The organism is Tsukamurella strandjordii (genome assembly GCF_039525985.1).
In the GTDB taxonomy this organism is placed as follows: domain Bacteria; phylum Actinomycetota; class Actinomycetes; order Mycobacteriales; family Mycobacteriaceae; genus Tsukamurella; species Tsukamurella strandjordii.
The window spans coordinates 383,699-492,982 of record NZ_BAAAII010000004.1 but is presented as its reverse complement, the minus strand read 5'-3'; the positions used below and the strand labels follow the sequence as shown (position 1 = coordinate 492,982).

Sequence of the window (109,284 nt, the reverse complement as noted above, 5' to 3'; positions counted from 1 at the left end):
GGATGGAGGCGTTCGGGTCTCCGAGTGCGGCCCACACCAGTGCGCCGCCCTTGATCACCACTTCGGGCCGGATGCCGAAGAAGCGCGGGTCCCACAGCACCAGGTCGGCCATCTTGCCCGGCTCCACCGAGCCGATCTCGTGGTCGATGCCGTGCGCCACAGCGGGATTGATCGTGTACTTCGCCACGTACCGCTTGGCGCGGATGTTGTCGGCGTCGCCGCCCAGGCTGCCGCGCCGGTGCTTCATCACGTGCGCCACCTGCCAGGTGCGGCTCACCACTTCGCCGATCCGGCCCATGGCCTGCGCATCGGAGCTGGTGATCGACAGCGCGCCCATATCGTGCAGCACGTCCTCGGCGGCGATGGTGGTGGCGCGGATGCGGGACTCGGCGAACGCGAGGTCTTCGGGCACAGCGGGATTGAGGTGGTGGCACACCATGAGCATGTCGAGGTGTTCGGCCACGGTGTTCACGGTGTGCGGCAGCGTGGGGTTGGTTGACCCGGGCAGCACGTGCGGCAGCGAGGCCACGGTGAGGATGTCGGGTGCGTGGCCGCCGCCGGCGCCCTCGGTGTGGAAGGCGTGGATGGAGCGCCCGCCGATCGCATCGATGGTGGACTGCACGAATCCGGCCTCGTTGAGCGAGTCGGAATGCAGCGCCACCTGCAGGCCCCAGTCGTCGGCGGCGCGCAGGGCGGCGTCGATCGCGGCCGGGGTGGAGCCCCAGTCCTCGTGCACCTTGTACCCGGCGGCGCCGCCGAGGGCCTGCTCCTTCAGCGCGTCGGCCGAGACGGTGTTGCCCTTGGCCAGCAGCAGCACGTTGAGCGGGATGCCGTCGAGGGCACGGTGCATCGCGGACAGGTGCCAGGCGCCGGGGGTCACCGTGGTGGCCTTGGAGCCCTCGGACGGTCCGGTGCCGCCGCCCACCACCGTGGTGATGCCGGTGCACAGGGCCTCGTGCAGCTGCGACGGCGAGAGCAGGTGCACGTGCGAGTCGATGGCGCCGGCGGTGAGGATCTTGCCCTCGCCGGAGATCACGTCGGTGGAGGGGCCGATCACGAGGTCGGGGTGCACGCCGTCGGCCACATCGGGGTTGCCGGACCGCCCGAGCGCCACGATCCGGCCGTCGCGGATGCCCACATCGGCGATCTCGATGCCCCACCAGTCCAGGACGATCGCATTGGTGATCACGGTGTCCAGGGCGCCCTGGGCGCGGGTGACGGCGGATTGGGCCATGGATTCGCGGATCGATTTGCCGCCGCCGAACACCGCCTCCTCGCCGCCCACGGTGTGGTCCTTCTCGATCTCGATCCACAGGTCGGTGTCGGCGAGCCGCACCTGATCGCCCGCGGTGGGGCCGTAGATCGCGGCGTAACGTTCGCGGTCGATGCGCATCAGAGGGCTCCCAGTTCGGGGTCACGGCCGATCTGCAGGCCGGGTACGCGGCGCAGGCCCCGGATCGTCACGGCGTCCAGGGTGCGGGAGGCGCCGGGTTCGAACCGCTGCGAGGTGCCCGACGGGATGTCGAGCCGGTAGCCGTGCGCCGCAGCGCGATCGAATTCGAGGGCGCTGTTGGCGTCGGGCAGGTGCAGGTGCGAGCCGATCTGCACGGGCCGGTCGCCGGTGTTGACGAAGACCAGGGTGAGCCGCTCGTCGTCGGGCCGGGGATTGAGTTCAAGGGTGCCGGGCCGCACCCGGATGGCGCCGGGGCCGGTGTCGCTCGTGTGTGCCATCAGTGCGCCTCAGTCGATCGGGTGGTGCAGGGTCACGAGCTTGCGGCCGTCGGGGAAGGTGGCCTCCACCTGGACGTCGGCGATCATCTCGGGGACACCGGGCATCACCTGGTCGCGGGTGAGTACGCGGCGCCCCTCCTCCATGAGGTCGGGCACGGAGCGGCCCTCGCGGGCGCGTTCGATGACCCAGGTGCTCAGCAGCGCGACGGCCTCGGGGTAGTTGAGTGCGACGCCGCGGCTGAGCCGGTCGCGGGCCACCATCCCGGCAACGGACAGCAGCAGCTTCTCCGTATCGCCCGTGGTCAGATGCATGCGGAGATTCTGGCACCGCAACAGTCGAGGAACCCAGCCCGCAACAAGGCCTTAACGCGCGAGTAACACGGACTGGCCGCGTTCGGCTTCGGCCGGGGGGCTCGCGGGGAATGTGACGGTTCCATGAAGCCCGGCGGGGCGCGGCGCGGAGCGCGCTACCGTAGCGTGACAACGGTTGTGTGCGCGCCGCTATCGCAAACACGCAATCGGATGGACACCGGACTCCCCTCGTGTGAAGGAATCGCATGCCCAGCACCACTGCACCCCGGCCCACTCGCTCCCGCCGCCCGCTCGGCATGTCGCTCGCCACGGCGATGATCGTGACCCTCGCACCCGTCGCTGGCTTCACCTTGGCACCGGCGGGCGCCACCACCTCCACCCCGTCGGCGAGCTGGGGCGACTGCCCCTCTGACGTGACCGCCAAGGGCCCCAACGGCGAAGCCCCCAAGTGCACCACCATCACCGTGCCCATGGACTACGCCAACCCGGCCACAGGCACCTTCAACATCCTGGCCACCGGCTTCCTCCCCACCGGCACCCCCAAGGGCGTGATCCTCGGCAACCCCGGCGGACCGGGCACCTCCGCACTCGGCTTCTGGGGCAAGGGCAATGGCACCCCCGCGGAGATGTATCGCGATTACGCCCTCATCGGCATGCAACCCCGCGGCCTCGAACACGCCGTCAGCGCGGTGTGCAGCACCGCAGAGGAGTGCCGCATCAAGGCCGACGAGGCGTACCGGAAGACGCTCACCACCGAGAACATCGCCCGCGATATGGATGAGCTCCGCAAGGCCATGGGGCTGGACAAGATCAGCTACTACGGCGCCTCCTGGGGCACCCAACTCGGCGCCACCTACGCCACCCTCTTCCCGCAACAGGTCGACAAAATGGTGCTCGACTCCAACATCAACCCCGCGACACTCGCGGTAGGTAGTAGGCAATTCGCCGAGGCCGAGAGCACCCTGGCGTCTGAGCGGCGGCTGTACGACTTCTTCGATTGGGCCGCCGCCAACAATAATGTCTTCGGCCTCGGCGACACCCCGTACAAGGTGTTCTCCGCCTGGAACACTGCGCGTCTGATGGAGAACCCGCAGGCGTGGATCGACAACTACCTGCCGCCCGCGCTCCGCGAGGCCGACCTCCCCCAGGAACTCCGCCCCCTCGCCGCCAAGATTCTCCCCGATCTCAACACCGTCGTGCAGGGCATGTCCAAACGCGACTACGCCGAGCGCTTCGCCGCCGCCGTGAAGGCCCGCACGGCGTACAGCGACACCCCCGCAACCGGTCAACAGATCGGGTCGCTCATGTCAGCCGGGACACTCATGATGTACACCCGACAGCTGTGGTCGGGATACGCCTCTTTGGTCGATATGACCCTGCGCCCTCTCGATTTCGCGGGCCTGCAGAACCTGGTCACCACCGGCAAACTCAGCGAAGAGGAATTCCGCACTTTCACAGGAGGGCTCAGCGGGGCGTCGGCGGCCGTCGGAAGCGGGGGCGGGCTGAGCGGCCTACAGGGTAATGCGGTGAACCAGGCCACGGGCGACGCGGCCATCGACGAGGCCGCCGGGCGCAAGCCCGACCCCAAACTCATCGAACTGCGGAATGCAGCGCGGAAATCCGTCGACGACGCCATTGCAGCTGGGGAGTCCAGCGCGAGTATCCGATCCAAGTACCAGACCTACCTCGGCTACCTCTTCATGATTGACGGCAAAATCAAGCCCCTCGAGTTCTCGGGCGCGGGCCTAGCGACCGGGCCGCTGCTCCTCCAGAGCCTCGGCGACCCCGCCACCGCCGCTTCCGGTGGTCGCGTTCTCGCCGAGCAGCTCGGCGGCAAGCTGATCACCGTCAGCGGCGGTGATCACGTGGTGTTCCGTGGCGGCAGCACCGCGGTCGATCAGGCCGTCCTCAAGTATCTCGCGACCGGGAAGGTCGATATCACCACCGCCCCCGAGGCACCCGCCGTAGCGCGCAACTTCCTCACCCCGATCCGCAAACTGCTCGCCGACAACGGGATCGTCGGCCCCACAGTTGTTGGCCCCACCATTCCCGATACCCCGCTCAACCGGATCCTCAGCTGGCTCGGCCCCAACGTAGACGCCAACTCCATCGTGCCCAAGCCGACCTTCGCCGCACCCAGCACACCGGCCCCGAGCCAAACCAGCACCGCGACCAAGGAACCCACACCCGCACTCGCCGCCAGCACCACACTCGCCGGCGGACTCCCCACGGCGGCAAGCACACCCGACACCACCACCGCCTCGGCAGCAGTCGCGGCACCGGCGACCGCACCCGCGACCTCGAACCCGAAGTCCGACCGCCCCACTGTCGCTGCCACCGAAACAGGCTCGCCGACAACGGGAACCGCCACCACCGGCACGCCCACCACCAGCAAGACCGACACCAGCAAGACCGACACCGCACCGTCGATCACCGACAGCACGCCGGCAACCGCCGGGACCGGCGCACCGTCGACCACCGACAAGACCACCACCGACTCCGCCCCCGCGGAGAAGACAACCGAGAAGTCGGCCACCACATCGGAGCCCACCGAGAAGGCGAGCACCGCCGATTCCGGAAGCACCAGCGGCACGTAAACCTGTGCTAGCGAACGGCCGGTCCTGCGATCCACGCGGGGCCGGCCGTTCGCATACCTCCGGACCCGGACACCGGATGTGCAGGGCGGACGCATTTCTCGCCCGGACCGACATCGTTTGCTGCCAACCGGCCATATCGGACCATCCTTGTGCTTAGATCGCTACCGCAACATCGACGGCACACCCGCCATTAGCTTCCCCATGTGAAGGATCCGCATGTCCAGCCCCCGCGTCACCGCGCCCCGTCCCCCTCGCTCACGCCGATCACTCGGGATGTCCCTCGCAACCGCGATGATCGTCACCCTGGTTCCCTCCGTCGGCTTCACCCTGGCACCGGCAGCGGCCACCACCACCGCCTCCACGGCCACCTGGGGTGACTGCCCCGCCGATGTGGTCGTCACCGGACCGGACGGTGCGGCGGCGAAGTGCACCACCATCACCGTGCCCATGGACTACGCCAACCCGTCCGCCGGCACGTTCAACATCCTGGCCACCGGCTTCCTCCCCACCGGCACCCCCAAGGGCGTGATCCTCGGCAACCCCGGCGGACCGGGCGGCTCCGCCCTCGACTTCTGGAGGAAGGACTTCTTCGGCGGGACCCCCACCGAGATGTACCGCGACTACGCCCTCATCGCCCTGCAACCGCGCGGCCTCGAACACGCCACCAGCGACGTGTGCAGCACCAAGACCGAGTGCGAGGAAGTAGCCGATCAGGCTTACCGCCGAACGCTCACCACCGAGAACGTGGCCCGCGATATGGATGAGCTCCGTAAGGCCATGGGGCTGGACAAGATCAGTTACTACGGCGCCTCCTGGGGCACCCAACTCGGCGCCGCCTACGCCACCCTGTTCCCGAGCAACGTGGACAAGATGGTGCTCGATTCCAACGTCAACCCGGCCACACTGGGAATCGGGGGTGGCACCTTCAAGATCGCTGCCAGCGCGCTCGCGATGGAACGGCGGCTGTACGACTTCTTCGACTGGGCAGCCGCCAACAACGAGGTCTTCGGTCTCGGCGACACCCCCTACAAGGTGTACTCCGCCTGGAACACGGCACGCCTCCTGGAGGACTCGAACTCCTGGGTCTACAACTACCTGCCGCCCGCACTCCGCGAGGCCGACCTCCCCGAGAAGCTCCGCCCCTCCGCCGCGGCGATCCTTCCCGACCTCAACACCGTGATCCAGGGCGTGTCCAAGATCGACTACGCCGCGCGCCTGGCCGCCGCCGTGAAATCCGGAGAGGTGTACTCACTCGACGCCGCCCGTGGGTACGGCGACAGCGGCCTGATGACCAACGCGCTCTCCATGGCGTACGACCGCTCCAGCTGGTCGGATTACGCCGCGCAGATCGACTTCGCCATGCGTCCTCTGGCCGAAGCCTCGGTCATGAAGCTCATCGAGGCGAACAAGGTGTCGGTGGAGGAGATCCAGGCCTTCGCGAAGCGACTCGCCCCGAGGTCGGCCATGGTCAGCGACGGCACCGGACTGTCCGGCTACCAGGGAACCGCGGTGAACGAGAACTCGATTACCGCCGCCAAGAATCCTGCCGGCACCGAACCTGATCCGAAGTACGTCGCGCTTCAGGAGGCCGCCGAAAAGGCCTACCAGGATGCCATCGCGGCCGGCGAGTCCAGCGCCAGCATCCAGGCCAAGTACATGATCTCGGAAGGCTATCGCTTCATGGGCTACGGGTACGTGAAGACGCCGGAGTACTCCGGCGCCGGCCTCACCACCGCGCCCCTGCTGCTGCAGAGCCTCAAGGACCCCGCCACCGTGGCTGCCGGCGGACGCGTCCTCGCCGACCAGTTGGGCGGCAACCTCATCACCGTCGACGGTGGCGACCACGGCCTGTTCCGCCGAACCGACGGCGTGCTCAACCAGGCCGTGCTGGATTACTTCGCCACCGGCAAGGTCGCGATCACCACCGCGCCCGAGACACCCGTCGTCGCCACGGCGAGCCCGCTCGCGCGATACCGACAGCTGATCGCCGAGATCGAGGGCGCCGCTCCGCCCGTCGTGGGGCCCACCATCCCGGACACCCAGCTGAACCGACTCCTGAGCCTGTTCGGCCCGAACGTCGACGCCGACTCCGTGATCCCCAAGCCGGTGTTCGCGAGCCCCGCCACGCCGGCGATCGAGCAGCCCGCCACCGAACCCGCGCCTGCCATCGCCGCCGGCGTGACGGCGAACGCGGCGACACCCGAGGTCTCCACCGAGGCGGATTCGACCCCGGCTGCCGCGACCACCGAGCCGTCGGCCCCGGCCGCCACGACCACGCCGGCTCCGGAGGCATCGTCCACCACGCCCGCAACGGCCAGCGCGCAACCGGAGGCCCCGAGCACCGAGGAGACGCCCGCACCGTCGACCACCGAAACCGGCGCTGCCGCACCGTCGGCCACGCCGGCCGATGCCGGGACCGCCACGACGGCGGAGGCCACCGAGAAGGCGACCTCCTCCGCCGGCGAGGGCTCCGGCAGCTAGCCGACCACCAGCGTGGTGGTGACGGGCGTCGGGTTCTGGGTGAGGTCGAGCACCGGGCAGTGCGCATCGACGGTGTCGGTCAACTCGCGGTAGCGCTCCTCGGAATCCGGGCCGGAGATGTTCACGGTGACGCGGACGGCGGTGAAACCGGGACGCACGCTCTCGTCGAGGCCGAAGAAGCCGCGCACGTCGAGATCGCCCTCGGCGCTGAGCGCCAGCTCGTCGATCGTGACGCCGAGCTTGTCGGCGTAGAAGCGGTAGGTCACCACCTGACAGGCGAGCAGGGCACCGAGGTACGCCTCCACCGGGTTGATCGCGGTGTCCTCGCCGCCGAGGGTGGGCGGCTCATCGACGGCGAGCTTGTGCTGCCGGGCGGTGGTCACACTGCCGACGGTGCCCTGCGGCACCGCCGAGGCCGAGAAGACCACGTGGGCGTTGGCGGTGTTGCGGGTGACGGCGTCGCGGGTGACGTCGATGATGGCGGTGAGCGCGCCGGTGGTCGAAGCGGTCATGGTGGTCTCCTCGTTGGCCCGGGAGCCGGACGGCCCCGATAGCGCGACCGTAAGTTGCCTGCACTTGCGAACACACGCGTTGGGCTCACCCTGATTCGTGCACGACGGCGACGGATACCCTGATCGACGTGGCAGAGGGCGAGTTGACCGCGAAGCAGGCGTCGACGGCCGCCGTGGCGCTGGTGGCGGTGACCACGGTGGGGCTCGTGGGCGCCAGCGTGAGCAGCGGCACCGCGGCCACGATCTGGGCCGTGGGGACCGTGGCGGCGATCGTCGCGCTGGCCTACCGGCTGCGACGGGCACCGTCGGGCACCGTGGCCGTGAGCCTGCTGATCACCGGGATCCTCGTGCTGTCCGCCGGCATTCCCGCCGTCGCCGTGATCTCCGAGGAACGCAGCACTTCCGCGCTCGGGGCGGCGAAGCAGAAGGCCGTCGTCGACCCGTCGACGGAGCTGCGCACCGTGCTCGCGAAGGCGGAGGAGCTCTTTCCGGGCAGCACCAACGCGATCCTCCGCATCGAGATCGACGAGAACTGGACGCAGATCCGGCTGCTGGATCTGGCCAAGGGCCAATCGATCTGGTTCCAGTACTCCCGCCTGGGCACGCCGTCGTGGAATCAGCCGAGCCGCAGCTCCACCACGGATCGAGCCGATGCGGCCTTCCGCGCCGCCGATATCGCCGGCCTCGATCTGACCGCGGCGGCGACGAAGGCGCGCGCCGCCGCGACCACACTCGGCGTGGATCGGTCCGACGACCGCTCCGACAAGATCGAGATCGGGCGCCGCAGCTCGGACAAGCGCCTCGTGGCCACGATCGCCGTCGCCGACTTCACGGCCGAGGCCGATCCGTCCGGGAATCTGCCCGACAACCTGGCACTCGCGAAGGTCGACGGTGCGCTCCCCATCGCGCAACGACTGCTGCGCGACAACGGGATCGACCCGAACCGGCCCGTGATCGACAGCTTCGAGTACAAGTCCTTCGGGAGCAATGTGGGCTCCGTCGGGCCGTCCGGCTCCGCGCGCGGCGTGCTCGAGATCCGCGTGGACGGTCCGGGCCGCAGCGGCACCCTCACGGAGGTCGTGGGCCGGTTCCCCGAGATCGCGCTGCGGCCCGTCGGCTCGACGAGTGCCACTTCGTTCGCGTTGACCGCGGTCGACCCCGCCGGGATCGAACGGGCGCGGGCCGATGTGGAGCGACGCTTCTCAGTCCCGCCCATCGACGCGCACGCGATCGGACTCGAGATCGACCAGGACCGGGAGGCCCCGTCGTCGCGGGTCGCCGCGCCGATCATGCGGGTCGGCCTCGGGCCGGGGTCGAATGCGTCGGCCTACTACCAGCTCGACGGGGCCTTCGTCCGCACGGACTGACCCCGATCGCGGCCGACGGCTACTGCGCGGCCGGGGGCGGCTGCTGCGGTGCCGGTGCGGGCGCGGCCTGCTGCTGCGGAGCCACTGCCTGCTGCGGAGCCGGGGCCTGGCCCGGGGCGGCCGGGGCGGCGGGAGCGGCCGGAGCCGCGGGGGCCGGCGGGACGGTGCCGGCCGTGAGCTGCCGGATCGTCGCGATCTCGGCGTCCCGGTACGGCTTACCGTCGGGCCAGAGGATGTCGTGGAACCACTCCTGCGGCTGGCGCACGCCCACGTACGGCTGCTTCCACGAGTCCCAGGGGTAGTAGGTCTGGCTGCGGCCGGCCACGAATCCCCACTGCATGGCGTCGATCTTGAGTTCCTTGCAGATCGGCAGGATGGTCTCGATCCGGCTGCCCTGCGGGCGGGCCATGTACTCGGTGAGCAGCAGCGGCCGCCCCTGCTTCGCCAGATCGGCGGCCATGGCGCGGAACTTCTCCGGCGGATCGTAGCTGTGGAAGCTGATCACATCGGATTGCTCCAGCTGGATGGTGCGGATCTCCGGCCGGGTATCGGCCCACACGCCCGAGGTGAGCGGCTGCGAGGGATTGCCCGCCCGCGCCCACTCGAAGGCCTTGGGCAGCAACTGCGCCACGCGGGCCACCTTGTCGGGCGGGCTCAGCGGGTACGAATCGGCGAGGTTCTCCGGCTCGTTCCACACGTCCCAAGCCACCACGCGCGGATCCTGCGCGAACGCGGACACCACGCCGGTGGCGTAGGCCTGCAGCGCGCTGGTGTCGGCATTGGTGAGTCCGGCCGCGCCGGGGCTCTGCACCCAGGTCGAGTTGTGCACACCGGGCGTGGGCTCGCGCTGCACACCGGGCTTGGGGTTCGGGTCCCAGCAGGAGTCGAAGAGCACGAACATGGTGCGAATGCCGTTGGCGGCGGCGATCGACAGGAAGGTGTCGAGCCGCTGCTTGAACCCGGCCGGGTCGGCTGTCCACAGCTGATCCTGAAGGAAGACGCGGATCACGCTCATCCCCAGTCCGCGGGCCCAGGCCAACTCGGTGTTGATCCGGTTGGTGTCGAAGGTCTGCGCCTGGAACATCTCGAACTGGTTCCCGGCGTTGGCGTTGATGAAGTTGCAGCCCACCATCCAGCCGACCTGCTGGCGCCACTGCTGCGCGCGCTCCGGCGTCCAGCGCGTCGCCGCAGCGGCGGGGGCCGCACCGGGAGTACCGGGCACCGTCCCGCCCGAGCCGGGTCCTGATCCGGGGTCGGCAGCCGCCCGCGCGGCGAGCATCGTCGCCGGAACGGTGGCTGCCGCCATGGCGAGCATCGCCCTGCGCGTCATATCCACACCAACACCATACGCAACATCAGTCACATACGTAACAAACCTTCACACGCGCGTCGCATTCGCACGACGGTCGGTTCGAGGATCGAACGGACTATCCCTCGATGGCCTTGCGGGCGCGGCTCTCCAGTTCCGCGCGCAGAGCCGGGGTGCGGGTGATCACGCCGCGATCCACCAGCCGGTCCACCGTGGACACCACCTGATCGAGGTAGGCGGCGCGTTCCGCGGCCTGCGCCGCCTGCGCGTGCCGGTACAGCTTGAGGCCGCGATCCAGATCCCGGGCGTCCTCGGGAGCGAGATTGTCGACACCGGTGCTGCGGGCGTAGCGATCCGCGGCGAACCACGCGGCGCGCAGGTCGGTGACGGCCTCGGCGTACTCATCGGCGCGGGCCGTATCGCCGGGGAAATCGTCGGTGCGCAGCGCTCCGGCGTGATCGAGCGCGTCGTGGAAGGCCATCACCTTCTCGGCGCCGAGGTCCCACATGGCCGGGAAGCGCAGCAGCATCTCGGGATCGAGCTCGTAGGCGCCGTACTCCGAGAGCACCTCGTCGTGCCGGGTGCGGGCGCGGTCCCAGCGCTCGCGTCGGCTCGGCTTCGGTGCGGGCGCGGCTGCGCGCGCCGACGGACGGGGCCGCCCGGTGGGGGCAGCGTGGGGCTGAGCCAGACCCGCCGTCGGGCTCCCGCCGCCGGACACCCCGATGATCAGCGCCAGCGCCGCCACGCCACCGAGCAGCAGCAGGGGTATCGGCCCCACCGGGCGCAGCACCATGAGGGCGATGAGGGCGGCGGCCGCGGCCACCGCGATGACCGGTCCCCGCCCGCGTCGCTGCCGATTCCCGCTCACCAGGAGAACCTATCGCGCGGTCAGGCGCGCAGACGAGGCGCCTGCGCCGGATCCGGCAGCACCGCGGGCACGGCACCGTCGACCACCGCGCCGAGGCGGGTCTCCGAGGCCTCCGGGTACGCGACCCGGTAGAAGGCGTAGGCCATCGCGGCGGCGGCACCGAGCAGCAGCATCGCCGCGACCGGGCCGCTCTGCGCCATGGGCACGCTGAGGTAGCGGGTGGCCAGCAGGATCGCGGCGAAGGCGCTCGCTCCCCCGGCGATGGTCACCAGGCGCCGGCGATGGTCACCAGGCGCCGGCGATGCCAGCCGTCCTCGGGCCGCACCAGCGCCGTCTCCAGCGTGAGCGCGAAGATGAATCCGGCCACCAGGTCGATGCCGTAGTGGGCGCCGATGCCGAGCGTGGCCGAGATCGTGCACACGAACCAGAAGACACCGAAGGCCTTGAGCAGCCGTGGTCCGCGCAGCGCGTGCAGCAGGATGGCCGTGGCCCACGCGGTGTGCAGGCTGGGCATGCAGTTCCGCGGCGCCAACTGGCTGTAGTACGCGGAGATCGGTTCCAGCGAGCTGGGCACCACGTTGGGCCACACGTCCAGCCAGGCGGCACCAGGCACCTGATTGCCGAAGGCGTAGGCGGGACCGACCACGGGGAACAGGAAGTAGACGATCGGCCCGATGGCGCCGATCAGTATGAACGACCGCACGATGTGATGCCGCGGGAAGCCCTCGGTGGAGCTGCGGCGCAGCTGGAAGTACGCGACCACGGCGGCGCCCACGGGCAGGTAGGTGTACACCTTGGTGATCAGCCACAGGTACCACTGGTGCTCGTTCACGAACCGGCCCATCACCCACGACGGGCTGCCCAGCGCACGGTCGGCCACCTCCACGAACCAGTCGGCCACGAAGGGCAGCGCCTGCATGGTGAGTTCGAGCCACACCCCGGCCACCCGGCTGGTCACGATGAGGACGGCGGCGATGCCGACGGCCTTGAGCACCGCCTCCTGCTCGCGGCCGGTGAGCTTCCACAGCGCGTAGATCGCGAGACCGGCCAGCGCCCACATCACGCCGTTGCCGAAGTGCAGGTGCACGCCCGCGAGGTAGCGCTGCAGGTTGAACAGGACCTCGACGCCGGCGATGGTGCCGAGGAAGGGCCAGCGGAAGCGCTGCGGCATGCACATGACGGCGAGCGCGAGGCCCGCGACCTTCACCTCACCCGCAACGGGGCGGCCCACGAAGTCGTCACCCAGAAGCCGCACCGGCCCGCGGAGTCCGTAGGCCAGGGCGGCGGCTTCCACGGCGAGCACGAAGCCCACCATGACCACGACCACCCAGGTCCACTCACGCCGTCCCCACCGACGGTCGGGCCGCTCCCCACGCGGCTCGCGTGGTAGCGCCTGGTCTGCACGCACCAACATGAGGTGAAATACTAGTTAACCGATCGGTAACGGGGAAAGTCCGTTACCGGATTCGTGACGCATGTCGCCTGTTCGAGGCGCGTTTACGCCGTCCGCGAACCACGCGGGGCGCCCATGACGAAGGGCGCGCCCCCACCGAAGTGGAGGCGCGCCCTCGCGTGAATCGGGTTCCCGTTACCGGGAACTACTCACCAGCTGCTCTTGTGCACACCGGGGAGCTCGCCCGCGTGCGCCATCTCGCGCAGGCAGATACGGCAGAGGCCGAACTTACGGAACACCGAGTGCGGCCGGCCGCACTTGTTGCAACGGGTGTACGCGCGAACGGCGAACTTCGGCTTCTTGTTGGCCTTGTTGACCAGCGCCTTCTTTGCCATGGCTCAGTTCTCCTTGAAGGGGAAGCCGAGGTGCTTGAGCAGCGCGCGGCCTTCCTCATTGTTGGTGGCAGTGGTGACGACGGTGATGTCCATACCGCGCGGGCGGTCGATCTTGTCCACGTCGATCTCGTGGAACATCGACTGCTCGTTCAGGCCGAACGTGTAGTTGCCATTGCCGTCGAACTGGTTGCCGTTGAGGCCGCGGAAGTCGCGGATACGGGGCAGCGCGATCGAGGTGAGGCGATCGAGGAACTCCCACATGCGGTCGCCGCGCAGCGTGACGCGCGCACCGATCGGCATGCCCTCACGCAGCTTGAACTGCGCGATGGACTTGCGGGCCTTGCGGACCTCCGGCTTCTGGCCGGTGATCAGCTCGAGGTCCTTGATGGCGCCGTTGATCAGCTTGGCGTCGCGGGCGGCGTCGCCGACGCCCATGTTGACGACGACCTTGACCACGCCGGGGATCTGCATGACGTTGTCGTAGTTGAACTCGGTGTTCAGCGCGTCCTTGATCTCGGCGCGGTAGCGCGCCTTCAGGCGCGGCTGAGTCTTCTCAGAGGTAGTCATCTCAGATGTCCTTCCCGTTCTTGCGGGAAATCCGCACGCGCTTGCCGGTCTCCTCGTCGGTCCGGTAGCCCACGCGGGTCGGGTTACCGTCCGAGTCGACGACCATCACGTTGGAGACGTGGATCGGGGCTTCCTTGACCTCGATCCCGCCCTGCGCGGTGGCGGAAGTGCTGGTGTGCTTCTTGATCCGGTTGACGCCCTCGACGAGGACCTTGTCGGCCTTCGGGAAGGACTCGACGACCTTGCCCTTAGCGCCCTTGTCGGGTCCCGAGATCACGAGAACGGTGTCGCCCTTGTGCACCTTCATGGTTAGAGCACCTCCGGAGCCAGCGAGACGATCTTCATGAACTTCTTGTCGCGCAGCTCGCGGCCGACCGGGCCGAAGATGCGGGTGCCACGAGGATCGTTGTCGTTCTTGATGATGACGGCGGCGTTCTCATCGAACTTGATGTACGAGCCGTCCGGACGGCGGCGCTCCTTGGCGGTGCGCACGATCACGGCCTTGACGACCTCGCCGCGCTTGACGTTGCCGCCGGGGATCGCGTCCTTGACGGTGGCGACGATGACGTCACCGATGCCGGCGTAGCGGCGCGAGCTGCCACCGAGCACGCGGATGCAAAGGATTTCCTTCGCCCCGGTGTTGTCGGCGACACGCACTCGCGATTCCTGCTGAATCACTAGCTTGTCTCCTCAGACCTGGATTTTCATGCGCGCCGGATTACCGACCCGAACACGCGCGGTCCGTCACCCGACGCGCGAGGCGACAGGCAACCCGTCCATGGTAGGCGAACGCCCGGGCCGCTGTCGAATCAACCCCGGTCGTGCGCCACAGCTTGTGCGGCCACATGCCCGACAGCACGACGCACACCACCGGACACATTCGACTCGTAGCGAACGGGGACGCCGCCGGGAAGCGGTTAGCGTGCGCCAGGCCAGCACCTACCCCGCAAGCACGCCGCCACACCCCGATCGACTTCGGGCGGGATGAGCATTCGCCGGACTTCGAATCACCTTCGATCGTCGCCTCGCCCTCGAACCAACCGAAATCAGTGAAATCGGCAGATACTACCTCTCAGGATAGTTCCGTCATCACGCGAATCAGATCCGAGGAAGATGCGTTAAGAACAAGACCTTCCTCACTACTGTTCGCGTGCCGATAGCCACCAGGAATAGCATCAAATCACTCGTTCACTAACCATGTTCCTGAATGTCTGGAAACACATCGACCACCTGATCAAATCCAACACGTTCTTTACCGTCCCAGGCAGAATCTCCCGACCAAAAGGAGACTCGAACCATGTCAAGAAACCCGTGCGCGCTAATCTCTACATGGATCTCACCGACTATTTTTCCATCATTTTTCAGGTACAACCCTGGATCGAATCCTTCAATTGGAGATAGTGCAGGACCACCAACTTCGACAACTATTTCTCGACTACTAGAATCTTCGCCAGAAACTTTCATCCAATCGATTTGATCGACAAATTGACCAGATCGGGCATAGCCGTAGCGCTCATCCCAGAAAAGCGGAGCAAGTTTCTTAAAAACCGCTCTCTCAAAAGGATTCAGCGCTCTGGGACGTTGCCCTGCCCGCACATTAAACGGCGCCTTACCGGGTTCAGAATAGCTTACCCACTCCACAACGACGAGTCCGTCACGTGGTGCTTGGATCTCACAATTCGCCACGGTGAATCCGCGACTGTCGATGACCTGTAACGCTCTCTCCACTACTTCGCCGACGCAAGAACGGATCCGGTACTTGGCGCGCCCGCGCCCGCTTGCAGGATTTTCTTGAGCGAAATCCATCGACACAGATGGTACAGAACCCGACGTCGCCTTCAGCTGATGCTCAATGTATTGCAATATTAACGCCGGGATATCCGCTGTCATTTGCACTTTCCATCTTTGCTAGGGATTCACATGCTACTCATCCTGAAGGTACCATCGATGAACACCCCAGTCGCTGCAATCGTAACCGCACGCACGGCGACCGCGGCGATATTTCCAGAACCCTTGTACGGCTTGAATTGATCCCTTTCCGATATTGCGGCAAGGACTCTCGCGTCGCCGGTGACCCCTCAGAACTTGCAAATCAGCGGCACCGCCACGAACACCGTCAACGGATCCATCACTCCCAGTCTGTCGGGCACAGTTGGAGGCAGCGGTACCGGCGGCTCATCGGGCGGCAGCGGCACGGTAAACGCCTCTGTGACTCCGAGCATTTCCGCTACGGCGGGGGATTCTCTGGCGACCGGAATGACCATCAGCGGCAGTCTCGCTCCAGGCACTGCTAAGGACTTCCCCATCGCCAAGAAGAGCCTTGAAGGCACGAGCGGGTACGTCACCACCCGCGAAACCCGTGCAGCCGTCGACGGGGCCCTCGGCGGCGTCCAAGTCCGCATGTACGCTACTGCAAGCATCTCCACTCAACTTGGCGACAGCTCCACCACCACGTACGGCAAGCCCATTTTCATCGAACGCGACAACCCTGACCCCGCTCGCACACCTCCGACGGTGACAGTTACTGAAGACCGCAATCCTGTGGACCCAAGGCAGGCTGTGGCGAAACCGGTGACCGCGCCAGTTGCTCCGCCGAAGCCAGGAGTACCCGCGGCGGGGAAGTCCGGCCCCCCTGCTGGGCGGTAGATCATGCCGCCCAGCGCCGATGTCATAAAACGAGGAACTTGCGCCCGTACGCCGGTACAGTGACCGCCCCAATCGCTGGGAGCACTTGAGTTTTCCGAGCGACGACGAAGCGCGTACCTGTCTCTGCCGTGCCCGGCACAGCCAAGGCGGTCCGTCCCCTTCAGCCGATCGGCGGACCGTCGACCCGCAATGCCGGCCATTCGTCCGATGCCGGGGCACCCCCTGCCGCACCAGGCTCAAGACCATGAAACGCCACCGCTACGTACCGCTGACCCTCGTCGTCCTCGCCTCCCTGCTGGTCGGGCTGACCGCCGGATGCTCCACCATCGACGAACCCGCTCCCGCGCCCCCGCCCGCACGCAGCGACACCGTCGTCCAACCGCGCGCCTTCGATTCGAAGGTCTGGCAGAGCCTCCCCGAGACCGACCGGCAGTTGTTCACACAGCTCGCGTTCATCACCCGCACCTTCACCGAGCGCGCCGGCGAGATCTGGGCGCCCGCGTTCCGGCCGGACCGGCAACCGCGGGTGCTCGGCGCCCTGCCTGCGGGCGCCAAGAAGCCCACGTACGCCTACGCCATCGGCCACCCGAACCCGACCGCCCTCGGGAAGGCCACCCCCGTCGACCTCCCGAAGGAGCTGGGCCTGCAGCCGGTGTACCGGATCGATTCCGGCCCCGGAATCGACGCCCTCGCCGAAGTCCCCTTCTTCGCCGTCGACGACGGCGTGATCAGCTACAACTACGGTCCCGGCGCCCGGGATACCTGGGACCCGACGAAGTGGCTGTTGTCCCGGGTGGACGTGCACGAGGCCTTCCACACGTACCAGGGCACCTTCGGCCTCGCCCCCGGCCAGCAGGACCCGATGACCTACCCCCGCGATCCCGCCTCCGTGCACGCTCTCGCCCTCGTGGAGGACCGCGTACTGGCGCAGCCCGCGACCACCGCCGACGATGCGCGCGCCACCCTGCGCAGCTTCCTCGCCCTCCGCGCCACCCGCTATCAGCAGCAGCCCGGCGTGCGCGCAGTGGAACGGGAGCAGGAGAGCTACGAGGGAACCGCCCGCTTCGCCGAGGACGCCTTCGTCACCGAGGGCGGCCAGGACGACGACCACCCGAACCGCGTTCCCGACGACTCGCGTGACCTGTTCAACTACCTCACGGGCAACCGCAGTTACCAGGTGGGGGCCGTCCTGGGACGCCTGCTGGAGCGCACGAACGGCACCGCGTGGCGCGACCGGATCGTCGCGGGTGCGAGCCCGTACGAGGCCGTGCAGCAGCTCATCGGCGATCCGGCGCCCGAGGAGCGCGACCGCCTGGTCGCCGCGGCGAAGCAGCAGTACGGCTACGACCAGCTGCTGGACAAGGTGATTCGGGCCGACCTGCCCTCGGTGCGGTGATCCGCTCGCCCGGGGCCCGCCGGACCGCGTAGCGTCGCCGGTGTGGGTCCGGGCGCGGCCGGCCGGGCCACGGACCATACTTTCCGGTGACGGGCGATCACGGGCGGACGCCGCCGAAGGGGGACGAGATGAGCGAGCTCACCGCGGGGCTCACCGGCACGGAGGCGTCGGCGCTGCTGGTGCTGGCCGCGGTGGCCGGCCCCGTCCGCAATCCCGATCTCAAGCAGCTCGGCCCGGCCCTGGAGGCACGCTCACGCGCCAAGCTGGTGCAGCGCGGCCTGCTGGAGGTGACCGACGGTGCGCGCCGGTCCACGGTGCTCGCCCTCACCGACCGCGGCTGGGCCGCCGCCGCCGAGCTGCTGGAGTCCGATCCCCCGGCGGGCAGCGCACCGTCGACCCGGGCACTGTTCACCCTGGCGGGCGGGCTGGGCCGGTACCTGCGCCGCGAATCCCTCGCCCTGGGCGAGGTGCTGTTGCCGGCCACCGGTGCGGGCGGCGCCGTGACCGGCGAGACGATCCGCGCCGCCTACCAGCGCGCGGCGGCCCGGCCCGGGGCCTGGCTCACCCTGCGAGAACTGCGGGCGAACCTGCCCGACCTGCCGCGCGACGCCGTCGATGCGGCGCTGCGCGAGCTGTATCCGGAACCGGGGGTCGACATCGTGGCCGAGGACAATCTCAAGGCGCTCACCGCGGACGATCGCGCCGCCGCGCTGATCCTGGGCGGCCGTGAGCTGCACGCGATCCGAGTGACCCGATGAGCCTCACCGACGACCAGCGCGCGGCGCTGCGTTCCGTCCGGCTGAACTGGGCGCCCACCTACGAGGAGGTGTGGGACTCAGCCACCGATCTGCACGTGGACGGCCTGCACACCGATGTCTGGGACGACCTCGAGGACTCGCTGGGCGACGCGGTGGCCTCCACCGGACCCTGCCCCACCGGCCTGGTGATCACCGGCAACGCGGGCACGGGAAAGACGCACCTGCTCACCCGGTTCCGCGACGAGGTGCAGAGCCACGGCCACTACTTCGTGCTGCTGGAGCTGCTGGACTCGTCGGACTTCTGGCGCGCGGCGCTCACCTCGCTGCGCAGCTCGCTGCTGCGGCCCGCCCGCGATCATCCGACCCAGCTGGCGCAGCTGATCTGGCTGCTGTCCGACGAGGCCGGGCTCAGCCGCGCGCAGCGCCGCGAGTTCTCCGGCGACGCCGCCCCCACCCCGGACACGCTCGACGCGCTCGTCACGGCCATGTCGAACCGGCGGCCGCAGGTGCGCCAGTACCACGGCGTGCTGCGCGCCCTGGTGCTGCTGGCCTCCCCGGATTCGCGTCTGGCCGATCTGGGTTCGGCCTTCCTCGACGACATCGAGGTCGAGGAGACGGCGGCGGAGCGGCTGCACTGGGGCCTGCCCGCGCACGGCTTCCCGGCCGTGGAAACGGTGCGCGCGATCTCGGCCTTCCTCGCCGAGACTGGCGCCACCGTGTTCGCGGTCGACCAGATCGACACGCTGCTCGCGCAGTCCGCCGCCACCCTGGGCGCCCCCGGCGCCGAGGGACCGGCCGGGGAGAACGAGGTGGTCGAGCAGATCGGCCACGGCCTGATGGCGCTGCGGCAGGGCCTGTACCGCACCGTGACCGTGGCCTGCATGCTGCCCACCGCCTGGGAGACGCTGCAGACCCGCGCCACCGCCTCGGTGGCCGATCGGTTCCGCGTGGTGGGCCCGCTCAAATCGCTGCCCGACGGTGCCGTGGCCCGCGCCATCGTCGAGCGCCGGCTCACCGCCGCGTACCGGGCGAAGGAGTTCACGCCGCCCCACCCCACCTGGCCGGTGGCCCCCGAGGCCTTCGCGACCGCCGTGCACCACACCCCGCGCGACCTGCTGACCCGAGTCGACGGGCACATCCGCTCCTGTCTCGCTACGCATTCGGTGTTCGAGCTGACCTCCTTCGAGGACGGGGCCACTCGCCCCGCACCGGCCGCGGCTGCGGTCCGTCCCGTTGAACCGGTGGCGGTGGCCCCCGAGGATCTGCTGACGAAGCTGGACGCCGAATTCGAGGCATTGCGGGTGCGCGCCCGAGTCGGCGAGGTCGCCACCGATCAGGCCGCGGCCGACGGTGCGATGGCCCACCTGCTCAATGCCGGACTGCGGGCGTGGACCCGCGAGGACGGTGGCGAAGGCTTCCAGATCGAGCGCGGCGGAAGGCAACTCGATGCGCGGCTGCGGCGGCGCCTCGCCGGCCGGACCGAGGACGAGCAGCACTGGGCCTTCCGCGCGGTGCCCGCGGCGAACCCAGTGGCGGTGACCAACCGGGTGCAATCGGCCGCGATCGGCGCGGGCCTGGTGGCCGGGCAGGACCGCCGCCAACTCTTCCTGCTGCGCTCCACGCCGTGGCCCACCAGCCCCAAGGCATCGGCGGTGATCGCGGATGCGATCGAGCGCGGCGCCCAGCAATTGCCCTTGGACGAGGGTGATCTCGCGACACTGGAGGCGCTCGGCCGGTTGATCGATCGCGCGCCCGACGGCCTCGACGAGTGGCTCACGGCACGGCGTCCGGCACACGGCCTGCGACTGTTCGCCGGGCTGGAGACGAAACCCGGTGCGGTGCACGACCGGTCGAATGCGGCAACGAACGCCGCCCGCCGGGCCCGCGCACTGGTCCCCGGCGACGCCGTGGGCAAGGTGGGCGGACTGTCCAGCGCGATGGCCGATCTCATGTTCTCCGGCACCCCGGCACCCGCGCGCCCGGAACCCGTCCGCTCCGAACCGGCCCGCCCGGAACCCGCCCGCACCGAGCCAGCCCGCCCCGAGCCCGCGGCACCGTCGAGCGCCGGACCGGCCGGACCGCTCCCCGCCGCCCCGGAGCAGCCGATCGCGCTGGGCCTCGCCCCGGACGAGCGGGCGATCGCCGTGAACCCGGCCGACCTGCGCAAGCACGTCGCGATCTTCGCGGGCTCCGGCTCGGGCAAGACGGTGCTGATCCGCCGGCTCATCGAGGAGTGCGCGCTGCGCGGCACCTCGGCGATCGTGCTGGACCCCAACAACGACCTCTCCCGCCTCGGTGAGGCCTGGCCGCAGGCACCGTCGGGCTGGTGGCCGGGCGATGCCGACCGGGCGGGCACCTACCTCGGCGACACCGAGGTGGTGGTGTGGACGCCGAACCGCCCGTCCGCCAGACCGCTGGTGCTGCAGCCGATCCCGGACTTCGCCGCGCTGCGCGCCGGGATGGACGGCACCGACCTGGAGGCGCAGGAGGCCCGCGAGGGCTTCGCGATGGCCGTCGAGGCGTGCGCGAGTGCGCTGGAACAGCACGTGGGACTGTCCGGCCAGCGGCGCGAACAGCAGCGCGCGATCCTGCGCGAATCGCTCACCGCGTACGGGCGGCAGGCCGACCGGTCCACCGTGCAAGGATTCATCGCCTTCCTGCGCGACTGGGACGCCGACCGCAGCCAGTTGCCCAGCGCCGACAAGCTGGCACCGGATATGGCGAACAACCTGCAGGCGGCGCTGATCAACAATCCGCTGCTGGGCGGCGAGGGGCAGGCGGTCGACCCATCGGCACTGCTCACCCCGAGTGCCGGCAAGCGGGCACGGATCTCGGTGATCAGCCTGATCGGGCTGCCGGATGAGACCCAGCGCCAGACCTTCGTCTCGCAGCTGCAACTCGCGCTGTTCTCGTGGATCAAGCGGCACCCCGCGGGCGATCGTCCGCTGGGCTGGCTGCTGGTGATGGACGAGGCGCAGCAGATCGCGCCGTCGGGGGCCGTGAAGCCGTCCACCGAATCGACGCTGCTGCTGGCCTCCCAGGCCCGCAAGTACGGGCTCGGGCTGGTTTTCGCGACCCAGTCCCCCACCGGCCTGCACAACAAGATCGTGGGCAACAGCGCCACCCACCTGTACGGGAAACTCAATGCGCCCGTACAGATCCAGGCGGCGAAGGATCTGGCAGCGGCCCGCGGCGGCCGGATCGACGCCATCGGCGGCCTCGGCCCCGGCGACTTCTACCTGGGCACCGGCAACGACACCATCCGGCTGCACGCACCGATGTGCCTGAGCCATCATCCGGCCACCCCGCCCACCGAGGACGAGGTGCTCCGGATCAGCCGCGAGGGCTGAGTCCCGCACCCGGAAGACGCGAACGCACCCCGCGTACGGGGTGCGTTCGAGTGGAGCGGATGCGATGCGCGCCAGGCGCGTCGGATCAGCCCGCCGGGCGGGTGGCGCGACGACGCTGCTGCTGGCCGCCGCGCGACTGCTGCGCACCGCGGGACTGCTGCGTGCCGCGGGACTGTCCGGCACCGCTGCGCTGCTGGCCGCCGCGGGGCTGACCGTCGCGCGACTGGCCGCCACGGCCACCGGGGTGCGGCTCACCGCGACGCGACCGCGGCGGACGCGCCTGCTGCTGCCCACCGGAGGACCGACGACGCGGCTGCTGCTGCGGCGCGGGCTCGGGTGCGGGCGTGACGAACGGGGCGGGCTCCCCCACCAGATCGGTGACGACCGGCGCCGTGGCGGTCACGGCGACCGGGCGGGCGCTGATATCGGCCTTCTTCAGCAGCGCCACGGTGTCGCGCTTCTGCTCGGAGAGCATCACGGTGACCACGGTGCCGGCGCTGCCGGCGCGGGCGGTGCGACCGCTGCGGTGCAGGTAGGCCTTGTGCTCGGCCGGCGGATCGACGTGCACGACCAGCTCGATGTCGTCCACGTGCACGCCGCGGGCGGCGATGTCGGTGGCCACGAGCACGCGGGCGGTGCCGGTGCTGAAGGCCTCCAGGTTGCGGTCGCGCTGCGGCTGGCTGAGGTTGCCGTGCAGATCGCGCGCGGGGATGCCCTGCGCGGTGAGCTGCTTGGCCAGCTTCTTGGCCTGGTGCTTGGTGCGGGTGAACAGGATGCGGCGGCCCATGCCGGAGGCGAGCACGCGCACCAGCTCGGTCTTGTCGTCCTTGCCGCTCACCTCGAAGACGTGGTGGGTCATATCGGCCACCGGCGAGTTCTCCGGGTCGACCGAGTGCATCACGGGCTCGGAGAGGAACTTGCGGACCAGCTTGTCGACGCCGTTGTCCAGCGTCGCCGAGAACAGCATGCGCTGGCCGTCGGACGGGGTGGCGGCCAGGATCCGAGTCACCACGGGCAGGAAGCCGAGGTCGGCCATGTGGTCGGCCTCGTCGAGCACGGTGACGGCCACGTCGGACAGGTCGACGATGCGCTGGCGCATCAGGTCCTCGAGGCGGCCCGGGCAGGCCACCACGATGTCGACGCCGTTGCCGAGCGCCTGCTCCTGGCGGGACTGCTTGACGCCGCCGAAGATGGTGGTCACGTTGAGGCCCAGGGCCTTGGCCAGCGGCTCGACGGTGGCGGTGATCTGGGTGGCCAGCTCGCGGGTGGGCGCGAGCACGAGGCCCACGGGGCGGCCGGGGCGGCGCCGCGAGCCGCGGGCCTTGTCGACGGCCACGACGAGCGGGATGGCGAAGGCCAGGGTCTTGCCGGAGCCGGTCTTGCCGCGGCCGAGCACATCGCGGCCGGCCAGGGTGTCGGGCAGGGTGTCGGCCTGGATGGGGAAGGGCGTGGGCCGGTCCATCGCGACCAGGGCGTCGACGACGTCGGCGGGCACGCCGAGATCGGTGAAAGAGGGTGCGGACACAGTTGTAGTCAAGGTGCGCTTGTACCTAACGGTGGTGGGTGGCGAAGGCGGCGGTGGCCGCGTCCGTTCGCCGCAAGAAAAGAACCGGGAGGCGTCTTCGAACCGCGGGTGCGGCGAGACGGCTGGGGCCCGGGAGCCCTACGACGGCGCGGAACGTTAGCGTTCCGCATCACCTACCAGCATAGCACCCTCCCACCTGGGATCCCGCATCGTCGGTTTCCCGCTCGTGGGTCACAATGAGCACAGCGGGCACGCACGACGGCGGCCGCAGGGGGAGGTTGTAACGATGACACGGAGGACGGGGCTGATCGCGGGGGCGATCGTCATGGCCACGACCACAGTGGCGCTCGCCGGTTGCGCCACGGTGCCGGGCACGGGCTCGGCCGATTCAGCGGCGGTCAGCGCCTATCAGTCGACGCTCGCCGCGTCGCGCGCGGAAGTCGCCGCGACTGCCGGCAAATCCGCGTGCACGGCCTGGCGCTCGGGCTACGACGTCCGGATGGTGGCGACGAAGGCGATGAACGATTACACCAAGTCACCGGGCTCGAACTGGAACGGCATCACGCCCACGCTGGACGCCAACGTGGCCGCCGTCGCCACCGAGTCCGGCAAGCTGTCCGGCGTGATCACGACGGCGGAATCGAATCCGAGCATCCAGGCGCTGATCACCGACTACCGCGCAAAACTCGACGCCTACGGCAGCGCCATCAAGGTCGATCAGGCGGCCCGCGGCCTCGGCGATCAGTCCTGGCCCAAGACCGCACCCGCCGAGATCGCACTTCTCGCCGCGACGGATGCGTTGACGGTCACCTGCTCCTGATCCACCCCGCATCGCCCGATTTCGCTACCGCAGGTGGTGCCCCCCGGATACGGTGGGCCCGATGGCGTGCGGGGGCACGCCACACATGGGGAGGTCCTATGCGCAGACCCGGTTTCGCGGCGATGCGCCGGCGCTGTGCGCTCGCAGTGATGATGGTCGCTTTCACCACGACGGGGTGCGCATCCACCGGCAGCGTCGCCCCCGATCGCACTGTCGCCGGGGGAGCGCTCCCCGAGGTCGGCGTCACGCTGGTCAGGGGCGCCGCCACGGCCGACCCCGGCGATGTGGCCGAGTATGCGGCGGCTAAGGCGCAACGCAAAGCCGATCTGGCGACCTGCGAGTCGATGCGGTCCGTCTACGAGGTCCGCGTCGCCGCGCACGACCGCGCGACGGCGTTCACGCGCGCGGGCCCGTACACCTGGGCCGGGGTCGACCCGTACCTGATACAGGAGGAAGCGGCCACGGAGCGTGAGCGCACCACCCTCCCCGCCGCGAGCGCCGCGGCGCAGACTCCTGACCTGAAACACGAGATCAGCGCCTACACCAACGCTCTGACCGCCTATCTCGCCGAGTACCGCAGCATGCGGTCGATGGCCTCCGTCGAGGCTACGACGAGCGTGAACGACACGTACCACACGATGACTGAGGCCTTGAACCGGGTGATCCGCATCTGTGACGAGATGGCCAAGGGCTGACGACAACGACGAAACCCCGGTTCTTCCTCGCGGAAGAGCCGGGGTTTCGAGTCTGTGCGGTGTGGAACCGGCCTTACTTGGCCTTCTCCAGCACCTCCACCAGACGCCAGTGCTTGCTGGCGCTCAGCGGACGGGTCTCCATGATCCGGACGCGGTCACCCACGCCGGCGAGGCCCTCTTCGTCATGCGCCTTCACCTTGGAGGTGGTGCGGATGATCTTGCCGTACAGGGCGTGCTTCACACGGTCCTCGAGCTCGACGACGATGGTCTTCTCCATCTTGTCGGACACGACGTACCCGATACGGACCTTGCGGCTGTTGCGCTGCTCGGTGGTCACATTGCTTCCGTTCTCGCTCATGCGGCGTCACCCTCCGGACCCGAGGCCAGGCCGAGCTCCCGCTCGCGCAGGATCGTGTAGATCCGGGCGATATCGGTACGCACGGTGCGCAGGCGACGGTTGTTGCTCATCTGTCCGGTGGCCATCTGGAAGCGCAGGTTGAACAGCTCTTCCTTGGCCTCGCGCAGCTTCTCCACCAGCTCGTCCGCGGTGAGACCGCGGAGATCAGCGGCGACGGTGTTCGACATCAGAACTGCTCCTCTCGGGTCACGATGCGGGTCTTGCAGGGGAGCTTGTGCTGCGCGCGGCGCAGGGCCTCGCGAGCGATCTGCTCATTGGGGTAGGTCATCTCGAACATCACGCGACCGGGCTTGACGTTCGCCACCCACCACTCGGGCGAACCCTTACCGGAACCCATGCGGGTCTCGGCGGGCTTCTTGGTGAGCGGGCGGTCCGGGAAGATGTTGATCCAGACCTTGCCGCCACGCTTGATGTGGCGGTTGATGGCGATACGAGCGGACTCGATCTGACGGTTGGTGATGTAGGCGGGCTCGAGAGCCTGGATGCCGTAGTCACCGAACGCCACAGTGGTGCCACCCTTGGCGGCGCCGGAGCGCTTGGGGTGGTGCTGCTTGCGGTGCTTCACCCGACGGGGGATCAACATGGCGTCAGCCCTCCTGGTTGGTCGTTGCCGGAGCCGCCGTCACAGCCTCGTCACCGGCGCGGCCGGCCTCGGTGCTGGTGGCGGTGGTGCCCGACGCGCCGCTACGACGCGGGCGCTGCGGGCGCTCGCGGCGCGGGCCACGACGGTCATCGTTGTTCGACGGGGCGGCCAGCTCGCGCCGGCCACCGACGACATCGCCCTTGTAGATCCACACCTTGACGCCGATCCGCCCGAAGGTGGTCTTCGCCTCGTGCAGGCCGTAGTCGATGTCGGCGCGCAGCGTGTGCAGGGGCACACGGCCCTCGCGGTAGAACTCGCTGCGGCTCATCTCAGCGCCGCCCAGGCGGCCGGAGCACTGCACCCGGATGCCCTTGACGTTCGGCTGACGCATCGCCGACTGGATCGCCTTGCGCATCGCGCGGCGGAACGCCACGCGGTTGCTCAGCTGCTCCGCGATGCCCTGCGCGACGAGCTGGGCGTCGGCCTCGGAGTTCTTCACCTCGAGGATGTTCAGCTGAACCTGCTTGCCGGTCAGCTTCTCCAGCTCGGAGCGGATGCGGTCGGCCTCCGCGCCGCGGCGGCCGATCACGATGCCGGGACGCGCGGTGTGGATGTCCACACGCACACGGTCGCGGGTGCGCTCGATCTCGATCTTGCTGATGCCGGCGCGCTCGAGGCCGTCGGTCAGCTTCTTACGGATCGCGACGTCTTCCTTGACGTACTCGGCGTACTGCTTGTCGGCGTACCAGCGGGACTTCCAGTCCGTGGTGATGCCAAGGCGGAAGCCGTGGGGGTTGATTTTCTGACCCATGCTTACGCTCCCTTCCGGCTGTTACGGCTGGCGGCGGGCTTCTTCGACTCCTGCGACTCCACCACGATGGTGATGTGGCTGGTGCGCTTGCGGATCCGGTACGCGCGGCCCTGGGCACGCGGCTGGATGCGCTTCATGGTCGGACCCTCGTTGGCGTACGCCTCCGAGACGACCAGGGTGCGCGGGTCGATGCCCAGGTTGTTCTGCGCGTTGGCGATCGCCGAGGCGAGCACCTTGGCGACCGGCTCGCTCGCCGCCTGCGGCGCGAACCGCAGGATGGCCAGCGCCTGCTCGGCGTCCTTACCGCGAACCAGATCGATCACGCGGCGCGCCTTCATCGGCGTGACGCGAACGAACTTGGCGGTCGCGGACGCGGTCGGGTTGGTGGTGGCTGCTTCGTTGCTCATTAGCGGCGCTTCGCCTTCCGGTCGTCCTTGATGTGGCCCTTGAACGTCCGCGTGGGCGCGAACTCGCCCAGCTTGTGACCGACCATGTTGTCCGAGACGAACACCGGCACGTGCTTGCGACCGTCATGGACGGCGAAGGTGTGACCGATGAAGTCGGGGATGATGGTCGAGCGGCGCGACCAGGTCTTGATGACCTGCTTGGTGCCCTTCTCGTTCTGGACGTCGACCTTCGCGAGGAGGTGGTCGTCGACGAACGGGCCCTTCTTGAGGCTGCGTGGCATTCTCTAACTCCCTCCTAGCGCTTGTTCTTGCCGGACTTGCGACGGCGGACGATCATCTTGTCGCTCGCCTTGTTCTTACGGGTGCGGCCCTCGGGCTTACCCCACGGGCTCACCGGGTGACGGCCACCGGAGGTCTTACCCTCACCACCGCCGTGCGGGTGATCGACCGGGTTCATGACGACACCACGGACGGTCGGGCGCTTGCCCTTCCACCGCATACGGCCGGCCTTGCCCCAGTTGATGTTGCTCTGCTCGGCGTTGCCCACCTCGCCGACGGTGGCGCGGCAGCGCACGTCGACGCGACGGATCTCGCCCGAGGGCATACGCAGGGTCGCGTACGCGCCCTCCTTGCCCAGCAGCTGGATGCTGGCACCGGCCGAGCGGGCCATCTTGGCACCGCCACCGGGACGCAGCTCGACGGCGTGGATCACGGTGCCGGCGGGGATGTTGCGCAGCGGCAGGGCGTTGCCCGGCTTGATGTCGGCGTTCGGGCCCGACTCGACGATGTCGCCCTGCTTCAGGTCCTTGGGGGCGAGGATGTAGCGCTTCTCGCCGTCCAAGTAGTGCAGCAGTGCGATCCGCGAGGTGCGGTTCGGGTCGTACTCGATGTGCGCGACCTTGGCGTTGATGCCGTCCTTGTCGTGACGACGGAAGTCGATCAGACGGTAGGCACGCTTGTGGCCGCCACCCTTGTGCCGGGTGGTGATGCGGCCGTGCGCGTTACGGCCACCACGGCCGTGCAGCGGACGGATCAGCGACTTCTCCGGGGTCGAACGCGTGATCTCGTCGAAGGTCGAGCCCGACGAGCCGCGGCGACCCGGAGTGGTCGGCTTGTACTTGCGGATAGCCATTTAGCTTGCCTCTCCGAAGATATCGATGGGCTTGCTGTCGGCGCTCAGGGTCACGATGGCGCGCTTGGTGCTCTTGCGCTGTCCGTAACCGGCGCGAGTGCGCTTGCGCTTGCCCGGGCGGTTCAGGGTGTTCACGTTGACGACCTTGACGCCGAAGACCTGCTCCACGGCGATCTTGATCTGCGTCTTGTTCGCCTCCGGGTGCACCAGGAAGGTGTACGTGTTGTCCTCGATCAGGCCGTAGGCCTTCTCGGAGATCACCGGAGCGAGCAGGATGTCCCGCGGGTCGGCGGGGATGGTTGCGGTAGCCATCAGGCGTTCGCCTCCTCGGTCTTCGATGCGCTCGCGATGAACGAACCCAGAGCCTCGCGGCTGAACACCAGATCATCGGCGTCGAGGACGTCGTAGGTGTTGAGCTGGTCGGGGTAGATCCACTTCGCGTTCGGCAGGTTCTGCACGCTGCGCTGCGCGGTCAGGTCCTCGCGGCCGACGACCACGAGGAACTTCTTGCGCTCGGACAGCTGAGCGAGGAACTGGCGCGCGGTCTTGGTCGACGCCTCCTGGCCGGCCACCAGCTCGGTGACGACGTGGATGCGATCCTCGCGAACCCGATCGGTGAGGGCACCGCGCAGGGCGGCGGCCTTCATCTTCTTCGGGGTGCGCTGGCTGTAATCACGCGGCTGCGGGCCGTGGACGGTGCCACCACCGGCGAACTGCGGCGCACGGGTCGAGCCCTGACGGGCGCGGCCGGTGCCCTTCTGGCGGTACGGCTTGCGTCCACCGCCGCGGACCTCGCCGCGGGTCTTGGTGGAGTGCGTGCCGGCACGTGCAGCGGCGAGCTGCGCGATGACCACCTGGTGCATCAGAGCGATGTTCGGCTCCACGTCGAAGATCGCGGCGGGAAGCTCGACGGTGCCGTCGGTCTTGCCGTCGGCGGACTTCACATCGAGAGTCAGCTTGCTCATGCGCGAGCACCACCCTTCACAGCGGTACGGACCATCACGAGGCCGCCCTTGCGACCGGGGATGGCGCCCTTGATCAGCAGGACGCCGGCGTCGGCGTCCACCTTGAACACGGTGAGGTTCTGCGTGGTCACCTTGTCGGAGCCCATGCGGCCGGCCATGCGGACGCCCTTGAAGACGCGGCCCGGGGTGGCGCAGCCACCGATGGAACCGGGGGCACGGTGCACGGCCTGTGCGCCGTGGCTGGCGCCGAGACCGGCGAAGCCGTGGCGCTTCATGACGCCGGCGTAGCCCTTGCCCTTGCTGATGCCGGTGACGTCGACGAAGTTGCCGTCCTCGAAGACATCGGCACCCAGCTCCTGGCCGACCTCGTAATCGGAGGTGTCGGCGATCCGGAGCTCGGCGATGTGGCGGCGCGGGGTGACGCCGGCCTTGGCGAACTGGCCCGAGACGGGCTTGTTCACCTTGCGCGGGTCGATGGCGCCGAAGGCGATCTGGACGGCGTCGTAGCCGTCGGTGGCCTCGGTACGGATCTGGGTCACGACGTTCGGCCCGGCCTTGACGACGGTCACCGGGACGACCCGGTTGTTCTCGTCGAAGACCTGGGTCATGCCGAGCTTGGTGCCCAGGATTCCCTTGATCTTGTTCTCAGTCATTATCAGTTCTCCGCAGCCGCTTACTGGATGTTCACGTCGACGCTCGCCGGCAGGTCGATGCGCATGAGCGCGTCGACCGTCTTCGGCGTCGGGTCCAGGATGTCGATAAGCCGCTTGTGGGTACGCATCTCGAAGTGCTCCCGCGAGTCCTTGTACTTGTGCGGCGAGCGGATGACGCAGTACACGTTCTTCTCCGTCGGCAGCGGCACGGGACCGACGACACTGGCGCCGGTGCGGGTCACGGTCTCAACGATCTTCCGAGCAGACGCGTCGATCGCCTCATGGTCATAGGCCTTGAGCCTGATGCGGATCTTCTGTCCCGCCACGCTGTGTCCTCTTCCGTCAAGTGTTCACGTTTTGCCTGCACACTTCACAGCTCTTGCAACCGCCGCCCGTAGGCGGCCCGTCTCGCACTCGGCGAGAACGTTGAGTCGATCGACGCTGTTCATGTGTCAAATTGCTCCGGTCCACGCGGTCGGGCGTGTCGCACTGTCGCTCAAGTTCCACCCCGGGAATTTCCTTCTCAGGGCGGTCCCATCGGACCGGATGGCACCCGCGAGGGGCGCCAAGCGATACCTTCCCGCACACGTCGTAGCCGCAACAGACCACGCCGCCCGCGGAAGGCAACCTGACCAGTATGCACCGGATGCGCCTCAGGTTCAAATCCGCGGCTCTCCCCCGGCCGTGATCCACCGCACGTCGCCACCGCCGGGAGCCGATGCTCTGGAAGAATTCGAGTATGACCAAGCAGCGCGCCGCGCAGAAGCTCGGCGCGCTGATCCTGGTGGGGTCCCTGGGCGCCGGGATGTCCGGCTGCACCATCGGCCCCGTCGGCCCGTCCGCCGCGCCCAGCTCGTCCGCGGCGTCGGAGTCGGTCGCGCCGGTGCGCGACGATTCGGTGCGCTACACCTACCCGGCGCCGAACGCCGATCCCGCGCAGAACTACGGCCGGCTCTACCTGCCACCGGGCCGGCACGCCCGGGGCAGCGTGCCCGTGGTGGTGCTGATCCACGGCGGCGGATGGAAGGCCCGCGCCACCGAGCGCTACATGGCCGACGTGGCCCGCGCCCTGCAGTCCGCGGGACTGGCGGTGTGGAACATCGAGTACCGGCGCGTGGGCTCCGGCGGCGGCTGGCCCACCACCTTCACCGATGTGGGCAACGCGGTCGACTTCGTTCCCACGCTCGCGCACCGCGTGCGCGAACTGGATGCGTCGAACGTGATCTTCGTCGGACACTCGGCCGGCGGGCAGCTCGCCGCCTGGGCGGCGACCCGGCGCACCCTCCCCCAGGGCGCACCCGGCGTCACCTGGCCTCCGGGCGGGGCGCCGGCGATGGTGCCCCGCGGTTTCGTCTCCATGGCCGGGGTGCTGGACATGCGCACCTCGTCCCGGATGAACGACCACGTGAAGATGGTGCTGGGCGGCATGCCCGATCAGGTGCCGGACCGGTACGCCCTGGCCAATCCGATCCAGCGGCTCGACCCGGGGATGCCCGCGGTGGCGCTCACCGGCACCAAGGACGGCATCGTCCCGGCGCAGGAGTCGGTGGAGTTCGTCAAGGCCGCCCAGGCCGCCGGGGAGCCGGCGCTGCTGGTCTCGCTCGACGGTGCCACGCACGGCACGCCCGTCAACGTGAAGTCGCAGTGGTGGCCCACGATCCAGGACACCATCGTCCGGCTGGCCACCCGCGGCTTCGACGATCTGGCGGCGAATCCGCCGCGGTGATCAGGTTCCGGCGAACCAGGCCTTCGCCGAATCGGTCCCCCACAGCAGGATCGGCACCGCGATCGTCGCCACGACCCCCCAGCAGGTGAACAGCATCAGCGCGGCGGCCACCGTCGCGAAGATCGCGGCGGCCTTGCTGCGCTTGAGCAGCAGCAGCGTTCCGCCGGCGATCCCGCCGATGGCGATCACGAGCGTGACGATCGCGGTGACGATCACGATCGTGGAGAGCGTGGACTCGTCGAGGCCCGGTGTCGCGAGGGCACTGCCGCCGATGATCAGGTTGGACACCTGCAGCAGGGTGACGATCACGCCGATGATGATGAGGATCAGTGCCGCCGCGAGCACGGTGCCGGGGCGCGTCATCGGCACCGGGCCGCCGAATCCGGGTGCCTGGGGGTAACCGGGCTGCGGGTAGGACGGGTAGCCGGGTTGCTGGCCGTAGGGGTTCTGCTCGTACGGCTGTCCGGGCTGCTGGCCGTAGGGATTCTGCTGGTAGGGCTGGCCGTACGGGTTCTGCTCGTAGGGCTGTTGCCCGTAGAGGCTCTGGCCGTACGGGTCCTGCCCCTGGGGCTGCTGGCCGTAGGGCTGCTGACCGTACTGCGGCTGCCCGTAGTGGGTCGGGCCGTACGGATCGCCGCCCGGCGGAGTCCCGCCGTACTGATTCGGATCGCTCATGCCTGTCTTTCCTCCCCGTGTCGTCGACCAATTGTGCAGTACATCCGCCCGCCGCGCGCGAACTTACCGCAGAGTAAGGTAGGCGCCATGACTGACACCACCGGCACGTACAAGCTGTGGCGCAAGCTGAGCGATAAGCCGCTCGGCAAGCTCGCCTTCTCCGCCGGCGCCTCGCTCAAGGCGCCCTACTTCGCCTCGGTCACGCCCTACGTCTCCGAGCTGGAGTACGGGCACGCCGTGGTGAAGGGACCGAAGTGGTGGTTCGTGCAGAACCACATCGGCACCTTCCACGCCATCGCCGCCTGCAACCTCGCCGAGGTCGGCATGGGCATGGTGATGGAGGCGTCCACCCCGTCCACCCACCGCTGGCTGCCGAAGTCGATGAAGGTGGATTACCTCGCCAAGGCGGAATCGTCGCTCACCGCGACGGCCACCTTCCTGGAGCCGGTCGACTGGGACGCGATCACCGCCGGACAGGACGTGGTGGTCGACATCGCGATCCGCGACAACAAGGGCACCGAGGTGGTGCACGCGCAGATCACCACCTGGGTCACACCGAAGCCCGTGAAGTAGAGATTTTTCTTCACTCACGCAACACTCGCCTCTATAGTTAACAGAGGCAACTCGGTTTACACGCGGTGCGCGCTGTGGCACGCTACCGTCGCACAGCCGTGCCGCCACCGGCCCGATCCCGGGCCACCGCCGCCGAACCGAGGAGAATCATGCGCCGCACCCACGCGCCTCGCGCCCGGAGCGCCGCCGCGTCCCTCGCCGTCGCGGCGGCGGTCGCCGCACTCGTCCCGGCCGCCGCACAGGCCGAGCCGGTCGCCTCGGTCACGCCGGGCAGCTCCGTGCTCACGGTGTCCAAGATGGTCGGCAACGTGGCCGACGGCCGCGGCTGCACCGTGGGATTCATCGGCCAGCGCAGCGACGGCTCCCGGGTGGGCGTCTACGCCGGACACTGCGGCGCGCAGGGCCAGCAGGTGGTGGTCGACGGTCGGATCGCCGGCGTCAACATCGCCTCGTCGGCGCCCCGTCTGACCAGCTCCGACACGTTCGTCGTGCCGAACGCTCCCGACTGGGGCGTCTTCGAGCTGGATCCGCGGGTCGCGCGGGCCACCCCGGGCGGCAAGATCCGCCCGACCAGCGTCGGGGTGGCCAAGGCGGGCGATCCCGTGTGCAGCCAGGGCGTGAGCTCGGGCTGGCGCTGCGGCAAGGTGATCAGCGTGGACAACGGCTACATCGCCACCACGATCCCGGTCCAGGTGGGCGACAGCGGCGGGCCGCTGGTCCGCAGCACCGACAACGCCGCCCTCGGGCTGGCCAGCCGCGCCGCCACCTTCAACGGCGCCGCCAAGCCGAATGGATCGCTGTTCTACGACGTCTCGGCCGCGCTCAACGCCGCCGGCCTCGCGCTCGTCGTCGGCTAGCACCCGCTCCCGAAACCGGCGTCATCCGCGGCGATACGACGCCCAGCGCCGTGAGGCCGCGGATTCCGCCGGTTTCAGAATGCGACTAGCGCCAGAGGGTGTCTGCGTCCGCGACATCCACCGACGGTTCCTGCGGCGCCGCGGCGGGCGTGCGGGAGAAGCGGGGCGCGGGAGCCGGAGCGGTCACGCCGCCCACCTGCGGCAGGTTGTTCCGCGCGGCCATGTGCGGATGCTTCGGGGCCTCCTCGAAGGTGAGGATCGGCGCAACACAGGCATCGGAATCGAAGAAGACCTCGGCCCACTCATCGCGGGACTTGGTCTTGATCGCGGCCTCCAGCGCGGCCCGCAGCTCGGGCCACCGCGCCTGATCCAGCTGGTAGGGCAGGTCCTCCTGCTTGAGGCCCAGCTTGTCCAGCAGCTCGGCGAAGAACTGCGGCTCGATCGCGCCCACGGAGATGTACTTGCCGTCGGAGCACTCGTAGGTGTCGTAGAAGGGCGCGCCGCCGTCGAGGGTGTTCACGCCGCGCTCATCGCTCCAGATGCCCTGGCCACGGAAGTCCCACTGCATCTGCCCGATGAGGGAGGCACCGTCGACCATCGCGACGTCGATCACCTGCCCCTTACCCGAGGTATTGCGCTCGTACAGCGCGGCGAGCACGCCGAAGACGAGGAACATCGAGCCGCCGGCGAAGTCGCCCACCAGGTTCAGCGGCGGCACGGGGCGCTCGCCCTTGCGGCCGATGGCGTGCAGCAGGCCGGTCAGCGAGATGTAGTTCATGTCGTGGCCGGCGCGCTGCGCGAACGGGCCCTCCTGACCCCAGCCGGTCATCCGGGCGAAGACGAGGCGCGGGTTGCGCTCGAGCACCACGTCGGGGCCGAGGCCGAGGCGCTCCATGACGCCGGGGCGGAAGCCCTCGACGATCACGTCGGCGCGGTCGATCAGGTCGAGGATCTTCGCGATGTCGTCGGGGTTCTTCAGGTCGGCCTCGACGATGGTGCGGCCGCGCTTGACGCCCTGCGCCTTGCCGGTGAGTCCGGCCACGCCCACGCCGGGTCGCTGCACCGAGACCACGTCGGCTCCCTGGTCGGCCAGCAGCATGGCCGCGTGCGGTGCGGGGCCCAGGCCCGCGAACTCGATCACCTTCAGGCCCGCGAGGGGGCCCTGCTTCGTCTGCGTCATGAATGCACGTTAACTTGCCCGTAGGCTGGCCGGGTGACCTGGCTCTCCATTCACGATCCCGACGGTCCGGTGCGCGCCACCCTGATCCTGGCGCACGGCGCGGGCGGCAATCGCGATGCGGCGATGTTGCGCCTGCTCGGCGAGGAATTGGCGCCGCGCGGGGTGCGCACCGTCCGCATCGATCTGCCCTATCGGCGGTTGCGCCCGAAGGGGCCGCCGTCACCGTCGGGTCAGGCGGCCGATCGGGCCGCTTTCGCGGAGACCGCCGCGCTGCTCGAGATCGACGGTCCGGTGATCTGGGGCGGGCACAGTTACGGCGGCCGGATGGCGTCGATGGCGGTGGCAGAGGGCCCCGTCCGGCCCGATGCACTGCTGCTGTCGTCCTATCCGCTGCACCCGCCGGGGCGGCCGGAGAAGGCGCGCACGGCACACCTGCCCGAGATCGTGATCCCGACGGTGTTCGTGCACGGCAAGCGTGATCCGTTCGCCACTCCCGAGGAACTGGCGGAGGCGGCGGCGCTGGTCGCCGGACCCACCACCATCGTCGAGGTCAGCGCGGCGCACGATTTGGCACCGGCGAAGTCCGGGGCTCCGGCCAAGGCGGCCGAGGCGTTGATCGCCACGCTCGATCAGTTGAACGCGTAGTCGTCGATCGGGAAGGTGCGGGCGTCGCGGCGCGCGCCGATCACGGAGCTGGGGCGCAGCAGCGTGGCCTCGCCGTGCGGATCGAAGTAGTAGCTGTGGCTGCCCTCGCACGATCCGAGCTGGAACACCGAGCGGCCCAGGCGATCACTCATCGTGTCGAGGAATTCGGCGTTCGCCCGTTCGGTCACCTCGACGGTGCGCGCATCCCTGCGGCGCGCCTCGTCGAGCACGCGGCGCAGGTGCACCATCTGCGCCTCGATGGTCCAGAAGTACGACAGGCCGGTGTAGCTGTACGGGCTGTGCAGGCTGAAGAAGTTGGGGAACTTGGGGATCGCCATGCCCTCGTAGGCCTGGAACCGCGTGGTGCGCCAGAACTCGCCGAGGTTCACGCCGTCGCGGCCGGTCACATCGATGGCGGGGAAGTTCTTCTCCCACAGCGAGAATCCGGTGGCCAGGACGAGGGTGTCGATCTCGTGGACGGTGCCGTCGGCCATTTCGATGCCGCGGGGCAGCACCCGGCGGATGGCGCCGGGTTCCAGCGTCGTGTTCTCGCGGGCGAAGGTCGGGAAGTACGTGTTGGAGAAGGTGGGGCGCTTGCAGCCGAAGGAGTACTGCGGGGTGAGTGCGGCGCGGGTCCGCTTGTCGCGCACCTGAGCGAACATGTGCGCCTTGGCCAGGAGTGCGGCCACGGAGTTGAACCGGTGCCCGTACTTGTAGTTGAGAACGCCCACGGTGCTGAGGATTTCGAGTGCAGTGGAGTTCGCGAGCCGGGCCGCGCGCTGGGTCACGGGGAGAGCGCCGAACAGGCCGCGCACGGCCGCGGGGACCGCGAAGTCGACCTTGGGCACCACCCAGATCGGGGTGCGCTGGAAGACGGTGAGCCGTCCGGCGACCTTGGCGAGTTCGGGCACCAGCTGCACGCCGGTGGCGCCGGTGCCGATCACGCCGATGCGGCGGCCCGCGAGATCGGCGTCGTCGTCCCACTGGGCGCTGTGGATCACGGTGCCGGCGAAGTCCTCGATGCCCTCGATATCGGGCAGTTTGGGCTGACTGAGGAAGCCGGTGGCGGTGATCAGGTAGCGGGTGCGCAGCTTCTCCTCGAGCCCGCCGCCGCGCACCACAGTCACCTCCCACTCGGCGGCCTCGGCATCCCAGCGGGCGCCCTTAACGTCCACCCCGAAGCGCATCGTCCGGCGCAGGTCGTACTTGTCGGCGACGTGGCTCGCGTAGGCCTTGAGCTCGGCGCCCGGGGCGTACAGGCGCGACCAGTTCGGGTTCGGCTCGAAGGAGTACGAGTAGGTCACGGAGGCGATGTCGACGGCCAGGCCCGGGTAGTGGTTGACGTGCCAGGTTCCGCCCAGATCGTCCTCGCGCTCGAGGATCACCACATCGTCGATGCCCATCCGTCCCAGCTCGATCGCGGCACCCATGCCGCCGAAGCCGGCCCCTACGATGATCACGTCGTGCGTCATGGATACCGATGGTATTCGAATACCGTCGGATTTCAATACCGGACTACCCTGGGCGCATGAGCGAAGACGACCCGGCCACGCGGCTGCGGCGCGGGGCGAAGCTGGGCGGCGCGGTGGCGCGCCAGGCGGTGGACCGCACGGTGACGCGGGCGGCCAATCGGGCCACCACGCCCGAGCAGCGCGCCGCGGCGGAGGAGAAGGCGGCGCTGCGCGCGGCGGACCGGCTGGTCACGGTGCTCGGGTCCATGCGGGGCGCCGCGATGAAGGTCGGCCAGGCCCTGGCCACCGTCGACCTGGGGCTGGTGCCGGAGCACGCCCTGCCCGCCTTCCAGGAAAAGCTCACCGCCCTCACCGACCGGGCGCCCGGCGCCGAGTTCAGCGAGGTCAAGGCCGTGATCGAGGCGGATTGCCCGCGCGGCGCGTTCGCCGAGATCGATCCCCAGCCGATGGCCGCCGCGTCGATCGGGCAGGTGCACCGGGCGGTCACCGCGAACGGCCGCGATGTGGCGGTGAAGGTGCAGTACCCGGGTATCGAGGCCGCGATCCGCGCCGACCTGAAGAACCTCGGCCTGCTGCTCACCATGTGGCGCGGACGCCGCACCACCGCGATCCGCACCGAATCGGTGCTCCTGGAGATCAGCGAGACCATCCTGGCCGAGCTCGATTACCAGGGCGAGTGCGAGGCCCAGGCGACGGTGGCCCGACGGTACGCGGGCCACCCCTTCATCCGGGTTCCCGCGCCGCTCCCGGAGCTGAGCGGCCCACGGGTCCTGGTGACCGAGTTCGTTCCGGGCGAGCGGTTCGGCTCCTTGGAGACGGCGCCGCAGGCCGACCGCGACCGGGCCGGGGAGATCCTGCACCGGTTCTACGTGGGCGGCGTCTTCGGCGACGGCGAGTTCTGCGGCGACCCGCACGCCGGGAACGTGCTCGTCTGCCCGGACGGCCGGCTCGCCTTCCTGGACTACGGACTCTACAAGACACTGGGCCCGGAATCGGCTGCGTTCGAACGGGATTGCTTCACGGCCGCCGACACCGGCCGAGGTGAGGATCTTGCGGATCTGCTGCGCTCGGTGGGTGCGCTGCGCGGCGAGGGCCCCTCGCCCGAAACTCTGCTGCGGTACTTCCGGCTGTCGGCGCCGTGGCACCTGCGGTCGGGCGTCACCACCATCACCTCCGCCGAGGTGAAGCGGGCGGTGGCCGTGGCGACCACGCCGCCCGAGGCCGATCCCTCGCTGCGCATGCCGGCCGCGCACACCTTCTCCCGCCGCGCGGAGCTGCTCACCTTCGGCATGATCGGCAGCCTGGAGGCCGCGGCCGATTGGCACGCGATCTGCCGTGAGTGGATCTACGGCGAGGCGCCGTCCACGGAGCTGGGCCGCGCGCACGCCGCCTGGCGGGCCATGCAGGTGTGAAACACCTCACGCCGCGCGAGCGATCATCCCCGCAGGAAGGGAGATCACCATGAACATCGCACGCACCATCGGTTCGGCCGGAGCCGCAAGCCTCGTGGCCGCCGGACTCCTCACCGCCCCCGCGCACGCGGAGGACCCCGTCGCCCAGACGGAGGTGTGCCGCGCCTACCCGAACGCCATCCTCGTCACCGCAGGTCAGGCCTGGCGCGGTGGGCCCGACGGTAAGCCCGTCCCGGTTCCCGAGCAGATGGCGATGTCGGTGAGCCGCTCGGCCACCCTGGTCCCGCCGCCCCGCGGATCGAACCTCGACGTCACCGTCGACTGGCGCAACACCCGCACCGGTGCCACCGGCACGCTGCACCAGGTGGGCGTCCTCGGGTCCGGCGGCGGATCGACCTACTTCCCGTTCGTCGCCACCGGCGCCGGCGCCATCGAGATCAAGGTCCGCGCCACCGCCAACATCGGTTTCCCGCTCCCCGGCTCCTGCCAGGGCACGCGCGCCGTGCGATGACGGAGCCCCGATAACCTGGAGGGCATGAGCCTCACCCCCCATTCGAGTCGTAGCCAGATCGTCACCGTCACGGACGTGATCGAAGAGACGGCGCTGGCGAAGTCCTTCGTCTTCGATGCGGAGTGGGACTACCGGCCGGGGCAGTTCATCACCGTTCGGGTGCCCTCGGAGCAGACCGGCTCGGTGGCCCGGTCGTACTCGCTGTACACCTCGCCCTTCGCCGCCGGCAGTCCCGGCGTCACGGTGAAGCGCACGGAGGGTGGGTACGCCTCGAACTGGCTGTGCGACAACCTCTCCCCCGGCACCGAGCTGGAGGTGCTGCCACCGTCGGGCGTCTTCGTGCCGGAGAGCCTGGACGTGCCCATCCTGCTGCTCGCGGCGGGCAGCGGCATCACGCCGATCATGTCGATCCTGTCGGCGGCGCTCACGGCGGGCACCCAGCCGATCACGCTGCTGTACGCGAACGCCGATCCGGCGGCCACCATCTTCCGGGAGGAGATCGCCCGCCTGGACGCCGAGAACGAGCGGCTCACCGTGATCTGGTGGATGGAGTCCGAGCGCGGCATCCCCGACGCCGATATGCTCGCCGCCCTGCTCACGCCCTATCACTCGCGTCCCACCTACCTGTGCGGCCGCGAGGAGTTCATGGCCGCCTGCAAGGAAGCGGCGAAGGTGATCGGCACCCCGCGCGAGCTGGTGCATCAGGAGATCTACGCCTCGCTCTCGGGCGATGCCTTCGCCGATATCGTGCCGCACGAGGTGGAGGTCACCGCGGATTCACCGCAGGTCACCGTCTACAACCTGGGTGCCACGTTCACCGTGCCGTGGCCCGAGGGCGAATCGCTGGTGGACGTGCTCATCAACAACGGCCACGATGTGCCCTACTCCTGCCAGTCGGGCGAGTGCGCCACCTGTCTGTGCAAGCTCACCAAGGGCACCGTCGAGATGGCCGTGACCGACGGACTCGACCCCGAAGACGCCGAAGACGGCTACATTCTGGGGTGCCAGGCGAAGCCGACATCGCCGGAGTTGGAGGTCGAGTACTGATGCGCATCCGCGGGGCCGTGCTGGAGGAGATCGGTAGGGCCAGGCCCTATTCGGAGTCGCACCCGATCACCGTGTCGGAACTCGAGCTCGACGCTCCGGGGCCGGGCGAGGTACTGGTGCGGATCGAGGCCGCGGGCCTGTGCCATTCCGATCTGTCCGTGGTCGACGGCAATCGCGTCCGCCCCGTGCCGATGCTGCTGGGCCACGAGGCGGCGGGCATCATCGAGGAACTCGGCCCCCTGGCGCCGGGAGCGGGCCCGATCACTGCCGCCACCGACAGTCTCGCCGTGGGCGACCGTGTGGTGATGGCCTTCCTGCCCCGGTGCGGCGAGTGTGCCAATTGCCGTACCGACGGCCAACTTCCGTGCACGCCGGGCAGCGTCGCGAACAATGCGGGCGAGCTGCTGGGCGGCGGGCGGCGACTGTCCCGCGACGGCGAGGCGGTGCAGCACCACCTCGGCGTCTCCGGATTCGCGACGCACGCCGTGGTGGACGCGCGCTCGGTGACCCGGGTCGACGGTGACGTACCCCCGGACATCGCGGCCGTGCTCGGTTGCGCGGTGCTGACGGGCGGCGGCGCGGTTCTCAACGCCGGGGCGCCGTCGAACGGCGACGACGTGATCGTCATCGGCCTCGGGGGCGTGGGCATGGCCGCCGTGCTCACCGCCCTGTCGCTCGAGGCCGACGGTGCCGTCGGCCGCGTGATCGGGGTCGACGCGCAGGCGGCGAAACTGGACCAGGTGCGCGAGCTGGGCGCCGATGCCGCATACACGCCGGAAGAGCTTGCCGCGGAGGGTGTTCGCGCGCCCGTCGTGATCGAGGCGGCCGGGCATCCGAAGGCCTTCGAGGCCGCCGTCGCCGCGACCGCGGTGGGCGGGAAGACGGTGACCGTGGGCCTGCCGAATCCCGCTGCGCGGTCCGAGATCAGCCCGCTGGTGCTGACCGCCGAGGCCCGCACCATTATCGGAAGCTACCTGGGATCCGCTGTGCCGCAGCGGGACATCCCGCGATATGTGGACATGTGGCGCGCCGGACGATTGCCGGTGGAGAAGCTGATCTCCGGTGTGATCACCCTCGATCAGATCAACGAGGGCATGGACGCCCTTGCCGACGGCACAGCCGTCCGCCAGGTGATCCGCTTCTGATCCGCCCGCCTCCGCGTACTGCGGGATTCCTGGAACAATCGCAGAGGCTTCGATAGCATCCAGGAGAACAGGCGGTTCGGGACTGCGGGGAGGCAGGTCCGCCGCCGTACACGCTGGGGGGTGTGTGGGTGACCGATGTCGATCCGCAGTGGTACTTCGATGCCGCCATCTCGGTGCGCGCTGTATCCACGAAGCTAGTTCAAGGACTCACCGACCTGCAGAACAACCTCAACGTCGACAACTCGGCGGGCAATCACACGTCGGCGGGTCACACCTGGGCAACGAAGTACGACCAGGCAGCGTCGGATGTATTCGAGGCGATTTCCTTGACGGCAATGGCGGCGGACAATCTCGGCGAGTTGATTCACGCGGCGGGCGCGGAACGGGTACATGTCCAGAACACCAATTCCCCGGGCAGGTCGGACGTCGAGGTACCCGCGCTGCCCGAGGGCGGCGGTCTCACCATGTCGATGCATCCTCGCCTCAGGTCGACGGGCGGCCTGGACGACCCACCCGAGAATTGGGATATCGTCGAGAAGAACATCACCAAGAAGTGGGCCGACTGCGATATCACCAAGATCAAGGCGGCGGGCGAATCGTGGATGTCCAGCTACCGCGGCATTCAGGACGCCCAACTGTCGCTGTCCTGGACACCGAACGACAGCCCCGACGCTCCGGCCGAGGTCGCCAAGATCAATGCCTCCGTCGCCCGCATCGTCGCGATGCTGGAGAAGTCGACCCAGTGGTCCATCGCGATCGGTCACGCATGCAACAGTGTTCAGGCCACATCCGATTCCACCCGGCAGGCGATCACGAACTTCCTCGCCGGGATGAAGATCATGATCGCATCCCTCGGTACTGGGGGCGGTGGCCCCGCCGGGCAGGCCAATGAGGCGATAGCGAAGAGCCGAGCGAAACTGGATGCCGCCGAATGGGTGCGGGTCGAACTGGAGAAGCTCGACGCCTCGGTAGACAGCACGGTCCAAGCCAAGTTCACCTTCAGCAGCACGCAGCCGTCAACGGGGGCAGAGACGGTGACGTCGGCTGTCGGGAAGTACCTCACTCCGCTGCTCGGTCGCAATGCTCGTTCAGCGGTTCCTGTTCAGGGCGGCAACTCCAGGGAGCGAGGTCGTGAGGGCGAGATTCGTGCGGGAGAGAACCCAGACGAACGCGCGCCAGCAATCTTCCCGAACTGCCCTGTCGGAAAGCCTAAATTTCGCATCCCCGACGGTCGCAACGATGATACGAAGCAGATAACCGAAGTTAAGAATGTAAACAAGCTCAGTAGTCGGGACAGGAAACAGGTCATCGACGAAGCGAACTGGGCGAGCGAGAACGGATACACAATGACTTTGATCACCGACCACCGAACGGTTCTCTCCCAGGACGTGAATAAGCTGGTGAGCGAAGGCAAAATCACGGTCCTGCGAATGGAACTCGACGAGAATCTCGTGTGCGGACCCACGAATCCCACGCTGCCGGATCCATCACCGACGAATCCAGCTCCCGTGCGCTCCCCCGACGGCGTGGGACCGATGGGGGTACCAGGTCGATGACTGAAGATGACCTCTTCCACTACTTGCGTATGCCCAAGGGCGATGACTGGAAGAAGATCTTCGACCAGTATCCTCAGACTTACGTTCAGGGCAAAGGCGGTTTCGACCGCCGATTGGTCGACGATCTGGACGCGGTCGGCGTCCGCATAACACGGCTCAGCGATATCTCGGGGCTCCCCACCGTCCCTCCCGCGGTCGACGTCGCGGCAGACTGGCTGACGCACCTCGACGAACGCATTCCCGGTGACGAGACACGGCACCGGGAGGGGATCCGCTACGGTCTGATCAACCTTCTCAACGATCCCGCCGCGAAAGGCAACCGCGTCGCGATCGAGGCCCTCACACGGCAGATCAATCGAGCTGACCCCGCCCTGCCCGAATACGCCCAAATATGGGCCGTCATGAGCCTGGCCCGCATCGCCACCAAAAGCGACTACCAGCGCATGATGGACCTGTTCCACCGACCCGACATCGTGGACGGCGGCCGAGCAGCGATCGTGGCCTACTTCGGGCGATTCCGGCGCCCCGAATCCCGCGAGGCCGCGCTCGCGAGCATCGACCGCCCGGTCGTCCGCGCCGAGGCCATCCGCACCCTCGGCAAGATCGGGAACCCGGATGACATCGCCGTCATCGCCCCGTACGAGGACGACGACGACCCGCACGTCCGCCGGGCCGCCCGCACCGCACTGAAACGGCTCCGCTCATGACCGACGACTTCTTCGCATCCATGGCCGAGGACCTGAAGGCGCAGGCAGCGACCTTCCAGACAGTCCGAGCGGAGCTGGAGGCCATGACCGCCGAGGTCAGATCACCGGACCAGGCCGTCACGGTGTGCGTAGCCGGCGACGGGACGGTGCGCCGGGTCACCCTGCACCCCATCAGCCGGCACCTGGAGCCCGCGGCACTCGGCTCGTCGATCGCCCTGACGACGAATCGTGCGTTGGAGCAGGTACAGGAGAAGATGCACCGCCGCCTGTCCGCGGCGCAGGAGGCCCGCCGGCGCGTCACGGCCGGGCTGAACCGCGACGACATTCGCCTCGGCGACGCGATCGACGAGTTCGTGGCGGCCTCGGAGCGACCACCGTCGCCCGTCGAGCGAGTCGCTCCGGCGCAGCGTGGCGACCGCTACGCGGGCCGGCCTCTGGAAGAACGCCCCGGCGGCTTCTTGTCCCGCTGATGAGGCCACCGGGTACCGCCGTCACTCGCTCGGTGTAGCTCCGCTGGCACGCCAGAGTCGTTGCACACCTTGCGAAACCGTCATCGAATCGGAGTCGATCATGAAGGTGTCTTCGCGATCGACGTACGGCACCACGACGTCGAAGGCTTGCCCGTCGCGGTGCTCGACGATGATCTTGAGCGCGTCGGTGCCCGCCCCGACCACGCGCACATCCAGGGTCACGGCGCGGGCACGGAGAAGCTCGCGGTCGCCAGCGAGGGTGAGCCGGCCGATGTTGGTGTCCTCGTCGGTAGCGCTGACCGAGGTGTCGAGCTTGCGCATCGAACGACTCCCGTCGACCGCGATCGCCAAGCTGAACGGCGTAAGAGTATCGCCGCGTTCGAGTACCCCCGCGGCCGCTTCCACGCTATCGTTGAGGAGGGAGTCGAGATCGGCTTGAGTGTGCGGGGAGGCATCGTCGCGCCAGCTCATGTCGTTCCACCAATCGGTTGGGGGGCCGAGAATGAACACGAGACTACAGGTGAACCCTGCGGATCTGCGGACGGGCGGCACGAGGTTCGACGCCCAGCAGGCCCGGATCGCATCGATCCTCAACGCGGCCGAACGCGCCCACACGGACCTTCAGGGCACGTGGCAGGGTTCGGCGGCGGAGGTCATGCAGGAGCGCTGGGACGAGCACCTGCCAGGAGTCGGTGAGCACGTGGCGAAACTGACTGAGTACGCCCGACTACTCACCTCCACGGCTGCCGACTACGCGGACACGGAATCGGGTAGCACCGAAGAGATCCGGGCTGCCGGCGAAGGCGGCGTCCTCGACCTGGAGGCGTAGCCGTGCGGTACAGGTACGACCTCGCCGCCATGGGTGATTTCGTAGACGCCCTGGACAAACAGATCACCGAGATCACCGACCGCTGCGCCGAGGTCCGTTCCGCCACCGGCGAGGTGCTCGCCACCTACAAGGGCACCGCCGCGGAGGCCTTCAACAGCACACAGTCGCAGTGGCAGTCGGATATGGAGGAGCGCATCAAGCAGCTCCAAGCGCTGCGCACCCACGTCGCAACCTGCAAACGCAACTACGAAGAAGCCGATCGCGTGATCTTGAAGATGTTCGGCTCATGAGGCGGATCGTCGGATTCCTGCTCGCGACTGCGCTTCTGGCCACGTCGTGCGGTACGCAGAAGCCCGCGATCAACGGCGGTCCCGAGCGGTCGACGTGCGATGCGACGAAACCGACGGGCGAAGCGGTCATCCTCGAGGCACCGATCACGGTGAAGATCCCGAAACTGCCGCGGTGGTGGACCGCAGAACGCACCGTGCCCGACAGTCTCTCGGTCATCACCCGGCAGCCGGAAAGGCTTCTCAGCGCCTCCCTCACTATCCGCGTCGGCCAGGCGACCCGCCAAGACGACGCCGAAGGCAGCCTCCAATTCCTGGCCGGATTGAGGATGCCGAGTTGGAAGGAGACGAGCCGCGAGGCGATCCGGGTGTGCGGGCTTCGCGGTATCGAGAGCGTCGGAGTGTACGAGGAGCCCCGCACCGTCCACAGCCGTGACTCCGACAAGCGCCCCTATAGCCGCCAGCTCACGAAGGCCTTCTTACTGGTCGGGGATCGGGTCGGCACCACCTTGTACATGATCCAGGCATCGGTCCGGATCTCCGACGAGACCACTGAATTCGACACCGATATCGCCCTCATGCTGGACAACCTGGAAATCGTCCGATCATGACCGACGTCGATCCGCAGTGGTACTTCGACACCGCGGCCGCGATGCGGAAGCTGGGCAAGGACATCGCCACAGAGCTGACCTCGCTGCAGGGGAAACTGTCCGGCATATCGAACTCCGCCGGCAATCACACATCGGCCGGACACACCTGGGCCACGGCCTACGATCAGGCGGCCTCCGACGTCTTCGAGGCCGCTTCCCTCACCGCGATCGCGGCCGACAACTTGGGCGAGATGGTCCACAAGGCCGGTACCGAGCGCCTCCGCGTGCAGAACGAGAACTCACCCGGCCGGCAGGCGGTCTCGGCCCCGGCGCTGCCCGCCGGCAGCGGATTGACCATCTCGATGCACCCGACGGTGCGCTCGACGGGCGGCCTCCACGACCTCCCCGAGGATTGGGACATCATCGAGGGGCGGATCGAGAAGAAGTGGGCCGACTGCGATGTCGGGAAGATCAAGTCTGCCGGCGAGGCGTGGACGAGCAGCGTGGGAAACCTCAACACGGCGATCGAGGCCGTCCCGCCGATGAACACGACGGCCGACCCACCGCCCGAGGTGCCGAAGATCGACAAGGCGGTCAATCGCGTGACCAAGACGCTCGACGAGGTGCGACTATGGGGTCAATGCATCGCGAGCTCGTGTGATCACACCCAGAGCAAGTCCGATCTCGAGCGGAAGCAGATCAAGGCCATCCTGCTCAATGCCCGGATCATCATCGCCGTGCTCGAGAACCTCCCCGGCGGACCCGCGGCCGGCGCCGCCGCGGACTACGCGGTGGAAAAGTTCAAAGATCAAGCGGCGAAAGACGTCACGACGCTGCTCACCGAGCTCGACGGCTTCGTCGCGCAGGCGGCGGACAATCTCAAGCTGATCACCAACAAGGGCAACGTGACCAGCCTGATCCAATTCAAACTCGCGCCCCTGCTGGGCCGCTACGCCCGGCCGGACAAACCCGTCGCCGGGAACGGGAACAACCGCCAGCGGGGCGCGGACGGCGAGCGCCGTGCTGGAATCCCGCCCGGCTACAAGAAGCGCCGGGTGTACCCGAGCGCGCCACTCGGAAAGGGCGGCTACCGCTACCCCGACCACATCAATGACGACACCCGCCAGATCACCGAGGTCAAGAACACCAACGACACCCGCGATAGCGACAACCAGATCATCGACGAGGCGAACTGGGCAGCTGAGAACGGCTATACGATGACGCTGATCACCGACCATCGAACGACGCTGTCTCCCGAGGTGGAAAAGCTGCAATCGGAGGGCAAGATCACTGTGCTACGGATGGAGCTGGACGAAAATCTGGGAGGGCAGAAGCCGACGCCCTTCATCCCGACGGACACGTGGGTGCCGCCGCCGTCCGACCCCACAAAGCCGAAGGACTCGATACGGACAGGAGTGCCGACGCCATGAGCTTCGAGTACGACGGTATGCCGCAGGGCGACGACTGGATGGACTTCATCACGCACGCAGGCATGGTCGACGGCAAGGACGGGTTCGAACGCCGCCTCGTCGACGATCTCGCGGCGGTGGGTGTGCGGGCATTCACTGTCGGACGACTGAAGTCAGCGGTGCGCAGTGTGCCGCCGGCGATTCCGGTCTTCATCGACTGGCTGAATAATCTCGATTCGCGGGTACCCGGCGAAGAGACCCGGCATCGGTCGGGTTTGCGCACCTCGCTCATCATGGCGCTCGACGATCCCGCAGCGAAGGGCGACCGCGCGGCGGTCGACGCGCTGTTCCGTCAACTCGATCGTCGATCACCTCCCCTTGCGCGGCCGGTCCAGATCTGGGCGACCGAGGTCCTCGGCCGTATCGCTACGAAGGACGACTACGAGCGCATGCTGGCACTCACCCGGCGGGCCGACCTCGAAGACGGAACCCGAATCGCCTTGGTTCGCTACCTCGGTCGCTTCCGCCGCGCGGAGTCCCGCGAATTAGCCCGCAGCTACCTCGAACGTCCCATCGTCCGCCAGGAAGCGATTCACACTCTGGGCAAGGTAGGCACCTCGGACGACATCGACGCCATCGCCGCCTACGCGAACGACGACAACCCACGCGTCCGCCGCGCCGTCGAGACAGCCCTGAAAAAGCTGCGCTCATGACCGACCGGGAAAGCCTGGACTCGCTGCTCGGCGAACTCCGCGAGCAGGCGACGATCCTTCGGTCACTTCGCCTCGCACTGCACGCGATGACGGCGAAGGTGCGATCGGACGACAACGCGGTCACCGTGCACGCGGCAGCGAACGGCACCGTGAGGCTCAGGTATGCCTCAGCATGAAGATTGGATGCAGAACTACGCTGAATCGGGTCTGATCGACGGCCAGGACGGATTCGACACGCGATTGATGCGCGACCTCAACGATGTTGGGGTGCACGCCTATAAGGTCGGGCATCTGGCTCGATCCGGCCAGACCTTCCCGCCGGCGATTCCTGTCTACATCGACTGGCTGAACGATCTTGATGCCCGGGTGCCCGGCGAGGAAACGCGGCATCGATCGACCCTCCGACGATCGTTGATATGGGCACTCGACGATCCCGCCGCAAAGGGAAACCGCGCCGCGAGCGACGCCGTTCTCCGACAACTGGCTCGGACTTCACCGGCACTCGAGCCCTTCATGCAGATTCAATCGGCCGCCATCCTCGCCCGCATCGCCTCGAAGGACGAATTCGATCGCATTGTCGATCTCTCACGTCGACCGAGCCTCGAAGACGGTGCTCGAGTTGCCCTGGTCAAGTACTTCGGGCGCTATCGAAGGCCGGAATCGCGTGACTTCGCGCGCGCATGGCTCACGCGCCCCATCGTCCGCCAAGAAGCGGTGCGCACGCTCGGGAAGATCGGAACGGCCGAGGATATCGACGCCATTGCCTCCTACGTGGACGATGAAGATCCTCAGGTACGCCGCGCCGTGGAATCAGCGCTGAAGAAGCTCCGCTCGTGACCGACCGGGAAAGCCTGGACTCGCTGCTCGGCGAACCCCGCGAGCAGGCGACGATCCTGCGGTCACTGCGCCTCGCACTGCACGCGATCACGGCGAAGGTGCGATCGGACGACAACGCGGTCACCCGTGTCCATCGCCGAGGCCACGAACCGGCCCCTGGCGAAGGTGTAGGAGCAGGCCGCCACACGCTCCGCGGCCGTCGACGCGGCTCGGAACCGGCTCACCGAGGAACTGACGCGGCAGGGCGATCCCACAGGGAAGGCCCTCACCGATGTCATCGCCGCCACGAGACTCGACCCCCCGCCTGCGCGTCCGACCCGAAAACCTGCCTCGCAGTACGAGAACCACCTGGAGTCCTGGCTCTCGCGGTAGCCCACTCCGGCAGGGCGCCGGCCGAACCATCGAGGAGTACCCGTCCCATGAACCTCATCGAATACCCGGGCATGCCCGAGGGCGACGACTGGCGCGACGGCCTCGCGCGGTACACCGACGGCGTGCGCGGATTCGAGACCCGCATCGTCGACGATCTCGAGGCGGTGGGCATCCGCGCATACACCGTGCAATCGGTGGGGTCACTCAAGAGCGTTCCCCGGGAGGCGATCCCGATCTTCACCGACTGGCTCACCCACCTCGACGAACGGGTTCCGGGACCCGAGAATCTCCACAGGCAGATCCTGAGAACCACCCTGATTAAGAGCGTCAACGACGCGAATGCGAAGGGAAACCGGGCCGCGATCGAGGCATTGTTCCAGCAGGTTGCCCGCACCGACCCGCCGCTACGCGACGAGGTCCGCATCTGGGCTATGGAGGCCCTCGCCCGCATCGCCACCAAGGACGACTACGATCGCATGCTCGCCCTCGCCCGCAGCGATGGGCTCGACACGGGCACGCGTATGGCCCTCGTCCGGTATCTCGGCCGCTTCCGGCGGCCGGAATCACGCGAGGTCGCCAGAGACTACCTGCAGTACCGCTTCGTCAATCAGGAAGCCCTCCGCACACTGGGCAAGGTCGGCACAGCAGACGACATCCCGATCGTCGAGAGCTTCCTGGACGACGAGAACCCCCGCGTGCGCAGGGCGGGCGAGACCGCCCTGAAGAAACTCCGGGGCTAGCCGGCGCCGCCTACTCGGGCAGGGCAGCCGGACGCGGCCAGTCCTTCGGACGCTGCTGGGCGTCGAGACCACCGTCGGCGAAGATCACCGAGCCCACGATGTAGGCGGAGTCGGGACCGAGGAGAAAGCCTGCCAGGGCGGCGATCTCGTCGGGTCGCCCGGCACGCCCGGCCGGGATGAGCTTGACGTACTCGTCCATCGCCGCGCCCATCTGCGGGTCGGCCCGGCCGGCGCGGGTCATCGGCGTATCGATGTAGCCCGGCGCCACGGCGTTGATGCGGATACCGTGCCGCACGTAATCGGCCGCCTCGCAACGCGTGTAGTACGCGAGGGCCGCCTTCGACGCCGGATACGCCAGCACCGAGGCGTACTCGCCGTAGGAGTCCGCCAGCCCCCGGGCCACCGCCTCGTCGCCGGCGAGGCAGGCGTCCGCGAGCTCGATCGGCCAACCCGGTTGCGTGGTGGTCGAATTCGAGCTGGCGAGCAGCACCGAAGAGGAGAGGGACCTGGCTAGCAGGTGCCGAACACCTTCCAGCACCTCCACGGCACCGAAGTAGTTCACCGAGACCACGGCCGAACCTGCGCGCCCCGCAGCGGGTCCGATACCGGCGAACGCCGCCAGCCCGTCGAGCGGGCAGTCCCCCACCAGCTCGCCGATCCGCGCCACCGCCTCCGCGCGCCCCGCGGGCGTCCCCAGATCCGCGTCGACATCGGCACCCGCGAGATCCACCCCGATCACGCCGTGCCCCTCGGCGTGCAATCGATCGGCAGTGGCGGCGCCCAGCCCCGACGCGGCACCGGTGACAACGTAGGTCCCCATGAATTCTCCTCCTCTGCCGAAAACCCGGTGACATCTTCCCCTGTCCGGTTTAGCGTGATTCCACGCCGACGAGAGGAGACACCATGACGACCGACGGTATCGCCGACAAGTTCAAGGAAGCACTCGAACGAAAGAACGCGTCCAATCGCAAGGGTTCCGCCCACCTGGACGGGGCTGTGAAGCCGCAGACCCCGCACGGCTCCGAGAGCCACCAGCAGCAGTTCCGCCGCAAGAGCGGATAGCCGCGTTCTCCCCGACGCCCCGCGACCCCAGGGTTCGCGGGGCGTCGGTCGCTCCGGGTCAGCTCGCCCGGACACCCGCGAGGATCAGATCGACCCCGGCGAGGAACTGCTCGCGGTCGTCGTGATCCCGCAATCGCCCGGCCACACTGCGGGTGAACGGGAATTCGCCGGGATCCAGATCGCCCCAGCGGTCCGCCATCGCGGCCAGATGCTCCTCCCGGCCCGGACCGCCCACGGACGCACGCGCATTGGCGGCGTTCTGCACACCGGCCCCCACGATGTAGTTGAGCAGGGCCGTCGCGGCGTCGAACCGCGCACCGTCGGGCAGCCCGAGCCGCACGATCCGGCTGCCGAGCGCCTCGAAGACACGCAGCGTGCCGTGCTGTGCGGGATCGCGGTACATGCTCGCCCCCACCCACGGATGCGCGTCCAGGGTGTCGAAGAGGCCGAGCGCCAGCACCCGGATGCCGTCGGCGGGATCGGACTGATCGGAGGAGTCCGCCAGCACCTCGCCGATCATCCGCTCGGCGGCCGCGGTGAGCAGCTCGTCCTTGCCGGCGACGTGGTGGTAGATCGCGCCCGGCCCCGTCGCCAGCCGTGCCGCGAGTGCCCGGAACGTGAGCCCGGCCTCGCCCTCCTCGTCGAGGATGTCGATCGCCGCGGTGACGATCGCGTCCCTGGAGAGCGCACTGCTCCTGCGCGCTGATCCCGCCATGGTCCCATCTTGACACACGTTGGAACACCGTTCCATACTGACGTCATTGGAACGTTGTTCCAACTCATCGAAGGGAGTGCACCATGACAGCACCGGTCACCATCATCGGAGCGGGCCTCGGCGGCCTCGCCCTGGCCCGCGTCCTCACCGTCCACGGCATCGAAGCCACCGTCTACGAGGCCGACCCCTCCCCCGAGGCCCGCACCCAGGGCGGGCTGCTGGACATCCACGAGGACGACGGACAGGCGGCCCTGGATGCGGCACGCCTCACCACCGAGTTCCGCTCCCTCATCCACCACGGCGGGCAGGCCTCGCGCATGGTCGACACCCGCGGCACCGTCCTGCTCGACGAACCCGACGACGGCACGGGCGGCCGTCCCGAGGTGCTGCGCGGCGAACTGCGACGGATCCTCCTCGACTCCCTGCCACCCGGCGCGGTCCGCTGGGGCGCCAAGGTCACCGCGGTCCGTCCCCTCGGCGAGGGCCGCCACGAGGTGACCTTCGCCGACGGATCGTCGGTCACCACCGCCCTGCTGGTCGGCGCCGACGGCGCCTGGTCCAAGGTCCGTCCCCTCGTCTCCGACGCCGCCCCCGCGTACACCGGGATCACCTTCGTCGAGACGCACCTGACCGATGTGGAGGCGCGGTACCCGGCCACCGCGGCGGTGGTCGGCGCCGGCTCACTGTTCGCGCCCACCCCCGGCCGCGGCATCGGCGCCCACCGCGAGCCCGGCGACATCGTGCACGCCTACTTCCAGCTGGCCTGCGACGCCGATCAGGCAGACCGGCTCGCCTCCGCCGCACCGGAATCCGTCCGTCACCAGATCACCGAGGCCTTCTCCGACTGGGCCCCCGCACTGCTGGCGATGATCGCCGACACCGAGACCGATCCCGTGGTCCGGCGGCTGCACGTGCTGCCGGTGGGCCACCGCTGGGATCGCGTTCCCGGCGTCACCCTGCTCGGCGACGCCGCCCACCTCATGCCCCCGGCCGGGGAGGGCGCGAACCTCGCCCTGTTCGACGGTGCCCGCCTCGCCCAGGAGCTCGTGGCGCACCCGGCCGACACCGAGGCCGCGATCGCCGCCTATGAGGCCGAGATGTTCGAGCGCAGCGCCGCTGCCGCCGCGGGCGCCACCGAGATCTTCGAGATGATGCTCGGCGAGGGCGCCCCGGGCACACTGCTCGACTTCTTCAGCACCGTCGCGGCCGCCGACTAGACTGCGATCGCACACACCGGCAGGGGAGGCGATCATCGACATACCGGTGCTCATCCCCGTCCCGATCGTCCGGTACATCGAGCCGGAGGAGAAAGCCACACCATCACCGGCGGTGCTGCAGGCCCGCGCCGTGATCGCATCGATCCTCGGTTCCCTGCGCGACGGCCCGCACCTCCCGGAATCGGGACTGCACTGGGCGTCCGCGTACCTCTCGCGCCCCGGCGAGAACGTGATCGCGGTATCCACCACCGACGCCGGTTGGCTCCCGCCGGGCGTACTCGTCCCGTCCGGTGTGCGGGTGCTGTGGAACGCGCCCGCGGCCACCGCGTGGGCCACCGTCGACGATCCGGTGCGGCAACTCATCGAATACGCCGCGGGCAACGGCTACGCGATACGCGGGATCGCCACCACCCATCCGTCGCGGGTGCACTACGACCCCGCCGACCCCGGCCGTCTGGTCGGGGAGAACCGGCGCGGCCCCGTCTTCGACGGTGGCGCTGACCGGTTCGAGGTGGTGGCCTCCGCCGATCGCGTGGCCCGCATCCGAGGGCTCGACGACGCCCACGCCGACCGCCAATCCCGGGCGCTGCTGCGGGATCTGGAGCGGCTCACCGTCGGACCCGGGTACGTGCCCGGCCTCGACGAGACCGTCGCGGAGGCCGGACGGTACCTGCGCGCGGGCCGGAAGGTCCCGGTCGCGGTGCGCGATCACCTCGCCTTCGCCGAGGACGAGCTCGTGGACGCCCTGCGCGCCGACCGGAAATCTCCCCGCGACCTCTCCGCGGACAGCCGCGCCCCGGACGGAAGCCGGCTGCGGCACCTGCTGCTGCAGCGCGCCGCCGTCGCGGCCACGCGCGCCGCGATCGCGCACGATGTGGAATCCGCCGTCTACGCGTGGACCTTCGCCCGCTACCTGATGCGCTGAACGGCCGTCATCCCTGGCCGGGCGTCGGGCGCCAGCCGTTCGGATAGGTCATGTACCGCGACCAGTTGCGGTTGCACAGGTACTGCGCGGCGTAGAACACCAGCTGCTGCCGCTCCCACAGCGGGTAAGCGCGCTCATCGTTGTACAGCGCCCGCGTCGCGGCGACGGTGCTCGACGGATTCCGGTCGAGCGCGGTGCACGCGCTGTAGCCGAACCGGACCATCTGGGCGTCGGTGGTCCGATCGCCGAAGGGCTTGGTGAAGTCGTGGAGGTTCTTCGAGGCCACGACGAACCGGCCCTCGTCGAGCCGGCCGTCGGCCTGGGCGGGCGCCTGCACCAGCGCGGCGCACCCGAACGCCACGGCCGCGGCCGCCACCGCCCTCATCAGCTTCGGCATCGTCTCGCTCCTCGTCTCCGGTGGGCCCGGCCCACGTGTCGTGGCGATTATCGCCGATGGCACGCACGCCGGGGCGCGAACCCGAGAAGCCCGGATACGCGAAAACGGCGCCCCTCCCCGAAGGGAGAGGCGCCGTTCACGACTGTTACCGAAGATCAGGCGATGATCTTGGTGACGCGGCCGGCACCCACGGTGCGGCCACCCTCGCGGATCGCGAAGCGCAGGCCCTCGTCCATGGCGACCGGCTGGATGAGCTTGACGGTCATCTCGGTGTTGTCGCCGGGCATGACCATCTCGGTGCCCTCGGGGAGGGTCACGACGCCGGTCACGTCCGTGGTACGGAAGTAGAACTGCGGGCGGTAGTTGTTGAAGAACGGGGTGTGACGACCACCCTCGTCCTTCGACAGGATGTACGCCTGGCCCTCGAAGTCGGTGTGCGGGGTGGTGGTACCCGGCTTCACGACGACCTGGCCACGCTCGACGTCCTCACGCTTGAGGCCACGAACCAGCAGACCGACGTTGTCGCCCGCCTGGCCCGAGTCCAGCAGCTTGCGGAACATCTCGATGCCGGTGACGGTGGTCTTCGTCGACTTCTCGCGGATGCCGACGATCTCGACCTCCTCGTTGACGTTGACGATGCCGCGCTCGACACGACCGGTGACGACGGTGCCACGACCGGTGATCGTGAAGACGTCCTCGACGGGCATGAGGAAGGGCTTGTCGGTCTCACGCTCGGGGTCCGGGATGGACTCGTCGACGGCGTTCATGAGCTCGAGGATGGACTCGGTCCACTTCTCGTCGCCCTGCAGCGCCTGGTAGCCCGAGACGCGGACGACGGGGGCGTCCTCGTCGAACTCCTGCGAGGCCAGCAGCTCGCGGACCTCCATCTCGACGAGCTCGAGGATCTCCTCGTCGTCGACCATGTCGCACTTGTTCAGGGCGACAAGGATGTAGGGCACGCCGACCTGACGCGCGAGCAGCACGTGCTCACGGGTCTGCGGCATCGGGCCGTCGGTGGCGGCCACGACGAGGATCGCGCCGTCCATCTGAGCAGCACCGGTGATCATGTTCTTGATGTAGTCGGCGTGACCCGGCGCATCGACGTGAGCGTAGTGGCGCTTCTCGGTCTGGTACTCGACGTGCGAGATGTTGATCGTGATGCCACGAGCCTTCTCCTCGGGCGCCTTATCGATCTGATCGAACGCCGAGGCCTCGTTGAGGTCCGGGTACTTCTCGGCCAGAACCTTGGTGATGGCAGCCGTCAGGGTGGTCTTGCCGTGGTCGACGTGACCGATGGTGCCGATGTTCACGTGCGGCTTCGTCCGCTCGAACTTCGCCTTCGCCACTTGATGTCCTCCTGGACGTAGGTGCTATGTGAGGCCGGTTGCCCCACAAGCGGGTGTATTTACTTCAGTTGTTTCGACGCCGCGGAATTGTTCTGAGGCGTCACGCTCCGGAGAGCGGGGAGAATTACTCCCCGTTCACCTTCGCGATGATCTCCTTCGAGACGTTCGCCGGAACCTCGGCGTACGAATCGAAAACCATGGAGTAGTTCGCTCGGCCCTGGGTCTTCGACCGGAGGTCGCCGATGTAGCCGAACATCTCCGACAGCGGAACCTGTGCCTTGACGACACGGGCACCACTGCGTTCCTCCATGGCCTGGATCTGGCCACGGCGGGAGTTCAGGTCGCCGATCACATCGCCCATGTAATCCTCGGGCGTGGTGACCTCGACAGCCATGATGGGCTCGAGGATGACGGGACCGGCCTTGCGAGCGGCCTCCTTGAAGGCCTGCGCGCCGGCGATCTTGAACGCCATCTCGGAGGAGTCCACGTCGTGGTACGCGCCGTCGAGCAGCGTGACCTTGACGTTCACCATGGGGTAACCGGCGAGCACACCGTACTGCAGCGCGTCCTGGGCGCCGGCGTCGACCGAGGGGATGTACTCCTTCGGCACGCGGCCACCGGTGACGGCGTTGACGAACTCGTAGGTCGAGCCGTCCTCCGCGTCCTCCAGCGGCTCCAGCTTGATGATGACGCGCGCGAACTGGCCCGAGCCACCCGTCTGCTTCTTGTGGGTGAACTCGTGCTTGTCGACGGTCTTGCGGATCGTCTCACGGTAGGCCACCTGCGGCTTGCCGACGTTGGCCTCGACCTTGAACTCGCGACGCATACGGTCGACGAGGATGTCGAGGTGTAGCTCGCCCATGCCGCCGATGACGGTCTGGCCGGTCTGATCGTCGAGCTCGACGGAGAAGGTGGGGTCCTCCTCGGCGAGCTTCTGGATCGCGACGCCCAGCTTCTCCTGGTCCGACTTGGTCTTCGGCTCGATCGAGACGTTGATGACCGGGTCCGGGAAGGTCATCGACTCGAGGACGATGGGGTTCGCCGGGTCGCACAGGGTGTCACCGGTGGTGGTGTTCTTGAGACCGATCATCGCGTAGATGTGACCAGCGGTCGCATCCTCGACGGGCATCTCCTTGTTGGCGTGCATCTGGAAGAGCTTGCCGATGCGCTCCTTGTTGCCCTTGGTGGCGTTGAGCACACCGGTGCCCGAGTCGATGTGACCCGAGTACACGCGGACGAAGGTCAGCTTGCCGAAGAAGGGGTGCGCGGCGATCTTGAAGGCCAGGGCCGAGAAGGGCTCGTCCTTGCTGGGCTTGCGCGAGATGATCTTCTCCTCGTCGCCCACGGCGTGACCCTCGATGGAGGGCACGTCGAGCGGGCTGGGGAGGTAGTCGATCACGGCGTCGAGCATGGGCTGCACGCCCTTGTTCTTGAACGCCGAGCCGCACAGCACCGGGTACAGCTCACGGGTGATGGTGAGCTTGCGGATGGCGCCCTTGATCTCCTCGATCGAGAGCTCCTCGCCGGCGAAGTACTTCTCCATCAGAGCCTCGTCGGACTCGGCGACGGTCTCGAGCAGCTTCTCGCGGTACTCGGCGGCCTTGTCGACGAGGTCGGCGGGGATCTCCTCGATGGTCGGCTCAGCGCCGGTCGCGACCACGCCGCGCCAGGTGATGGCCTTCATCTCGAGCAGGTCGACGACACCGTCGAACTCGTCCTCGGCGCCGATCGGCAGCTGCAGGACCAGCGGCTTCGCGCCGAGGCGCTCCTCGATGGTGCGCACGGTGAAGTAGAAGTCGGCGCCCAGCTTGTCCATCTTGTTGACGAAGCAGATACGCGGGACGTCGTACTTCTCGGCCTGACGCCAGACCTGCTCCGACTGGGGCTCGACGCCCTCCTTGCCGTCGAAGACGGCGACGGCGCCGTCGAGCACGCGCAGCGAACGCTCGACCTCGACGGTGAAGTCGACGTGGCCGGGGGTGTCGATGATGTTGATCTGGTTGCCGTTCCAGAAGCAGGTCACGGCGGCGGAGGTGATGGTGATACCACGCTCCTTCTCCTGCTCCATCCAGTCGGTGGTCGAGGCACCGTCGTGGGTCTCACCGATCTTGTAGTTCACACCGGTGTAGAAGAGGATGCGCTCGGTAGTGGTGGTCTTACCGGCATCGATATGCGCCATGATGCCGATGTTGCGGACCTTCGTGAGGTCGGTAAGCACTTCCTGTGCCACGGTGGTAAGCCTCGTTCTCGTTAAAGGATGGTTGGAACTTCCGCCGCGGTAGCGGCAGCAGGTGCTCCGGTGTCCCGCAGGCCGGCCGGTTGCAGCCGGCCCGCGGGATCAGATCACCAGCGGTAGTGCGCGAACGCCCGGTTGGCCTCGGCCATCTTGTGGGTGTCCTCGCGACGCTTCACCGAAGCGCCCAGGCCGTTGCTCGCGTCGAGGATCTCGTTGGCGAGACGCTCGACCATGGTCTTCTCGCGACGCTGCCGCGTGAAGGTCACCAGCCAGCGCAGCGCGAGGGTGTTGGCACGACCGGCCTTCACCTCGATCGGCACCTGGTAGGTGGCACCACCGACGCGGCGGCTCTTCACCTCGAGCGAGGGCTTGACGTTGTCGAGCGCCTTCTTGAGGGTGAGAACCGGATCGGTGCCGGTCTTCTCACGGGTGGCCTCGAGCGCGCCGTAGACGATGCGCTCGGCGGTCGACTTCTTGCCGTCCAGGAGCACCTTGTTCACGAGCTGCGTCACGACCTGCGAGCCGTACACGGGGTCATTGACGACGGGGCGCTTGGGCGCCGGTCCCTTACGAGGCATCAGCCCTTCTCCTTCTTCGCGCCGTAGCGGCTCCGCGCCTGCTTGCGGTTCTTGACACCCTGGGTGTCGAGCGAACCGCGGATGATCTTGTAGCGAACACCCGGGAGGTCCTTCACACGACCGCCGCGGACGAGCACCATCGAGTGCTCCTGAAGGTTGTGGCCTTCGCCGGGGATGTACGCGGTGACCTCGACCGAGCTGGTGAGACGGACGCGGGCGACCTTACGGAGAGCCGAGTTCGGCTTCTTCGGGGTCGTGGTGTAGACGCGGGTGCACACGCCACGACGCTGCGGCGAGCCCTTGAGGGCGGCCGTCTTCGTCTTAGACGCCTTGTCCCGGCGGCCCTTGCGGACCAGCTGGTTGATTGTTGGCATAGAAGCGCTGTTTCCTTCTTCGTTCGGCTGTCGCCGGCCGCGTGGCCGACGCTGTCCTACTGCTGCGGTTGTAGCTCCGGGCAAGTCCTGCGCCCCCGGTTCAGAGGGCCGGACTTCCGCAGCGCGGCCCCACCTGCGATCTCGACTTTCGCCGTTTTCGCAGGTCAGTCCCGTCTCCGGGAAGTAGCTACCCGCCTCGCACGTACCCCGAGGTCGGGCGTGTCGCATGCCCGTACGTGGTTCCGGAGGTCCGGCCTGTCGTATGGACACGATGGATCGTCCTGGCTTTCACCAGGCACGGCGACCAAGCTTACCTGGATGAACTCACAGTGGTCAAAAGTGTTCGTCGCAGACCACCGTGGTCCCGCCTCACCACCGCCGATAGTCGCGCACCGAGACCCTCGGGCCACGCCGTTCCCGATCGACTCCGGCGCGGCTGAGCAGGCGGATCACGCGGCCGCGCTGGCCGGCGTACGGAGCGAGCGCTTCGAGCATCCCGGCATCGTCCAACGCTTCACCGACCAGGCCCATTCCCACGACCCGCGGCAGGTGGTAGTCGCCCACCGGGACGGCGTCGGGATCGCCGTGCGCGCGGCCGGTGACCTCGGCCACGGTCCAGGGTCCGATGCCCGGAAGGGCCGCGAGCCGCTCGGCGCGGTGTTCGACGGCGACGGCGCTGGCCCCGATGACGGTGCGCATCCGCACCGGTTCGACGCCGGCGCGATGCCACTCCCAGCTGGGAACGGCCGCCCAGTCCTCGCGGCGCGGCGGGACCCACAGCTCGGGCGCCCCCTGCTCGGGGCCCGGCGCGGGGGTCCCGGCTCGCCGAACGAGGTACCGCCAGGCCCGCCAGGCCTCCGCGCCCACCACCTTCTGCTCCAGGACGGCGGCAACGAGCGCCTCCCAGACCCGGTCGGTGCGGGTCAGCCGCAGGCCGGGCGACGCGGCGATCGCGCGGGCGATCACATCGTGCCGCGGGATCAGGGCGGACGGGTCGTCATCGGCCCCCGCGAGTGCGGGCGCGTGGTCGAGCAGCCAGTGCGCGCCGCTCCCCCACGCCTGCGCGGTGACGGTTCCGGCGACCTGGCGGATCCGGATCGTTCCCGGCCCGTCGGGGGTGTGCACGGCGCGCCAGATCGCATCGTCGGGCGTGCGGGCGTACGTGGGATCGCGCGGCCCCCGACGCAGTACGCCGACGGTGCCGTGCAGATCCAGGAGATGCCCCGGTTGCCAGGTGCGCTCGGACGTCACCCGCGCGAGGGTACCTAGGCCGCACGGTGCCGGTATTTCGCCGCGTACACCGTCGCGCGGCGCTCGTGTTCACGGAGCTGCGCGCCGCTCTCGATGTGCGGGTCGAGATCGTTGTCCGCCAACAGTTCCTGCAGATAGATGGACCGCATGCCGCCGATGAAAACGATGGCGGGCAGCAGCATCATGGCGACGAGCGCCAGTTTCACCCACAGCGGTGACGGGAGGAGAAGGGCCACCACGACGAAGGGCAGGAACATCATGGCCCCGCGGGTGAAGTAGCGGCGGTTGTGCCCGGGGCCCGTGGCGTCCCGGATCACCCAGTCGCGCATCGAATCGGGAAGACGCATCCCCATCAGATACTTCATCCGCTGCACGAGATTCGGCGTGGATCGTTCGGTTGACGTGGACATGCCCCCACGCTACGCCGGTGTGATGCAGGTCACAACGGTCAGCGGGCGGAGCTGCGCCGGTACGCGGCGGTCGCTGCGGCACTGAAGATCGCGAGCCAGGCCACCGCGTTGAGCAGGGCGATGCCGAGCGCGACGTGCTCGCCGCTGAGCTGCAGGCCCGCGGTGAGCGGGTAGCGGGCGAGCGCGGCCACCCCGAACATCGGCGTGAACTCCGCAGCGGTGAGCGCGGCCCCGGAGAGCGGGATGAAGACGCTGCCGGCGAAGGCCAGCACGGTCAGCAGGAGCCCCGGAACGTGCATCACGATCTCCGGGCGCAGCGCCAGGCCGAGCGCGAGCCCGAGCGCCCCGAAGACGGCGGAGCCGAGCCACGCGAGCAGCAGCGATTCCGCCCATACCGCGGGCTCCGCCCGGGCGCCGGTCGCGGCGGCGAGCGCTCCGACCACCACGACGGGCAGCGCGGCCACCACGAGGGCGCCGAGCAGCTTGCTCGCGATGTAGGCCGGGGGACGCAGCGGGGTCAGGCGCAGCGTGCGCACCCAGCCGGTCGACCGTTCGGCGGCGACGGCGGCCGCCGTGGTGGTGGCCGCGGCGCAGGCGCCGTACACGGCCAGGCCGATCATCGTCCAGGCGGCGAAGTCGCCGTGCGCGAACCGCACCTCCACGCCGCGTTGCCGCGACAGTGCCAGGTAGAGGACCGCGGGCAGCAGGGTGGTGATGAGGAGGGTCTGCCGGTTGCGGAGCTGGCGGCGGATGTCCAGGAGCAGGTAGCGGGCGGTGAGTCCGCCGGCGAGGGTGGTCATCGGGTCTCCTTGGTGAGGTGCAGGAAGGCGTCTTCGAGGCCGTGCGCCGTGGCCTCGATGTCGTGGGCGTCGGTGTGGCCGAGCAGGAATCGGAGCGCGTCGTCGGAGGCGTCGGGGTCGGCGGCGAAAACGGTGCGATCGCCGCGGACCTCGGCCACGCGCACCCCGGGGACGGCGGCGACCAGTCCGGCCGCACCTGCGCGGCCGACGGCGGCGGAGATGCGCCGCCCGCCCGAGGCCGCCCGGACGTCGGCGGTGGTGCCGTCGGCCACGATCCGACCGCCGGCGATCATCACCACCCGGTCGGCGAACTGGTCCGCCTCTTCGAGGTAGTGGGTGGCGAAGACCACGGTGGTGCCGCGCCGCGCGTCCTCGCGGACCGCGGCCCAGAACCGCCGCCGGGCCTCGACGTCCATGCCGGCGGTCGGCTCGTCGAGGATCAGGAGATCGGGTTCCGCGAGCAGCGCGAGGGCGAAGCGCAGGGCCTGCTGTTGCCCGCCCAAGCACTTCCCGACGGTGCGCCGGCGCAGCTCGTCGAGGCCGGCGCGGGCGATCGCGGCGTCCGGATCGGAGCCCGAGTGCAGGGCGGCGATGAGGTCGACGGTGTCCTGCACGGTGAGGGCGGGCAGGAGCCCGCCGGACTGCTGCACAGCGGCGACGGTGCCGGTGTGGGTGGCGGTCCCGGAGTCGGGCGGGATGAGGCCGAGGATCATGTCGATCGTGGTGCTCTTGCCGGCGCCGTTGGGGCCGAGGAAGGCCACCACTTCGCCGTGCCGGACGGTGAGGTCGATGCCGTCGACGGCGGTGAATCCCTCCCCCGTCGGGGTCGCGAAAGTCTTGGTGAGAGACCTGAGTTCGAGTGCCGTGGATGTCATGCCAGGAACTCTGCTGCGGCGCGGACCCGGTCGGATCCACCCGCGGGTGGACGCGGGGGTGGAGATCGCCGAACGGGACTGTGATTCACATCACAACAGGAGTAGATTCCCGGTCATGCGCATGCGGATTCCCGTCGGCCTGGCGGCCGCGGTGTGGCTGGTCGCCCCGTCGGTCGTGACCGCGGCGCCGCCGCCGGGCGCCCTGCTGGGGCAGTTCGCACAGAACCAGCTCCAGAACTGCGCGGCGATCTGCCCGTACGCCGCGCAGGGCGTGGCGACGGTGCCGATGGGTGCGGTCACCGCTCCGCTCGCCCTGCTGCAGACCGCCGCCGCCACCGGCGACCCCTTCCGGGCGGTGGGCGCCGCGGCCCGGTCGGTGACCGCGCCCGCCGATGCCGCGATGACGGGGATCATCGGCAACGATCTCAATCAGGTGGTGCCGCGGTTCCAGAACGGCGTGCTGATCGGGATGGTCCACGTCCTGCGGTTCGCGGACGGCACCGGCTCGGTCGACGGGATGCGGTCGGATCTGCTGGCCGCGCTGCAGGAGCCGCTCCCGCCCGTCGCGCCCACGCCGCCGCCGCTCACCACACCACCGCCGTTCGCGATCACTCCCACCCCCAGCGGCCCGCTGCAGGTAGCGGCCGTCGAGGCGGCGAACGCCTTCTTCGCCGCGGCCTTCTACGTCCCGGAGCTGTCGCTGCTCGGCGCGACGCAGACCGCGAACGCCGCCGCATCGACGCTGGCCTCGACCGGTGATCCGGTGGCCGCGGTGCGGGCGGGCGCGAACGCCGCCGGGGCGGTGGCCACGGAGAACGCGGCGATCCTGGAGCGGACGCTGACGCGGGCGTCCGCGGCGAGCATCGAATCTCCCGGCACCGGTGGGCAATCCGAACCGCCGACCGGATCGCCGCGCGAGTCGTCGACCGGATCGTCGGTCTCCGATGACGGCGGGGTGACGGGCGCGGGCGACTGACCGTCAGGCGGTGGTCGCGGCGCGGGCCGCGATGCGGGCCTGCACCTCGGGCCGCCGCAGGGGCGGCACCGTCTTCGGCGGTTGCCGCCGCTCGGGCAGCACGGCGAGCAGCTCGTGCGTGGCCTGCGTGACGGCGGCGACGGCCTTCTCGAAGGGTTCGCGGTTGTTGTCGCTCAGCTTCTGGATGCCCGAGACCTTGCGCACGTACTGACGCGCGGCGGCCTCGATCTCCTCGTCGGTCGCGGCGGGCTCGAGGCCCCGCAGTTCAGTGATGTTTCGGCACATACGTCGACGGTAGTCCCGTCCGGCGGTGGCGTCAGGCGATGGCGTCAGGCGATGAGCGCAGCGACCTCGTCCGCGCAGCCCCAGCTGAGGGTGACGCCGGCGCCGCCGTGCCCGTAGCAGTGGATCACGTCGCCCTCGCGTTCCAGGCGGACCGTCGGGCGGGCGGGCCGCAGGCCCACGTTGTGGCCGATCACGGTCGCGTCGGCGAGCTCGGGGACCAGTGTGCGGGCACGGGCGAGGATCGCGTCGGCGGTCGCGGGGTCCACGGTGAGCTCCTCCTGCCCGTGGTCTTCGGTGCCGCCCACCACGATGTCGCGGCTGCGCGGCACCACGTAGGTGGTCACGCCCAGGTCGAGGGCGGAATCGTCGATCCACCAGTGCTTCAGGCCCACCTGCTCCAGGTACACCACCTGCCCGCGTACCGGTTCCATCGACTGATCGCCCACGAGTTCCCGTGCGCCGAGGCCGGTGGCGTTCACGACGAGGCCGTCGAGTCGGTCGAGCGAGGCGATCTCCCGTTGCTCGACGGTGCCGCCCAGCTCGCGCACGCGCTCCTGCAGCCAGGGCAGGTACACGGGCATCTCGATGACGGGTGAGACGAAGCTCCAGCCCTCGGCGTAGCCGGGACGCGGCTCGTCGACACGGCGCACCTCGGGGACGGCGGACGACCACCAGGGTTCGCCGACGGGCTCCCGGAAGATCTCGGTGCCCGCGGTCATCACGACGCCATCGACGCCGCGGTCCGCGAGTGCGGTGAATTCGGCGAGCGCCGCGGCCGACCAGGCGGTGACGCGGTCGCGCGGTTCGGCGAGGTACGGGTACCAGACCGCGGCCGCGACGGCGGAGGTCAGATCGGGTGCCAGGTCCCGGCCGTGGACCTGCACGGAGTGTCCGGCCTCCAGGAGCCGCACCGCGCACGACAGTCCGATCACACCCGCACCCACCACAGTCACTTGCGCCACGGGAGAGATTCTGCCACTACGCAATCGACGCCGCGTAGGCATCCGCCGCTCGCGCCACCCGCGGTCGATCGCCGGTGGTCAGCAGGTCGAGGAGGAGTCCGCGGAAGGTTGCGATCGCCAGGGTCACGGCGGGATCGTCCGCCTGCCGCCCGGAGCTTTCCGCGAGGGCGAGCCGCCAGTCGTCGACCACGCCGCGCAGGAAGACCTCGAATCGCTCGGGGTGTTGCAGCGCCTGGCCGTAGGCCGCGAAGAAGGTGCGGAAGTAGGCCTCGTTCCGGGGATCCGAGCCGTGCCGCCAGATGCGCTCGAAGGCGATCGGCAGGGGCACCGGACCGTCCAGCGCGTCGAGCCGGAGGCGGTCCCTGATCCGGTCGAGGACGGCGTGCACGAGCCGGTCCTTCGAGCCGAAGTGGTGCGTGAGGGTGCTGGTCGAGACGTCGAGGGCCGCGGCCAGCGGTCGCAGCGACAGGTCGGTGAGACCGTTCGTCACGACCACGTCGACTGCGGCGTCGAGCAGTCGGGCTCGGCGTGCGTGATCCACGGGGCGCCCCATCGGACCTCCTCATCGATTGCCTCCCCGGATCCTCTCATTTCTGTCACGATCGTCATAGGAATTAGGGGAATCAGTGCGAGGAGTACCGGAATGAAGATCACCGAGGACGCGATCTACGCGATGGCGCCGTTCGCGCGCACCCTGGGCGCGCGATTCCCTTCCATCGCCGCCGACGAGGTCCGCGCCGAACTCGATCTCGACCTGAGCCTGTCCACGATGGGCGGCGGCCTGCACGGTGGCGCGATCATGAGCCTGTGCGATCTGGCGGCGGCCGTTCTCGTCGGCCTGAACCTCCCCGAGGGCACCGGCTGGACCACGGTGGAATCGCACACGCATTTCCTGCGCCCCGTGCTCGACCGTGCCGTCGCCGTCGCCGTGCCGCTGAAGCTGGGCCGCACGGTGCTCAGCGTGGAGGTCACGGTGACCGATGCCGCCGAACGCCTGTGTGCGCGCACATCGCAGCTGCTGATCGCGCGGACCGCGGCGTAGTCCGCCGGGATCGATCCGGGGCGACTAGGGTCGGCCCCGTGACGAAGCCTGCTGCGACCCCGTCGACCTACGAGTTCCTCCAGGACACCCCGCCCGGACCGTCCTTCGAGCGGACGTGGCCGGTGCGTACGGGCGATGTGAACCCCGAACGCCGAGTACGGCTGGACGGTGTGGCCCGGTACCTGCAGGACATGGCGAACGACGAGATGTTCCACCGCGGTTTCGAATCGACGGACCCGTACTGGCTGGTGCGGCGCACCATCATCGACGTGCTCGCGCCGCTCACCTGGCCCGCCGATGTCACGCTCACCCGCTGGTGCGAGTCGACCAGCTCGCGGTGGTGCAACATGCGGATCTCGCTGCACGACACCGCCGGCGGCCACGTGGAGACCGAGGGCTTCTGGATCCGGTTCAACGCCGATACCGGGATGCCCACGCACATCAGCGACGGCGGCATGGAGTACCTGAGCAAGTACGTCGCCGAAACCCGGCTGCGCTGGAAGGCGCTCAACACCGAGCCGGCACCCGAACCGTCGGCCTCCGATCACGAGTTCGCCCTCCGGACCACCGATTACGACCCCTTCCAGCACCTCAACAACGCCGCCTACTGGCAGCTCGTGGAGGACGATCTCGACGGCGATCCGATCCTGCTGAGCCCGCACCGCGCGATCATCGAGTACCTGGCCCCGCTCCCCCTCGGCTCGCGAGTACAGGTGCGCGGCCGCCGCGACGATCAGGGCTACCGCCAGTGGCTGTTCCGCCTGAACGAGGAGGGCGAACCGGATCCGAAGCCCGCCGCGGCGATCTCGGTGATCCCGCTTCCGGGCGAGCCCTTCGGCGCGCCCGCGCCGTTCCCGCCGGAACAGGGCGAAAAGGTCGAATGGCGCGGCTGACCGGGGGCGGCCCTGCACACCCCGATCAGGACACTTAGACTGCCGAGATAAATACGAAGTTCTTCTAAATTAAGGACTGTGTCTTGGCGATCCACGACCTCGAAACCCGCGACGGATACAAGTGGATCGCTTTGTCCAACACCACTCTGGGCATGCTGATCGCCACGATCAACAGCTCGATCGTGCTGATCGCCCTGCCCGACATCTTCAAGGGCATCCACCTCAACCCGCTGGAACCGGGCAACACCAGCTACCTGCTGTGGATGATGATGGGCTTCCTGGTGGTGACCGCGGTGCTGGTGGTGGCGTTCGGGCGGCTCGGCGACATGTTCGGCCGCGCCCGGATGTACAACATGGGCTTCGCGATCTTCACCGTCTCGTCGGTCTTCCTGGCGGTCACCTGGTTCGACGGTGCGCCCGCCGCCCTGTGGCTGATCGGCTGGCGCGTGGTGCAGGGTGTGGGCGGCGCCTTCCTCATGGCGAACAGTTCCGCGATCCTCACCGACGCCTTCCCGCAGAACCAGCGGGGCCTGGCGCTGGGCATCAACGGCGTGGCCGCGATCGCGGGCTCCTTCCTCGGCCTGGTGATCGGCGGCGTGCTGGCACCGATCAACTGGCACCTGGTGTTCCTGGTCTCGGTGCCCTTCGGCGTGGTGGGCACGATCTGGGCGTACCTCAAGCTGGAGGACCGCGGCGAGCGCGTCCCGGCCACGATGGACTGGTGGGGCAACGCCACCTTCGCGGTCGGACTGATCGCGGTGCTGGTGGGCATCACCTACGGCATCCAGCCCTACGGCGGACACGCCATGGGCTGGACCTCCCCCTTCGTGCTGTCCTGCCTGATCGGCGGCGCCGCAGTGCTCGCGGTGTTCTGCTACATCGAATTGCGGGTCCCCGCACCGCTGTTCGATCTGCATCTGTTCCGCAGCAAGGACTTCCTGTGGGGCAACGTCGCGAACCTGTGCGGCTCGCTGGGCCGCGGCGGCCTGCAATTCATGCTCATCATCTGGCTGCAGGGGATCTGGCTGCCGCAGCACGGTTACGACTACACGCAGACGCCGCTGTGGGCGGGCATCTACATGGTGCCGCTCACCGTCGGCTTCCTGCTCTCGGCGCCCGCGGCGGGCGCCCTGTCCGACCGGATCGGTGGGCGCAGCCTCAGCTCCACCGGACTGCTCATCACCGCGCTCACCTTCCTGGCGCTGATCGCGCTGCCGGTGGACTTCCCGTACTGGGCCTTCGCCCTGATCCTGTTCATCAACGGTGTGGGCATGGGCATGTTCGGCTCGCCCAACCGCGCGGTGGTGATGAACTCGCTGCCCGCCACCTCGCGCGGCTCCGGCTCGGGCATGATGACCACCTTCCAGAACGCGGCCATGGTGCTCTCGATCGGCCTGTTCTTCTCGTTGATGATCGCCGGGCTCTCGAGCTCGCTGCCGGGCGCGATGTCCACGGGGCTGCAGGCGAACGGGGTGCCCGCGCAGTACGCGAGCGAGATCGCGGCGCTGCCGCCGGTGGCCGTGCTGTTCGCGGCGTTCCTGGGCTACAACCCGATCCAGGAGCTGCTCGGCCCGCATCTGGCCCAGCTCAACCTCACGGCGGAGCAGTCGCAGCACCTCACCGGTCTGCAGTTCTTCCCGCACCTGATCTCCGAGCCCTTCCGCTCGGGCCTGGAGCTCGCCTTCTCCTTCGCCGCGGTGGTCTGCCTGATCGGCGCGGTCGCCTCGCTGCTCACCGGCCGCAAGGAGCCCGACGGTGCGCCGGACTCGGCCACGCTGGCGGCGGAGGCCGACGAGGTCGATACCGAAGCCCTGTATTAGCTACTGCGCGGCGAGCAGCGCCAGTTGCAGGCGGGTGCTGGAACCGGTCTTCGCGAGCAGGTTGGTCACATGGGATTTCACCGTGGTGACCGCCAGGTGCAGTTCGGCCGCAATCTCGGCGTTCGACATCCCCTGCCCGATCAACGCCAGTACCTCGCGTTCACGTGCTGTCAGCGAGTACTCGGCCGCGGGCACTGCCGGACTCGCCGGGGTGTCGGTACGGGCCACCAGCGCCTGCCCGATCAGTCGTTTGACGGTGGCGGGTGAGAGCGGAACATCGCCGGCCAGGGTGCGCCGCAGCGCATCCAGCAGCTCCTCGGGGGCGATGTCCTTCGCGAGGAAGCCCGCCGCCCCGGCCTGAAGCGCGGGGTAGAGGTGATCATCGTCGTCGAAGGTGGTGAGCACCACGACGGCGGCGTCCGGGTCCTGCGCCTTGATGTGCGTGATTCCCACGATGCCGTCGGCACCGGGCATCCGCAGGTCCATGAGCACCAGATCGGGCCGGGTGCGGGCGAATTCGTCCGCGGCCTGCTGGCCGTCGCGGGCCTCGCCGGCCACCTCGAAGTCCTCGGCACCGTCGAACAGCATGCGCAGGCTGTCGCGGATCAGCCGCTGGTCGTCCACGATCAGGACGCGGATCATCGTCGGGCCTCCTGCGTCGGGACGACGAGCCGGACCGACCAGCCACCGTCCTGCGGCCCGGCGTCGAGCACTCCCCCGGCCAGCCGGGCGCGTTCGGACATGCCGTCGAGTCCGTGCCCGGACCCGCGCTGCGGGGTGCCGGACAGATCGCTGTGCACCTGCGCGATCACCTCGGTGGGGGTCTGCGCGATCCGCAGCTCGACCGCGGATCCCGGTGCGGCGTGCTTCATCACGTTGGTCAGCGCCTCCTGGGTGACGCGCACCAGGGTGAGCGAGCCGATCGCATCCAATGCGTCGTCGTCGAGTTCGATGGAGTCGGTAACGGCGAATCCCGCTGCGCGGGTTCGCTCGACGGCACCCAGTAGTTCGCCGCGCACGTCCGCGATCTCGGTGGGCGAGCCCACCTGATCGGCGCGGATCGCGGTGAGCAGGCTGCGGATGTTGCCCAGCGCCTCGGAGGCGGTGGCGTGCACATCGTCGAGCACGGCCTTGGATTCGCCGTCCGGAGTGCGGGTGCGGGCCACGCCCACCCGCATGATGATCGCCGCCATGTGGTGCGCCACCAGATCGTGCAGTTCCCGGGCGAGCGCGGCGCGTTCGGTCTGCTGTGCGCCGGTGAGTTCGGCGGCGATCCGCAGGCGATCCTGGTGCGCGAGCTGGATGCGGCTGCGCAGGTACAGGCCCGCGGCCAGGGGCAGTCCGACGTACGCCAGCACCTGCACCGCCAGCTGGGCGGCGCCGGATCGGCCGTACGGATCGGTCACGGCGTGGAGCACGACCGCCGCCGCCCACACCGCGGTGCCCAGGGCGATGGAGCGGCCGTCGCGGCCCCGCGCGGCGAGGTCGAGCAGGGCGATCACGGCGAGGTACGGGACCAGCCCCGACATCCCCCACGCCTCCTGGGCGAGCAGCACGCCGCCGATCACCGACAGTGCCAGCGAGGTGGCGAGCGGGCGGCGCTCACCCACGGCGAAGATCGCCGCGGCGAGCAGCGAGAGCACCCAGTACAGCGGCGACACGTGGAATCGCCCCGGGTAGGTGCTGGCCAGCAGCAGCACCGGCGTCACCACCAGCGGCACCCAGCGCACCCACCGCATCCGGCGGATCCCGTCCATGGCATCCATCACCTGACGACCGTACCGGCTCGGTAGCAGATCGAGTAGCCGTCCACAAGGGGTCGCGGGGTGGGAATCGGCGGTCCGGGTCGGTACCGCGGGCGGAGGATTCAGGGGCCCCGGAAATCCGACGATGGATGCATGAACGAGATCACCACCGCCGCAGGCCGAACGGTCACGCGGCGCTCCCTGCTCACCGCGCTCGTCGCGGCGCCGGCACTGGCCGGCGCGTGCTCGTTGGTGCGTTTCCCGTCGTCTTCGGCCGGGAACGGCACCGGGCCGGACGGTCTGCGGCGCCTGCCCGTGCCGCCGCTGGCCCCGTCGCGCACCGATGCCGACGGTGCGCGGCTGTTCGAGCTCACCGCACAGGCCGGCACCGCCGAGCTGACGCCGGGCCGGGCGACCCGCACCTGGGGCTTCAACGGCGCGGTGCTCGGGCCCACGCTGCGGGCCCGGGATGGCGAGAAGGTGCGCGTGCGGGTGCGCAACACCCTTCCGGAGGAGACCACGGTGCACTGGCACGGCATGCACCTGCCCGCGAAGAGCGACGGTGGGCCGCACCAGCCGATCGCGCCCGGCGCCACCTGGACCACCGAGTGGACGATCCGGCAGGACCCGGCCACGCTCTGGTACCACCCGCATCCGCACGGCGCCACGGAGCGGCACGTGTACCGCGGCCTGTCCGGCTTCTTCCTGCTCGACGGCGACGGCCCCGCCGGATTGCCGTCCGAGTACGGGGTGGACGACATCCCCGTGGTGATCCAGGACCGCCGGTTCACCCCGGCGGGGCAGCTCGACGAGACGCTCACGGAGGCCGTGGGGATGACGGGGCCGACGATCATCACCAACGGGATCGCGGGCGCGTACCTCGATGCGCAGCGGAGCCGGATCCGGTTGCGGCTGCTCAACGGCTCCTCGGGTCGCAGCTACTTCCTCGGCCTCTCGGACGGCCGCGGCTTCACCCTGGTGGGCACCGACGGTGGCCTGCTGGCCGCGCCGGTGCGCATGGACCGGATCTTCCTGAGCCCCGGCGAACGCGCCGAGATCGTGATCGAGATGCGGGCGGACGATGCGGTGCGGCTGCAGTCCTTCCCCGCCGACGCCGCGCACCGCGGGCGGGTCGACCGGGACATCGCGGCCCGCTTCGGCTTCGACGACACGCTCGACGTACTCACGCTCCGTTCCGGCGGTGTCACGGCCTCCCCCGCCCTGCCGTCGACGCTGGCCGCGATCGCTCCACTCACCCCCGCCGCGACCGCGCCGCGCCGCCGGTTCGATCTGCAGTGGCACATGATCAATCGCAAGCAGATGGACATGAACCGCATCGATTTCACCGCCCGCGAGGGCGATACGGAGGTGTGGACGGTGCGCAACGTGGACAACTGGCCGCACAACTTCCACGTGCACGATGTGCAGTTCCAGGTCACGTCCTTCAACGACGCTGCGCCGCCGCCCGAACTGCGCGGCTGGAAGGACACGGTGTACCTCGCTCCCGGTGACCGCGCCACGCTGGTCATGCGGTTCGAGGACTACTCGGATCCGCTGTACTCCTACATGTTCCACTGCCACCTGCTCACCCACGAGGACGCCGGAATGATGGGCCAGTTCCTGGTCACTGCGGACGGCATCTCGCCGCGCACCGCCGCCCCGTCCGAGCCCGCATCACACTCGAATTCGAACTGAGAGAAGACATGACCACACTCCTGCACCGCCCGCTCGCGGCCGGCTCGGCCGCCGTCGTCCTCGCCCTGGCCGTCGCGGCACCGTCGGGCGCGCACGTCACCGTCCGTTCCCCCGACGGGACGCCCGGCCGCACCGGCACCGTGATCGTCCGGGTGCCGAACGAATCCGCGACCGGCGCCGCCACCACCGCGCTCACCATGCAGCTCGATCCGAGTCTGAAATCGGTGCGTGCCGCGGTGATCCCCGGTTGGACGTCCACGATCGACCGGCGCGCCGGCGGGACGCCGGCAAGCGTCACGTGGACCACCGCGCCCGGGGCCCCGGGCATCGGACCGGGACAGTACGGCGACTTCGCCGTCGCCGTGGCGCCGTACCCCGACCGCACCATCGCCCTGCCCGCCACCCAGTCGTACTCGGACGGCACGCAGGTGCGGTGGGACCAGCCCACCGCCGCGGACGGGACCGAACCCGAACACCCGAGCCCGGTGCTGACGCCACCCGCGGACACCGCCGCGGCGGCCTCGGGTGCCGCGGATACGGCGCATTCGGCGTGGATCCTGTCGGGCGTCTCGCTCGCGGTCGCGGCGCTCGCCGCGGCCCTGGCCTTCCGTCGCGGCGGACGGGGGCGCGCATGACCGGCCTCGCCCGCGGCTTCGCCGCGCTGCTGCTCGTCGCCTTCCAGATGAGCCTCGCGCTCCCGTCCGCCTCCGCGCACGCCACCCTGGTCGAGGCGACTCCGGCCGCCGGTTCCTCGGTCGCACAGGCCCCGAGCGCGATCACCCTGCGGTTCAACGAGCCGCTCGTGGACGGCGCGCGCCAGGTGCAGGTGACCGGACCCAATACCGCCACCGATGTGTGGACCACCGGCTCCACGCAGCTGACCGGCGCGGAACTGCGGGCCGATCTCGTGGGGCTCGGCGGGCCGGGCGAGTACACCGTGTCCTACCGGGTGACCTCCGCCGACGGCCACGCCGTCTCCGGCAGTACCTATTTCACGCTGACCACCGACGGCGGCGCCCGCCCCGCGTCCGGCGCCGAGTCCACATCCGGACGGGGCTCGTCGGTGCTCGGCATCGCGGTGGCCGCGGGTGCCGTGGCCGCGCTCGCCGCGGCCGGGGTGCGGTGGCGCCGTCGCCGCGCGGCCTCGTGACCGCCGTCGCCTTCCGGGCGGCCGCCGACCTGTGCGGCATGCTGGCGCTGGGTGTGATGTTCCTGCGGACCTTCGCCGGCCTCCCGCCGCGTGATGCCCGCTGGGTCACCCGGTTGGGGGTCGCCTGGGCGGGGTTCGCCGCGCTCAACCTGCTGGCGACCGCCGCCGGCCGGTCGGGGATCGCGCTGTGGCGGGTGGACCCGGCGGGCCTCGCCGCCGAGGTGCGCACGGTGCCCGCCGCCGCGGTCACGGCCGCCGCCGGGGTGCTGCTCGCCGGTGCCGGGCGCCGCATGCCCGTCGGGATCGCGCTGGGCGTCACGGCGATCGGCCTGGCCGCCGGTCCCGCGACGGGGCACCTCGGCCTCTCGCCGGTCGGTGCCGCCGTGGTCACGGTGCACGTCGTGACAGCGGCCTGGTGGTTCGGCGGATTGGCGGCGATGCCACTGGTGCTGCGAGGCCGGGCCGAGTGGTCGGCGGCGCTCGCCGAGTTCAGTCGGTGGGCGCTCCCCGCGGTGGCACTGCTGGGCGGGAGCGGGATCGCGGCGGCGGTGATCCGCTCACCCGCGGTGGATTCGCGGTATTTCACCCTGCTGGTGGTCAAGGCGATCGCCTTCGCGGCCCTGCTCGGCGTGGGATGGTGGCAGCGGCGGTCCACCACGGTGCGGGCCCGGACCGCTCCGGTCACCCGGACCCGCCGGGCCATCGCCCTCGAAGCCGGCGCGCTCGCCGCGGTCACGACGCTGGCTGCAGCCCTGAGCTACTCCGCCTGACGGTCCGCGCCCGTCCGGTCGTCGACGGCCCTCTGGTGGGCACGCAGCTCATTGTCGAGTGCGGCGTCCAGGGCGCGGTCGAGCGCGGCGTGCGCGTTCTCCGTGCCGGCTCGCCGCATGGCGCCCAGCAGGCTCACGGCCCAGGCCACATCGTCCTCGGACTCCGGGAGCCAGCCCGGGCCCCGTCGACGGTCCACCTCGTCGTGCGCGGCGGTCATCAGGATCTCCGCCGCCTCGTTGATCTTCCGCGCGAACCGTTCCTGGACGTCGGCGAGCACGGCCAGGTCCATGCCGCGGTGCACCAGCCGGGCGAGGTTGCCGATGATGCCGCTGTCCACGGCCTCGTAGACGCCCGGATCCGTGGTCTCGGTGACAATGCCGGCCCGGATCAGCGTGGCGATGTCGTCGTCACCGAGCGTGCCGAACCGCTCGACGAGCTCGTCGCGCGTGTAGCGGGGGCGCTCCGCGGTGGCCCAGGGCTCGTCGAGTATCTCGTTGAGTTCCAGCGCGTCACCGATTCGGGCAGTGGGATTGGTGAGGAAGGTGGCGATGTGTTTGAGCGTGAACCCGCTGCTGAGCAGTTTGTTGATGGCTCGCAGGTTCCGCAGGTGCTTCTCGGTGTAGATCGCCACCCGGCCGCGCCGCAGCGGCTGGGGCAGCAGGCCGCGCTCCTGATAGCCCCGGATGTTGCGCGTCGTGGTCCCCGAAACGCGCGCCAGGTCGTCGATCCGGTACTCGGTCATCCCTGCACTTTATCCGGCGGCGACCGGCTGTCCGGCGTCCTCGCGTACCAGGATGCGGAAGTCGCGCAGATCCACCCGGCGCAGCTGCCCCACGTACTGGGTGGCGAAGCCCGGGAACATGGTGGCGTTGAAGCCGTCGTCGGTGAGGTACCAGCTCTGGCAACCCGAGTTCCAGGTGGTGGCGGTGAGCCGCCGCTGGATGTCGCGGTTGTACTCGTCCTGCACTTCCGGGCGCACGTCGAGCGCCTTCCAGCCGTTGCCGATGAGCTGCGCGATGGCATCGGTGATGTAGTCGATCTGCGCTTCCATGTACACCAGCGCCGAGCTGTGCCCGGGACCGGAATTGGGCCCGAAGGTGAAGAACAGGTTCGGGTATCCGGACACCGCCACACTGCGGTAAGCGTAGGCGCCGCGGCTCCATTCCTGCGCGAGCACGCGGCCGTCGAGACCGGTGATCGGGATGGGGGTGCCCGCCTTGGAGACGTCGAATCCGGTCGCGAAGACGATGCAGTCGAACTGGTGCTCAATGCCTTCCACGGTGCGGATTCCCTTGGGGGCGATCCGCGCGATGGGCCAGGTGACCAGCGTGCAGTTCTCCCGCTGCAGGGCGGGGTAGTAGTCGCTGGTCATCAGGAGGCGCTTGCATCCGGCGGCGAAGTCGGGGGTCAGCTGGCGACGCAGCCAGGGGTCCTTGACCTGGGAGCGCAGGTGCAGCTTGCTCACGGCCTCCACCACACGGGTGAGCGGGGTGTTCCACACGACGCCGAGCGCCACGGACTCGTGCCCCCAGAACCACAGGGCGCGGGCCAGCTGCTGGGCGCCGGGGATGGATCGGTAGATCCGCTTGGTGAACTCGCCGGTCTCCGTGTTGATCCGGGGCAGTACCCAGCCGGGTGTGCGCTGGAAGACCTTCACCGACGCGGCCGAGCGCACCACCTCGGGCACGATCTGCACGGCGCTGGCGCCGGTGCCCACCACGGCCACCTTCTTGCCGGTGAAGTCGTAGTCGTGATCCCAGCGGGCGCTGTGGATCGTGTGTCCCTCGTAGTCCCCGATGCCGCGGATGTCGGGGAAGGAGGCGTTCGCGAGGGGGCCGGAGGCCACGATCACGGAGCGGGCCCGGACCGGCGCCCGGCCGCCGTCGAAGGAGACGGTCCACTCCCCCGTGTCGGCGTCGTACTCGACTCCGGTCACGGTGTGCTCGAACCGGATGTGTGGGCGCAGGCCGGCGGATTCGACCATGCTGTCGATGTACGACAGGATCTCCCCGCTCCCGGAGTAGGTGTGGGACCAGTCCGGATTCGGGGCGAAGCTGTAGGAGTACAGGCGCGACGGGATGTCACAGGCGGCACCGGGATAGGTATTGTCCCGCCAGGTGCCGCCCACGCGGGTATCGCGCTCGAAGATCGCGAAATCGGTGATGCCCTTGTCCTGGAGTCGGATCGCGGCGCCGATGCCCGCGAATCCGGCGCCGATGATGGCTACGGAGATGCTCACGGAGTTCCTCTCAGGCCGTCGGCTCGTAGGTCAGTTCCTGCGACCACGTGGGGGTGCGGTGAACCAGGGGGAAGGGAATCAGGCTGGTAGCCTTCACCAGCGCGTCCGCGGGAACGTGGTACAGCCGATTGGAGCGCTTGACCACCCAGCCGCCGTGCCAGGCCACCACCCGGAACATGGGGAGACGGCGGACGAACTCGCTGCGCTCGCCGACGCTCTTGTACCGCTTCATCGCTCCGTACAGACGCTCCTCGTCGACGCCCATGTCGACGATGTTGTCGCGCATCTTGTTCAGCAGCGGAACGTAACTGAGGAAGCCGATCAGCAGCGAGGGCTTGATCCACCCGCCCACGAAATCGATGGTGCGCTTGCGCAGGTCGGCGTGGCCCAGCATGTCCATGACCTCGAAATCGACGGCGAGGTGCCGGGATTCGTCGGCGTTGATCCGCTTGAACACCTCCTGCGCGATCGGATCCTTGACCTCATCGGTGATGAACTTGATCAGGGCACCGTCGAGCGCCACCTCGAGCATGGGGATCACCGTGCCCAGGAACGACAGCGACATGCCGTCGGAGTGCTTGTCCAGCCAGTTGATCACCAGCTGCACGTTGACGTTCGGCGAGGGGATCTCGTCGCCGTCGAGCATGCCCCAGCGGCGCATCAGCGCGAGCTCCGCGTTGGCGTGCTTCTGCTCCTCGGCGTGGAAATGCTCGTAGATGCTCTTGAGCGTGGGTGTGGGGGCCTTCTTCGCCATGGCGGCGAAACCGCGGGCGCCCACGTTCTCGATCCACATCAGGTCGGAGAGGAAGGGCTTGAGTTTGGCGTGCAGCTCCGGATCGATGAGCTCGGCGCCCGGCGCATCCCAGTCGATGTCGGCGAGGGACCACTGGCGGTCCTTGATCATCTGCAGCATGTTGTCGAGATCGATGGCCATGGTGAGTTCCTTTCGGGCGGAGTGAGTTCAGGAGGCGGGAAGCAGCCGGTTGATCAGGCCGAGACCGCGCGCGTAGGGGACGGGGAAGTGGCGCTTGAGGTGCCAGATCACGTTCGCGTCCAGCTGCGGGAGCACGTACAGGCGGCCCAGATCGTTCGCGTCGAGGGTCGAGGCGGCCACCTGGTCGGGTGAGAAGCCGGTGAGCGCCATGAGCTTCCCGGCGAGGTTCTGGCTGCCCTCGGTGATCCGTCCGTCCTTGGCCACGTTGGTCTTGACGAAGGTCGGGCAGAGCACGGTGACGGCGATCCCGGAGCCCGCCAGTTCCGCGGCGAGCGTCTCCGACAGCGACATCACACCGGCCTTGGAGACGTTGTACGGCCCCATCGACGGTGCCGCGGCGAATCCCGCGGCGGAGGCCACATTGATGATGCCGCCCCGTCCGGCCTCGCGGAGCATCGGCGCGAACAGCTCGCAGCCGTGCACCACACCCCACAGGTTGATGCCGAGCGCCCAGCCCCAGTCCTCCAGGCCGATCTCGCCGACCGGCCGGCCGCCAATACCGACGCCGGCGTTGTTGATCACCAGGGTGGGCGGACCGTCGAAGACGGTGCGCGTGAGGGCCGCCAGCGCCTCGACCTGCGCGCGGTCGGCGACATCGCAGGCGACGGGGTGCGCGGTGCGCCCCGTCTGCGCGGCGATCAGCGCAACGGTCTCCTTCGCGCGGGTCTCGTCGATATCGGCGCAGATCACCTCGCCGCCGCGGCGGGCCAGTTCGAGCGCGAAGGCGCGCCCGATGCCGCTGCCGGCACCGGTGACCACGGCGCGGGCCTCCGCGGAGACCGGGTTGCGCACCAGGCGGTGCAGGAGTCGATCGATGCCCGGGATCATCAGGAGACCGCCTTCGAGTCGGTGGAGACCGCGGCGCGGTCGGTGCTGGCGAGGAAGTCGCGGACGCGGAGCAGCGCGGCATCGGCCTCGGGGGCCAGACGGGGCAGCGCCTGGAAGACGTGCATGAGGCCGGGCCACACCTCGAGGGTGCTGCTGCCGCCGTGTGCCCGCAGCTGCTCGTCCAGGTAGCGGGCGTCGGCGGAGAGCATCTCGGCGCCGCCCACCTGAATGAGGAAGGGCGGAAGCCGGTCGGCGAGAGCGAAGTCCAGCCGGAGACGCGGGTGGTCCTCGGCGATCCCGGCGGTGTACAGGTCCACGAGCCCGCGCGCGGCCGCCGCCGAGATCGCGGGGTCGCGACGGATCCGTTCCTGCCGGGCCGCGAGCCCGAAGGTGAGATCGATGAGCGGCGAGAAGAGTGCGACCGCGGCGGGTTGTGGCCGCTCATCCGCGGCCCGGTGCAGGAGCAGGTCGCAGGCGAGATGCCCGCCCGCGGAGTCGCCGGCGATCACGATGTCGTCGGCGGCGTATCCCTGCGTGAGGAGCCAGTCGAAGCCCGCGGCCACATCGTCCGCCGCGGCCGGGAACGGGTGCTCGGGCGCGAGCCGGTAGTCCACGACGAACACCGGTAGTCCGGTCACCGTGCTGAGCCGGGCGGCGAGGCTGCGATGGGTGCGCGCCGAGCAGATCGCGTAGGCGCTGCCGTGGATGTAGTAGACGGCGCGGCGGCCGAACCGGACCCCGGGGCCGAGTACCCACTCGCCGGGGACGCTCGGGGTGCGGACGGCGGTGGCGCGGGTTCCCCGGGGCGTGGAGCCCAGGGCGCCCATGATGCTCGCCACCAGTCCGCGGGCCACGCGCACGCCGATCGGGTTCATCGGGATCAGGCCGCTGACCACGCCCAATCCGTATCGCGTGGCCAGTGCGGTCACCTCGGCGCGAGCGGTCGAACCGGTGGGGACCGGCGGAGCCGTTGCCTTGCTGTTCATCGCCTCAGACCACCAAATACCGTGCCAGTTGTCAATGGCACGGTATGAAATGTACCGTTCGGCGCAGACGACAGAAGGGGTTCATCCGTGGAGTCACGCACCACCCGGGCGCATCCGCTCGAGATCATCGACGTCATCGAAGAGAGCGCCGAGGCGATCTCGATCGTCTTCGCCCGCCCGGAGGGCGATGCCTTCGCCTACCGGCCGGGACAGTTCCTCACCCTGCGGGTCCCCGGCACACCGGACGACGGGCGATCCTGGGCGCCGCGTTGCTATTCGCTCTCCAGCGCCCCCGGGCTCGACGAGCAGCTCCAGGTGACCGTCAAGCGGGTCGACGGTGGCTACGCTTCGAACTGGCTGTGCGACAACGCCAAACCGGGGCTGGTCATGGAGGCGCTCCGCCCCGGCGGCACGTTCACCGTGCGCGATCATTCCGCGGAGCCCGTGCTGTTCGCCGCGGGCAGCGGGATCACGCCGATCATGTCGATCCTGCGGACCGCGCTCGCCTCGTCGCCGCTGCGTGTGACGCTCGTGTACGCGAACCGCGATGCCGCGTCGGTCATCTTCCGGGAGGCGCTGGCCGATCTCGCCGCGGCACACGGGGATCGGCTCCGCATCGTGCACTGGTTCGAGGCCGACCGCGGCCTCCCCACCGCGGCAGCACTCCGCGACGCGGTTCCGTCGACCGCCGGGGCCGCCTATCTGTGCGGCCCCGCCGGATTCATGGACGCGGCCGCGGCCGCCGCCGAGGCGGCGGGGATCGGCGCGGGGCAGATCCACCGCGAGGCCTTCGCCTCGCTCACGGTCGATCCGTTCGACGACCCCCTCCCCGCCTCAGCGGCCTCCGCCGACGGCGCGGCCACCGTCACCGTCGACCTCGACGGCGCGACCTCGACCCTGGCGTGGCCCCGCGAGCAGGTACTCCTCGACACGCTCCTGGCGGCGGGCCTGGACGCACCCTACGTGTGCCGCGAAGGGAACTGCGGCGGTTGCGCGTTCACGCTCCGACGAGGCGAGGTGCGGATGCTGGTCAACGACACCCTCGACGATTACGAGCTCGGCAACGGAGTCCGCCTCGCCTGCCAGTCCTTCCCCGTCTCCGATGACTGCGAGGCCGAGTTCACCTGACCGCGCGGGCGGCCTGCGCGGCGACCACCAGGGACTCGGACCGCGCGAGGTAGTCCTCGAGATCGGAGGCGGCGCCAGCACTGTCGCCGCTCTCGAACCGCTCGAGAATCCGGGCGTTGTCCGCCAGGAACGGAGCGTGCAGCGCCCGCGCATCGTCGACCACGCCGAAGGCGAGTCGCAACTCGGCGAGGAGCGATTGCAGCACCGCATCGAGTCGCGGACTGTCCGCGAGAGCCACGATCGCCCGGTGGAATTCGAGATCGCCGGTGCCCACCGCGCGCCAGTCATCGCGCGCGGCGGCGGCCATCGCCGTATCGACCGCGGTGCGCATCCGCGCCGCGGCGGGCTGCCCCGGATCGGCCGACCGCAGCGTGTACACCTCCACGGTGCGGCGCACCCGGTAGAGGTCGCGGATCGATTCGACCGTCGGGACGGTCACGGTGGCACCGCGATTCGCCGCATGCACGATGAGTCCCTCGTGGGCCAGGACCCGCATCGCCTCACGCAGGGTGTTCCGCGAGACCTGCAACTCCGCCGCCAGCGGTTCCTCGCGCAGCCGTTCGCCGGGCAGCAGATCGCCGCCCACGATGGCCGAGCGCAGAGCCTCGGTCGCCCCGATCGCGGCATGTCCGCGCCGTCGCTCGGTGCCCACGACCACCCCCGCTCCAGAAGTTGTTGAACAAATCCGACGATACAGCGCGCGGATTGTTCAACAATCGCCTACGGTGATCCCAACCGCCGACCCGTAGCGGACTCTCCTGGAGGAAGGCCACCCCTCATGACCAGCGTCGAACCCGCACAGAAACGGCCGCCCGGGGCCGTCAAGGCGTACATCGCCAGCCTCACCGGTACCTCGCTCGAGTACTACGACTTCGCGCTGTACTCGGTGGCCTCCGCCGTCGTCTTCCCCGCGGTCTTCTTCCCCTCCGACGACCCGTACATGGGCCTGGTGGCCTCCTTCTCCACCTTCGCGGTCGGCTACTTCGCGCGCCCCATCGGCGGCATCGTCTTCGGCCGCCTCGGCGACAAGATCGGCCGCAAGAACGTACTCGTGGCCACGCTCCTGCTGATCGGCGTCGCAACCGTGCTGATCGGCCTCCTGCCCGGGCACGCCACCCTGGGGATCGTGGCCCCGGTCATCCTGGTGCTGCTCCGCTTCACCCAGGGGGTCGGCGTGGGCGGCGAATGGGGCGGCGCGGTGCTGCTGTCCAGCGAGTTCGCCGATCCCCGCAGTCGCGGCTTCTGGGCCTCCGCGGCCCAGATCGGCGTTCCGGTGGGCAATCTCATGGCCAACGGCGTACTCGCCGCGCTCGCCGCCTTCCTCAGCGACCAAGCCTTCCAGGACTGGGGCTGGCGCGTCGGCTTCCTGGCCTCGGCCATCCTCGTGGCCTTCGGCCTGATCATCCGCCTCAAACTCGAAGAGACGCCGGTCTTCCAGGCCCTCCTGGCCCGGGAGGAGCCGCCCGCCGCGCCCGTCACCGAGGTGGTCACCACCCATCCCCGCGCGCTCATCGCCGCCGCCTTCTCCCGCGTGTGCCCCGACGTCCTGTACTCGCTGCTCACCGTGTTCCTCGCGACCTACGCCACCAAACAACTGGGCTACCAGACCAGCGAGGTGCTCACCGCCGTGATGCTCGGCTCGGCCACGCAGATCTTCGTGATGCCCTTCGCCGGCTGGCTCACCGACCGGATCAACCGGCGGCTGGTGTACGGCATCGGCGCCGTACTCACCGCCCTCTGGGTGCCGATCCTGTTCACCCTGATCGGCCAGGACAACCGGGTACTGCTCACCGTGGGCATCGTGGTGGGCATGATGCTGCACGCACTGATGTACGGCCCGCAAGCCGCGTTCATCACCGAGCAGTTCCCCGCCCGCCTGCGCTACTCCGGCAGCTCACTCGCCTACACCTTCGCCGGAGTGGTCGGCGGCGCGATGGCTCCGCTGCTGTTCACCGTGATCTACAAGAACACCGGGACCTGGGTGTCGATCGCGGCCTATGTGGCCGTGGCCGCCGTGGTCACCGTGGCCGGCATGATCCTGGGCCGCGACCCCGACGAGAAGGAGGACCTCGAACTCATGGCCGGTGCACCGCACACCGATGCGGCCCACTGATATCCGCCGCCTCGGCGGCACCGCCCTCCAGGTCCGGGTACCGGCCGAATCGGTCGAATCCCTTCGCGGCGCACTCGTCGAGGCGCCGCTACCGGGACAGCGCGCGGTAGTCGCGGGCGGCGCCACCGTCACGGTGATGTTCGCGAGCGTCGCCGAGACCACCGCCGCCACCACGGCGCTGCGCGGGGTGTCGATCCCGCCGCCCGCGCCACTGTCCGGCCCGGTGATCGACATCGACGTGGTCTACGACGGCGAGGACCTCGACGAGGTGGCCCGCACGACGGGCACCGACACCGACACCGTGATCCGCCGGCACACCGACCAGCAGTGGCACGTGGGCTTCGTCGGCTTCGCCCCCGGGTTCGCCTACCTGCGCGGCGATCTCGACGGTCCGGCGATCCCGCGACGCGCTTCCCCGCGCGTGCGGGTGCCGGCCGGCACCGTCGCGCTGGCCGGGGAGTACTCCGCCGTGTACCCCCGCCCCTCCCCCGGCGGATGGCAGCTGATCGGCCGCACCGACGCGCCGCTGTGGGACCTCGACCGCGATCCGCCCGCCCTGCTGGTCCCGGGCACCCGGGTCCGGTTCCGCGCCGTCCGGGAACACCTCGTGGTCCCGCAGGCGGCGCTCCCCGCCCCCGAGGCGCCCGACGGTGCGCTGCGCATCCACGCGACGGGGATGCAGACGCTGATCGAGGACCTCGGCCGCGAAGGCTACGCACCGCTGGGCATCACCCGCTCGGGCGCCGCCGACCGCGGCGCCCTGGCGCAGGCCAATCGCCTGGTGGGCAACCCCGCGGGGGCGGCGGCCCTGGAGAACACCGGTGGCCTCGTGCTCTCCTCGGAGGTCGATCAGGTGCTCGCGGTGACCGGCGCCGATGCCGTGGTGGCCGTGACCACCGATCAGGGCTACCGGATCGTGCCCCGCGCCACCGCCTTTCCACTCTGGGCCGGCGAGGTGCTGGAGATCGACCCGCCCGATGCGGGTCTGCGCACGGTGCTCGCGGTGCGTGGCGGCATCGACGTGCCGGCCGTGCTCGGAAGCCGCGCCACGGATGTCCTGTCCGGCCTCGGACCGCCGCCCGTCGCGGCCGGCGACCTCCTCCCGGTGGGACCGCAGCCCCGCACCGCGGTCGGCGCACCCGAGGCCCCGGCCGCCGTCCCGGCGACGGAGGGCACCGTCGTCGACGTGATCCCCGGACCCGACGGCGAATGGTTCCCACCGGAATCCCTGGCCCACTTCACCTCCCGCCCCTGGACCGTGACGCCCGACTCGAACCGGATCGGCGTGCGCTTCGCGGGCGAGCCCCTCGCGCGGCGCAACGGCGACCTGGAGAGCCAGGCCTTGGTGACCGGAGCCATCCAGGTACCGCCATCGGGCCTGCCGGTGGCCTTCCTCGCCGATCACCCGACCACGGGTGGCTACCCGGTGATCGGCACCGTCGCCCCGCACCATCTGGACCTGCTCGCCCAGTTGCCGATCGGCGCCGCGGTGCACTTCCGATTCACCGGCTGACGGGGTTCAGGAGGTCTACCGTGGGAGCGGGGGTCGACGGCAGGAGCGTTCCCGTGCAGATCCTCGACCTCGACGGTGTGCGGATCGCGATCGACCGGCGCGGCCCGGCCACGGCGCCCGCACTCCTGCTCATCGCCGGCGGCGGCCAGTCGATGGATTGGTGGATGCCGCAGTTCTGCGAGCTGCTCGCCGGCGGCGATCTCCAGGTGATCCGCTACGACCACCGCGACACCGGCGCATCCTCGGCCTCGCCGCCGGGACGCCCCGAGTACACGGGCGACGACCTGGCGCGGGATCCGCTGCGGCTCCTCGATGCGCTCGGGATCGAGCGGGCGCACCTGATGGGGATGTCGATGGGTGGAGGCATCGCCCAGAGTCTCGCCGTTCACGCACCCGAGCGTGTGCTCTCGGTGACGCTGGTCGAGTCGAGCCCCAATGGAGGCGATCCCGGGCCGTTGCCGCCGCCGAGCGCTGCCGTGGCCGCCACCTGGGAGGAACCGCCGCCCGAGGTGGACTGGACCGACGAGGCGGCCGTGATCGACTACCGGGTGGAGGTCGAGCGTCCGTACGCCGCGCCCGGGCGGTTCGACGAGCCGCGCGTGCGGGCCCTTGCGACCGCCGAGGTCCGGCGCACGGCGTCGATGGAATCGTCGATGAACAATCATTTCGTGGCGGAGCAGGGCGCATCGGCCGATCCGTCGGCGATCAGAGCTCCCGCGCTGGTGATCCACAGCGCCGACGATCCGATGTTCCCGCTCGCCCACGGGGAGGCCCTGGCCCGGATGATTCCGGGGGCATCGCTGCTCCGGCTCGACGGGGTGGGCCACGAGATCCCGCCGCCGGCGGTGTGGGGGTCGGTCGTGCCCGCGGTACGGCAGCACATCTCCGCAACCCGGCCGTAGAGACAAGAAGACCCCCTGAGAACAGGGGGTCTTGCTTGTGGCCAGAGCCGGGATCGAACCGGCGACCTACCGCTTTTCAGGCGGTCGCTCGTACCAACTGAGCTACCTGGCCGTGCCGGTAAAACCGTCACCGCCGAGTTCATAGAACTCGGATGGCGACCCTGACGGGACTCGAACCCGCGACCTCCGCCGTGACAGGGCGGCGCGCTAACCAACTGCGCCACAGGGCCATATGCAATTTTGCGTCTTGCGACGTACCCCCTACGGGATTCGAACCCGCGCTACCGCCTTGAAAGGGCGGCGTCCTAGGCCACTAAACGAAGGGGGCTCGCTTCGGACGGCTGAAAGCCGTTCTCCGCACCGCTTCCGTGTTCCGTTGGGAGCTGGGATAGCTTATGGCACATCCTAGCAACTTCCCAAATCGCCTGGTCAGGTCCTGGAAATCACGTTGCTGCTCTGCCCTCGACGGAACGAGCCGCGAGGTGTCGCGGAAGGAAGCCGACAACGACTACGCGGCAGCATGCGCGCACGTGGTTTCTGCGAATCGCTCGCAACAACACATGTGGTGGGCCCCGTGGGACTCGAACCCACAACCTACGGATTAACCTGCCACTTCGTCTTTCGACGCCGCCCGAGGGCGTTCGTGGTCTGGACTGTCCCTTCACCGTGACGCTCACGCGCGGTAGGTGCCACCCGTCCAGTCTCTACACCTTCCGAGGCCTGCCTCGGCTTGGCTCGGGATTGCCATGCCAGTCACCTGGCGAAGGGTTCCCCGACTTTGAGTGGTGTCATCCCAGCTGTTTCCAGCCGGGCGCTCCTATTTTGTTGAAGTCCGCTGCTCTGCCAATTGAGCTAGAGGCCCTAGCGTCGGCAAGTCTAGCGGACCCCCGCCGGCGGTAGATTCAGTAGTAGGCGAACGCCGCTCCGTCGCTGTCATCGAGTACTTCCAGCACGCGATTCGTCAAACGTACATCGTCCGCAAGACGGTAACGACCGAGTACCGGCTCGTAGTCGCCGCGCTCGGCGCGCGGGACTCGACTCGAAGCGAGCTCGCCCGTCCGCCCGTCGAAATCCAGCGCAACCGATGCCAGTAGATGGCACAGCCGCGTTGCGCCCTGAATTGATCCGAGAGAGCGATCGGCTGCAGAAATGCTGTTCGACGAGCCTCGCGTCCACGAGAGATGCTGACTAAGGTCCAGTGCGCTCACGCACCATGCCCAATGACTGAACCACGGTTGCAGTCGCCGTTCGTACGTCGCGCTCGCCACCGCAGACGACTTTCCAGCCCACCGCCGAGACTGCACCGCCCTGCCCCACTGCTGGGCAAGGGCGTCCGAGCAGGCAAGGCAGTGCCCCGCGTCGTCGGGATCGGCTTGGCAATCGCGTAACCACGGACGTGCCACGTCACTTGGCATTGCAGGGAGGATGTAGACAAGGCTCCGGGTAAGGGGCTGCCCCACGTATCGCTGCAACTGAGTGAGGTCGATCGGCACCTGCCAATCGGTCGACTTCGTCGACGACGGTGGCAGAAGCCCTTTGCACTCGATCAGGAGTCTCTGACCGGCGTGCAGGATGTCATGGTCCCAGATCCCTTTCTGGGTATTCGCCGGCGACCAGAACAAGGCGGTGGGAGCAGCGACGAGGAACTCGTACGCAAACAAGGAATCAATCGTGCGTTCCGGTACGAGACGCTTCATAGAACACCCCCTCACCGTCAGCTCGCGGAGGCGTTGACCAACCACTTCACGCCGAACCGATCGACACACATGCCGAAGGTGTCGCCCCACGGAGCCTGCACGAAAGGCACCGTCACCTGGCCGCTGCCGGAGAGCTTCTCCCACCAGCCGGTGAGCTTGGCCAGATCGTCTCCCGACAGCGAGACGCTGATGTCGTCACCCACGGTGCGGGGCATCCCGGCCGGGGTATCGGCCGCCATCAGGGTGAGACCGTCGGGCGTGGTGAGCTGGCCGTGCATCACCTTGCCGGTCTCGGAGGGGTCGATCATCTCGGGCGGCATGCCCTCGAACGTGGAGATTTCCAGCTCCCCACCCAGCACCTCCCGGTAGAACTCGAGCGCCTCGCGGGCGTTGTCGGCGAAGCTGATGTAGGGATTCAGGCGTACGGTCATGGCTCGATTGTGCGCCTGTCCACCGACAAGTTCGAACAGTTCGCCCAACTGCTCCCGCACGTTCACCCCCGCGCCCGACCCCACGGGCAGCCTGGCGGAATGCACATCGTCCAACTCGCGAACTTCTACGGTCCCCGCTCCGGCGGCCTGCGGACCGCGGTCGATCAGCTGGGCGCCGGCTACGTGACCCACGGGCACCGCGTCACACTGGTGGTGGCGGGCGCACAGCAGCGCGACGAGGTGCTCGAATCCGGTGTCCGGCGGATCACCGTGCCGGGCGCGAAGTTCTTCCGCGTCGAGGGCTACCGAGCCGCGAACCCCGTCCGCATCCGCAGACTGCTCCCCCGGCTCGACGCCGACAGCCTCGAGGTGTCCGACCGGCTCACCCTGCGCGGCATGGGCCCGTGGGCGCGCGCCCGCGGCATCGGCTCCGTGATGATCAGCCACGAACGCCTCGACCGGATGATCGCCCTCGGAGCGCCGCGCGTGGCGGTGTGGGCCTCCGACATCGCCAACCTCGGCACCGCACGCAGCTACGACACCGTCGTCTGCACCACACCCTTCGCCGGCGAGGAGTTCGCCCGCATCCACGCCCCCAACGTGGCCACGGTGCCCCTCGGCGTGGACCTCGGGACCTTCCACCCCGGTCGGGCGACGGCTGCGGCACGTGCGCGTTGGGCCCAGGGCGCCGACATCCTGCTCACGCAATCCTGCCGACTGTCCATGGAGAAGCACCCCGCGCGCGGCATCGAGGTACTGCGCGCACTGCTGGCCGACGGTGCCTCGGCGCGCCTCGTCGTGGCCGGCGGGGGCGCCATGCTCGACGAGCTGCGACGCCAGGCGACCAGTCTGCCCGTCACCTTCACCGGACACCTCACCGACCGCGACGATCTCGCCGACCTCCTCGCCTGCGCCGACGTCGCCGTCTGCCCCGGACCGCACGAGACCTTCGGGCTCTCGGCCATGGAGGCGCTCGCCTCCGGCACCCCGATCGTGGTGTCCCGCAACTCCGCTCTCGCCGATATCGCGCGCGCCGATTGCGGCCTCCCCGCAGCGGATACCGCGGCCGCGTTCGCCACCGCGGTCCGGTCCGTCCTCGACGGTGGCGACTACCGGCACGCCACCCGCGCCCGCGCCGAGGAGTTCACCTGGGACCGTGCCGTCCAGACGATGCTGGACCTGCACCGGCGCACCGCGCAGCGACGCGCCTTCCTCCGCGGGCGGCGCTCAGCGCAGCCGGTCGCCCGTCTCCGCGTGGAAGAACAGCGCCTGATCCGGCGCGGGCACGAGACCGGCCTCGTCGCCGGATCGTAGCGAGCTGGCCCGGTCCACCCGCGCCACCAACGGCTTGTCCTGGCCGTCGATCGTCACGTAGACCAGCGCCTCAGCGCCCAGCTCCTCCACCAGCTGCACGGTGCCCTTCGCGGCGCCCGGGGCGTCCGGGGACACCACATCGAGCGCCTCGGGCCGCAGGCCGACGGTCACCGTCTCACCCTCGACGGTGCGCGGCACCGCCACGGTGGCGCCCGCGAGATGCGCGCCGTCGGTATCGCGCTGCACCGTCACCAGATTCATCCCCGGCGAGCCCAGGAACCCTGCGACGAAGGTGTTGACCGGATCGTCGTACAGCTCGCGCGGCGGCGCCACCTGCTGCAGCAGACCGTCCTTGAGAACCGCCACGCGGTCACCCATGGTCATGGCCTCGACCTGGTCGTGGGTCACGTACAGCGTGGTCACACCGAGCCGGCGCTGCAACGCGGAGATCTGCGAGCGGGTCGAGACCCGCAGGCGCGCATCGAGGTTCGACAGCGGCTCGTCCATCGCGAAGACCTTCGGATGCCGCACGATGGCGCGGCCCATGGCCACCCGCTGCCGCTGCCCGCCGGACAGCCGCGCCGGCTTCCGGTCGAGCAGCGGCTCCAGCTCCAGCATGGCCGCTGCCTCCGCGACCTGCTTGTTCGTGTCCTCCTTGGACACACCGGCATTGCGCAGGGCGAAGCCCATGTTCTGCGCCACCGTCATGTTCGGGTAGAGCGCGTAGTTCTGGAACACCATGGCCACGTCGCGCTTCTTCGGCGACACCGTGGTCACATCCACATCGTCGATGAGGATGCGGCCGTCGGTCACCGCCTCCAGTCCCGCGAGCGCCCGCAGGCTGGTGGACTTACCGCAACCGGAAGGCCCCACCAGCACCACGAATTCGCCGTCCGCGATGTCGAGGTCGAGCGAGCTGACCGAAGGCCGTTCGGACCCCGGGTACTGGACCGTCGCACCGTCGAAACGCACCGTTGCCATGGTGTTCCCTACTCCTTGTTCGCTACCGCCGGACTACTTCGGCAGCTTCGGCGTGATCTGCGAGTCGATCTTGCCCTGAATCGTGGTCTGCAGCGTGCCGAGCACCGCCGCCGGGTCGCCACCGGTGGCGATCTGCTGCAGCGCCCGACCGATGTCCTCGCCGCCGCCCGGCACGAAGACGCGGGCGTTGTCCTGGCTGCGGGTGTAGGGCAGCTGCTTGACGGCGGTGCCGAAGTTCGGGTTCTTCGCGATGAAATCCTTCATCGAGGCCTCGTCGACCGCGGCCTTGCGGACCGGCATGTACCCGGTGCCCTGCGAGAAGGTGGACGAGTTCTTCGCGTTCGTGAGGAACTCGATGAACTTCATCGCGGCGGCCTTGCGGTCGTCCGAGATGCCCGCGGCGATCGCGACTCCGGCACCGCCGGTGGGGCACGACTTGCCCTGGGGGCCGGGCAGGAAGGCGGTGCCCACCTCGAACTTGGCGGAGGTGGCGATGGTCTTGAGCGAGCCCGTGGACTGCAGGGTGACCGCCGCGAGTCCGGCACCGAAATCGTTCTCGGGTGTGGTGACCAAACGCCCCCACTTGCCGATCACGTCCTTGAGCTGCTGCGCCGCCGCAACGGTCTCGGGACTGGTGAACTTCAGGTTCCAGCCGTCCGAGTAGGCGCCGCCCTTGGACCAGTTCCAGCCCTCGAAGACCCAGTCGATGTAGTTCTCCCCGTCGGCGAGCACGATGGCCTTCTTGTCGCCGCCGATCGCCTCCTGGATGCGCGGTGCCCAGGCGACGAACTCGTCCCAGTCCTTCGGGCCGCGGTCCTCGAGGCCGGCCTTCTTCCAGACGTCCTTGTTGTAGTAGAACAGCGGCGTCGAGCGGGCGAACGGGACGGCGTAGTGCTTACCGTCGAACGTGGTGTCGGCGAGCAGCGAGTCCACGTAGTCGGCCGGGTTCAAGCCGGCACCGGCGAACAGGGGATCGAGCGGCTCGATCTGCTTGTTCAGCGCGAAGTTGAACCAGGTGACGTCCGAGACCACCACGATGTCGGGCTTGGTGCCGCCGGTGAGGGCGGTCTGGAACTTCTGGGCGACCTGTTCGTAGTTCTTGCCGCCGTCGAGCAGCTCGACCTTGATGTTCGCGTTGGCCTTCTGGAAGTCGTCGATGATGCTCTGTTCAAGCGCCTTCGAGCTGCCCGGGTGGTTGGTGAGGAACTGCAGCTTGATGTCGCCGCCGCTCGATCCCGAGTTCGAACCGCCCCCACCGCTGCCGGAGCCCGAGCAGGCGGCGGCGAAGGCCGCGGTGGCGGCGAGGCTGGTCGCGAGGAATCCGCGTCTGCTGAGGTCGGCCATGAGTGCTCCCTTGGGTTTTCGGTGGTTTTCCGGTGGATGAGTGATACGGCCCGGTCAGCCCTTGACGGCGCCGGAGGTGAGTCCCTTGATCATCTGCCGCTGCAGGATCAGGAAGACGATGAGCATGGGCAGGGCGGTGAGCAGGGTGGCCGCCATCACCGGCCCCCAGTTGACGCCCTGCTCGGTGTTCTGCAGCAGGGTGAGCCCCACGGGCAGCGGTGCGACGGCGGCGTTATCCGACATGAGGAAGGGCCAGAGGTATTCGTTCCACTCGTTTACCAGGGTGATCACCGCGAAGGCCACCATGGTGGGGATCGAGATGGGCAGGATCACCCGGAACATCAGGCGCAGGTGTCCGGCGCCGTCCATCCTCGCGGCCTCCACGATCTCCCGCGGCAGCGAGAGGAAGTGATTGCGCAGCAGGAAGGTTCCGAAGGCCACCCCCGCGAGCGGCAGGATGATGCCGACGAAGGTGTTGCGGTAGTTGGCCATCAGCGCGTAGTTCGAGATCACCGTGATCTGGTTCGGCACCATCAGCGCGGCGATGATCACCACGAACAGCACCTTCTTGAACGGGAAACGCAGGAACACCAGCGCGTACGCGCTGGTGACACCCAGCACGAACTTGATGCCGCCGGTGACCGCGGTGATGATCACCGAGTTCCGCAGGTAGTCCCAGTACGGGATCTCGCGAGTCACGTAGCTGTAGTTGTCCGCGTACCAGGTGGGCGGCCACCACGTGGCGGGCGAGACGAAGATGTCCGGCCGGTCCTTGAACGATGTGATCACGATGAAGTACACCGGCACCGCGACCAGCGCCAGCGTGGCCAGCATGCCGAGGTAGCCGAGCGCCTTCTTGCCGACGCTGCTCGTGGGGTTCGCGGTCACTTCTCGTTGCCCCGATCCATCATCCGGACCTGCACCACGGTGACGATCAGCAGCACGAGGAACATGATCGTGGCGATCGTGGCGCCGTAGCCGGCCCGCTGGTTGCGGAAGGTCTGCCAGTAGATGTCGAACACCATGGTGGTGGTGCCGCCCTGCGGGCCTCCCGCAGGGAACATGATGTTGACGATGTCGAACACCTGAAGACTGTTGAGCAGCACCGTGATCGACAGGAAGTACGTGGCCGGCCGCAGCTGCGGGAAGGTGACCCGCCAGAACTTGCGCCACGTGGGCGTCCCGTCGATCGCCGCCGCCTCGTCGAGATCCTTGTTCAGGCCCTGCAGCGCGGCCAGGTAGATCACGAAGGTGTAGCCCAGGTTCTTCCAGATGTAGGTGAAGGTGACCAGGAACAGGGCCCAGCCCGGCTGTTGGTAGAAGTCCGGGCTGGTGATGCCGAACCAGCTCAGGATCGACGCGACCGCACCGAACTGCGGATTGAAGACGAAGTAGAAGGCCGCACCGATCGCCGCGCCCGAGATCACGAAGGGCGCGAAGACGGCCGACCGGACCAGGTTGCGGCCCTTGAGGTTCTGATCCAACAGCATCGCCAGCGCCAGCCCCAGCACCATGGAGATCACCAGCGCGCTCACGGTGAACACCAGCGTGACCGTGACCACCTGCCAGCTCTCCGCCTTGGTGAAGAACTCGCGGTAGTTGGCCAGGCCGATCCACTTCGCCGGCTCGGGGCTGGCCAGCGACCAGTCCTTGAAGCTCAGCGCGAAGTTGTCGATCAGCGGCCGGTAGGTGAACGCGGTGAGCAGCGCCAGGTTCGGCACCACGAACAGTAGGAACAGCAGATTGTCCCGCAGCTTGAGATTCGCGCGCACGCCCTTCTCCGCTGAGGGCTCCACGATCTCAGTCGATGCGGCCGTCACAGCGTGTAGGTTCCGGGACTCGTGCGTCGGGGACGCGAACTGGCGGGAACGATTCGGTGACGATGCGGTGTCTGCGCGGGGGCGCACCCTATGACGGATGTCATGGGCACCCCATGACGACTGCGGCGGAACTCATGACATCGCGCACTACTCGCGACCGCCCGGACCCACCAGGCTCGAAGACATGAACGCCACAGACCGTCACTTCGGACCACCTTCCCACGCACCGACACACCCGCCGCGCCACCCGGACGCGACCGGACCCCACGATCTGCTGATGGACGCCGTCCGGCTCGGACCGGCGCCCACCCGCTCCCGCGAGATCTTCGTGATCGTAATCACAGTCGTCGTCCTGGCGGCCGGGTTCGTCGCATTCCAGCCGCCCGCCGCCCTCGCGGCCGTGGTGGCCGCCGTCATCGCCGCCCACATGGCGGTGCGGTGGGTCCTCGGCAGCCGCAAGTGGGGACGCGCGTGACCGCCGTGCGGGCCGAGCCCGCCGTGACCACCGACACCGTCATCGCCGCGACCGGGCTGCGCCGCACCTACGGGACCGGCGGCAACGCCTACGAGGCCGTCCGCGGCGTCGATCTCGACGTCCGGCACGGCGAGGTCTTCGCCCTGCTCGGCACCAACGGCGCCGGCAAGACCTCCACCCTCGACCTCCTGGAGGGCCTGGCCGCCCCCACCTCGGGCGAGGTCACCGTGTTCGGCCGCGACCCGCTGCGCGACCGCCGTGACGTGCGCCCGCTGTGCGGGATCATGCTGCAGGCCGGCGGCCTCCCCGCCGAGCTCACCGTGCGCGAGACCCTGCAGATGTGGCGCGGCACCTGCAGCAATCCCACCGACACCGACTCGGTGCTGGCCCGCGTGCACCTCACCGACCGCGCCGATGTGCGGGTGCGCGCACTGTCCGGCGGTGAGCAGCGCCGCGTGGACCTCGCCTGCGCGCTGATCGGGCAACCCCGGCTGCTGTTCCTCGACGAGCCCACCACCGGACTCGACCCGGAGAGCCGCCGATCCACCTGGCGGCTGCTCGCCGAGCTCAAGGCCGACGGCGTCACCATGGTGCTCACCACCCACTACCTCGACGAGGCCGAGGCCCTCGCCGACCGGATCGCGATCATGCACCGCGGCGAGATCGCCCGCCTCGGGACGCTCCGCGACATCGTCGAGGACCACCCGGCCGTGATCGCCTTCGACGATCCCGGGGTCCCACTGCCGGTGCTGCCCGGCGCACGGGTCGGCACCGGACCCGACGGTGCGCGGCTCACCGTCGAAACCCACCGGCTGCAGGCCGATCTGCACACCCTGCTCGACTGGGCCGCCGACCGCGGCCTCACCCTGAACGGCCTACAGGCCCACGCACCGTCGCTCGAATCGGTGTTCCTGTCCGTGGCCGACACGACGAACGGAGACCCCCGATGAGTACCGCGACCGCCACCCGCCCCGGCGTCGGCTACGGCCGCCGCCCCCTGCGCGCCCTCGCGCACGCCGAGTACCTGCAGTTCCGGCGCAACAAGACGCTGCTCTTCATGGGCACCGTGTTCCCCGTGGGGACGCCCCTGCTGCTCTTCTTCACCGCCGGCGACGGTCCGCGGACCGCGCTCGGCGTGGCCAACACGCTGGAGATCTTCGCGTTGTCCGCGCTGCTGATGGTGCAGTACTACTCGGTGCTGTCGATGGTCACCACCCGCCGGTCCGAGGGCGTCCTGAAACGGCTGCGCACCGGCGAGGCCACCGATCTGCAGATCCTCACCGCACCCGCCGTGCCCGGGGCCGTGCTCACCCTGGTGGGCACGGTGATCGTGGCGGGCACCGTCTTCGCCGCGGGTGGCCCGCTGCCGGTGAACCCGCTGCTGCTGCTGGTGGCCCTGATCGGCGGCCTGGTGATCTTCACCCTGCTCGCGCTGGCCACCAGTGCCGTGACCAAGAACGCCGAGGCCGCGCAGATCACCTCCATCCCGGTGATGGTGCTGTCGATGGTGGGCCTGGCGAGCATCCGCCCCGTGCTCCCCGAGCAGCTCGGCCGGATCGCCGACTGGACGCCCTTCGCCGCAGTCGCCGACCTGATCCGGCTGGGCGAGGCGGGACTGGCACCGGGTGCCGCGAACGACGCCGCCGCCCTCGACTTCGCCGCCACCTTCGCCGAAGCCGGGCGACCTCTTGCCACACTGGTCCTATGGACGGCGATCTCAGTGGCTCTGGTTCTCCAGTGGTTCCGCTGGGACGATCGCGGGTGATCCCGGCGCCCCTGCGCCGGGTCGCGGCGTGGTGGGCCGGGATGTCGGGGCCCGACAAGTTCCGGCTGTACACCCGGTTGGTCCTGCAGAGCGCGGTGATCAGCGTGGTCGCGATGCTGGCCGTGACCGGCATCCGCCCGCTGCCCGTGATCGCGACGGTCATCGTGGGCCTCGCCGCGATCGCGGCCGTCGAATCCCAACCCGAACTGTCCATGCGCGCGGACGCCCGCCAGCGCCGTCTGGCCTGGCGCTTCGCGGTGATCTGCCAGGCCCTCGTCTTCGGCGCGGCGGTGGTGATCGCGCTCGCCGCGGGCGACGGACCGGTCCGCAACGGGGCCGCCGTCACCGCCTTCCTCACCCTGCTGATGGCCTCGGGTTCGGTCCTGCCCTTCGTGCGGCACCCGTGGCCGATCCTGATCGCGGGCAGCGTGCTGATCATGCTGCTGATGCGCGACGCCGACACGGCCCTCCGGCTGCTGATCGTCTTCCCCATCGGGGTGTTGCTCATGTGGACCACCCGCGCGACGGTGTGGAGCCTGCACGTCCTGTCCGAGCTCGAGGAGAGCCGCGATATGGCCGCCGAGTTGCAGGTGGCCGAGGAGCGGCTGCGATTCGCCCGCGACCTGCACGACGTGGTGGGGCGCGGGTTCTCGGCGATCGCGGTCAAGAGTGAACTGGCCGCGACCCTGGTCCGCGCCGGCGCCGCGGACCGCGCGGCCACCGAGATGGACGAGGTGAAGTCCCTGGCCGTGACCTCGATGGAGGAGATGCGCTCGCTGGTGCGCGGCTACCGCGATGTGGACCTCGCCGGCGAGGTGGCCGGGGCCCGCTCCCTGCTCGCCGCCGCGGGCTGCCGGCTCACCGTGACCGGCTCCCCCGACGACGTGCCCACCCGCTTCCACGAGACCGCCGCGTGGGTGGTCCGCGAGGGCACCACCAACATCGTCAAGCATTCGACCGCCTCCGCCGCCGAACTCACCCTGCGCGCCGACGGCCTGGAACTGCGCAACGACGGTGCGCCGGACGCACCGTCCGGCGCACCGTCGGGCCTGGCGGGCCTGGCCGAGCGCGTGCACACCGTGGGCGCGCAGCTGCGCACCACCGGCGAAGCCGGAGACTTCGTCCTGGCCGTGACCTGGGAGGAACGATGATCGACGTGCTGCTCGCCGACGACGAGCACCTGATCCGCACCGCGATGGCGGCCCTGCTGGACCTGGAGGACGATCTGCATGTGGCCGCCGAGGCCGGCTCGGGCGCCGAGCTGGTGGCGCTGTGGCAGCGCCGCGTGGAGCAGGGCCTGCCGCCCGCGGTGGCCGTCCTGGACCTGCAGATGCCCGGGTTGGACGGCATCGACACCGCGGCCCAGCTGCTCGCTCTCACCCCCGACGCCGGCACCCTGATCGTCACCAGCCACGGGCGGCCCGGCTACCTCAAGCGGGCGCTGTCGATCGGCGTGCGCGGCTTCCTCCCCAAGACCGCGCCCGCGGCCACGCTGGCGCAGGTGATCCGCACCGTCCACACCGGCGGCCGGTACGTGGACCCCGAGCTCGCCGCGGAGGCGATCAGCGCCGGGGATTCGCCGCTCACGCCGCGCGAGGCCGACGTCCTGGAGTTCGCCGCCGACGGGGCCTCCGTCGACGAGATCGCCCGGCGCGCGCATCTGAGCCCCGGCACCACCCGCAACTACCTCTCCTCCGCGGTCGCCAAACTGGGTGTCGCGAACCGGTACGAGGCCACCCTCCGGGCACGGGAACGCGGCTGGATCTGACACCGATGCAGGATGTGGAACGAGTCACCCACCCCGCGATTCAGTGCGGTGAATCCCCCATCGGAGTTACCTTGGACACAGTCACGGCGCATTTCGGCAGGAAGATTGCCGGGCGCAGTAACACCGAGACCACGGTGTGCGAAATCCAACCGGACGTGTCTCGAGTCGGCCCCGTGCCGAGCGACGGAGGAACATGCAACGCGAACTCACTCACCTGGAGATGCTCACCGAGCTCTCCGGCGTGGCGGAGGCGAATGTCAATCGCCACCTGTCGATGACCAAGGACTGGAACCCGCACGACTACGTGCCGTGGGACGAGGGCAGCAACTACGCCGCCCTCGGCGGTCAGGACTGGGACCCGTCGCAGTCGCAGCTCTCCGATGTGGCGCGGGCCGCGATGATCACCAACCTGCTCACCGAGGACAACCTCCCCAGCTACCACCGGGAGATCTCCGAGAACTTCTCCATGGACCACGCGTGGGGCCATTGGGTGGGCCGCTGGACCGCCGAGGAGAACCGGCACGGCATCGCGATGCGCGACTACCTGCTGGTGACCCGCGCGGTGGACCCGGTCAAGCTCGAGGAGTTCCGGATGACCCACATGGGTAACGGCGTCTCCTCGCAGGGCCACTCCGGCGCCGGCCCCGAGGCCCGCAGCATCCTGCACCTGGTCTCGTACGTGACCTTCCAGGAGCTGGCCACCCGCGTGAGCCACCGCAACACCGGCAAGGCCTGCAACGACGCCACCGCCGACAAGCTGCTCCAGCGCATCGCGGCCGACGAGAACCTGCACATGATCTTCTACCGCAACATCTGTGGTGCGGCGCTCGATCTGGCCCCCGACCAGGCCCTGCGCGCGGTGACCGACATCCTCACCCACTTCGAGATGCCCGGCATCGGCATGCCCGACTTCCGCCGCAACGGCGTGCTCATGGCCAAGCACGGCATCTACGACCTGCGCCAGCACAAGGACGAGGTCGTGATGCCCGTGCTGCGCAAGTGGAAGATCTTCGAGCGCGACGACTTCGGCCCCGAGGGCCAGAAGGCGCGGGAGGAACTGGCCGCCTACATCGACGAGCTCGAACTGCAGGCCGGCCGCTTCGAGGAGATGCGCGACCGCTCGCTGGCCCGCGAGGCCGCCAAGCGCGAACGCGCCCTGGAAAAGGCCGCAGCCAGCGCATAACCCCCGGCTACGTTGAGTCCAGAGTGTGATTTGCGTAGTCTTGTCGGATAGTTCGAAGCAGAAATACGTCGGAAGAGGAATGATGTCGACCCGTCCACTCACTCAGCTCGAGCTCCTGCAGGAGCTGTCGGGCGTCGCCGAGGACAACGTCAACCGCCATCTCTCGATGACCAAGGACTGGAGCCCCCACGAGTACATCCCGTGGGCGGACGGCAGCAACTTCGCAGCGCTCGGCGGTCATGATTACGACCCCGAGGAGAGCCGCCTCGACGAGGTCGCCAAGGCCGCGATGATCACCAACCTCCTCACCGAGGACAACCTGCCCACGTACCACCGGGAGATCGCCGCCAACTTCTCCATGGACGACGCCTGGGGCCACTGGGTGGGCCGCTGGACCGCCGAGGAGAACCGCCACGGCATCGCCATGCGCGACTACCTCGTGGTGACCCGCGGTGTGGACCCGGTGAAGCTCGAGCAGGCCCGCATGATCCACATGACCAACGGCTGGCATCCCCAGGGCAAGGTCGCGCAGCACACCGAGCAGAAGATGACGATGCTGCACTCGGTGGCGTACGTGACCTTCCAGGAGCTGGCCACCCGCGTGAGCCACCGCAACACCGGCAAGGTGTGTGCCGACCCGATCGCCGACAAGATGCTGCAGCGCATCGCGGCGGACGAGAACCTGCACATGATCTTCTACCGCAACATCTCGGCCGCCGGCCTCGACCTGGTGCCCGACCAGGCGATCCGCGCCATCACCGACACCATCAAGCACTTCGAGATGCCCGGCGCCGGTATGCCGGACTTCCGCCGCAACGGCGTGCTCATGGCCAAGCACGGCATCTACGACCTGCGCCAGCACAAGGACGAGGTCGTCATGCCCGTGCTGCGCAAGTGGAAGATCTTCGAGCGCGAGGACTTCAGCGCCGAGGGCGAGCGGACCCGCGAGGAGCTCGCGGCCTTCCTCGATGAGCTCGAGGCCGCGGCCGTGAAGTTCGAGGAGATGCGCGACCGCTCGCTGGCCCGGGAGGCCGCCAAGAAGGAGAAGGCCGCCGCCAAGGAGAAGGCCGGCGCGAGCGCCTGACCTCCGCGATCGACCGCACTCACCTCCTGATGTCCTCCGGGCGTCGGGAGGTGAACGCGTTAAGGGAGCACCCATGACCACCGCCACGCAGCCGAAACTGACCATCGGCCAGTTCGAGCTCGACTCCCCCGTCGTGCTCGCGCCGATGGCCGGCGTCACCAATGTGGCCTTCCGCAGCCTGTGCCGGGAGTTGGAACGCCAGCGCTCCGGCACCGTCGCGGGGCTGTACGTGTGCGAGATGGTCACCGCCCGCGCCCTGGTGGAGCGGCACCCCGTCACCATGCACATGACCACCTTCGCGCCCGACGAGGACCCGCGGAGCCTGCAGCTGTACACGGTGGACGCGCACTACACCTACGAGGCGGCCCGGATGATCGCCGAGGAGGGCCTCGCGGATCACCTGGACATGAACTTCGGCTGCCCCGTCCCGAAGATCACCCGCCGCGGCGGCGGGTCCGCGCTGCCGTACAAGCGGAACCTGTTCGCCAGCATCGTCGATGCGGCGGTCCGCGGGATCGAGGACGGCGGCGCCGGCGGCCGCATCCCGGTCACCGTGAAGTTCCGCATCGGCATCGACGACGAGCACCACACCCACCTGGATGCGGGCCGGATCGCCGCGGAGCAGGGCGCTGTCGCCGTGGCCCTGCACGCCCGCACCGCGTCGCAGCGCTACTCCGGTCAGGCCGACTGGGACGAGATCACCCGGCTCAAGGAGCACGTGCACCACCACTTCGGCGATGCCGTGCCGGTGCTCGGCAACGGCGACATCTTCGCCGCCGAAGACGCGGTGACCATGATGGACCGCACCGGCTGCGACGGCGTGGTGGTGGGCCGCGGCTGCCTCGGCCGCCCCTGGCTGTTCTCCGAGCTGTCCGCCGCCCTGAACGGCACCGCGATGCCGACCCCGCCGAACCTCGGCGAGGTCACCGAGATCATGTACCGGCACGGCGAGTTGCTGGCCGCGCACCACGGCGAGGACAAGGGCATGCGGGAGATCCGCAAGCACGTGGCCTGGTACCTGCGCGGCTTCCCCGCCGGCGGCGAGCTGCGCACCCGGCTGGCCACCGTCAAGACCCTGGCCGACCTGCGCGCGCTGCTCGATACGCTGCCCCGGGACGTGCCCTTCCCGAAGGACGCGGAGGGTCCCCGCGGCCGCCAGGGCACCCCCGGCAAGGTGGTGCTCCCGGAGGGCTGGCTCGACGATCCGTGGGAGGCCGACGCCGCCGCGATGCCCGGTGCGGAGACGGAGACCAGCGGCGGGTGAAGCCGCGTTCACTTCGCATTCACCTACCGCTCAGCTGAGGACGACAAACCGTCAGAATCGGGCGTTATACTGCGCCCATGCGTACCGCGTACACACAGCAGATGGCTGCGTTCAATGACATTCTCGGTGACATCTGCGGCAAGTCGGGTGTGGCCATGGAGAAGGCCACCAACGCCCTGCTGCAGGCCGATCTCGAGCTCGCCGAGGAGGTCATCTCCGGGCACGACGAGATCGTCCGCCTGAGCCGCCGCGCCGAGGAGGAGGCCTTCTCCCTGCTCGCGCTGCAGGCCCCCGTGGCCAGCGATCTGCGCATCGTGGTGTCGGGCTTCCAGATCGTCGCCGATGTCGACCGGATGGGCGCGCTGGCGCTGCACGTCGCCAAGGTCACCCGCCGCCGGTTCCCGAACAAGACCCTCCCCGAGGAGGTCAACGGCTACTTCGCCGAGATGGGCCGGCTCGCCGTGGAACTCGCGAACTCGGCCCGCGAGGTGCTGCTCACGCAGGACCCGAAGCAGGCGGCCGAGATCGAGGAGCAGGACGATGCGATGGACGATCTGCATCGCCACCTGTTCACGGTGCTGATGGACCGGGATTGGAAGCACGGCGTGGCCGCCGCGGTCGACGTGACGCTGCTGGGCCGCTACTACGAGCGCTTCGCCGATCACGCCGTGGAGATCGGCCGCCGGGTGATCTTCCAGGCCACCGGCAACGCCGAGCCCACCGCCGACGTCTCGAACTGAATCAGCCGACGGCGCCGTCCTGGAGCTGCAGGATCCTGCCGCCCAGGTGGATATCGGTGCCCGGCGTGAGCGGTACCGGCTGGCCGGGCGGTAGCCGCAGCGGCGCGGGTGTGGCCGGCGGGCGCACCCAGGTGCCGTTCGCCGAGCCCACGTCCACGGCCAGCAGCTGCCAGCCGTCGATCCGGATCTCCAGGTGCGCGCGCGACAGTGCGCCCGTGCGGTCTTGGAGGACAACGGAATTGAGGCGTCCGGCACCGTCGAACGAGCGGCCGCCGCGCTGGGCCACGTAGCCCGACGGGTCGCGGCCGATCACCATATCGGCCTCCACCACGTAGGCGGCGCCGTCGTCGGCCACCAGCATGCCGAGCGGCGGCCGCGGCCCCGTCTCCAGCGGAGCGCGGCGATCCACGAGCGCGCCGCAGCGGCTGCAGTAGGCGGCGAACGGTGCGTTGAGATGCCCGAAGGCGCAACGCCTTCCCTCCACCAGGGGCCCCGCGGTGGGCACCGACTCCGGCACCTCCACCTCGTGCTCGGTGGCGGCGAACAGCGGGCTCACGCCCGTGGGTTCCTCGTTCGTCGGCGCATCGCCGGGGAAGACGTCGGTGGCGGCGTCGATCTCGCCCTGCGCTTCCAGTGATTCGTCGGACCACAGCACCGCGCCCGCGCCGGGGACGGCGCCGCGCAGGAGGTGCAGGGCGGTGGGCCCGCACACGGGGCCGGGCGGGGGCGGCGGTCCGACGGTGACCGTGACCACCGCGCCGGGCGGCAGCGGCGAGACCCGTTCGACGAAGCCGGCCTCCGCGTGCAGGGCGCTCAGCGGCGCGGCGGCGGAGGCGGATCCGAAGATGGCCACGGTGAGCGCCTGCTCGGGCGGGACCCCGGCGGAGCCGTGGATCAGTGCCCGGACGGTGGTCTCGGTCACCTGGAGCACCACGAAGGCCGGGCCCGACTGCGCCGCCACCGCCCTGGTGATGTCGTCGTCGGTGTCGAGTGCGGCCATCAGGGCCGCGACCTCGGGCGGCGCGGCCACGGCGGGCACGTCCACCAGGAGCACCGCGTCGCGCACGCGGGCGACCGCACGGTCGCCCGGGAGCACGGTGCTGTACTGCGATGTCATTGCCTCACCGTACCGTCGGGTACCGGCGCGGCCGGTGCCGCGGTCGCGTGCGCAGCGGGATCAGCCGAACCGGCCCGAGATGTAGTCCTCGGTGGCCTGCTCCTCCGGGTTGGAGAACATCTTCTCGGTCGCGTTGATCTCGATGAGCTGGCCGGGCTTGCCGGTGGCCTCGAGGTTGAAGAACGCGGTCTGATCGGAGACGCGGGCGGCCTGCTGCATGTTGTGCGTGACGATGACGATCGTGTACTGCTGCTTGAGCTCGGCGATCAGGTCCTCGATGGCCAGCGTCGAGATCGGGTCCAGGGCCGAGCAGGGCTCGTCCATGAGCAGCACGTCGGGGCTCACCGCGATCGCGCGCGCGATGCACAGACGCTGCTGCTGACCGCCGGACAGTCCGCCGCCGGGCTTGTTGAGCCGGTCCTTGACCTCTTCCCAGAGGTTGGCGCCGCGCAGCGACTGCTCGGCCACCTCGTCCAGCTTGTCCTTGCTGCGGATGCCCTGCAGCCGCAGGCCAGCCACCACGTTGTCGCGGATCGACATGGTGGGGAACGGGTTCGCGCGCTGGAAGACCATGCCGATGGTCTTGCGCACGCCCACCGGATCGACGCCGGGACCGTAGATGTCGGCACCGTCGAGGGTGATGTGGCCGTCCACGCGGGCGCCGGGCGTCACCTCGTGCATGCGGTTGATGGAGCGGAGCACCGTCGACTTACCGCAACCGGACGGTCCGATGAAGGCGGTCACGGAGTTCGGCGGCACCGAGAGGGTCACATCGCGCACCGCGTGGAACGCGCCGTAGTAGATGTTCAGGTCCTTGATATCAAGACGCTTGGCCATGGGACTCTCCTGTTACTTCGTCTTCGGCGCGAGCAGGCGCGACATGAGTGCGGCCAGGCCGCTGGCGATGCCCACCAGCAGCACCAGGGTCAGGGCGGCGCCCCACGCGCGGTACTCGCCGACGGCGCCGGGGTTGTTGCGGTACTGGTCGTAGATGAACAGCGGCAGCGACGACATGTTGCCGTTGAAGACGTCGTAGTTCATCCGGTCGCTGATGCCCACCAGCAGCAGCACGGGTGCGGTCTCGCCGACCACGCGGGCGATGGCGAGGAAGACACCGGACACCATGCCCGAGGCGGCGGTGGGGAGCACGATGCGCACGATGGTCTTCCACTTCGGCACGCCGAGTGCGTAGGAGGCCTCGCGGAGTTCGTGCGGCACGAGTTTGAGCATCTCCTCGGTGGAGCGCACCACCACCGGGACCATGAGCAGGATCAGCGCCAGGCTCACCGCGAACGCGGACTGCGGCATGCCGAAGGTGGTGATCCACACACCGAAGATGAACAGGGTGGCCACGATCGAGGGGATACCCGCCAGCACGTCGACCATGAAGGTGGTGATCCTGCCGAGGCGGGTGCCCTCGGCGTACTCGACGAGGAAGATGCCCACCATCACGCCGATCGGCACCGAGAACAGCGTCGCGATGCCCGCCTGGACGATGGTGCCGTACAGCGCGTGCCGGATGCCGCCCGAGTACGAGTCCGGCGCCACCCGGACCATCGACTTGGTCCACCATTCGGGATCGATGACGGCGGGGAGGCCGTTGGCGATCACCATGTACAGCAGGGAGACCAGCGGCGCGAGGGCGAGCAGGAAGCAGGCGCCGAAGATGAAGGCGGCGGCGTTGTTCTTGATCCGCCGGACCGTGGAGGTGCGGTGGAAGATGACGTCCGTCTTCGCGACGGAGTCCAGATCGGCGGCGGTCATCCGTTCACCCGTCCCCCGCCGATCCAGCGCGCGATCGCGTTCACGATGAACGTGAGCACGAACAGCACGAGGCCGGCGGCGATGTAGGCGCCGCGCTGATCGACGTTGTCGAACTCAGCGGCGGCGGAGGCGATCTTCGAAGCGAAGGTGTAGCCACTGTCGAACAGCGACCAGATGGAGTTCTTGGTGGCGGCGAACAGGATGATCAGCACCGCGATGGTCTCGCCGAGGGCGCGGCCCAGGGCCAGCATGGAGCCGGCGACGATGCCGGACCGTCCGTAGGGGAACACCGTGAGGCGGATGACCTCCCACTTGGTGGCGCCCAGGGCCAGCGCGGCCTCCTGATGCGAGACCGGGGTCTGGCGCAGCGCCTCACGGGTGATCGAGGTGATGATCGGCAGGATCATGATCGCCAGCACGATGCCGGCGGTGAACACCGTGGAGCCCAGCGAGAGTTCCACGTTGCCGGTCTTGAACAGGAAGAACCAGCCCAGGTTCTCGTTGAGCCAGCGCTGCAGCGGCACCAGGAAGGGTGCCAGCACGAAGATGCCCCACAGGCCGTAGATGATCGACGGCACGGCGGCCAGCAGGTCGATCACGGCGCTGAGCGGGCGCGACAGCCGGGCCGGCACGTATTGCACCAGGAAGGTGGCGATACCCACCGCCACCGGGACGGCGATGATCAGCGCCATCACCGAGGAGAGCACGGTGATCTTCAGCAGCTCGAGGATGCCGAAGCGCATGTTGCTCGGGTTGGTCTGCCACTCCGAGCTGGTGAGGAAGTTGACGTTGTTCTTGGTGAGCGCCGGGACGGCCTGCACGACGAGCTGGAGGAAGATCAGCGCGATCACGGCCACCAGCAGCACGCCGGAGGCGTAGGCGGTCCACTTGAAGATCTTCTCCATGCGGCCGGAGTCCGCCGAGGTCGCGAAGTCCACCTTGTCGTCCACGGCAACAGTGTCCGTGTCCAGCCGTGCCGGTGTCCCGGGTTCGGCGTCCCGCGTCGTCGAATCTTCCGTTGCCATCTGTCCCTGTCGTTCCGCCATCGTGTGGCTACCTTCCCGTGGGACGGGCGCCGCGCGCGGTGGTCACCCCGCGCGGCGCCTCGTCCGACGCTGTCCTACCGGTTGCCCGCTCGCTACTGGATCGAGTCGACCGAGGCGAGCAGGGTGCTCCGGAACGAGTCCGGGATGGGCGCATAGCCCTGGCCGTCGAGCTGGTCCTGCGCCGACTTGCTGGCCGCGACCTTGAGGAAGGACTTGACGCCCTTGGCGACCTCGGCGTCCGAGTACTTCGAGCACACGATCTCGTAGGTGGCCAGCACGATCGGGTAGGCGCCGGTGGCGGTCGGCTTGTAGAAGCCCTCGGTGTCGAGGACGAGGTCCTTGCTGCCGGGGGTCTTGAACTTGGCGGCGTCGATGGTCTTGGCGACCGACTCGCTCGACAGCTTCACGGCCTCGGGGCCGGCGGAGGTGATGATGTTGGCGACCTGCAGCTTCTGCGCCTTGGCGAAGCTCCACTCGGCGTAGGTGATGGTGCCGTCGGCCTTGTTGACGGTGGCCGCGACGGCGGCGTTGCCGCTGGCGCCCTGGCCAATGCCGCCCTTGAAGGCCTTGCCCTTCTTCTCGTTCGCGTCCCAGTCGGCGGCCGCGGCGGAGCCGAGGTACTTCTGGAAGTTCTCGGTAGTGCCCGACTCGTCGGAGCGGAAGACCACGGTGATCGGCAGGTCCGGGAGCTTGGTGCCGTTGTTCTCGGCGGCGATCTCCGGGGCGTTCCACTGGGTGACCTTGCCGGAGAAGATCTTGGCGAGGGTGGACGCCGACAGGTTGACCTGGACGTTGTCCGGCAGCTTGTAGGCCACGGCGATCGGGCCGAAGACGAGCGGCAGGTTCAGCGCGGGGGCGCCGCACTTCTCCTCGGCCTTCTTGGCCTGGTCGGCGTTGAGCGGCGAATCGGAGCCGCCGAAGTTGGTGAGGCCGCTGGTGAACTCGGTGATGCCCTGGCCCGAGCCGTTGCCGCTGTAGTCGACGTTGGCGCCGGAGCAGTCCTGCGCGAAGGTGTTCTTGAACACCGTCATCGCGTTGGCCTGTGCGGTCGAGCCGCTGCCCTTGAGCTGGAGCTTGCCGTCGCACTGGACGCCGGAGCCGCCGCCCGGTGCGCTGCTGGCCGCACCGGTCGACTCCTCGCTGCCGCAGGCCGACAGGGTCAGGGACAGTGCTGCAGCCGCGGCGATGGCCGCGACGGATCCACGCTTGATGTTCACCGAGAGTCCTCCGGGTTGGGGTGAGTCGGGCGCGCACCGTCAACGAGGGGCGCTGCTCTGAACCTAGGGATGCCGGGTGTCCGAATCGGGTGTCGCCGGTGAACTGCGGGGAAACACCGCTGGTCGAGTGATTTACGTTTGCGCGTACGCGACGTGTCTTTCGTGTTCCGAAAAACCGAGTCTCGTATAGGTGTGCAGCGCGGCGGTGTTGTCACCCTCCACGTACAGCTCCACGGTGTCGAGTGTGCGATCCGCCAGATAGTGCAGGCCGGCGGCGGTGAGCAGCCGTCCAAGGCCGCGTCCCTGCCCCTCGGGGGCCACCGCCACGATGTACACCTCGCCGATCCCGGCGGCGGGGTCGGCGACCTTGGTCCAGTGGAAACCGAGCAGCCGCCCCTGATCGTCGACGGCGAGGAACAGGCCCGCCGGATCGAACCAGGGCGCGTTCACGCGTTCGGCGATCTGCTCCGGTCCCCAGCCGCCCTGCTCCGGGTGCCAGGCGAAGGCGGCGTTGTTCACCGCGAGCAGTGCGGTGTCGTCGCTCGGGCCGGCGTAGGTGCGCACCGTGACGCCGTCGGGGGCCGACGGTGCCGGATCCAGTCCGGTGAGGGGGCGGCGCAGGTTCAGCAGGGTGCGCACGGGCGTCAGGCCGAGCTTCGCGGCCACGGCGCGGGCGGGCGGCAGGTCGCCGTGGGCCCAGACGGTGGCGCCGTCCCCCGCCACGTCGAGCGCGGCGGCCACGAGCTCGCGACCCAGGCCCCGTCCGCGGCGACCGGGGGCGACGACGGCTTCTACCGCGCCGGCGCCGCCGGCGGGCGGGATCACGATCCCGGCGTAGCCCGCATCGTCGGGCGCGAGGACGTGCGGTCCGGGTCCGGAGACACCGAGGCGGAACTGTTCGGAGAGCGGGCCGATGCCGTCGATGGCGGCGGCCTCGGCGGCGAGGGCCAGCACCGCGCCGGGATCGGGGACCGGTCCGTGCAGCACCTCGGCGGCCATCAGCCCTCCTCGACTTCCTCGTACTCGTCGACGACCTCGTCGCCGGAGCGGTCGGCCTTGCCGCGGGCGGGGCGCACGGCCTTGTAGCCCACGTTGCGGACGGTGCCGATCATGCCCTCGTGTTCGGCGCCGAGCTTGGCGCGTAGGCGCCGCACGTGCACGTCCACGGTGCGGGTGCCGCCGAAGAAGTCGTAGCCCCACACCTCCTGCAGCAGCTGGGCGCGGGTGAAGACGCGGCCCACGTTCTGGGCGAGGAACTTGAGGAGCTCGAACTCCTTGTAGGTGAGGTCGAGCGGCTTGCCGCGCAGCCGGGCCGTGTAGGTGCCCTCGTCGATGAGCAGCTCGCCCAGGGTGATCTTGTCGGCGACCTCGTCCTCGGCGCCGCCGATGCGGCGTCCGGCCACCAGGCGCAGGCGCGCGTCGATCTCGGCGGGGCCGGTGCCGGGCAGCAGGAAGTCGTCGAGGCCCCAATCCGCGTTGGCGGCCACGAGGCCGCCCTCGGTGAGCACGGCGACCACGGGGACCTGCCCGCCGCCGGTGGTGCCGAGCAGGCGGCAGAGGCCGCGGGCGGCCACGAGATCGGTGCGCGCGTCGACCAGCGCGACGTCGGCGGGACCCACCTCGAGCAGCGACGAGACGTCGGCGGCGAGGGGGCGCACGGCGTGCGCGAGCAGCGACAGCGCAGGGAGAACACCGTCCGGGTTCGGGTCGGACGTGAGCAGGATGAGATCCAACGAGCCCTCCCCGGTGCATGACGGCGGACGAAACAACAGGTGTCAGAATAGCGGTGGTCAGAGCACCATGCGCCGCCGCACCGTCCGAGACGGGTGTCGGCGCGCTCACAGGCGACGAGAGGCGAGGCGTGGGACAGGCATCCGGACGGTCCTGGATCAGACGCGCACTGATCGCGCTGGCGGTCCTGGTGGTGGCGCTGTTCCTCGCGGAGGTCGGCACCGCGGCGACCGCCGAGTACCGGCTCTCCCGCGAGCTGCGGGCGGCCGCGGGCCTCGACACCGACCCCGAGGTCACCATCGGCGGGTTCCCCTATCTCACCTCGGGCGGACAGCACCCGAAGCTGTCGATCGCGGTGCCCGCGCAGGTGGGCGACCCGAAGGACCCGAGGAAGGGACGGATCGAGGCCGAACTCACGGACGTCGACCTGCCCGGCGGCGTGCTGCCCACGTTCACCGCGGACACCCCGATCCGGGCGGGGCACATCGAGTCGCGGGTGCGACTGGATCAGAAGACTTTCGGGCGGTACCTCGGGATCGTCGATCTGCAGGTGCACACGCCCGCCCCGAAGCGGGCCGGCGCGGGCAGTCCCGCCGACGGGTACGTGAAGTCGGCGACGGGCGTGGTGCTCACGGGCGACATCCCGCTGCCCACCGAGCAGGACCCGAAGCGCACGGTGCTGATCTCGGTGGCCGCGGACTTCTCCGCGGAGGGACAGGCGATTCACGTGCGGGCCACGGGGATCTACACCGGCCCCGAGGACCATGCGAAGGCCGATCTGCTGCCGGGTGAGGAGCCGAAGGTGTTGGCGGCGTTCACCAGGACGCTGCCCGCGATGGCTCTGCCCTTCGGGGTGCGGGCGACGGGCGCGCGCGGCGAGAACGCCGATGTGGTGCTGCTCGGTGAGGCCGACGATGTGACGGTGACGCCCGGCGCTTTCTACCGTCCCGTGGCGTGAGACGGACCTCCCATGACGCGATCATCGCGGGTTCGGTATTCTGGCGGCATGCGCAACCGCTGTGAGCTGCTGCTCACCCGCCGTCTGGCGGTCGACCTGTGCCGTATGGCCGGTTGTCGCTGTCTGGGCTAGTCCCGAATATCCCGGGCCGGGCGCGTGATCGTCGCAAATCACCGCATTCTCCCGTCCTCCCCAGCGCATCCGCGCACATTCGAAGCACGCGAATCCCCTCGGTTTCGCCCTTCACCCATACGTCCATGGAATCAACGAAAGGGATCCTCATGGCTCGCTCCGATGTCCTGGTCTCCGCAGACTGGGCTGAGCAGAATCTCGACACCCCGGGTGTCGTCTTCGTCGAGGTCGACGAGGACACCAGCGCCTACGACGGTGGCCACATCGCCGGCGCCGTGAAGCTGGACTGGAAGAAGGATCTCCAGGACCAGGTGCGCCGCGATTTCGTCAACGCCGAGCAGTTCGGCGCCCTGCTCTCCGAGCGCGGCATCGGCAACGACGACACCGTGGTGCTGTACGGCGGCAACAACAACTGGTTCGCCGCGTACGCGTACTGGTACTTCAAGCTGTACGGCCACCAGGACGTGAAGCTGCTCGACGGTGGCCGCAAGAAGTGGGAGCTCGACGGCCGCCCGCTGTCGGCCGACGCCGTCTCGCGTCCGGCCACCAGCTACACGGCGCAGGCCCCGAACAACGCGATCCGCGCCTTCCGCGACGAGGTCGTCGAGGCCATCGACGTCAAGAACCTGGTGGACGTCCGTTCGCCCGACGAATTCTCGGGCAAGATCCTGGCGCCGGCGCACCTCCCGCAGGAGCAGAGCCAGCGTCCCGGCCACATCCCCGGCGCGATCAACGTGCCGTGGAGCAAGGCCGCCAACGAGGACGGCACCTTCAAGTCGGACGAGGATCTGGCCGCGCTGTACGCGGAGGCCGGCCTGGACGGCCAGAAGGAGACCATCGCCTACTGCCGCATCGGTGAGCGTTCCTCGCACACCTGGTTCGTGCTGCAGGAGCTGCTGGGCCACAAGAATGTCAAGAACTACGACGGCAGCTGGACCGAATACGGTTCGCTGGTCGGCGTGCCGGTCGAACTGGGAGCGTAATCAAGTATGTGTGGAGCACCGAAGCAGGGACAGAACCTGCCCGCAGGCGTCGACGTCGAGAAGGAGACCGTGCTGACCGGTCAGGTCCTCGACGGCACCGGTAACCCGGTGGCGGGCGCCTTCGTCCGGCTGCTGGACGGCACCGGCGAGTTCACGGCCGAGGTCGTGGCCTCGGGCACCGGCGACTACCGCTTCTTCGCGGCGCCGGGCACCTGGACGCTGCGCGCGCTGTCCTCCGTGGGCAACGGCGACATCCAGGTCTCGCCGGAGGCGAACGGCGTCTACAACCAGGACATCACCGTCTCGGCGTAGTCGCCATCCCTGCGAGAAGGGCGCGCATCCATCCGGATGCGCGCCCTTCCCGTTTTCCGGGCCTCGCGGGTCCCGGGCGAGTACCGTCCCATCAGTACCGAATCGGTATTACGTCGCGAAACCGCTACCCGAGGAGTCCCCGTGCCCGCTCCCACCGACGCCGACTACTTCGAACTCGGCGATTTCACCCTGCAATCCGGTCACACGCTGCGCGGTGCCCGCCTCGCCTACAAGACGTTCGGCACGCTCAACGCCGACAAGTCGAACGTGATCGTCTACCCCACCTGGTACTCGGGCTGGCACACCGACAACGAATGGCTCATCGGCACCGATAAGACGTTGAACCCCGACGAGTACTTCATCGTCATCCCCAACATGCTCGGCAACGGCCTGTCGACCTCCCCGTCGAACGCGCCCTCGCCCTACGACCACGCCCGGTTCCCCCTGGTCACGTTCTACGACCAGGTGGAGGCGCAGCACCGCCTC

The 109,284-nt window shown here is 69.1% G+C and carries 121 protein-coding genes and 3 tRNA genes (2 of these 124 only partly in view); 57 read left to right on the top strand and 67 right to left on the bottom strand.

What is annotated here, in order from left to right; genetic code table 11:
* The 3 genes in view from ABD108_RS08400 to ABD108_RS08390 are tightly spaced (at most 9 nt apart) and all read right to left on the bottom strand, a layout consistent with a single transcriptional unit that may run on beyond the window.
* Window positions 1-1,393, bottom strand: partial view of an urease subunit alpha gene (locus ABD108_RS08400; RefSeq protein ID WP_425579771.1) — the 5' portion only. The gene continues 305 nt to the left of window position 1, outside the view; 1,393 of the gene's 1,698 nt are visible here — the first part of the coding sequence; its start codon is at window positions 1,391-1,393; its stop codon lies off the left edge, out of view.
* A complete protein-coding gene (ureB, locus tag ABD108_RS08395) occupies window positions 1,393-1,731 on the bottom strand; it encodes an urease subunit beta (RefSeq protein WP_305111066.1) in 339 nt (112 codons plus the stop codon). Before ureB ends, ABD108_RS08400 begins: the two co-directional genes overlap by 1 nt.
* A 9-nt stretch (window positions 1,732-1,740) precedes the next feature.
* Complete coding sequence (locus tag ABD108_RS08390; RefSeq protein WP_220657955.1) at window positions 1,741-2,043, bottom strand: urease subunit gamma; 303 nt, start codon at window positions 2,041-2,043, stop codon at window positions 1,741-1,743.
* Window positions 2,044-2,288: 245 nt separating this feature from the next.
* Here ABD108_RS08390 and ABD108_RS08385 point away from each other — a divergent pair, with 245 nt between their 5' ends.
* Together ABD108_RS08385 and ABD108_RS08380 are read left to right on the top strand one after the other, a co-directional pair.
* Entirely contained in the window at window positions 2,289-4,640 is a 2,352-nt protein-coding gene (locus tag ABD108_RS08385; protein ID WP_343930031.1) for an alpha/beta fold hydrolase, read from the top strand.
* Window positions 4,641-4,913: 273 nt separating this feature from the next.
* Window positions 4,914-7,121: an alpha/beta fold hydrolase gene (locus ABD108_RS08380; RefSeq protein WP_343930030.1), complete on the top strand. Its 2,208-nt coding sequence runs from the start codon at window positions 4,914-4,916 to the stop codon at window positions 7,119-7,121.
* Here the strand turns inward: ABD108_RS08380 and ABD108_RS08375 are convergent.
* The gene (locus ABD108_RS08375) at window positions 7,118-7,633 is read right to left on the bottom strand and encodes an OsmC family protein (protein ID WP_305111070.1); all 516 of its coding nucleotides are present in this window, start codon (window positions 7,631-7,633) and stop codon (window positions 7,118-7,120) included. The genes ABD108_RS08380 and ABD108_RS08375 overlap by 4 nt on opposite strands.
* A gap of 128 nt (window positions 7,634-7,761) precedes the next feature.
* Between ABD108_RS08375 and ABD108_RS08370 the strand changes: the two genes are divergently transcribed.
* Complete coding sequence (locus tag ABD108_RS08370; protein WP_343930029.1) at window positions 7,762-9,000, top strand: hypothetical protein; 1,239 nt, start codon at window positions 7,762-7,764, stop codon at window positions 8,998-9,000.
* Window positions 9,001-9,019: 19 nt separating this feature from the next.
* Here the strand turns inward: ABD108_RS08370 and ABD108_RS08365 are convergent, their stop codons facing one another.
* The 9 genes from ABD108_RS08365 to ABD108_RS08325 all read right to left on the bottom strand — a co-directional run bounded on the left by ABD108_RS08365 (window position 9,020) and on the right by ABD108_RS08325 (window position 15,428).
* Entirely contained in the window at window positions 9,020-10,330 is a 1,311-nt protein-coding gene (locus tag ABD108_RS08365) for a cellulase family glycosylhydrolase (RefSeq protein WP_304941253.1), read from the bottom strand.
* A gap of 97 nt (window positions 10,331-10,427) precedes the next feature.
* Window positions 10,428-11,177 (bottom strand): hypothetical protein, encoded by a 750-nt coding sequence (locus ABD108_RS08360; RefSeq protein WP_343930028.1) that lies wholly within the window; start codon window positions 11,175-11,177, stop codon window positions 10,428-10,430.
* 20 nt (window positions 11,178-11,197) lie between these two features.
* Entirely contained in the window at window positions 11,198-11,446 is a 249-nt protein-coding gene (locus tag ABD108_RS08355; protein ID WP_343930027.1) for a hypothetical protein, read from the bottom strand.
* Window positions 11,443-12,591: a phosphatase PAP2 family protein gene (locus ABD108_RS08350; RefSeq protein ID WP_343930026.1), complete on the bottom strand. Its 1,149-nt coding sequence runs from the start codon at window positions 12,589-12,591 to the stop codon at window positions 11,443-11,445. Before ABD108_RS08350 ends, ABD108_RS08355 begins: the two co-directional genes overlap by 4 nt.
* A 188-nt stretch (window positions 12,592-12,779) precedes the next feature.
* Window positions 12,780-12,965 (bottom strand): type Z 30S ribosomal protein S14, encoded by a 186-nt coding sequence (locus ABD108_RS08345; protein ID WP_220657948.1) that lies wholly within the window; start codon window positions 12,963-12,965, stop codon window positions 12,780-12,782.
* Window positions 12,966-12,968: 3 nt separating this feature from the next.
* Window positions 12,969-13,532: a 50S ribosomal protein L5 gene (rplE, locus tag ABD108_RS08340; protein WP_220657947.1), complete on the bottom strand. Its 564-nt coding sequence runs from the start codon at window positions 13,530-13,532 to the stop codon at window positions 12,969-12,971.
* Window position 13,533: 1 nt separating this feature from the next.
* On the bottom strand, window positions 13,534-13,839 hold the full coding sequence (gene rplX, locus ABD108_RS08335; RefSeq protein ID WP_220657946.1) for a 50S ribosomal protein L24: 306 nt from the start codon (window positions 13,837-13,839) through the stop codon (window positions 13,534-13,536).
* 2 nt (window positions 13,840-13,841) lie between these two features.
* Window positions 13,842-14,210: a 50S ribosomal protein L14 gene (gene rplN / locus ABD108_RS08330; protein WP_146561181.1), complete on the bottom strand. Its 369-nt coding sequence runs from the start codon at window positions 14,208-14,210 to the stop codon at window positions 13,842-13,844.
* Window positions 14,211-14,723: 513 nt separating this feature from the next.
* Window positions 14,724-15,428: a hypothetical protein gene (locus tag ABD108_RS08325; protein ID WP_343930025.1), complete on the bottom strand. Its 705-nt coding sequence runs from the start codon at window positions 15,426-15,428 to the stop codon at window positions 14,724-14,726.
* A gap of 174 nt (window positions 15,429-15,602) precedes the next feature.
* On the opposite strand from ABD108_RS08325, the gene ABD108_RS22120 reads away from it, so the two are divergent.
* The 4 genes from ABD108_RS22120 to ABD108_RS08305 all read left to right on the top strand — a co-directional run bounded on the left by ABD108_RS22120 (window position 15,603) and on the right by ABD108_RS08305 (window position 21,682).
* Complete coding sequence (locus ABD108_RS22120; RefSeq protein ID WP_425579770.1) at window positions 15,603-16,178, top strand: MspA family porin; 576 nt, start codon at window positions 15,603-15,605, stop codon at window positions 16,176-16,178.
* Window positions 16,179-16,422: 244 nt separating this feature from the next.
* On the top strand, window positions 16,423-17,574 hold the full coding sequence (locus ABD108_RS08315; RefSeq protein WP_343930023.1) for a hypothetical protein: 1,152 nt from the start codon (window positions 16,423-16,425) through the stop codon (window positions 17,572-17,574).
* A gap of 128 nt (window positions 17,575-17,702) precedes the next feature.
* The gene (locus ABD108_RS08310) at window positions 17,703-18,332 is read left to right on the top strand and encodes a hypothetical protein (protein WP_220657944.1); all 630 of its coding nucleotides are present in this window, start codon (window positions 17,703-17,705) and stop codon (window positions 18,330-18,332) included.
* Window positions 18,329-21,682, top strand: a complete 3,354-nt coding sequence (locus tag ABD108_RS08305; protein WP_343930022.1) for a helicase HerA domain-containing protein — start codon at window positions 18,329-18,331, stop codon at window positions 21,680-21,682. The genes ABD108_RS08310 and ABD108_RS08305 overlap by 4 nt, the downstream gene beginning before the upstream one ends.
* An 85-nt stretch (window positions 21,683-21,767) precedes the next feature.
* Here ABD108_RS08305 and ABD108_RS08300 read toward each other — a convergent pair whose 3' ends face one another.
* Window positions 21,768-23,144 (bottom strand): DEAD/DEAH box helicase, encoded by a 1,377-nt coding sequence (locus ABD108_RS08300; protein ID WP_255585761.1) that lies wholly within the window; start codon window positions 23,142-23,144, stop codon window positions 21,768-21,770.
* Window positions 23,145-23,493: 349 nt separating this feature from the next.
* On the opposite strand from ABD108_RS08300, the gene ABD108_RS08295 reads away from it, so the two are divergent.
* Together ABD108_RS08295 and ABD108_RS08290 are read left to right on the top strand one after the other, a co-directional pair.
* Entirely contained in the window at window positions 23,494-24,027 is a 534-nt protein-coding gene (locus ABD108_RS08295; RefSeq protein WP_343930021.1) for a hypothetical protein, read from the top strand.
* Between the two features lie 98 nt (window positions 24,028-24,125).
* Entirely contained in the window at window positions 24,126-24,722 is a 597-nt protein-coding gene (locus ABD108_RS08290; protein ID WP_343930020.1) for a hypothetical protein, read from the top strand.
* A 73-nt stretch (window positions 24,723-24,795) separates the two neighbouring features.
* Here the strand turns inward: ABD108_RS08290 and rpsQ are convergent, their stop codons facing one another.
* Genes rpsQ through rpsJ form a run of 11 tightly spaced genes read right to left on the bottom strand, consistent with a single transcriptional unit; the run spans window position 24,796 to window position 30,017 of the window.
* Window positions 24,796-25,080, bottom strand: a complete 285-nt coding sequence (gene rpsQ, locus ABD108_RS08285) for a 30S ribosomal protein S17 (protein WP_220657941.1) — start codon at window positions 25,078-25,080, stop codon at window positions 24,796-24,798.
* On the bottom strand, window positions 25,077-25,307 hold the full coding sequence (gene rpmC, locus ABD108_RS08280) for a 50S ribosomal protein L29 (protein ID WP_013128010.1): 231 nt from the start codon (window positions 25,305-25,307) through the stop codon (window positions 25,077-25,079). Before rpmC ends, rpsQ begins: the two co-directional genes overlap by 4 nt.
* Window positions 25,307-25,723, bottom strand: coding sequence for a 50S ribosomal protein L16 (gene rplP, locus ABD108_RS08275; protein ID WP_013128011.1), 417 nt, complete (start codon window positions 25,721-25,723; stop codon window positions 25,307-25,309). Before rplP ends, rpmC begins: the two co-directional genes overlap by 1 nt.
* Window positions 25,724-25,727: 4 nt before the next feature.
* Entirely contained in the window at window positions 25,728-26,534 is an 807-nt protein-coding gene (rpsC, locus tag ABD108_RS08270; RefSeq protein WP_013128012.1) for a 30S ribosomal protein S3, read from the bottom strand.
* A gap of 2 nt (window positions 26,535-26,536) precedes the next feature.
* Window positions 26,537-26,941, bottom strand: a complete 405-nt coding sequence (gene rplV, locus ABD108_RS08265; protein WP_220657940.1) for a 50S ribosomal protein L22 — start codon at window positions 26,939-26,941, stop codon at window positions 26,537-26,539.
* Complete coding sequence (gene rpsS, locus ABD108_RS08260; protein ID WP_220657939.1) at window positions 26,941-27,222, bottom strand: 30S ribosomal protein S19; 282 nt, start codon at window positions 27,220-27,222, stop codon at window positions 26,941-26,943. Before rpsS ends, rplV begins: the two co-directional genes overlap by 1 nt.
* A 14-nt stretch (window positions 27,223-27,236) precedes the next feature.
* Entirely contained in the window at window positions 27,237-28,073 is an 837-nt protein-coding gene (rplB, locus tag ABD108_RS08255; RefSeq protein WP_220657938.1) for a 50S ribosomal protein L2, read from the bottom strand.
* Entirely contained in the window at window positions 28,074-28,385 is a 312-nt protein-coding gene (gene rplW, locus ABD108_RS08250) for a 50S ribosomal protein L23 (protein ID WP_343930019.1), read from the bottom strand.
* Window positions 28,385-29,038 (bottom strand): 50S ribosomal protein L4, encoded by a 654-nt coding sequence (gene rplD, locus ABD108_RS08245; protein ID WP_220657936.1) that lies wholly within the window; start codon window positions 29,036-29,038, stop codon window positions 28,385-28,387. Before rplD ends, rplW begins: the two co-directional genes overlap by 1 nt.
* Window positions 29,035-29,691, bottom strand: coding sequence for a 50S ribosomal protein L3 (rplC, locus tag ABD108_RS08240; RefSeq protein ID WP_220657935.1), 657 nt, complete (start codon window positions 29,689-29,691; stop codon window positions 29,035-29,037). Before rplC ends, rplD begins: the two co-directional genes overlap by 4 nt.
* Window positions 29,692-29,711: 20 nt before the next feature.
* Window positions 29,712-30,017 (bottom strand): 30S ribosomal protein S10, encoded by a 306-nt coding sequence (gene rpsJ, locus ABD108_RS08235; protein WP_003883485.1) that lies wholly within the window; start codon window positions 30,015-30,017, stop codon window positions 29,712-29,714.
* 413 nt (window positions 30,018-30,430) lie between these two features.
* Between rpsJ and ABD108_RS08230 the strand changes: the two genes are divergently transcribed.
* On the top strand, window positions 30,431-31,417 hold the full coding sequence (locus tag ABD108_RS08230) for an alpha/beta hydrolase family protein (protein ID WP_343930018.1): 987 nt from the start codon (window positions 30,431-30,433) through the stop codon (window positions 31,415-31,417).
* Here the strand turns inward: ABD108_RS08230 and ABD108_RS08225 are convergent, their stop codons facing one another.
* Window positions 31,418-32,092, bottom strand: a complete 675-nt coding sequence (locus ABD108_RS08225) for a hypothetical protein (RefSeq protein WP_343930017.1) — start codon at window positions 32,090-32,092, stop codon at window positions 31,418-31,420.
* A gap of 87 nt (window positions 32,093-32,179) precedes the next feature.
* Between ABD108_RS08225 and ABD108_RS08220 the strand changes: the two genes are divergently transcribed.
* Window positions 32,180-32,665, top strand: a complete 486-nt coding sequence (locus ABD108_RS08220; RefSeq protein ID WP_220657933.1) for a hotdog fold domain-containing protein — start codon at window positions 32,180-32,182, stop codon at window positions 32,663-32,665.
* A 149-nt stretch (window positions 32,666-32,814) separates the two neighbouring features.
* Entirely contained in the window at window positions 32,815-33,522 is a 708-nt protein-coding gene (locus tag ABD108_RS08215) for a chymotrypsin family serine protease (protein WP_220657932.1), read from the top strand.
* An 85-nt stretch (window positions 33,523-33,607) separates the two neighbouring features.
* Here ABD108_RS08215 and ABD108_RS08210 read toward each other — a convergent pair whose 3' ends face one another.
* Entirely contained in the window at window positions 33,608-34,702 is a 1,095-nt protein-coding gene (locus tag ABD108_RS08210) for a CaiB/BaiF CoA transferase family protein (protein ID WP_343930016.1), read from the bottom strand.
* 33 nt (window positions 34,703-34,735) lie between these two features.
* On the opposite strand from ABD108_RS08210, the gene ABD108_RS08205 reads away from it, so the two are divergent.
* Window positions 34,736-35,347: an alpha/beta hydrolase family protein gene (locus tag ABD108_RS08205; protein ID WP_343930015.1), complete on the top strand. Its 612-nt coding sequence runs from the start codon at window positions 34,736-34,738 to the stop codon at window positions 35,345-35,347.
* Here the strand turns inward: ABD108_RS08205 and ABD108_RS08200 are convergent.
* Window positions 35,332-36,819, bottom strand: coding sequence for a flavin-containing monooxygenase (locus tag ABD108_RS08200; RefSeq protein WP_343930014.1), 1,488 nt, complete (start codon window positions 36,817-36,819; stop codon window positions 35,332-35,334). The genes ABD108_RS08205 and ABD108_RS08200 overlap by 16 nt on opposite strands.
* 56 nt (window positions 36,820-36,875) lie before the next feature.
* On the opposite strand from ABD108_RS08200, the gene ABD108_RS08195 reads away from it, so the two are divergent.
* From ABD108_RS08195 to ABD108_RS08165, 7 genes are all read left to right on the top strand, one after another.
* The gene (locus tag ABD108_RS08195) at window positions 36,876-38,231 is read left to right on the top strand and encodes an ABC1 kinase family protein (RefSeq protein ID WP_343930013.1); all 1,356 of its coding nucleotides are present in this window, start codon (window positions 36,876-36,878) and stop codon (window positions 38,229-38,231) included.
* A gap of 49 nt (window positions 38,232-38,280) precedes the next feature.
* Entirely contained in the window at window positions 38,281-38,742 is a 462-nt protein-coding gene (locus ABD108_RS08190) for a hypothetical protein (RefSeq protein WP_343930012.1), read from the top strand.
* A 24-nt stretch (window positions 38,743-38,766) separates the two neighbouring features.
* Window positions 38,767-39,789 carry a 2Fe-2S iron-sulfur cluster-binding protein gene (locus ABD108_RS08185; protein WP_343930011.1) on the top strand — a complete coding sequence of 341 codons (1,023 nt, stop codon included), beginning with the start codon at window positions 38,767-38,769 and terminating at the stop codon, window positions 39,787-39,789.
* Window positions 39,789-40,934: an alcohol dehydrogenase catalytic domain-containing protein gene (locus ABD108_RS08180; protein ID WP_343930010.1), complete on the top strand. Its 1,146-nt coding sequence runs from the start codon at window positions 39,789-39,791 to the stop codon at window positions 40,932-40,934. Before ABD108_RS08185 ends, ABD108_RS08180 begins: the two co-directional genes overlap by 1 nt.
* Before the next feature lie 128 nt (window positions 40,935-41,062).
* A complete protein-coding gene (locus ABD108_RS08175) occupies window positions 41,063-42,490 on the top strand; it encodes a putative toxin (RefSeq protein WP_343930009.1) in 1,428 nt (475 codons plus the stop codon).
* The gene (locus ABD108_RS08170; protein ID WP_343930008.1) at window positions 42,487-43,197 is read left to right on the top strand and encodes a HEAT repeat domain-containing protein; all 711 of its coding nucleotides are present in this window, start codon (window positions 42,487-42,489) and stop codon (window positions 43,195-43,197) included. The genes ABD108_RS08175 and ABD108_RS08170 overlap by 4 nt, the downstream gene beginning before the upstream one ends.
* Complete coding sequence (locus ABD108_RS08165; protein ID WP_343930007.1) at window positions 43,194-43,667, top strand: YbaB/EbfC family nucleoid-associated protein; 474 nt, start codon at window positions 43,194-43,196, stop codon at window positions 43,665-43,667. The genes ABD108_RS08170 and ABD108_RS08165 overlap by 4 nt, the downstream gene beginning before the upstream one ends.
* Window positions 43,668-43,688: 21 nt before the next feature.
* Here the strand turns inward: ABD108_RS08165 and ABD108_RS08160 are convergent, their stop codons facing one another.
* The gene (locus ABD108_RS08160; protein ID WP_343930006.1) at window positions 43,689-44,138 is read right to left on the bottom strand and encodes a hypothetical protein; all 450 of its coding nucleotides are present in this window, start codon (window positions 44,136-44,138) and stop codon (window positions 43,689-43,691) included.
* Here ABD108_RS08160 and ABD108_RS08155 point away from each other — a divergent pair.
* From ABD108_RS08155 to ABD108_RS08120, 8 genes are all read left to right on the top strand, one after another.
* Window positions 44,137-44,496, top strand: a complete 360-nt coding sequence (locus tag ABD108_RS08155; protein ID WP_308443060.1) for a WXG100 family type VII secretion target — start codon at window positions 44,137-44,139, stop codon at window positions 44,494-44,496. The two genes, ABD108_RS08160 and ABD108_RS08155, sit on opposite strands and share 2 nt — an antisense overlap.
* A gap of 2 nt (window positions 44,497-44,498) precedes the next feature.
* Window positions 44,499-44,786 (top strand): WXG100 family type VII secretion target, encoded by a 288-nt coding sequence (locus tag ABD108_RS08150; RefSeq protein ID WP_255585664.1) that lies wholly within the window; start codon window positions 44,499-44,501, stop codon window positions 44,784-44,786.
* Window positions 44,783-45,394, top strand: a complete 612-nt coding sequence (locus tag ABD108_RS08145; RefSeq protein WP_343930005.1) for a hypothetical protein — start codon at window positions 44,783-44,785, stop codon at window positions 45,392-45,394. Before ABD108_RS08150 ends, ABD108_RS08145 begins: the two co-directional genes overlap by 4 nt.
* Window positions 45,391-46,803: a putative toxin gene (locus ABD108_RS08140; RefSeq protein WP_343930004.1), complete on the top strand. Its 1,413-nt coding sequence runs from the start codon at window positions 45,391-45,393 to the stop codon at window positions 46,801-46,803. Before ABD108_RS08145 ends, ABD108_RS08140 begins: the two co-directional genes overlap by 4 nt.
* Window positions 46,800-47,495, top strand: a complete 696-nt coding sequence (locus ABD108_RS08135; protein ID WP_343930003.1) for a HEAT repeat domain-containing protein — start codon at window positions 46,800-46,802, stop codon at window positions 47,493-47,495. Before ABD108_RS08140 ends, ABD108_RS08135 begins: the two co-directional genes overlap by 4 nt.
* On the top strand, window positions 47,492-47,671 hold the full coding sequence (locus ABD108_RS08130) for a hypothetical protein (RefSeq protein WP_343930002.1): 180 nt from the start codon (window positions 47,492-47,494) through the stop codon (window positions 47,669-47,671). Before ABD108_RS08135 ends, ABD108_RS08130 begins: the two co-directional genes overlap by 4 nt.
* On the top strand, window positions 47,658-48,332 hold the full coding sequence (locus ABD108_RS08125) for a HEAT repeat domain-containing protein (protein ID WP_343930001.1): 675 nt from the start codon (window positions 47,658-47,660) through the stop codon (window positions 48,330-48,332). The genes ABD108_RS08130 and ABD108_RS08125 overlap by 14 nt, the downstream gene beginning before the upstream one ends.
* 419 nt (window positions 48,333-48,751) lie before the next feature.
* Window positions 48,752-49,444 carry a HEAT repeat domain-containing protein gene (locus ABD108_RS08120; protein ID WP_343930000.1) on the top strand — a complete coding sequence of 231 codons (693 nt, stop codon included), beginning with the start codon at window positions 48,752-48,754 and terminating at the stop codon, window positions 49,442-49,444.
* A 10-nt stretch (window positions 49,445-49,454) separates the two neighbouring features.
* On the opposite strand, the gene ABD108_RS08115 is transcribed toward ABD108_RS08120, so the two are convergent.
* The gene (locus ABD108_RS08115; RefSeq protein ID WP_220657917.1) at window positions 49,455-50,264 is read right to left on the bottom strand and encodes an SDR family oxidoreductase; all 810 of its coding nucleotides are present in this window, start codon (window positions 50,262-50,264) and stop codon (window positions 49,455-49,457) included.
* 83 nt (window positions 50,265-50,347) lie between these two features.
* Here ABD108_RS08115 and ABD108_RS08110 point away from each other — a divergent pair, with 83 nt between their 5' ends.
* Complete coding sequence (locus tag ABD108_RS08110; protein WP_220657916.1) at window positions 50,348-50,506, top strand: DUF5302 domain-containing protein; 159 nt, start codon at window positions 50,348-50,350, stop codon at window positions 50,504-50,506.
* A gap of 58 nt (window positions 50,507-50,564) precedes the next feature.
* Here ABD108_RS08110 and ABD108_RS08105 read toward each other — a convergent pair whose 3' ends face one another.
* Window positions 50,565-51,221: a TetR/AcrR family transcriptional regulator gene (locus ABD108_RS08105; protein WP_305111096.1), complete on the bottom strand. Its 657-nt coding sequence runs from the start codon at window positions 51,219-51,221 to the stop codon at window positions 50,565-50,567.
* Window positions 51,222-51,304: 83 nt separating this feature from the next.
* Between ABD108_RS08105 and ABD108_RS08100 the strand changes: the two genes are divergently transcribed.
* Together ABD108_RS08100 and ABD108_RS08095 are read left to right on the top strand one after the other, a co-directional pair.
* On the top strand, window positions 51,305-52,438 hold the full coding sequence (locus ABD108_RS08100) for an FAD-dependent oxidoreductase (protein ID WP_343929999.1): 1,134 nt from the start codon (window positions 51,305-51,307) through the stop codon (window positions 52,436-52,438).
* Between the two features lie 46 nt (window positions 52,439-52,484).
* Window positions 52,485-53,363 (top strand): hypothetical protein, encoded by an 879-nt coding sequence (locus ABD108_RS08095; RefSeq protein ID WP_305111098.1) that lies wholly within the window; start codon window positions 52,485-52,487, stop codon window positions 53,361-53,363.
* Window positions 53,364-53,370: 7 nt separating this feature from the next.
* Here ABD108_RS08095 and ABD108_RS08090 read toward each other — a convergent pair whose 3' ends face one another.
* The 9 genes from ABD108_RS08090 to ABD108_RS08050 all read right to left on the bottom strand — a co-directional run bounded on the left by ABD108_RS08090 (window position 53,371) and on the right by ABD108_RS08050 (window position 61,630).
* Window positions 53,371-53,760 (bottom strand): DUF732 domain-containing protein, encoded by a 390-nt coding sequence (locus ABD108_RS08090; protein WP_220657912.1) that lies wholly within the window; start codon window positions 53,758-53,760, stop codon window positions 53,371-53,373.
* A gap of 155 nt (window positions 53,761-53,915) precedes the next feature.
* Complete coding sequence (gene tuf / locus ABD108_RS08085) at window positions 53,916-55,106, bottom strand: elongation factor Tu (RefSeq protein ID WP_305111099.1); 1,191 nt, start codon at window positions 55,104-55,106, stop codon at window positions 53,916-53,918.
* Window positions 55,107-55,230: 124 nt separating this feature from the next.
* Entirely contained in the window at window positions 55,231-57,336 is a 2,106-nt protein-coding gene (fusA, locus tag ABD108_RS08080) for an elongation factor G (RefSeq protein WP_220657910.1), read from the bottom strand.
* Between the two features lie 113 nt (window positions 57,337-57,449).
* Window positions 57,450-57,920 (bottom strand): 30S ribosomal protein S7, encoded by a 471-nt coding sequence (rpsG, locus tag ABD108_RS08075; RefSeq protein WP_220657909.1) that lies wholly within the window; start codon window positions 57,918-57,920, stop codon window positions 57,450-57,452.
* Complete coding sequence (rpsL, locus tag ABD108_RS08070; protein ID WP_013128047.1) at window positions 57,920-58,294, bottom strand: 30S ribosomal protein S12; 375 nt, start codon at window positions 58,292-58,294, stop codon at window positions 57,920-57,922. The genes rpsG and rpsL overlap by 1 nt, the downstream gene beginning before the upstream one ends.
* 369 nt (window positions 58,295-58,663) lie before the next feature.
* On the bottom strand, window positions 58,664-59,545 hold the full coding sequence (locus ABD108_RS08065) for a DNA-3-methyladenine glycosylase family protein (protein ID WP_343929998.1): 882 nt from the start codon (window positions 59,543-59,545) through the stop codon (window positions 58,664-58,666).
* A 14-nt stretch (window positions 59,546-59,559) separates the two neighbouring features.
* Window positions 59,560-59,955: a DUF5313 family protein gene (locus ABD108_RS08060; protein WP_220657907.1), complete on the bottom strand. Its 396-nt coding sequence runs from the start codon at window positions 59,953-59,955 to the stop codon at window positions 59,560-59,562.
* A gap of 38 nt (window positions 59,956-59,993) precedes the next feature.
* Window positions 59,994-60,755, bottom strand: a complete 762-nt coding sequence (locus ABD108_RS08055; RefSeq protein ID WP_343929997.1) for an ABC transporter permease — start codon at window positions 60,753-60,755, stop codon at window positions 59,994-59,996.
* The gene (locus tag ABD108_RS08050; RefSeq protein WP_343929996.1) at window positions 60,752-61,630 is read right to left on the bottom strand and encodes an ABC transporter ATP-binding protein; all 879 of its coding nucleotides are present in this window, start codon (window positions 61,628-61,630) and stop codon (window positions 60,752-60,754) included. The genes ABD108_RS08055 and ABD108_RS08050 overlap by 4 nt, the downstream gene beginning before the upstream one ends.
* 115 nt (window positions 61,631-61,745) lie before the next feature.
* Here ABD108_RS08050 and ABD108_RS08045 point away from each other — a divergent pair, with 115 nt between their 5' ends.
* The gene (locus ABD108_RS08045) at window positions 61,746-62,606 is read left to right on the top strand and encodes a hypothetical protein (RefSeq protein WP_343929995.1); all 861 of its coding nucleotides are present in this window, start codon (window positions 61,746-61,748) and stop codon (window positions 62,604-62,606) included.
* A gap of 3 nt (window positions 62,607-62,609) precedes the next feature.
* Here ABD108_RS08045 and ABD108_RS08040 read toward each other — a convergent pair whose 3' ends face one another.
* The 3 genes from ABD108_RS08040 to ABD108_RS08030 are packed head-to-tail and all read right to left on the bottom strand — an operon-like array spanning window position 62,610 to window position 64,406.
* On the bottom strand, window positions 62,610-62,891 hold the full coding sequence (locus ABD108_RS08040; protein WP_305111104.1) for a DUF2277 domain-containing protein: 282 nt from the start codon (window positions 62,889-62,891) through the stop codon (window positions 62,610-62,612).
* A gap of 44 nt (window positions 62,892-62,935) precedes the next feature.
* Complete coding sequence (locus tag ABD108_RS08035) at window positions 62,936-63,853, bottom strand: FAD-dependent oxidoreductase (RefSeq protein ID WP_343929994.1); 918 nt, start codon at window positions 63,851-63,853, stop codon at window positions 62,936-62,938.
* A gap of 16 nt (window positions 63,854-63,869) precedes the next feature.
* Window positions 63,870-64,406, bottom strand: coding sequence for a TetR/AcrR family transcriptional regulator (locus ABD108_RS08030; RefSeq protein WP_343929993.1), 537 nt, complete (start codon window positions 64,404-64,406; stop codon window positions 63,870-63,872).
* A gap of 90 nt (window positions 64,407-64,496) precedes the next feature.
* On the opposite strand from ABD108_RS08030, the gene ABD108_RS08025 reads away from it, so the two are divergent.
* From ABD108_RS08025 to ABD108_RS08015, 3 genes are all read left to right on the top strand, one after another.
* Entirely contained in the window at window positions 64,497-64,895 is a 399-nt protein-coding gene (locus ABD108_RS08025) for a PaaI family thioesterase (RefSeq protein ID WP_343929992.1), read from the top strand.
* A gap of 38 nt (window positions 64,896-64,933) precedes the next feature.
* Complete coding sequence (locus ABD108_RS08020; RefSeq protein ID WP_343929991.1) at window positions 64,934-65,788, top strand: acyl-[acyl-carrier-protein] thioesterase; 855 nt, start codon at window positions 64,934-64,936, stop codon at window positions 65,786-65,788.
* Window positions 65,789-65,871: 83 nt separating this feature from the next.
* Window positions 65,872-67,608 carry an MFS transporter gene (locus ABD108_RS08015; RefSeq protein WP_305111109.1) on the top strand — a complete coding sequence of 579 codons (1,737 nt, stop codon included), beginning with the start codon at window positions 65,872-65,874 and terminating at the stop codon, window positions 67,606-67,608.
* On the opposite strand, the gene ABD108_RS08010 is transcribed toward ABD108_RS08015, so the two are convergent.
* Window positions 67,609-68,250, bottom strand: a complete 642-nt coding sequence (locus ABD108_RS08010; protein ID WP_343929990.1) for a response regulator — start codon at window positions 68,248-68,250, stop codon at window positions 67,609-67,611.
* The gene (locus tag ABD108_RS08005) at window positions 68,247-69,374 is read right to left on the bottom strand and encodes a sensor histidine kinase (RefSeq protein ID WP_255585759.1); all 1,128 of its coding nucleotides are present in this window, start codon (window positions 69,372-69,374) and stop codon (window positions 68,247-68,249) included. Before ABD108_RS08005 ends, ABD108_RS08010 begins: the two co-directional genes overlap by 4 nt.
* Window positions 69,375-69,506: 132 nt before the next feature.
* On the opposite strand from ABD108_RS08005, the gene ABD108_RS08000 reads away from it, so the two are divergent.
* The 4 genes from ABD108_RS08000 to ABD108_RS07985 are packed head-to-tail and all read left to right on the top strand — an operon-like array spanning window position 69,507 to window position 72,968.
* Window positions 69,507-71,048, top strand: coding sequence for a multicopper oxidase family protein (locus ABD108_RS08000; RefSeq protein WP_343929989.1), 1,542 nt, complete (start codon window positions 69,507-69,509; stop codon window positions 71,046-71,048).
* Window positions 71,049-71,056: 8 nt separating this feature from the next.
* Window positions 71,057-71,683 (top strand): DUF1775 domain-containing protein, encoded by a 627-nt coding sequence (locus ABD108_RS07995; RefSeq protein WP_343929988.1) that lies wholly within the window; start codon window positions 71,057-71,059, stop codon window positions 71,681-71,683.
* A complete protein-coding gene (locus tag ABD108_RS07990; RefSeq protein WP_343929987.1) occupies window positions 71,680-72,198 on the top strand; it encodes a copper resistance CopC family protein in 519 nt (172 codons plus the stop codon). The genes ABD108_RS07995 and ABD108_RS07990 overlap by 4 nt, the downstream gene beginning before the upstream one ends.
* Window positions 72,195-72,968 carry a CopD family protein gene (locus tag ABD108_RS07985; protein WP_343929986.1) on the top strand — a complete coding sequence of 258 codons (774 nt, stop codon included), beginning with the start codon at window positions 72,195-72,197 and terminating at the stop codon, window positions 72,966-72,968. Before ABD108_RS07990 ends, ABD108_RS07985 begins: the two co-directional genes overlap by 4 nt.
* On the opposite strand, the gene ABD108_RS07980 is transcribed toward ABD108_RS07985, so the two are convergent.
* Genes ABD108_RS07980 through ABD108_RS07960 form a run of 5 tightly spaced genes read right to left on the bottom strand, consistent with a single transcriptional unit; the run spans window position 72,956 to window position 78,016 of the window.
* Window positions 72,956-73,711, bottom strand: coding sequence for a MerR family transcriptional regulator (locus tag ABD108_RS07980; RefSeq protein WP_220657891.1), 756 nt, complete (start codon window positions 73,709-73,711; stop codon window positions 72,956-72,958). The genes ABD108_RS07985 and ABD108_RS07980 overlap by 13 nt on opposite strands.
* Window positions 73,712-73,720: 9 nt before the next feature.
* Complete coding sequence (locus ABD108_RS07975) at window positions 73,721-75,208, bottom strand: flavin-containing monooxygenase (RefSeq protein ID WP_343929985.1); 1,488 nt, start codon at window positions 75,206-75,208, stop codon at window positions 73,721-73,723.
* A 10-nt stretch (window positions 75,209-75,218) separates the two neighbouring features.
* Window positions 75,219-76,142, bottom strand: a complete 924-nt coding sequence (locus ABD108_RS07970) for a ferritin-like domain-containing protein (RefSeq protein ID WP_343929984.1) — start codon at window positions 76,140-76,142, stop codon at window positions 75,219-75,221.
* Window positions 76,143-76,169: 27 nt separating this feature from the next.
* Entirely contained in the window at window positions 76,170-77,030 is an 861-nt protein-coding gene (locus ABD108_RS07965) for an SDR family NAD(P)-dependent oxidoreductase (protein ID WP_220657888.1), read from the bottom strand.
* A complete protein-coding gene (locus ABD108_RS07960; protein ID WP_343929983.1) occupies window positions 77,030-78,016 on the bottom strand; it encodes an alpha/beta hydrolase in 987 nt (328 codons plus the stop codon). The genes ABD108_RS07965 and ABD108_RS07960 overlap by 1 nt, the downstream gene beginning before the upstream one ends.
* 87 nt (window positions 78,017-78,103) lie before the next feature.
* Between ABD108_RS07960 and ABD108_RS07955 the strand changes: the two genes are divergently transcribed.
* Window positions 78,104-79,144 (top strand): 2Fe-2S iron-sulfur cluster-binding protein, encoded by a 1,041-nt coding sequence (locus tag ABD108_RS07955; protein WP_343929982.1) that lies wholly within the window; start codon window positions 78,104-78,106, stop codon window positions 79,142-79,144.
* Here ABD108_RS07955 and ABD108_RS07950 read toward each other — a convergent pair.
* On the bottom strand, window positions 79,137-79,796 hold the full coding sequence (locus ABD108_RS07950; RefSeq protein ID WP_343929981.1) for a GntR family transcriptional regulator: 660 nt from the start codon (window positions 79,794-79,796) through the stop codon (window positions 79,137-79,139). The two genes, ABD108_RS07955 and ABD108_RS07950, sit on opposite strands and share 8 nt — an antisense overlap.
* 126 nt (window positions 79,797-79,922) lie before the next feature.
* Between ABD108_RS07950 and ABD108_RS07945 the strand changes: the two genes are divergently transcribed.
* From ABD108_RS07945 to ABD108_RS07935, 3 genes are read left to right on the top strand one after another with little or no spacing between them, the layout of a single operon-like run.
* Window positions 79,923-81,257 carry an MFS transporter gene (locus ABD108_RS07945; RefSeq protein ID WP_343929980.1) on the top strand — a complete coding sequence of 445 codons (1,335 nt, stop codon included), beginning with the start codon at window positions 79,923-79,925 and terminating at the stop codon, window positions 81,255-81,257.
* Window positions 81,244-82,770 (top strand): 5-oxoprolinase subunit B/C family protein, encoded by a 1,527-nt coding sequence (locus ABD108_RS07940; RefSeq protein ID WP_343929979.1) that lies wholly within the window; start codon window positions 81,244-81,246, stop codon window positions 82,768-82,770. Before ABD108_RS07945 ends, ABD108_RS07940 begins: the two co-directional genes overlap by 14 nt.
* Before the next feature lie 20 nt (window positions 82,771-82,790).
* The gene (locus ABD108_RS07935) at window positions 82,791-83,672 is read left to right on the top strand and encodes an alpha/beta fold hydrolase (RefSeq protein ID WP_343929978.1); all 882 of its coding nucleotides are present in this window, start codon (window positions 82,791-82,793) and stop codon (window positions 83,670-83,672) included.
* A 38-nt stretch (window positions 83,673-83,710) separates the two neighbouring features.
* On the opposite strand, the gene ABD108_RS07930 is transcribed toward ABD108_RS07935, so the two are convergent.
* The 5 genes from ABD108_RS07930 to ABD108_RS07910 form a co-directional block, all read right to left on the bottom strand.
* Window positions 83,711-83,784: transfer RNA gene (locus ABD108_RS07930), tRNA-Phe, on the bottom strand.
* 41 nt (window positions 83,785-83,825) lie between these two features.
* A tRNA-Asp gene (locus ABD108_RS07925) sits at window positions 83,826-83,902 on the bottom strand.
* Between the two features lie 25 nt (window positions 83,903-83,927).
* Window positions 83,928-84,000 (bottom strand) — tRNA-Glu (locus ABD108_RS07920).
* Window positions 84,001-84,574: 574 nt separating this feature from the next.
* Complete coding sequence (locus tag ABD108_RS07915) at window positions 84,575-85,369, bottom strand: hypothetical protein (protein ID WP_343929977.1); 795 nt, start codon at window positions 85,367-85,369, stop codon at window positions 84,575-84,577.
* Window positions 85,370-85,386: 17 nt separating this feature from the next.
* Window positions 85,387-85,800, bottom strand: a complete 414-nt coding sequence (locus tag ABD108_RS07910; protein ID WP_220657881.1) for a VOC family protein — start codon at window positions 85,798-85,800, stop codon at window positions 85,387-85,389.
* A gap of 99 nt (window positions 85,801-85,899) precedes the next feature.
* Between ABD108_RS07910 and ABD108_RS07905 the strand changes: the two genes are divergently transcribed.
* Window positions 85,900-87,114 (top strand): glycosyltransferase, encoded by a 1,215-nt coding sequence (locus ABD108_RS07905; protein WP_343929976.1) that lies wholly within the window; start codon window positions 85,900-85,902, stop codon window positions 87,112-87,114.
* Here ABD108_RS07905 and ABD108_RS07900 read toward each other — a convergent pair.
* The 4 genes from ABD108_RS07900 to ABD108_RS07885 are packed head-to-tail and all read right to left on the bottom strand — an operon-like array spanning window position 87,028 to window position 91,259.
* A complete protein-coding gene (locus ABD108_RS07900) occupies window positions 87,028-88,095 on the bottom strand; it encodes an ABC transporter ATP-binding protein (RefSeq protein ID WP_220657879.1) in 1,068 nt (355 codons plus the stop codon). The two genes, ABD108_RS07905 and ABD108_RS07900, sit on opposite strands and share 87 nt — an antisense overlap.
* 33 nt (window positions 88,096-88,128) lie before the next feature.
* The gene (locus ABD108_RS07895) at window positions 88,129-89,439 is read right to left on the bottom strand and encodes an ABC transporter substrate-binding protein (RefSeq protein WP_343929975.1); all 1,311 of its coding nucleotides are present in this window, start codon (window positions 89,437-89,439) and stop codon (window positions 88,129-88,131) included.
* 54 nt (window positions 89,440-89,493) lie between these two features.
* Window positions 89,494-90,327 carry a carbohydrate ABC transporter permease gene (locus ABD108_RS07890; protein ID WP_344185504.1) on the bottom strand — a complete coding sequence of 278 codons (834 nt, stop codon included), beginning with the start codon at window positions 90,325-90,327 and terminating at the stop codon, window positions 89,494-89,496.
* Entirely contained in the window at window positions 90,324-91,259 is a 936-nt protein-coding gene (locus ABD108_RS07885; protein ID WP_425579769.1) for a carbohydrate ABC transporter permease, read from the bottom strand. Before ABD108_RS07885 ends, ABD108_RS07890 begins: the two co-directional genes overlap by 4 nt.
* 277 nt (window positions 91,260-91,536) lie before the next feature.
* On the opposite strand from ABD108_RS07885, the gene ABD108_RS07880 reads away from it, so the two are divergent.
* The 9 genes from ABD108_RS07880 (at window position 91,537) to phoU (ending at window position 99,538) form a co-directional block, all read left to right on the top strand.
* Complete coding sequence (locus ABD108_RS07880; protein WP_220657875.1) at window positions 91,537-91,734, top strand: hypothetical protein; 198 nt, start codon at window positions 91,537-91,539, stop codon at window positions 91,732-91,734.
* Complete coding sequence (locus ABD108_RS07875) at window positions 91,731-92,684, top strand: ABC transporter ATP-binding protein (protein ID WP_305111122.1); 954 nt, start codon at window positions 91,731-91,733, stop codon at window positions 92,682-92,684. Before ABD108_RS07880 ends, ABD108_RS07875 begins: the two co-directional genes overlap by 4 nt.
* On the top strand, window positions 92,681-93,499 hold the full coding sequence (locus ABD108_RS07870; protein WP_343929974.1) for an ABC transporter permease: 819 nt from the start codon (window positions 92,681-92,683) through the stop codon (window positions 93,497-93,499). The genes ABD108_RS07875 and ABD108_RS07870 overlap by 4 nt, the downstream gene beginning before the upstream one ends.
* The gene (locus tag ABD108_RS07865; RefSeq protein ID WP_343929973.1) at window positions 93,496-94,650 is read left to right on the top strand and encodes a sensor histidine kinase; all 1,155 of its coding nucleotides are present in this window, start codon (window positions 93,496-93,498) and stop codon (window positions 94,648-94,650) included. The genes ABD108_RS07870 and ABD108_RS07865 overlap by 4 nt, the downstream gene beginning before the upstream one ends.
* A complete protein-coding gene (locus tag ABD108_RS07860) occupies window positions 94,647-95,267 on the top strand; it encodes a response regulator transcription factor (protein ID WP_305111125.1) in 621 nt (206 codons plus the stop codon). The genes ABD108_RS07865 and ABD108_RS07860 overlap by 4 nt, the downstream gene beginning before the upstream one ends.
* A gap of 193 nt (window positions 95,268-95,460) precedes the next feature.
* On the top strand, window positions 95,461-96,450 hold the full coding sequence (locus ABD108_RS07855) for an acyl-ACP desaturase (protein ID WP_220657871.1): 990 nt from the start codon (window positions 95,461-95,463) through the stop codon (window positions 96,448-96,450).
* A 79-nt stretch (window positions 96,451-96,529) separates the two neighbouring features.
* Window positions 96,530-97,534, top strand: a complete 1,005-nt coding sequence (locus ABD108_RS07850) for an acyl-ACP desaturase (RefSeq protein WP_343929972.1) — start codon at window positions 96,530-96,532, stop codon at window positions 97,532-97,534.
* 73 nt (window positions 97,535-97,607) lie between these two features.
* On the top strand, window positions 97,608-98,798 hold the full coding sequence (dusB, locus tag ABD108_RS07845; protein ID WP_343929971.1) for a tRNA dihydrouridine synthase DusB: 1,191 nt from the start codon (window positions 97,608-97,610) through the stop codon (window positions 98,796-98,798).
* A 77-nt stretch (window positions 98,799-98,875) separates the two neighbouring features.
* Window positions 98,876-99,538: a phosphate signaling complex protein PhoU gene (gene phoU / locus ABD108_RS07840; protein ID WP_220657868.1), complete on the top strand. Its 663-nt coding sequence runs from the start codon at window positions 98,876-98,878 to the stop codon at window positions 99,536-99,538.
* Window position 99,539: 1 nt separating this feature from the next.
* On the opposite strand, the gene ABD108_RS07835 is transcribed toward phoU, so the two are convergent.
* From ABD108_RS07835 to ABD108_RS07805, 7 genes are all read right to left on the bottom strand, one after another.
* Window positions 99,540-100,655 (bottom strand): FHA domain-containing protein, encoded by a 1,116-nt coding sequence (locus ABD108_RS07835; protein ID WP_343929970.1) that lies wholly within the window; start codon window positions 100,653-100,655, stop codon window positions 99,540-99,542.
* A gap of 60 nt (window positions 100,656-100,715) precedes the next feature.
* Complete coding sequence (gene pstB, locus ABD108_RS07830; protein WP_220657866.1) at window positions 100,716-101,492, bottom strand: phosphate ABC transporter ATP-binding protein PstB; 777 nt, start codon at window positions 101,490-101,492, stop codon at window positions 100,716-100,718.
* A gap of 12 nt (window positions 101,493-101,504) precedes the next feature.
* Entirely contained in the window at window positions 101,505-102,419 is a 915-nt protein-coding gene (pstA, locus tag ABD108_RS07825; protein ID WP_220657865.1) for a phosphate ABC transporter permease PstA, read from the bottom strand.
* Window positions 102,416-103,465 carry a phosphate ABC transporter permease subunit PstC gene (gene pstC, locus ABD108_RS07820; protein WP_374758691.1) on the bottom strand — a complete coding sequence of 350 codons (1,050 nt, stop codon included), beginning with the start codon at window positions 103,463-103,465 and terminating at the stop codon, window positions 102,416-102,418. Before pstC ends, pstA begins: the two co-directional genes overlap by 4 nt.
* A 92-nt stretch (window positions 103,466-103,557) precedes the next feature.
* The gene (gene pstS / locus ABD108_RS07815; RefSeq protein ID WP_344185423.1) at window positions 103,558-104,682 is read right to left on the bottom strand and encodes a phosphate ABC transporter substrate-binding protein PstS; all 1,125 of its coding nucleotides are present in this window, start codon (window positions 104,680-104,682) and stop codon (window positions 103,558-103,560) included.
* 132 nt (window positions 104,683-104,814) lie between these two features.
* Window positions 104,815-105,681 (bottom strand): mycothiol synthase, encoded by an 867-nt coding sequence (gene mshD, locus ABD108_RS07810; RefSeq protein ID WP_343929969.1) that lies wholly within the window; start codon window positions 105,679-105,681, stop codon window positions 104,815-104,817.
* The gene (locus ABD108_RS07805; RefSeq protein ID WP_343929968.1) at window positions 105,681-106,415 is read right to left on the bottom strand and encodes a winged helix-turn-helix transcriptional regulator; all 735 of its coding nucleotides are present in this window, start codon (window positions 106,413-106,415) and stop codon (window positions 105,681-105,683) included. Before ABD108_RS07805 ends, mshD begins: the two co-directional genes overlap by 1 nt.
* Window positions 106,416-106,543: 128 nt before the next feature.
* Between ABD108_RS07805 and ABD108_RS07800 the strand changes: the two genes are divergently transcribed.
* The 4 genes from ABD108_RS07800 to ABD108_RS07785 all read left to right on the top strand — a co-directional run.
* On the top strand, window positions 106,544-107,371 hold the full coding sequence (locus tag ABD108_RS07800; RefSeq protein WP_305111130.1) for an LmeA family phospholipid-binding protein: 828 nt from the start codon (window positions 106,544-106,546) through the stop codon (window positions 107,369-107,371).
* Between the two features lie 281 nt (window positions 107,372-107,652).
* Entirely contained in the window at window positions 107,653-108,486 is an 834-nt protein-coding gene (locus ABD108_RS07795; RefSeq protein ID WP_220657860.1) for a sulfurtransferase, read from the top strand.
* A gap of 6 nt (window positions 108,487-108,492) precedes the next feature.
* Window positions 108,493-108,798, top strand: a complete 306-nt coding sequence (locus tag ABD108_RS07790; RefSeq protein WP_220657859.1) for a DUF1416 domain-containing protein — start codon at window positions 108,493-108,495, stop codon at window positions 108,796-108,798.
* Between the two features lie 141 nt (window positions 108,799-108,939).
* Window positions 108,940-109,284 carry the start of an alpha/beta fold hydrolase gene (locus tag ABD108_RS07785; RefSeq protein ID WP_343929967.1) on the top strand. The gene runs 702 nt beyond the window's last position, so the window shows 345 of its 1,047 coding nt (coding positions 1-345); it begins with the start codon at window positions 108,940-108,942; its stop codon lies off the right edge, out of view.

Excerpts from the sequence above, each read along its gene's own strand:
- ureB (WP_305111066.1), bottom strand. The coding sequence starts at position 1,731 with ATGGCACACACGAGCGACACCGGCCCCGGCGCCATCCGGGTGCGGCCC.
- ABD108_RS08390 (WP_220657955.1), bottom strand. The coding sequence starts at position 2,043 with ATGCATCTGACCACGGGCGATACGGAGAAGCTGCTGCTGTCCGTTGCC.
- ABD108_RS08385 (WP_343930031.1), top strand. The coding sequence starts at position 2,289 with ATGCCCAGCACCACTGCACCCCGGCCCACTCGCTCCCGCCGCCCGCTC.
- ABD108_RS08380 (WP_343930030.1), top strand. The coding sequence starts at position 4,914 with ATGTCCCTCGCAACCGCGATGATCGTCACCCTGGTTCCCTCCGTCGGC.
- ABD108_RS08375 (WP_305111070.1), bottom strand. The coding sequence starts at position 7,633 with ATGACCGCTTCGACCACCGGCGCGCTCACCGCCATCATCGACGTCACC.
- ABD108_RS08365 (WP_304941253.1), bottom strand. The coding sequence starts at position 10,330 with ATGACGCGCAGGGCGATGCTCGCCATGGCGGCAGCCACCGTTCCGGCG.
- ABD108_RS08350 (WP_343930026.1), bottom strand. The coding sequence starts at position 12,591 with ATGTTGGTGCGTGCAGACCAGGCGCTACCACGCGAGCCGCGTGGGGAG.
- ABD108_RS08345 (WP_220657948.1), bottom strand. The coding sequence starts at position 12,965 with ATGGCAAAGAAGGCGCTGGTCAACAAGGCCAACAAGAAGCCGAAGTTC.
- rplE (WP_220657947.1), bottom strand. The coding sequence starts at position 13,532 with ATGACTACCTCTGAGAAGACTCAGCCGCGCCTGAAGGCGCGCTACCGC.
- rplX (WP_220657946.1), bottom strand. The coding sequence starts at position 13,839 with ATGAAGGTGCACAAGGGCGACACCGTTCTCGTGATCTCGGGACCCGAC.
- ABD108_RS08315 (WP_343930023.1), top strand. The coding sequence starts at position 16,423 with ATGAAACGCCACCGCTACGTACCGCTGACCCTCGTCGTCCTCGCCTCC.
- ABD108_RS08310 (WP_220657944.1), top strand. The coding sequence starts at position 17,703 with ATGAGCGAGCTCACCGCGGGGCTCACCGGCACGGAGGCGTCGGCGCTG.
- ABD108_RS08305 (WP_343930022.1), top strand. The coding sequence starts at position 18,329 with ATGAGCCTCACCGACGACCAGCGCGCGGCGCTGCGTTCCGTCCGGCTG.
- ABD108_RS08300 (WP_255585761.1), bottom strand. The coding sequence starts at position 23,144 with ATGGACCGGCCCACGCCCTTCCCCATCCAGGCCGACACCCTGCCCGAC.
- ABD108_RS08295 (WP_343930021.1), top strand. The coding sequence starts at position 23,494 with ATGACACGGAGGACGGGGCTGATCGCGGGGGCGATCGTCATGGCCACG.
- ABD108_RS08290 (WP_343930020.1), top strand. The coding sequence starts at position 24,126 with ATGCGCAGACCCGGTTTCGCGGCGATGCGCCGGCGCTGTGCGCTCGCA.
- rpsQ (WP_220657941.1), bottom strand. The coding sequence starts at position 25,080 with ATGAGCGAGAACGGAAGCAATGTGACCACCGAGCAGCGCAACAGCCGC.
- rpmC (WP_013128010.1), bottom strand. The coding sequence starts at position 25,307 with ATGTCGAACACCGTCGCCGCTGATCTCCGCGGTCTCACCGCGGACGAG.
- rplP (WP_013128011.1), bottom strand. The coding sequence starts at position 25,723 with ATGTTGATCCCCCGTCGGGTGAAGCACCGCAAGCAGCACCACCCCAAG.
- rpsC (WP_013128012.1), bottom strand. The coding sequence starts at position 26,534 with ATGGGTCAGAAAATCAACCCCCACGGCTTCCGCCTTGGCATCACCACG.
- rplV (WP_220657940.1), bottom strand. The coding sequence starts at position 26,941 with ATGAGCAACGAAGCAGCCACCACCAACCCGACCGCGTCCGCGACCGCC.
- rpsS (WP_220657939.1), bottom strand. The coding sequence starts at position 27,222 with ATGCCACGCAGCCTCAAGAAGGGCCCGTTCGTCGACGACCACCTCCTC.
- rplB (WP_220657938.1), bottom strand. The coding sequence starts at position 28,073 with ATGGCTATCCGCAAGTACAAGCCGACCACTCCGGGTCGCCGCGGCTCG.
- rplW (WP_343930019.1), bottom strand. The coding sequence starts at position 28,385 with ATGGCTACCGCAACCATCCCCGCCGACCCGCGGGACATCCTGCTCGCT.
- rplD (WP_220657936.1), bottom strand. The coding sequence starts at position 29,038 with ATGAGCAAGCTGACTCTCGATGTGAAGTCCGCCGACGGCAAGACCGAC.
- rplC (WP_220657935.1), bottom strand. The coding sequence starts at position 29,691 with ATGACTGAGAACAAGATCAAGGGAATCCTGGGCACCAAGCTCGGCATG.
- ABD108_RS08230 (WP_343930018.1), top strand. The coding sequence starts at position 30,431 with ATGACCAAGCAGCGCGCCGCGCAGAAGCTCGGCGCGCTGATCCTGGTG.
- ABD108_RS08225 (WP_343930017.1), bottom strand. The coding sequence starts at position 32,092 with ATGAGCGATCCGAATCAGTACGGCGGGACTCCGCCGGGCGGCGATCCG.
- ABD108_RS08220 (WP_220657933.1), top strand. The coding sequence starts at position 32,180 with ATGACTGACACCACCGGCACGTACAAGCTGTGGCGCAAGCTGAGCGAT.
- ABD108_RS08215 (WP_220657932.1), top strand. The coding sequence starts at position 32,815 with ATGCGCCGCACCCACGCGCCTCGCGCCCGGAGCGCCGCCGCGTCCCTC.
- ABD108_RS08210 (WP_343930016.1), bottom strand. The coding sequence starts at position 34,702 with ATGACGCAGACGAAGCAGGGCCCCCTCGCGGGCCTGAAGGTGATCGAG.
- ABD108_RS08200 (WP_343930014.1), bottom strand. The coding sequence starts at position 36,819 with ATGACGCACGACGTGATCATCGTAGGGGCCGGCTTCGGCGGCATGGGT.
- ABD108_RS08195 (WP_343930013.1), top strand. The coding sequence starts at position 36,876 with ATGAGCGAAGACGACCCGGCCACGCGGCTGCGGCGCGGGGCGAAGCTG.
- ABD108_RS08190 (WP_343930012.1), top strand. The coding sequence starts at position 38,281 with ATGAACATCGCACGCACCATCGGTTCGGCCGGAGCCGCAAGCCTCGTG.
- ABD108_RS08185 (WP_343930011.1), top strand. The coding sequence starts at position 38,767 with ATGAGCCTCACCCCCCATTCGAGTCGTAGCCAGATCGTCACCGTCACG.
- ABD108_RS08180 (WP_343930010.1), top strand. The coding sequence starts at position 39,789 with ATGCGCATCCGCGGGGCCGTGCTGGAGGAGATCGGTAGGGCCAGGCCC.
- ABD108_RS08170 (WP_343930008.1), top strand. The coding sequence starts at position 42,487 with ATGACTGAAGATGACCTCTTCCACTACTTGCGTATGCCCAAGGGCGAT.
- ABD108_RS08165 (WP_343930007.1), top strand. The coding sequence starts at position 43,194 with ATGACCGACGACTTCTTCGCATCCATGGCCGAGGACCTGAAGGCGCAG.
- ABD108_RS08155 (WP_308443060.1), top strand. The coding sequence starts at position 44,137 with ATGTCGTTCCACCAATCGGTTGGGGGGCCGAGAATGAACACGAGACTA.
- ABD108_RS08160 (WP_343930006.1), bottom strand. The coding sequence starts at position 44,138 with ATGAGCTGGCGCGACGATGCCTCCCCGCACACTCAAGCCGATCTCGAC.
- ABD108_RS08145 (WP_343930005.1), top strand. The coding sequence starts at position 44,783 with ATGAGGCGGATCGTCGGATTCCTGCTCGCGACTGCGCTTCTGGCCACG.
- ABD108_RS08140 (WP_343930004.1), top strand. The coding sequence starts at position 45,391 with ATGACCGACGTCGATCCGCAGTGGTACTTCGACACCGCGGCCGCGATG.
- ABD108_RS08135 (WP_343930003.1), top strand. The coding sequence starts at position 46,800 with ATGAGCTTCGAGTACGACGGTATGCCGCAGGGCGACGACTGGATGGAC.
- ABD108_RS08130 (WP_343930002.1), top strand. The coding sequence starts at position 47,492 with ATGACCGACCGGGAAAGCCTGGACTCGCTGCTCGGCGAACTCCGCGAG.
- ABD108_RS08125 (WP_343930001.1), top strand. The coding sequence starts at position 47,658 with ATGCCTCAGCATGAAGATTGGATGCAGAACTACGCTGAATCGGGTCTG.
- ABD108_RS08120 (WP_343930000.1), top strand. The coding sequence starts at position 48,752 with ATGAACCTCATCGAATACCCGGGCATGCCCGAGGGCGACGACTGGCGC.
- ABD108_RS08115 (WP_220657917.1), bottom strand. The coding sequence starts at position 50,264 with ATGGGGACCTACGTTGTCACCGGTGCCGCGTCGGGGCTGGGCGCCGCC.
- ABD108_RS08110 (WP_220657916.1), top strand. The coding sequence starts at position 50,348 with ATGACGACCGACGGTATCGCCGACAAGTTCAAGGAAGCACTCGAACGA.
- ABD108_RS08105 (WP_305111096.1), bottom strand. The coding sequence starts at position 51,221 with ATGGCGGGATCAGCGCGCAGGAGCAGTGCGCTCTCCAGGGACGCGATC.
- ABD108_RS08100 (WP_343929999.1), top strand. The coding sequence starts at position 51,305 with ATGACAGCACCGGTCACCATCATCGGAGCGGGCCTCGGCGGCCTCGCC.
- ABD108_RS08090 (WP_220657912.1), bottom strand. The coding sequence starts at position 53,760 with ATGCCGAAGCTGATGAGGGCGGTGGCGGCCGCGGCCGTGGCGTTCGGG.
- rpsG (WP_220657909.1), bottom strand. The coding sequence starts at position 57,920 with ATGCCTCGTAAGGGACCGGCGCCCAAGCGCCCCGTCGTCAATGACCCC.
- rpsL (WP_013128047.1), bottom strand. The coding sequence starts at position 58,294 with ATGCCAACAATCAACCAGCTGGTCCGCAAGGGCCGCCGGGACAAGGCG.
- ABD108_RS08060 (WP_220657907.1), bottom strand. The coding sequence starts at position 59,955 with ATGTCCACGTCAACCGAACGATCCACGCCGAATCTCGTGCAGCGGATG.
- ABD108_RS08055 (WP_343929997.1), bottom strand. The coding sequence starts at position 60,755 with ATGACCACCCTCGCCGGCGGACTCACCGCCCGCTACCTGCTCCTGGAC.
- ABD108_RS08050 (WP_343929996.1), bottom strand. The coding sequence starts at position 61,630 with ATGACATCCACGGCACTCGAACTCAGGTCTCTCACCAAGACTTTCGCG.
- ABD108_RS08045 (WP_343929995.1), top strand. The coding sequence starts at position 61,746 with ATGCGCATGCGGATTCCCGTCGGCCTGGCGGCCGCGGTGTGGCTGGTC.
- ABD108_RS08040 (WP_305111104.1), bottom strand. The coding sequence starts at position 62,891 with ATGTGCCGAAACATCACTGAACTGCGGGGCCTCGAGCCCGCCGCGACC.
- ABD108_RS08030 (WP_343929993.1), bottom strand. The coding sequence starts at position 64,406 with ATGGGGCGCCCCGTGGATCACGCACGCCGAGCCCGACTGCTCGACGCC.
- ABD108_RS08025 (WP_343929992.1), top strand. The coding sequence starts at position 64,497 with ATGAAGATCACCGAGGACGCGATCTACGCGATGGCGCCGTTCGCGCGC.
- ABD108_RS08010 (WP_343929990.1), bottom strand. The coding sequence starts at position 68,250 with ATGATCCGCGTCCTGATCGTGGACGACCAGCGGCTGATCCGCGACAGC.
- ABD108_RS08005 (WP_255585759.1), bottom strand. The coding sequence starts at position 69,374 with ATGGATGCCATGGACGGGATCCGCCGGATGCGGTGGGTGCGCTGGGTG.
- ABD108_RS08000 (WP_343929989.1), top strand. The coding sequence starts at position 69,507 with ATGAACGAGATCACCACCGCCGCAGGCCGAACGGTCACGCGGCGCTCC.
- ABD108_RS07995 (WP_343929988.1), top strand. The coding sequence starts at position 71,057 with ATGACCACACTCCTGCACCGCCCGCTCGCGGCCGGCTCGGCCGCCGTC.
- ABD108_RS07990 (WP_343929987.1), top strand. The coding sequence starts at position 71,680 with ATGACCGGCCTCGCCCGCGGCTTCGCCGCGCTGCTGCTCGTCGCCTTC.
- ABD108_RS07980 (WP_220657891.1), bottom strand. The coding sequence starts at position 73,711 with ATGACCGAGTACCGGATCGACGACCTGGCGCGCGTTTCGGGGACCACG.
- ABD108_RS07970 (WP_343929984.1), bottom strand. The coding sequence starts at position 76,142 with ATGGCCATCGATCTCGACAACATGCTGCAGATGATCAAGGACCGCCAG.
- ABD108_RS07965 (WP_220657888.1), bottom strand. The coding sequence starts at position 77,030 with ATGATCCCGGGCATCGATCGACTCCTGCACCGCCTGGTGCGCAACCCG.
- ABD108_RS07960 (WP_343929983.1), bottom strand. The coding sequence starts at position 78,016 with ATGAACAGCAAGGCAACGGCTCCGCCGGTCCCCACCGGTTCGACCGCT.
- ABD108_RS07945 (WP_343929980.1), top strand. The coding sequence starts at position 79,923 with ATGACCAGCGTCGAACCCGCACAGAAACGGCCGCCCGGGGCCGTCAAG.
- ABD108_RS07940 (WP_343929979.1), top strand. The coding sequence starts at position 81,244 with ATGCGGCCCACTGATATCCGCCGCCTCGGCGGCACCGCCCTCCAGGTC.
- ABD108_RS07915 (WP_343929977.1), bottom strand. The coding sequence starts at position 85,369 with ATGAAGCGTCTCGTACCGGAACGCACGATTGATTCCTTGTTTGCGTAC.
- ABD108_RS07910 (WP_220657881.1), bottom strand. The coding sequence starts at position 85,800 with ATGACCGTACGCCTGAATCCCTACATCAGCTTCGCCGACAACGCCCGC.
- ABD108_RS07905 (WP_343929976.1), top strand. The coding sequence starts at position 85,900 with ATGCACATCGTCCAACTCGCGAACTTCTACGGTCCCCGCTCCGGCGGC.
- ABD108_RS07900 (WP_220657879.1), bottom strand. The coding sequence starts at position 88,095 with ATGGCAACGGTGCGTTTCGACGGTGCGACGGTCCAGTACCCGGGGTCC.
- ABD108_RS07895 (WP_343929975.1), bottom strand. The coding sequence starts at position 89,439 with ATGGCCGACCTCAGCAGACGCGGATTCCTCGCGACCAGCCTCGCCGCC.
- ABD108_RS07880 (WP_220657875.1), top strand. The coding sequence starts at position 91,537 with ATGGACGCCGTCCGGCTCGGACCGGCGCCCACCCGCTCCCGCGAGATC.
- ABD108_RS07870 (WP_343929974.1), top strand. The coding sequence starts at position 92,681 with ATGAGTACCGCGACCGCCACCCGCCCCGGCGTCGGCTACGGCCGCCGC.
- ABD108_RS07860 (WP_305111125.1), top strand. The coding sequence starts at position 94,647 with ATGATCGACGTGCTGCTCGCCGACGACGAGCACCTGATCCGCACCGCG.
- ABD108_RS07855 (WP_220657871.1), top strand. The coding sequence starts at position 95,461 with ATGCAACGCGAACTCACTCACCTGGAGATGCTCACCGAGCTCTCCGGC.
- ABD108_RS07850 (WP_343929972.1), top strand. The coding sequence starts at position 96,530 with ATGATGTCGACCCGTCCACTCACTCAGCTCGAGCTCCTGCAGGAGCTG.
- dusB (WP_343929971.1), top strand. The coding sequence starts at position 97,608 with ATGACCACCGCCACGCAGCCGAAACTGACCATCGGCCAGTTCGAGCTC.
- phoU (WP_220657868.1), top strand. The coding sequence starts at position 98,876 with ATGCGTACCGCGTACACACAGCAGATGGCTGCGTTCAATGACATTCTC.
- ABD108_RS07835 (WP_343929970.1), bottom strand. The coding sequence starts at position 100,655 with ATGACATCGCAGTACAGCACCGTGCTCCCGGGCGACCGTGCGGTCGCC.
- pstB (WP_220657866.1), bottom strand. The coding sequence starts at position 101,492 with ATGGCCAAGCGTCTTGATATCAAGGACCTGAACATCTACTACGGCGCG.
- pstA (WP_220657865.1), bottom strand. The coding sequence starts at position 102,419 with ATGACCGCCGCCGATCTGGACTCCGTCGCGAAGACGGACGTCATCTTC.
- pstC (WP_374758691.1), bottom strand. The coding sequence starts at position 103,465 with ATGGCGGAACGACAGGGACAGATGGCAACGGAAGATTCGACGACGCGG.
- mshD (WP_343929969.1), bottom strand. The coding sequence starts at position 105,681 with ATGGCCGCCGAGGTGCTGCACGGACCGGTCCCCGATCCCGGCGCGGTG.
- ABD108_RS07795 (WP_220657860.1), top strand. The coding sequence starts at position 107,653 with ATGGCTCGCTCCGATGTCCTGGTCTCCGCAGACTGGGCTGAGCAGAAT.
- ABD108_RS07790 (WP_220657859.1), top strand. The coding sequence starts at position 108,493 with ATGTGTGGAGCACCGAAGCAGGGACAGAACCTGCCCGCAGGCGTCGAC.